Annotated in this window: 102 protein-coding genes, 5 pseudogenes, 2 riboswitches and 3 other annotated features (2 of these 112 only partly in view); of the genes and pseudogenes, 27 read left to right on the top strand and 80 right to left on the bottom strand. The window is 34.7% G+C overall.

The window, feature by feature from the left end; all coding sequences use genetic code 11:
* The 3 genes and pseudogenes from I6L50_RS15940 to I6L50_RS15930 all read right to left on the bottom strand — a co-directional run.
* A protein-coding gene (locus tag I6L50_RS15940) for a TetR/AcrR family transcriptional regulator (protein WP_219302021.1) crosses the window boundary here: on the bottom strand, positions 1–459 show its 5' portion. The gene continues 147 nt to the left of window position 1, outside the view; 459 of the gene's 606 nt are visible here — the first part of the coding sequence; its start codon is at positions 457–459; its stop codon lies beyond the left edge, outside the window.
* Between the two features lie 130 nt (positions 460–589).
* Positions 590–1,513, bottom strand: coding sequence for a CobW family GTP-binding protein (locus tag I6L50_RS15935; RefSeq protein WP_219302020.1), 924 nt, complete (start codon positions 1,511–1,513; stop codon positions 590–592).
* A gap of 104 nt (positions 1,514–1,617) precedes the next feature.
* Positions 1,618–3,066 (bottom strand): annotated as a pseudogene (locus I6L50_RS15930) (flavin monoamine oxidase family protein).
* Positions 3,067–3,266: 200 nt separating this feature from the next.
* Between I6L50_RS15930 and I6L50_RS15925 the strand changes: the two are divergent.
* Both I6L50_RS15925 and I6L50_RS15920 read left to right on the top strand, forming a co-directional pair.
* Positions 3,267–4,211 (top strand): L-lactate dehydrogenase, encoded by a 945-nt coding sequence (locus tag I6L50_RS15925; RefSeq protein ID WP_002012312.1) that lies wholly within the window; start codon positions 3,267–3,269, stop codon positions 4,209–4,211.
* Positions 4,212–4,323: 112 nt separating this feature from the next.
* Positions 4,324–4,608 carry a YesK family protein gene (locus I6L50_RS15920; protein WP_002086206.1) on the top strand — a complete coding sequence of 95 codons (285 nt, stop codon included), beginning with the start codon at positions 4,324–4,326 and terminating at the stop codon, positions 4,606–4,608.
* A 46-nt stretch (positions 4,609–4,654) separates the two neighbouring features.
* Here the strand turns inward: I6L50_RS15920 and I6L50_RS15915 are convergent, their stop codons facing one another.
* From I6L50_RS15915 to I6L50_RS34870, 3 genes are all read right to left on the bottom strand, one after another.
* Positions 4,655–5,674, bottom strand: coding sequence for an AI-2E family transporter (locus I6L50_RS15915; protein ID WP_002031308.1), 1,020 nt, complete (start codon positions 5,672–5,674; stop codon positions 4,655–4,657).
* Positions 5,675–5,833: 159 nt separating this feature from the next.
* Positions 5,834–7,444 carry an amidase family protein gene (locus tag I6L50_RS15910; RefSeq protein WP_219302019.1) on the bottom strand — a complete coding sequence of 537 codons (1,611 nt, stop codon included), beginning with the start codon at positions 7,442–7,444 and terminating at the stop codon, positions 5,834–5,836.
* A 107-nt stretch (positions 7,445–7,551) separates the two neighbouring features.
* On the bottom strand, positions 7,552–7,686 hold the full coding sequence (locus tag I6L50_RS34870; protein WP_002012306.1) for a hypothetical protein: 135 nt from the start codon (positions 7,684–7,686) through the stop codon (positions 7,552–7,554).
* Between the two features lie 217 nt (positions 7,687–7,903).
* On the opposite strand from I6L50_RS34870, the gene I6L50_RS15905 reads away from it, so the two are divergent.
* Complete coding sequence (locus I6L50_RS15905) at positions 7,904–8,323, top strand: GNAT family N-acetyltransferase (RefSeq protein WP_219302018.1); 420 nt, start codon at positions 7,904–7,906, stop codon at positions 8,321–8,323.
* 164 nt (positions 8,324–8,487) lie between these two features.
* Here the strand turns inward: I6L50_RS15905 and I6L50_RS15900 are convergent, their stop codons facing one another.
* The 4 genes from I6L50_RS15900 to I6L50_RS15885 all read right to left on the bottom strand — a co-directional run bounded on the left by I6L50_RS15900 (position 8,488) and on the right by I6L50_RS15885 (position 11,338).
* Positions 8,488–9,090: a nitroreductase family protein gene (locus I6L50_RS15900; protein WP_219302017.1), complete on the bottom strand. Its 603-nt coding sequence runs from the start codon at positions 9,088–9,090 to the stop codon at positions 8,488–8,490.
* 73 nt (positions 9,091–9,163) lie between these two features.
* A complete protein-coding gene (locus I6L50_RS15895) occupies positions 9,164–9,814 on the bottom strand; it encodes a DsbA family oxidoreductase (RefSeq protein ID WP_002012302.1) in 651 nt (216 codons plus the stop codon).
* 103 nt (positions 9,815–9,917) lie between these two features.
* On the bottom strand, positions 9,918–10,349 hold the full coding sequence (locus I6L50_RS15890) for an Rrf2 family transcriptional regulator (RefSeq protein ID WP_002012300.1): 432 nt from the start codon (positions 10,347–10,349) through the stop codon (positions 9,918–9,920).
* A 119-nt stretch (positions 10,350–10,468) separates the two neighbouring features.
* The gene (locus I6L50_RS15885) at positions 10,469–11,338 is read right to left on the bottom strand and encodes a LysR family transcriptional regulator (protein WP_002012297.1); all 870 of its coding nucleotides are present in this window, start codon (positions 11,336–11,338) and stop codon (positions 10,469–10,471) included.
* A 97-nt stretch (positions 11,339–11,435) separates the two neighbouring features.
* Between I6L50_RS15885 and I6L50_RS15880 the strand changes: the two genes are divergently transcribed.
* Both I6L50_RS15880 and I6L50_RS15875 read left to right on the top strand, forming a co-directional pair.
* Positions 11,436–12,341 (top strand): DMT family transporter, encoded by a 906-nt coding sequence (locus I6L50_RS15880; protein WP_219302016.1) that lies wholly within the window; start codon positions 11,436–11,438, stop codon positions 12,339–12,341.
* Between the two features lie 185 nt (positions 12,342–12,526).
* Positions 12,527–13,303, top strand: coding sequence for an alpha/beta fold hydrolase (locus I6L50_RS15875; RefSeq protein ID WP_219302015.1), 777 nt, complete (start codon positions 12,527–12,529; stop codon positions 13,301–13,303).
* Between the two features lie 117 nt (positions 13,304–13,420).
* On the opposite strand, the gene I6L50_RS15870 is transcribed toward I6L50_RS15875, so the two are convergent.
* The 7 genes and pseudogenes from I6L50_RS15870 to I6L50_RS15840 all read right to left on the bottom strand — a co-directional run bounded on the left by I6L50_RS15870 (position 13,421) and on the right by I6L50_RS15840 (position 20,455).
* Positions 13,421–14,041, bottom strand: a complete 621-nt coding sequence (locus tag I6L50_RS15870; RefSeq protein ID WP_002126863.1) for a YcnI family copper-binding membrane protein — start codon at positions 14,039–14,041, stop codon at positions 13,421–13,423.
* A gap of 35 nt (positions 14,042–14,076) precedes the next feature.
* Positions 14,077–15,726: a copper resistance CopC/CopD family protein gene (locus I6L50_RS15865; protein ID WP_219302014.1), complete on the bottom strand. Its 1,650-nt coding sequence runs from the start codon at positions 15,724–15,726 to the stop codon at positions 14,077–14,079.
* A 444-nt stretch (positions 15,727–16,170) separates the two neighbouring features.
* Positions 16,171–16,278 (bottom strand): annotated as a pseudogene (locus tag I6L50_RS15860) (glyoxalase); the annotation flags it as partial.
* 60 nt (positions 16,279–16,338) lie between these two features.
* On the bottom strand, positions 16,339–17,352 hold the full coding sequence (locus I6L50_RS15855) for a CgeB family protein (protein ID WP_219302012.1): 1,014 nt from the start codon (positions 17,350–17,352) through the stop codon (positions 16,339–16,341).
* Positions 17,353–17,660: 308 nt separating this feature from the next.
* Positions 17,661–18,080 (bottom strand): VOC family protein, encoded by a 420-nt coding sequence (locus tag I6L50_RS15850; protein WP_002086225.1) that lies wholly within the window; start codon positions 18,078–18,080, stop codon positions 17,661–17,663.
* Between the two features lie 86 nt (positions 18,081–18,166).
* Complete coding sequence (brnQ, locus tag I6L50_RS15845; protein WP_219302011.1) at positions 18,167–19,525, bottom strand: branched-chain amino acid transport system II carrier protein; 1,359 nt, start codon at positions 19,523–19,525, stop codon at positions 18,167–18,169.
* A 237-nt stretch (positions 19,526–19,762) separates the two neighbouring features.
* A complete protein-coding gene (locus I6L50_RS15840; RefSeq protein WP_219302010.1) occupies positions 19,763–20,455 on the bottom strand; it encodes an FMN-dependent NADH-azoreductase in 693 nt (230 codons plus the stop codon).
* Between the two features lie 312 nt (positions 20,456–20,767).
* Here I6L50_RS15840 and I6L50_RS15835 point away from each other — a divergent pair, with 312 nt between their 5' ends.
* Positions 20,768–21,733 carry an arsenic resistance protein gene (locus I6L50_RS15835; RefSeq protein ID WP_219302009.1) on the top strand — a complete coding sequence of 322 codons (966 nt, stop codon included), beginning with the start codon at positions 20,768–20,770 and terminating at the stop codon, positions 21,731–21,733.
* Between the two features lie 122 nt (positions 21,734–21,855).
* Here the strand turns inward: I6L50_RS15835 and I6L50_RS15830 are convergent, their stop codons facing one another.
* Complete coding sequence (locus tag I6L50_RS15830; RefSeq protein ID WP_219302008.1) at positions 21,856–23,103, bottom strand: DUF4153 domain-containing protein; 1,248 nt, start codon at positions 23,101–23,103, stop codon at positions 21,856–21,858.
* A gap of 643 nt (positions 23,104–23,746) precedes the next feature.
* The gene (locus I6L50_RS15825; RefSeq protein WP_219302007.1) at positions 23,747–24,622 is read right to left on the bottom strand and encodes a LysR family transcriptional regulator; all 876 of its coding nucleotides are present in this window, start codon (positions 24,620–24,622) and stop codon (positions 23,747–23,749) included.
* A gap of 138 nt (positions 24,623–24,760) precedes the next feature.
* On the opposite strand from I6L50_RS15825, the gene I6L50_RS15820 reads away from it, so the two are divergent.
* A complete protein-coding gene (locus I6L50_RS15820; protein WP_033708127.1) occupies positions 24,761–25,429 on the top strand; it encodes a YczE/YyaS/YitT family protein in 669 nt (222 codons plus the stop codon).
* A gap of 440 nt (positions 25,430–25,869) precedes the next feature.
* On the opposite strand, the gene topB is transcribed toward I6L50_RS15820, so the two are convergent.
* Positions 25,870–28,014, bottom strand: a complete 2,145-nt coding sequence (topB, locus tag I6L50_RS15815) for a DNA topoisomerase III (protein WP_219302006.1) — start codon at positions 28,012–28,014, stop codon at positions 25,870–25,872.
* A 438-nt stretch (positions 28,015–28,452) separates the two neighbouring features.
* Between topB and I6L50_RS15810 the strand changes: the two genes are divergently transcribed.
* Positions 28,453–28,998: a hypothetical protein gene (locus tag I6L50_RS15810; protein ID WP_219302005.1), complete on the top strand. Its 546-nt coding sequence runs from the start codon at positions 28,453–28,455 to the stop codon at positions 28,996–28,998.
* Positions 28,999–29,049: 51 nt separating this feature from the next.
* On the opposite strand, the gene I6L50_RS15805 is transcribed toward I6L50_RS15810, so the two are convergent.
* The 3 genes from I6L50_RS15805 to I6L50_RS15795 all read right to left on the bottom strand — a co-directional run bounded on the left by I6L50_RS15805 (position 29,050) and on the right by I6L50_RS15795 (position 33,333).
* Entirely contained in the window at positions 29,050–30,702 is a 1,653-nt protein-coding gene (locus I6L50_RS15805; RefSeq protein WP_219302004.1) for a multicopper oxidase family protein, read from the bottom strand.
* 118 nt (positions 30,703–30,820) lie between these two features.
* Positions 30,821–32,104, bottom strand: a complete 1,284-nt coding sequence (locus I6L50_RS15800) for an aminopeptidase P family protein (RefSeq protein ID WP_219302003.1) — start codon at positions 32,102–32,104, stop codon at positions 30,821–30,823.
* Positions 32,105–32,415: 311 nt separating this feature from the next.
* Complete coding sequence (locus tag I6L50_RS15795; protein WP_219302002.1) at positions 32,416–33,333, bottom strand: hypothetical protein; 918 nt, start codon at positions 33,331–33,333, stop codon at positions 32,416–32,418.
* 246 nt (positions 33,334–33,579) lie between these two features.
* Here I6L50_RS15795 and I6L50_RS15790 point away from each other — a divergent pair, with 246 nt between their 5' ends.
* Positions 33,580–33,810, top strand: coding sequence for a DUF896 domain-containing protein (locus I6L50_RS15790; RefSeq protein WP_002035023.1), 231 nt, complete (start codon positions 33,580–33,582; stop codon positions 33,808–33,810).
* Between the two features lie 50 nt (positions 33,811–33,860).
* On the opposite strand, the gene I6L50_RS15785 is transcribed toward I6L50_RS15790, so the two are convergent.
* From I6L50_RS15785 to deoC, 6 genes are all read right to left on the bottom strand, one after another.
* On the bottom strand, positions 33,861–34,343 hold the full coding sequence (locus I6L50_RS15785) for a CcdC family protein (protein ID WP_002012104.1): 483 nt from the start codon (positions 34,341–34,343) through the stop codon (positions 33,861–33,863).
* Between the two features lie 15 nt (positions 34,344–34,358).
* A complete protein-coding gene (locus I6L50_RS15780; RefSeq protein WP_002086252.1) occupies positions 34,359–34,754 on the bottom strand; it encodes a DUF2871 domain-containing protein in 396 nt (131 codons plus the stop codon).
* 181 nt (positions 34,755–34,935) lie between these two features.
* Positions 34,936–35,331 (bottom strand): cytidine deaminase, encoded by a 396-nt coding sequence (locus tag I6L50_RS15775; RefSeq protein ID WP_002158324.1) that lies wholly within the window; start codon positions 35,329–35,331, stop codon positions 34,936–34,938.
* A 33-nt stretch (positions 35,332–35,364) separates the two neighbouring features.
* A complete protein-coding gene (locus I6L50_RS15770) occupies positions 35,365–36,666 on the bottom strand; it encodes a pyrimidine-nucleoside phosphorylase (protein ID WP_002165965.1) in 1,302 nt (433 codons plus the stop codon).
* Positions 36,667–36,702: 36 nt separating this feature from the next.
* Entirely contained in the window at positions 36,703–37,884 is a 1,182-nt protein-coding gene (locus tag I6L50_RS15765) for a NupC/NupG family nucleoside CNT transporter (protein ID WP_000876193.1), read from the bottom strand.
* Between the two features lie 101 nt (positions 37,885–37,985).
* On the bottom strand, positions 37,986–38,657 hold the full coding sequence (gene deoC, locus I6L50_RS15760) for a deoxyribose-phosphate aldolase (protein ID WP_002012110.1): 672 nt from the start codon (positions 38,655–38,657) through the stop codon (positions 37,986–37,988).
* Positions 38,658–38,813: 156 nt separating this feature from the next.
* Between deoC and I6L50_RS15755 the strand changes: the two genes are divergently transcribed.
* The gene (locus tag I6L50_RS15755; RefSeq protein WP_002086260.1) at positions 38,814–39,176 is read left to right on the top strand and encodes a hypothetical protein; all 363 of its coding nucleotides are present in this window, start codon (positions 38,814–38,816) and stop codon (positions 39,174–39,176) included.
* A 48-nt stretch (positions 39,177–39,224) separates the two neighbouring features.
* On the opposite strand, the gene I6L50_RS15750 is transcribed toward I6L50_RS15755, so the two are convergent.
* From I6L50_RS15750 to I6L50_RS15725, 6 genes are all read right to left on the bottom strand, one after another.
* Positions 39,225–40,172, bottom strand: coding sequence for a DNA-binding transcriptional repressor DeoR (locus tag I6L50_RS15750; RefSeq protein ID WP_113938134.1), 948 nt, complete (start codon positions 40,170–40,172; stop codon positions 39,225–39,227).
* Between the two features lie 366 nt (positions 40,173–40,538).
* Positions 40,539–41,165: a LysE family translocator gene (locus I6L50_RS15745; RefSeq protein ID WP_098763821.1), complete on the bottom strand. Its 627-nt coding sequence runs from the start codon at positions 41,163–41,165 to the stop codon at positions 40,539–40,541.
* A 235-nt stretch (positions 41,166–41,400) separates the two neighbouring features.
* Complete coding sequence (nheC, locus tag I6L50_RS15740; RefSeq protein WP_219302001.1) at positions 41,401–42,480, bottom strand: non-hemolytic enterotoxin subunit C; 1,080 nt, start codon at positions 42,478–42,480, stop codon at positions 41,401–41,403.
* Between the two features lie 133 nt (positions 42,481–42,613).
* Positions 42,614–43,822 carry a non-hemolytic enterotoxin NHE subunit B gene (nheB, locus tag I6L50_RS15735; RefSeq protein ID WP_016092835.1) on the bottom strand — a complete coding sequence of 403 codons (1,209 nt, stop codon included), beginning with the start codon at positions 43,820–43,822 and terminating at the stop codon, positions 42,614–42,616.
* A 37-nt stretch (positions 43,823–43,859) separates the two neighbouring features.
* Entirely contained in the window at positions 43,860–45,020 is a 1,161-nt protein-coding gene (gene nheA, locus I6L50_RS15730) for a non-hemolytic enterotoxin NHE subunit A (protein ID WP_201032972.1), read from the bottom strand.
* A gap of 604 nt (positions 45,021–45,624) precedes the next feature.
* A complete protein-coding gene (locus I6L50_RS15725; RefSeq protein ID WP_002141290.1) occupies positions 45,625–47,451 on the bottom strand; it encodes an APC family permease in 1,827 nt (608 codons plus the stop codon).
* A gap of 144 nt (positions 47,452–47,595) precedes the next feature.
* A riboswitch (cyclic di-AMP (ydaO/yuaA leader) is annotated at positions 47,596–47,742 on the bottom strand.
* A 139-nt stretch (positions 47,743–47,881) separates the two neighbouring features.
* Between I6L50_RS15725 and I6L50_RS34865 the strand changes: the two genes are divergently transcribed.
* Positions 47,882–48,010 (top strand): hypothetical protein, encoded by a 129-nt coding sequence (locus tag I6L50_RS34865; RefSeq protein ID WP_257475393.1) that lies wholly within the window; start codon positions 47,882–47,884, stop codon positions 48,008–48,010.
* A gap of 63 nt (positions 48,011–48,073) precedes the next feature.
* Here I6L50_RS34865 and panE read toward each other — a convergent pair whose 3' ends face one another.
* Positions 48,074–49,006: a 2-dehydropantoate 2-reductase gene (gene panE / locus I6L50_RS15720; RefSeq protein ID WP_113938127.1), complete on the bottom strand. Its 933-nt coding sequence runs from the start codon at positions 49,004–49,006 to the stop codon at positions 48,074–48,076.
* A 176-nt stretch (positions 49,007–49,182) separates the two neighbouring features.
* On the opposite strand from panE, the gene I6L50_RS15715 reads away from it, so the two are divergent.
* On the top strand, positions 49,183–50,664 hold the full coding sequence (locus I6L50_RS15715; protein ID WP_113938126.1) for a hypothetical protein: 1,482 nt from the start codon (positions 49,183–49,185) through the stop codon (positions 50,662–50,664).
* A gap of 206 nt (positions 50,665–50,870) precedes the next feature.
* On the opposite strand, the gene trhO is transcribed toward I6L50_RS15715, so the two are convergent.
* On the bottom strand, positions 50,871–51,830 hold the full coding sequence (trhO, locus tag I6L50_RS15710; RefSeq protein WP_002086277.1) for an oxygen-dependent tRNA uridine(34) hydroxylase TrhO: 960 nt from the start codon (positions 51,828–51,830) through the stop codon (positions 50,871–50,873).
* A 493-nt stretch (positions 51,831–52,323) separates the two neighbouring features.
* Here trhO and I6L50_RS15705 point away from each other — a divergent pair, with 493 nt between their 5' ends.
* Positions 52,324–53,619 carry an Nramp family divalent metal transporter gene (locus I6L50_RS15705; protein WP_113938125.1) on the top strand — a complete coding sequence of 432 codons (1,296 nt, stop codon included), beginning with the start codon at positions 52,324–52,326 and terminating at the stop codon, positions 53,617–53,619.
* Between the two features lie 59 nt (positions 53,620–53,678).
* On the opposite strand, the gene I6L50_RS15700 is transcribed toward I6L50_RS15705, so the two are convergent.
* The 3 genes from I6L50_RS15700 to I6L50_RS15690 all read right to left on the bottom strand — a co-directional run bounded on the left by I6L50_RS15700 (position 53,679) and on the right by I6L50_RS15690 (position 56,377).
* Complete coding sequence (locus tag I6L50_RS15700) at positions 53,679–54,539, bottom strand: M23 family metallopeptidase (RefSeq protein WP_219302000.1); 861 nt, start codon at positions 54,537–54,539, stop codon at positions 53,679–53,681.
* A gap of 82 nt (positions 54,540–54,621) precedes the next feature.
* Positions 54,622–55,689 carry a sensor histidine kinase gene (locus I6L50_RS15695; RefSeq protein WP_219301999.1) on the bottom strand — a complete coding sequence of 356 codons (1,068 nt, stop codon included), beginning with the start codon at positions 55,687–55,689 and terminating at the stop codon, positions 54,622–54,624.
* Positions 55,679–56,377, bottom strand: a complete 699-nt coding sequence (locus I6L50_RS15690; protein ID WP_016104516.1) for a response regulator transcription factor — start codon at positions 56,375–56,377, stop codon at positions 55,679–55,681. Before I6L50_RS15690 ends, I6L50_RS15695 begins: the two co-directional genes overlap by 11 nt.
* A 142-nt stretch (positions 56,378–56,519) precedes the next feature.
* On the opposite strand from I6L50_RS15690, the gene I6L50_RS15685 reads away from it, so the two are divergent.
* Positions 56,520–57,050, top strand: coding sequence for a GNAT family N-acetyltransferase (locus I6L50_RS15685; RefSeq protein ID WP_219301998.1), 531 nt, complete (start codon positions 56,520–56,522; stop codon positions 57,048–57,050).
* Between the two features lie 65 nt (positions 57,051–57,115).
* Here I6L50_RS15685 and I6L50_RS15680 read toward each other — a convergent pair whose 3' ends face one another.
* The 5 genes from I6L50_RS15680 to I6L50_RS15660 form a co-directional block, all read right to left on the bottom strand.
* On the bottom strand, positions 57,116–58,744 hold the full coding sequence (locus I6L50_RS15680) for a peptide ABC transporter substrate-binding protein (protein WP_219301997.1): 1,629 nt from the start codon (positions 58,742–58,744) through the stop codon (positions 57,116–57,118).
* A 156-nt stretch (positions 58,745–58,900) separates the two neighbouring features.
* Complete coding sequence (locus I6L50_RS15675) at positions 58,901–60,226, bottom strand: bifunctional S-methyl-5'-thioadenosine deaminase/S-adenosylhomocysteine deaminase (RefSeq protein WP_219301996.1); 1,326 nt, start codon at positions 60,224–60,226, stop codon at positions 58,901–58,903.
* Between the two features lie 53 nt (positions 60,227–60,279).
* The gene (locus I6L50_RS15670) at positions 60,280–60,639 is read right to left on the bottom strand and encodes a YunG family protein (protein WP_219301995.1); all 360 of its coding nucleotides are present in this window, start codon (positions 60,637–60,639) and stop codon (positions 60,280–60,282) included.
* A 121-nt stretch (positions 60,640–60,760) separates the two neighbouring features.
* Positions 60,761–61,366, bottom strand: coding sequence for a pentapeptide repeat-containing protein (locus I6L50_RS15665; RefSeq protein WP_219301994.1), 606 nt, complete (start codon positions 61,364–61,366; stop codon positions 60,761–60,763).
* 56 nt (positions 61,367–61,422) lie between these two features.
* Positions 61,423–62,346 carry an alpha/beta fold hydrolase gene (locus I6L50_RS15660; RefSeq protein ID WP_088039190.1) on the bottom strand — a complete coding sequence of 308 codons (924 nt, stop codon included), beginning with the start codon at positions 62,344–62,346 and terminating at the stop codon, positions 61,423–61,425.
* A 209-nt stretch (positions 62,347–62,555) separates the two neighbouring features.
* Between I6L50_RS15660 and I6L50_RS15655 the strand changes: the two genes are divergently transcribed.
* Positions 62,556–63,317 (top strand): DODA-type extradiol aromatic ring-opening family dioxygenase, encoded by a 762-nt coding sequence (locus tag I6L50_RS15655; RefSeq protein WP_088039189.1) that lies wholly within the window; start codon positions 62,556–62,558, stop codon positions 63,315–63,317.
* 53 nt (positions 63,318–63,370) lie between these two features.
* On the opposite strand, the gene I6L50_RS15650 is transcribed toward I6L50_RS15655, so the two are convergent.
* The 3 genes from I6L50_RS15650 to I6L50_RS15640 all read right to left on the bottom strand — a co-directional run bounded on the left by I6L50_RS15650 (position 63,371) and on the right by I6L50_RS15640 (position 66,339).
* Entirely contained in the window at positions 63,371–64,585 is a 1,215-nt protein-coding gene (locus tag I6L50_RS15650) for a multidrug efflux MFS transporter (protein ID WP_088039188.1), read from the bottom strand.
* Between the two features lie 167 nt (positions 64,586–64,752).
* On the bottom strand, positions 64,753–65,604 hold the full coding sequence (locus I6L50_RS15645) for a GNAT family N-acetyltransferase (RefSeq protein ID WP_219301993.1): 852 nt from the start codon (positions 65,602–65,604) through the stop codon (positions 64,753–64,755).
* 18 nt (positions 65,605–65,622) lie between these two features.
* Positions 65,623–66,339 (bottom strand): DUF554 domain-containing protein, encoded by a 717-nt coding sequence (locus tag I6L50_RS15640; protein WP_219301992.1) that lies wholly within the window; start codon positions 66,337–66,339, stop codon positions 65,623–65,625.
* A 213-nt stretch (positions 66,340–66,552) separates the two neighbouring features.
* Between I6L50_RS15640 and I6L50_RS15635 the strand changes: the two genes are divergently transcribed.
* Both I6L50_RS15635 and I6L50_RS15630 read left to right on the top strand, forming a co-directional pair.
* Positions 66,553–67,656, top strand: coding sequence for a CapA family protein (locus tag I6L50_RS15635; RefSeq protein ID WP_050000213.1), 1,104 nt, complete (start codon positions 66,553–66,555; stop codon positions 67,654–67,656).
* 52 nt (positions 67,657–67,708) lie between these two features.
* Positions 67,709–67,935 (top strand): annotated as a pseudogene (locus I6L50_RS15630) (hypothetical protein).
* Positions 67,936–68,034: 99 nt separating this feature from the next.
* Here the strand turns inward: I6L50_RS15630 and ilvA are convergent.
* The 6 genes from ilvA to ilvE are packed head-to-tail and all read right to left on the bottom strand — an operon-like array spanning position 68,035 to position 74,936.
* On the bottom strand, positions 68,035–69,297 hold the full coding sequence (gene ilvA / locus I6L50_RS15625) for a threonine ammonia-lyase IlvA (protein ID WP_219301991.1): 1,263 nt from the start codon (positions 69,295–69,297) through the stop codon (positions 68,035–68,037).
* Between the two features lie 32 nt (positions 69,298–69,329).
* Positions 69,330–71,003 (bottom strand): dihydroxy-acid dehydratase, encoded by a 1,674-nt coding sequence (gene ilvD, locus I6L50_RS15620; protein ID WP_113938111.1) that lies wholly within the window; start codon positions 71,001–71,003, stop codon positions 69,330–69,332.
* Positions 71,004–71,049: 46 nt separating this feature from the next.
* Positions 71,050–72,057: a ketol-acid reductoisomerase gene (ilvC, locus tag I6L50_RS15615; RefSeq protein ID WP_002086292.1), complete on the bottom strand. Its 1,008-nt coding sequence runs from the start codon at positions 72,055–72,057 to the stop codon at positions 71,050–71,052.
* Between the two features lie 14 nt (positions 72,058–72,071).
* The gene (locus tag I6L50_RS15610; RefSeq protein ID WP_002126787.1) at positions 72,072–72,302 is read right to left on the bottom strand and encodes an ACT domain-containing protein; all 231 of its coding nucleotides are present in this window, start codon (positions 72,300–72,302) and stop codon (positions 72,072–72,074) included.
* A complete protein-coding gene (gene ilvB / locus I6L50_RS15605) occupies positions 72,299–74,014 on the bottom strand; it encodes an acetolactate synthase large subunit (RefSeq protein ID WP_219301990.1) in 1,716 nt (571 codons plus the stop codon). The genes I6L50_RS15610 and ilvB overlap by 4 nt, the downstream gene beginning before the upstream one ends.
* Before the next feature lie 22 nt (positions 74,015–74,036).
* The gene (gene ilvE, locus I6L50_RS15600; protein WP_219301989.1) at positions 74,037–74,936 is read right to left on the bottom strand and encodes a branched-chain-amino-acid transaminase; all 900 of its coding nucleotides are present in this window, start codon (positions 74,934–74,936) and stop codon (positions 74,037–74,039) included.
* Positions 74,937–75,087: 151 nt separating this feature from the next.
* Positions 75,088–75,326 (bottom strand) — a binding site (T-box leader).
* 570 nt (positions 75,327–75,896) lie between these two features.
* Here ilvE and I6L50_RS15595 point away from each other — a divergent pair.
* Together I6L50_RS15595 and msrA are read left to right on the top strand one after the other, a co-directional pair.
* Positions 75,897–76,655, top strand: a complete 759-nt coding sequence (locus I6L50_RS15595) for an SDR family oxidoreductase (RefSeq protein WP_219301988.1) — start codon at positions 75,897–75,899, stop codon at positions 76,653–76,655.
* A gap of 90 nt (positions 76,656–76,745) precedes the next feature.
* A complete protein-coding gene (gene msrA, locus I6L50_RS15590; RefSeq protein ID WP_214934032.1) occupies positions 76,746–77,282 on the top strand; it encodes a peptide-methionine (S)-S-oxide reductase MsrA in 537 nt (178 codons plus the stop codon).
* 114 nt (positions 77,283–77,396) lie between these two features.
* On the opposite strand, the gene I6L50_RS15585 is transcribed toward msrA, so the two are convergent.
* From I6L50_RS15585 to I6L50_RS34860, 5 genes are all read right to left on the bottom strand, one after another.
* Entirely contained in the window at positions 77,397–78,308 is a 912-nt protein-coding gene (locus I6L50_RS15585; protein WP_219301987.1) for an RCC1 domain-containing protein, read from the bottom strand.
* A 165-nt stretch (positions 78,309–78,473) separates the two neighbouring features.
* The gene (locus I6L50_RS15580; protein WP_219301986.1) at positions 78,474–79,115 is read right to left on the bottom strand and encodes a FusB/FusC family EF-G-binding protein; all 642 of its coding nucleotides are present in this window, start codon (positions 79,113–79,115) and stop codon (positions 78,474–78,476) included.
* A gap of 136 nt (positions 79,116–79,251) precedes the next feature.
* Positions 79,252–79,515, bottom strand: coding sequence for a CD3324 family protein (locus tag I6L50_RS15575; protein ID WP_000878314.1), 264 nt, complete (start codon positions 79,513–79,515; stop codon positions 79,252–79,254).
* 312 nt (positions 79,516–79,827) lie between these two features.
* A complete protein-coding gene (locus I6L50_RS15570) occupies positions 79,828–81,171 on the bottom strand; it encodes a sodium-dependent transporter (protein WP_219301985.1) in 1,344 nt (447 codons plus the stop codon).
* On the bottom strand, positions 81,168–81,302 hold the full coding sequence (locus I6L50_RS34860; RefSeq protein ID WP_257475392.1) for a hypothetical protein: 135 nt from the start codon (positions 81,300–81,302) through the stop codon (positions 81,168–81,170). The genes I6L50_RS15570 and I6L50_RS34860 overlap by 4 nt, the downstream gene beginning before the upstream one ends.
* A gap of 269 nt (positions 81,303–81,571) precedes the next feature.
* Positions 81,572–81,794: a binding site (T-box leader), on the bottom strand.
* Between the two features lie 374 nt (positions 81,795–82,168).
* Here I6L50_RS34860 and I6L50_RS15565 point away from each other — a divergent pair.
* Entirely contained in the window at positions 82,169–83,803 is a 1,635-nt protein-coding gene (locus I6L50_RS15565) for a putative polysaccharide biosynthesis protein (protein WP_113938103.1), read from the top strand.
* A gap of 41 nt (positions 83,804–83,844) precedes the next feature.
* Here the strand turns inward: I6L50_RS15565 and I6L50_RS15560 are convergent, their stop codons facing one another.
* The 6 genes from I6L50_RS15560 to I6L50_RS15535 all read right to left on the bottom strand — a co-directional run bounded on the left by I6L50_RS15560 (position 83,845) and on the right by I6L50_RS15535 (position 90,092).
* Positions 83,845–84,669 (bottom strand): DUF4037 domain-containing protein, encoded by an 825-nt coding sequence (locus I6L50_RS15560; protein ID WP_219301984.1) that lies wholly within the window; start codon positions 84,667–84,669, stop codon positions 83,845–83,847.
* 107 nt (positions 84,670–84,776) lie between these two features.
* The gene (locus tag I6L50_RS15555) at positions 84,777–85,289 is read right to left on the bottom strand and encodes a GNAT family N-acetyltransferase (RefSeq protein ID WP_219301983.1); all 513 of its coding nucleotides are present in this window, start codon (positions 85,287–85,289) and stop codon (positions 84,777–84,779) included.
* A 78-nt stretch (positions 85,290–85,367) separates the two neighbouring features.
* A complete protein-coding gene (gene cysK / locus I6L50_RS15550) occupies positions 85,368–86,285 on the bottom strand; it encodes a cysteine synthase A (protein ID WP_002012169.1) in 918 nt (305 codons plus the stop codon).
* Between the two features lie 10 nt (positions 86,286–86,295).
* Positions 86,296–87,507 carry an MFS transporter gene (locus I6L50_RS15545; protein WP_219301982.1) on the bottom strand — a complete coding sequence of 404 codons (1,212 nt, stop codon included), beginning with the start codon at positions 87,505–87,507 and terminating at the stop codon, positions 86,296–86,298.
* A 290-nt stretch (positions 87,508–87,797) separates the two neighbouring features.
* Entirely contained in the window at positions 87,798–89,057 is a 1,260-nt protein-coding gene (gene hflX / locus I6L50_RS15540) for a GTPase HflX (protein WP_219301981.1), read from the bottom strand.
* Between the two features lie 480 nt (positions 89,058–89,537).
* Positions 89,538–90,092 carry a cobalamin biosynthesis protein CbiN gene (locus tag I6L50_RS15535; RefSeq protein ID WP_219301980.1) on the bottom strand — a complete coding sequence of 185 codons (555 nt, stop codon included), beginning with the start codon at positions 90,090–90,092 and terminating at the stop codon, positions 89,538–89,540.
* 180 nt (positions 90,093–90,272) lie between these two features.
* Here I6L50_RS15535 and I6L50_RS15530 point away from each other — a divergent pair.
* Positions 90,273–90,350, top strand: a pseudogene (locus I6L50_RS15530) (3-oxoacyl-ACP synthase); the annotation flags it as partial.
* Between the two features lie 232 nt (positions 90,351–90,582).
* Here I6L50_RS15530 and I6L50_RS15525 read toward each other — a convergent pair.
* On the bottom strand, positions 90,583–91,851 hold the full coding sequence (locus I6L50_RS15525; protein WP_219301979.1) for an MFS transporter: 1,269 nt from the start codon (positions 91,849–91,851) through the stop codon (positions 90,583–90,585).
* Positions 91,852–92,025: 174 nt separating this feature from the next.
* On the opposite strand from I6L50_RS15525, the gene I6L50_RS15520 reads away from it, so the two are divergent.
* A complete protein-coding gene (locus I6L50_RS15520; protein ID WP_215552555.1) occupies positions 92,026–93,891 on the top strand; it encodes a leucine-rich repeat domain-containing protein in 1,866 nt (621 codons plus the stop codon).
* 37 nt (positions 93,892–93,928) lie between these two features.
* Here the strand turns inward: I6L50_RS15520 and I6L50_RS15515 are convergent, their stop codons facing one another.
* The 4 genes from I6L50_RS15515 to I6L50_RS15500 all read right to left on the bottom strand — a co-directional run bounded on the left by I6L50_RS15515 (position 93,929) and on the right by I6L50_RS15500 (position 98,778).
* A complete protein-coding gene (locus I6L50_RS15515) occupies positions 93,929–95,677 on the bottom strand; it encodes an MFS transporter (protein WP_219301978.1) in 1,749 nt (582 codons plus the stop codon).
* 36 nt (positions 95,678–95,713) lie between these two features.
* Positions 95,714–96,253 carry a PadR family transcriptional regulator gene (locus tag I6L50_RS15510; RefSeq protein ID WP_219301977.1) on the bottom strand — a complete coding sequence of 180 codons (540 nt, stop codon included), beginning with the start codon at positions 96,251–96,253 and terminating at the stop codon, positions 95,714–95,716.
* 179 nt (positions 96,254–96,432) lie between these two features.
* Positions 96,433–97,245 (bottom strand): polyphosphate kinase 2 family protein, encoded by an 813-nt coding sequence (locus I6L50_RS15505; protein WP_219301976.1) that lies wholly within the window; start codon positions 97,243–97,245, stop codon positions 96,433–96,435.
* A gap of 90 nt (positions 97,246–97,335) precedes the next feature.
* On the bottom strand, positions 97,336–98,778 hold the full coding sequence (locus I6L50_RS15500) for a carbon starvation CstA family protein (RefSeq protein ID WP_219301975.1): 1,443 nt from the start codon (positions 98,776–98,778) through the stop codon (positions 97,336–97,338).
* Positions 98,779–99,022: 244 nt separating this feature from the next.
* Between I6L50_RS15500 and I6L50_RS15495 the strand changes: the two genes are divergently transcribed.
* Positions 99,023–99,487 (top strand): hypothetical protein, encoded by a 465-nt coding sequence (locus I6L50_RS15495; protein WP_219301974.1) that lies wholly within the window; start codon positions 99,023–99,025, stop codon positions 99,485–99,487.
* A gap of 19 nt (positions 99,488–99,506) precedes the next feature.
* On the opposite strand, the gene I6L50_RS15490 is transcribed toward I6L50_RS15495, so the two are convergent.
* The 4 genes and pseudogenes from I6L50_RS15490 to I6L50_RS15475 all read right to left on the bottom strand — a co-directional run bounded on the left by I6L50_RS15490 (position 99,507) and on the right by I6L50_RS15475 (position 104,135).
* Positions 99,507–99,785 (bottom strand): hypothetical protein, encoded by a 279-nt coding sequence (locus I6L50_RS15490; protein WP_002135550.1) that lies wholly within the window; start codon positions 99,783–99,785, stop codon positions 99,507–99,509.
* Between the two features lie 28 nt (positions 99,786–99,813).
* Positions 99,814–101,060, bottom strand: a pseudogene (locus tag I6L50_RS15485) (MFS transporter).
* 197 nt (positions 101,061–101,257) lie between these two features.
* The gene (locus I6L50_RS15480) at positions 101,258–102,637 is read right to left on the bottom strand and encodes an S-layer homology domain-containing protein (RefSeq protein WP_219301972.1); all 1,380 of its coding nucleotides are present in this window, start codon (positions 102,635–102,637) and stop codon (positions 101,258–101,260) included.
* Positions 102,638–102,890: 253 nt separating this feature from the next.
* The gene (locus tag I6L50_RS15475) at positions 102,891–104,135 is read right to left on the bottom strand and encodes an N-acetylmuramoyl-L-alanine amidase (RefSeq protein WP_113938093.1); all 1,245 of its coding nucleotides are present in this window, start codon (positions 104,133–104,135) and stop codon (positions 102,891–102,893) included.
* 173 nt (positions 104,136–104,308) lie between these two features.
* Between I6L50_RS15475 and I6L50_RS15470 the strand changes: the two genes are divergently transcribed.
* Positions 104,309–104,794, top strand: coding sequence for an 8-oxo-dGTP diphosphatase (locus tag I6L50_RS15470; RefSeq protein ID WP_002135545.1), 486 nt, complete (start codon positions 104,309–104,311; stop codon positions 104,792–104,794).
* 28 nt (positions 104,795–104,822) lie between these two features.
* Here I6L50_RS15470 and I6L50_RS15465 read toward each other — a convergent pair whose 3' ends face one another.
* The 3 genes from I6L50_RS15465 to I6L50_RS15455 are packed head-to-tail and all read right to left on the bottom strand — an operon-like array spanning position 104,823 to position 107,978.
* Positions 104,823–106,448: a YndJ family protein gene (locus I6L50_RS15465; RefSeq protein ID WP_219301971.1), complete on the bottom strand. Its 1,626-nt coding sequence runs from the start codon at positions 106,446–106,448 to the stop codon at positions 104,823–104,825.
* 5 nt (positions 106,449–106,453) lie between these two features.
* Positions 106,454–107,065: a DUF4166 domain-containing protein gene (locus tag I6L50_RS15460; RefSeq protein ID WP_219301970.1), complete on the bottom strand. Its 612-nt coding sequence runs from the start codon at positions 107,063–107,065 to the stop codon at positions 106,454–106,456.
* A 4-nt stretch (positions 107,066–107,069) separates the two neighbouring features.
* The gene (locus tag I6L50_RS15455) at positions 107,070–107,978 is read right to left on the bottom strand and encodes a DoxX-like family protein (protein WP_113938089.1); all 909 of its coding nucleotides are present in this window, start codon (positions 107,976–107,978) and stop codon (positions 107,070–107,072) included.
* A 192-nt stretch (positions 107,979–108,170) separates the two neighbouring features.
* Positions 108,171–108,357, top strand: a riboswitch (Lysine riboswitch).
* A gap of 201 nt (positions 108,358–108,558) precedes the next feature.
* Between I6L50_RS15455 and I6L50_RS15450 the strand changes: the two genes are divergently transcribed.
* The gene (locus I6L50_RS15450; RefSeq protein WP_219301969.1) at positions 108,559–109,788 is read left to right on the top strand and encodes an aspartate kinase; all 1,230 of its coding nucleotides are present in this window, start codon (positions 108,559–108,561) and stop codon (positions 109,786–109,788) included.
* A gap of 344 nt (positions 109,789–110,132) precedes the next feature.
* Positions 110,133–110,585: a VOC family protein gene (locus tag I6L50_RS15445; RefSeq protein ID WP_113938087.1), complete on the top strand. Its 453-nt coding sequence runs from the start codon at positions 110,133–110,135 to the stop codon at positions 110,583–110,585.
* Positions 110,586–110,874: 289 nt separating this feature from the next.
* Here I6L50_RS15445 and I6L50_RS15440 read toward each other — a convergent pair whose 3' ends face one another.
* On the bottom strand, positions 110,875–111,315 hold the full coding sequence (locus tag I6L50_RS15440) for a helix-turn-helix domain-containing protein (RefSeq protein WP_061688938.1): 441 nt from the start codon (positions 111,313–111,315) through the stop codon (positions 110,875–110,877).
* 144 nt (positions 111,316–111,459) lie between these two features.
* The gene (asnA, locus tag I6L50_RS15435) at positions 111,460–112,443 is read right to left on the bottom strand and encodes an aspartate--ammonia ligase (RefSeq protein WP_219301968.1); all 984 of its coding nucleotides are present in this window, start codon (positions 112,441–112,443) and stop codon (positions 111,460–111,462) included.
* Positions 112,444–112,513: 70 nt separating this feature from the next.
* Positions 112,514–112,773: a binding site (T-box leader), on the bottom strand.
* A gap of 408 nt (positions 112,774–113,181) precedes the next feature.
* Here asnA and I6L50_RS15430 point away from each other — a divergent pair.
* Positions 113,182–113,313 (top strand): DUF3934 family protein, encoded by a 132-nt coding sequence (locus tag I6L50_RS15430; protein ID WP_000047589.1) that lies wholly within the window; start codon positions 113,182–113,184, stop codon positions 113,311–113,313.
* Between the two features lie 135 nt (positions 113,314–113,448).
* Here I6L50_RS15430 and I6L50_RS15425 read toward each other — a convergent pair whose 3' ends face one another.
* A protein-coding gene (locus I6L50_RS15425) for a DEAD/DEAH box helicase (RefSeq protein ID WP_219301967.1) crosses the window boundary here: on the bottom strand, positions 113,449–115,343 show its 3' portion. 1,312 nt of this gene lie beyond the right edge of the window; the window shows 1,895 of its 3,207 coding nt (coding positions 1,313–3,207); the start codon falls outside the window, past its right edge; it ends in the stop codon at positions 113,449–113,451.

Here is a 115,343-nt window from a genome sequence, read left to right as displayed (position 1 = left end):
TTGTTTAAATTCTCCCGCTTCCATGCCAGCCGATAAACTTTTTAAAAATCCATTTGCGAGCTTTGCATAATACCATCTATATAAATTATCATCAACAACTACCGCCTGTTGTACAATGTTATATAGATTAGGACGATCTTTCACCCATCGAAAAAAGGCCTGAAAACCTCTTCTTTGTGCCTCTTCATAACTTGATATCCCCTTCATTTCTTCTTTAATAATTAAGCGTAACTCACGGTTCAATCTGCGAATCAATTCATCAAATATATCTTTTTTAGATGGAAAGTAATTATAGAAAGTTCCGTGCGCTACCGTTGCTTCTTGTGTAATATTCACGATAGAAGCTTCGTAATATCCTTTATTACCAAATACCTCTTCTGCAGCACACAATAATTTCTCTCTCGTTTCTAACCCTTTTGTTGTTAGGCTTTTTACATCCATTATTATTTTTTCTGACACCTGAATCACCTCTTAGATTTGATTATAAATATATTTCTGAATTTTTCAATTATTTTTATTAGACAAAATCCGCAAGCATTTTTCTACATACAAAAAAGGACTAACTTATTTTGAAGTTAGTCCTTTAATCTTAATTAGAATTAAGTTCTACTTTCTCTAACCCCTCAACCAATTGTTTCTTATCTAACCCTTCCCCTATTACTACCAAGTTTGTCGGGAAACCGAAGTCTTGCTCCAGTAAAGTTGGTACGCCAAATGAATATTGGAATAAGTGAGGGTATTTATCTCCATGGAATTTCACAAATCCTTTTACACGATAAACGCTATCTGGTAAATTTGAAAGCCATTCGTATAATTTGTCTTGATCAATCGATTTCATAAATTGATACGTCATCGTTTGTATATGTAAATGCTGTTTAACATGAAGTGTCTCGTGTTCTCCATCTCTCACAAATTCAGCTTCTTCTATATCTTTTAAAGATATATTACAATACTTTGTTTCAAACAATTTCGCATGATTATTTATTGCTTTTACGTCTTCAAGTACTTTGTTCTTATCCGAATCTGTTAATAAATCTGATTTATTAATAAGAATATGACTTCCATATTTCATTTGCTCATGTAATAGCTGTTGTACATTTGCACTTAATATACTTCGGTTTAACCATCTTACTGCATCTAATACGACTACTATAGATTTCACTTCAAGGAAAGGAGCTAAAATTGGTGATACACATGCATCTAACACTTCAATTGGATGTGCGACACCTGTTGTTTCTATATAAATTACATCTGGTCTTTCTTGTTGATATAAAGAATGTAATTGAATTTCAAGCTCTTCTTTTAACGTACAACAAATACATCCTTTCAGAAGTTCCCTTAACACATTCTCTTTTCCAATAATATCTGTATCTACCGAGTATTCACCGATTTCATTCATTAAAACTGCAACTTTTCGATTTTTCTTCTTTTCTGCTAATAATAAATTTTGCAGCAATGTTGATTTTCCGCTACCTAAAAAACCACCTAATATATGAATTTCTACTTTACTCATTCGACCGACCATCCATTTCTCTACTTCAAATTTATTCAAAGCGTAATTATTACGATTTATATTTATCATTTTATTAAAAGAATACCTATTTGTAAACAAAACTGCTAGATTATCGTTTCATTTTCCATTCACTTCATGAGCAACTCTAATTCCAGACTCGATTGCTCCTTGCATCCATCCATGTGTTAATGTCGTATGTTCTCCTGCAAAGTGCACTCTACCCGCTGGCGGCGTAATATATGGAAACAATTCAAGCTCTTGCCCTGGTTCAAAAGCTGTAAATGCTCCGCAAGAATACGGATTTTGACTCCAGCTAAAAGATTCTCCCGCAACATACTCACTATAAACCACATTTCCATATATTTGCGCTAAATTTTTCAACGCATAACGAATACGTTCTCTATTCGAGAGACTATCCCACGTTAACGCCTCATCTGCCCACGTATAACTCACTAAAACGATAGCCGCCCCTGGTTGCCATAGCTCGGATAATATGTAAAGCGGATAGGTAAATCTGTAATTGACTTACCACCATATTGTCCTGCTCTTTCCCAAAATCTACTTTTAAACTCTATCGCAATTTTAGTTGAAGCAATATAATTTAATTCACGAATTGCCCGCCTTTTATAATAAGAGAATAAATGATATGGCTGAACTTCTACAAATCGCAAAGCTGAAAATGGAATTGTGACAATAGCGATGTCACCAGTTACTATAAATGAATTTAACGTTTGTTCATGTGTTACTTGCATCATCACTTTATTATCTTCCTGTATAATTTTTTCTACTTTATACGACATAAAAATATTATCCTTTAGCTCTGGTAAAAATGAATTTGGTAATGCGTCCATCCCGCCTGTTATCTCATAATATTTCGTCGTTGAAGTGAAAAAGATCATTTCGCGTAATACTTCAATTAAAGACATTCCCATGTATGCTTCCATATCAAGAAGTACTCCGATCATATCTATTGCCCCATCTGAATAATACTCGGTTAAAAATGAACCGAGCGAATATGTTTTATACTTTTTTTCAACAATAATCCAGTTTTTATTAGGATCTTTCTTAATATAATTAAGTATCGGTTCCAATACCTCTAACATTAACCCTTCTGCCGTTTTCCCTCTTTCTTTATCTAAAACTGGATATCCAAGTACACTTGGATCCTTTTCAAACACATCCAATCTCGTTCTTTTGTTATTCGTATAAATTATATCTGAAGAAGTTTTATTAATAAAAAGGTTTAACGGTAGTTTAAATTTACGAATGTAAGCTAAAGTTAAATCATGAGTATCCGGAATACGCATAGGACCTGCGTTAAAATATAATCCTGCGCTAAATGGTTCACGAATCGTATACACTCTGCCACCTATTCTGTTATTTGCTTCTATAATCGTTACCTCATGCCCAGCCTCTTTTAATAAAGATGCTGCAACTAATCCAGACATCCCTGCACCGGCAACTGTAATCCGTTTGGGTTTGGGGTTATTCGTTTTGGCAAGCCCTTCATGAATAATTTGAAGCATTTGTTCCATCGATAATGGATTCCCCATGCCCATTCCCCTTTTATGAAGGATTTTACTGAATTATATTCGTTTAACAGGATTCCTATGTTTCATTCAAGCAATTGAGTGGATACATTTTCAATCACTTGAATATCTTTTATAAAATGTAATAAAATAGATATGAAACTATAGAAGTAAGACGTATTATCTTACATAATAAAATTTATGAAATAGCGAGGAATTTTGAAATGAAAAAAGGTATTAACCGTGTTGTATTAGTAGGAACAGGAGCAGTTGGATGTAGTTATGCTTACTGTATGATTAACCAAGCTGTAGCTGAAGAATTTGTTTTAGTTGATGTAAATGAAGCAAAAGCTGAAGGAGAAGCAATGGACTTAAGCCATGCGGTTCCTTTCGCACCAGCTCCAACAAAGGTTTGGAAAGGTAGTTATGAAGATTGTAAAGATGCAGATCTTGTTGTGATTACAGCTGGATTGCCACAAAAGCCAGGTGAAACACGTTTAGATTTAGTTGAGAAAAACGCTAAAATTTTCAAGCAAATTGTTCGTAGCATTATGGATAGCGGCTTTGATGGCATCTTCTTAATCGCAACAAACCCTGTAGATATTTTAACTTACGTAACTTGGAAAGAATCTGGATTACCGAAAGAACGCGTAATCGGTTCTGGTACAACTCTTGACTCAGCTCGTTTCCGCTATATGTTAGGTGAGTACTTCGATATTGGACCTCATAACATTCACGCTTATATTATCGGAGAACATGGTGATACAGAACTTCCGGTGTGGAGTCACGTATCAATTGGTATTCAAAAACTACAAACGCTTCTTGAAAAAGACAACACATATAACCAAAAAGATTTAGATGATATTTTCGTAAACGTTCGTGATGCAGCTTATCACATTATTGAACGAAAAGGTGCTACATACTACGGCATCGGCATGTCACTTTTACGTGTTACGAAAGCAATCTTAAGCAATGAAAACAGCGTATTAACTGTATCAGCATATCTTGAAGGTCAATACGGCCAACAGGATGTTTATATCGGCGTACCTGCTGTTTTAAACCGCGGCGGTGTTCGGGAAATTTTAGAAGTTGAACTAAGTGAAGAGGAAGAATTAAAATTCGATCACTCTGTTCAAGTGTTGAAAGAAACAATGGCTCCTGTTCTTTAATCATATTTTCCAATCAAAAAAGCAATCCGATTTATATTGGATTGCTTTTTTATACTTTTATAGTTCCCCCTCAATTTAAACGGTAATATTATCTATAAAAAGGGGTGATTTCATGAATGATTCTTTGACGATTGCAATCCTCTTGCTAGCTGTAGCATCCTTAATACTTTTCCTCTTCTTAATCATCAGAACGCTATTTCCAACTAAAAAATATGATAAGAATCTCGGATTGATTCTAATTATTTTAAGCTTGTTAGCAATACCGATAAGTATCTTCCTTGTAGGAGGATGGGCAGGTATGGGAGTTAGTGTAATTGCAGTCTTTATTTTTGCTGCTGTTATTATAGCTTTAATTGCAAATACCTTCATTAAACTACCTCCTCCAAAGAAAAAATAATAAATGACCGATGTTTTCATCAAGAGAAAACATCGGTCATTTTCTATCACTTATTATCTTTAATCGGTTCATCATTATTTACATCAAGTACATCTAATAAAAAGATAAAGATTGGAATCCCAATAATAAGCCCCCATATTCCGAGGAAATGCTCTGAAAAGATAAGAATCATAAATGTATAAAAAACAGGTAAATTCGTTTTTGCAGACATAAATTTTGGATTTAATAAATAACTTTCAAGAGCGTGGATTACTGTAATGAACACTAGTATGTAAACAACATACACAACCCCGCCGACGTTATAGGCAATGATACAAAGTGGAAACAAGGAAATGATAACACCAGCAACTGGAATCAAACCGAGTAGAAAGACCATGACAGCCAATACAAGAAGCTGTGGAAATCCTAAAATGACAAGTGCAATTACAGTGAGCACACAATTTACAACCGCAATTAAAAACTGTGCTTCAATCACTTTTCCGAACGATCTTGCAAACCTTTCACCGAAATATGCAATCTCCTCATAAAAAATTTTCAGCTTACTATCTTTAAATTTCGAAGTAAATGCTATAATGCGTTCTTTTTCTAATAAGAAAAATAAGCTTAAAATAAGAGAAAGTAGTATTTGTAAACTGACTTTTCCTATGTTTGCTATCGATTGATAAATGACATCTACACCTTGTTCGATATATTTCGATACTTCCATTCCATTAATTGTCGAAAGTGCATATTTAATTATCTCGTTATCAGGTGGGTTTTGAAAAAACAATTTAAATTGATAAATTAATTGTGAAATTTGTATCGTTAGTACAGGCAAATATTTATATAGTGTAGTTACAATAAACGTCACTAACACAATATATAAACCAGCAATAACCACTTTCCTATTTACTTTCAATTTTTTTGAAATAAACTTTTGAAATCGATCCATCAAAAACGTGAGAATAAACGTAATTAATATTAAATTAATCATACTTTTTAATCCATACAATACAAGCACTAATATTATTAAAACGAGAAACCGTTGAAACCCTCTGCTTCGAAAGAAATTTTTCACTTCATTCATTAAGAATTAACCTCCCCCTTCAATGGATGGAAATTGGATATATTACATTTTATGAACTTCTATAGACAATCTTTCTTACTAATTGGAAAGAATCCTTTTTTTCTTTTTTATTGTCGGATTTTTTTATCTAATACTTTTCTAAAAACTACTTTATCAACTCTATATTTTAGGAGATCGTCTATTTTTAGATTGCTGTTCATACGCATATCCAATATTAAAAAGTTCTTTTTCACCAAACTGTTTCCCAACAAACACTACACCTACCGGCTGACCATCAGAATCATATCCTGCCGGCACTGCTAATTCTGGATAACCAGCCACAGCTGATAGAAGAACTTCATCGTTATTAATCATCACAAGAGCATCCAAACCTTTTTCTACTAAATACCTATCTAGCTCTTTTCTTGCATTTTCTTGACTCGTTTGAACTATTTTTTCAAACTCACCTTTCGTTATAGCAGATTTCTCAGAACCCTCAATTAATGTTTGTCCATACTTTATTCGTCGTTTACTATCCTTTTTATTAAACGCTATAATCTCTTCTAACGATTTTACTGGCACATTTTTTTGCCGTGAAAGATAATCGTTAACATTATGCTTGAACTCATATTCTAATGTTTGCAGATTATCTACACCCTCGCTGTTTAACTGAACATCATCAGTCAATATTGCACCTGCATCTTCAAGGTCCTTTCTAATCTTTTTCGCTACTGCTTTTCTAATTTCATCTTGTTGTTCTATAGAAAAAAGAATCCCTATCTTTTTCCCTTTTAATCCATCTATCGATAACTCCTTCGTATAATCCATTCTATCTCTATCTTTCATTTTTTCTATCATAGCATCTTTTCCATCATAACCTACCATTGAATTAAATAGCGTTGCTGCATCTTTGACCGTTCTTGCCATTGGCCCTGCTGTATCAAGTGTTTCAGCTAACGGGATAATTCCTGTTCTGCTAACCATACCTAAAGACGGACGTAACCCAACTACTGATTGTTGCGTTGCCGGTGCTACTATGGATCCCGTCGTTTCCGTCCCGATTGCAAGCGGTGCAAAATCAGCTGCAACCACTGTAGCAGATCCTGAACTCGATCCTGATGTATCAAATGTAATCGGGCCATATGGATTTAAATTTTGTCCTTTCTTCCCACTATATCCACTTGGCATTGTAAAAGATAAATAATTCGCCCACTCAGACATATTTGCTTTTCCTAAAACAAACGCCCCTTCTTCTTTCAACTTCTTCACAATCATCGCATCTTCATCTGCAATCCAATCCTTTAATACATAAGTTCCAGCACTTGTCGGCATAACATTCGCTGTTTGTACATTATCTTTTACGATGACAGGAATGCCGTATAAGTTCGATTTCTTATTTAAAAATCTCTCTTTATCTAACTGTCGTGCTTCCTCCATTGCATTAGGATTAATCTCTGTAACAGCATTTAATGATATTCCATTTTGATCATGTTCTTGTATTCTAAAAAGATAAATACTCGTTAATTCTTCATATGATAATTTCCCATCATCAACCATTTTTTGAAGCTCATCCACAGTCGCATTTACAACTTCTTTTTCTTTTATCTTTATATTATCTATGTCGCTCCCTTTAAGCTGATTATGTATCGGTTTTAACACTCTGTCTTTATCATATACATTACGCTCAGGTTCCTTTGGAAAATAATTTTTATACACGTAATATCCTCCGGCACACACCAATAGAACAATACCTCCAGCGATAGACAACGTTATCTTTACCCATTTTTTCATGTTGCTTCCTCCACTCTAAAAGTTGCTCATTTATATAAAAAAGAGAGTTACCTTTTACTTAACTCTCTCCAATCAAAATGCTAAATGAAAAAATGAAAGATTTCAATCTAATTACTTTTTTTTTGCATTTGCTTTGCTAACAATTCCTTCACCTGATTATATGTTAACCCTGAATTTTTATTTAAACGTTTCACTTCATCAACATCAGTACCGACAACTGTATATTTTTTCTCATCATTCATGTTCCCACTTCCTTTCTCACCAGATTATTTCTTATATTTCTTCCCTAAATGCACATAAATTAACACCAATACGAATAGGGAAGCTGGACTAAATTAAATAGACGAGACAGATGATATAGTATTCAATAACTAAAAGGAGTTCTGTTGCGTAAGAGGAATAGATAAAAATATCTCGAATTTATATACTTATTGAATTTAAGGACATGGAGGATGCATTTTGAAAACATATGAGTTTAAACATAACATTCCAACATTGGAAGAGTACAAATATTTGTGTGATTCTGTTGGATGGACTAATTATATGAATTTTGAAGTAACGGATACTTCACTGAAGCATTCTATTCACTGCATCACGGTCAAAGATAATGAAAAAATTGTGGGCATGGGGAGAATTGTTGGTGATGGATCTATCTATTTCTATATTCAAGATATAGTGGTTCATCCGGATTATCAGAAACATGGTATTGGGAAAGAAATAATGCATCTTTTGGTTGCATACTTAAATGAGAATGCCCCTGATAAGGCGTTTGTCGGTTTATTTGCATCACAAGGTAAAGAATCGTTCTATGAAAAATTTGATTTTAAAAATTACTCACCAAACATGACGGGGATGTTTACTGTCATTTCAAAAACATGATAGATTTTTAATTGTAGGGAAAACTTCGATTCATATGAAAGAAATTATTCTTGCAGTAACCTTTTCCACAATCGCATTTAAACATTACATACGAAAGGAGAGTACATATATAGCTATATATGTACTCTCCTTTCATTTATTTAACTCTGTATATATTAAATTTCTTAATAAAATTTCACTACATCTTCAGTAGGTAAGAATGTTCTTTCCCCTGGTTGTTCATTTGGCTCACCAAATGGCATTTGTCCTACTAAACTCCACTCCGCTGGAATATTCCATGTTTCTTTCACTTCAGCATCTACGATTGGATTGTAATGTTGTAATGATGCGCCAATTCCTTCAGCTGATAATAACATCCATACAGTATGTTGTAACATTGCATTACCTTGATGAGACCAGAATGGGAATTGATCTTTATATAACGGTGCATTTTCTTGCATTTTTTCTACAGTTGCTTGATCTTCAAAGAATAAAACGGTACCTACACCTGCATGGAAACCTTTTAGTCTTTCTACAGTCGCTTCAAAGTTTTCTGCTGGTGCGCGTGATCTAAGCGTTTCTTTTACGATATCCCAAAACTTTTCATGCTCTCCATCCATTAATACAACCATACGGCCACTTTGCATATTGAAAGAAGTTGGTGCATGTAAAGCTGTTTTTAATACTTCTTCAATTCTTTCCTTTGTAATTGTAGCGTTTTTTGTTACTTTACGAATTGAACGACGGTTCACGATTGCTTCTTTTAAGTTTGTTGTAGTTGCTGACATTTTAATTCCTCCAAATATATGTTTTATTATTTTTATTTAAACAAATCAATTTGAGTCTTTCATGCAAGACGAATTAGCAATATCCATCCGCCTTACATTGCATACCTTCAAATGAATTTGTTTTATCCTTTTCGATTTCTTTATCAATTACTCTTTCTAGCGTTTCTTTACTAGCAAGTCCTTGAATGACTTCATCTCCAATCATTACAGTTGGTACCGCCATAATATTCGCTTCATCATATGCATGTTGAATCGCTTCTTGATGTTTTTCTTTATATTTACGAGTTACTAAAGCATCTTTAAATTCTGCTTCAGGAAGCCCTACTTCTACCGCTAATTTCGTTAATACATCAATATCTTCAATGTTTTGCTCTTCTTGGAAAAACGCAGTAAATACTCGGTGATGATACTCATTTCCAAGTCCACGCTCTTTCGCAAATTGGCACCCTTCAAAAGCTAAATGTGTATATGGATGCGGAGAAACACGTGGCAGACGCATTTCAACCCCTAATTTTTTTGCAGTAGGAAGAATGAAAGAATCCCATGAACCTAACTTATCTGGCTCGTTCCAAGGATCTATTTTAGAATATGGGCTTGGACGCAATTCAAATGGCATCCATTCGATTTCTACATCTTTCTCTTTCGCTACTTCATCTAATGGACCTTTTGCTAAAAAGCAAAACGGGCATATAAAATCTGAGTATACTTTCATTTTCACAGTCATATTATTTGCACCTTACCTTCTTTTTATTTTTAGATGTAACCGAAACGGTTACAATTTTAAGAAAAAAATATGCATTCCCTTTTAGAGACTTGCAATTATCATATTATGCATTCATTTTTTGTTGTAAAGATTCAAATAACTGCCCCATCGTAATATTTCTCAACACTTCTTCCATCGCAGATTGCGCCTGAACTAAAATAACCTCTAAAACAGCTTGAATATTCGCCCCAATTGGACAGTCTGGATTCGGTTTTTCATGAATGTGAAATAGTTTGTCTTCTTCCACTACATTCACTGCATGATACACATCTAATAATGTGATTTCATGTAAATCCTTTAATAATCCCGCGCCACCCGGACCGCGTTTGACGTATACAAACTCAGCTTGTTTCAAGTAAGACGTTATTTTTCGAATTACTACCGGATTTGTATTTACACTTTCGGCCATATAGTCCGAAGTACAAACTGAAGATGGATTGTTTTTCAAGATAGATAAAATATGAACAGCTATAGAAAAGCGGCTACTAATTTTCATTGTGATTACCACCTCGATGTAATCATTATAGTTACAACTAGAGTATAAGTCAATCCTTTTTACAAATTTTTTAAAGCAAATAAAAAAGTGCCCCATTACAATATATGAGACACCTCTTCTTATTCTGCAAACAAGTCTTGAAATTCTTCAATAAATAGCTGCACAGCGATTGAAGAATCCTTTAATGAAGGAACAGCTAAAGCAATTTCTCTCCATACTTGTGGTTCCAATTCTCTCGTTTGTATATTCTTTGGTAAACTCGTTAAAGATAACTCAGCCAAAATTGCGATTCCTAATCCTTCTTGAATCATATTTAAAGCTGTTGTAACTGTGGAAATTATATATTCAGCCCGAAGTGGTACGTTCGCTTGTTTAAACATATCGATAATGGGTGGTTCGTACCCACCCTTACATAATATGATCGGTTCATTCTCTAAATCACCTATTGTAATAGAATCGTTCTTACAAAGAGGATGATCCTCTCTTAAGACAACAACCATTTTCCCCTTCGTTAAGGGCACGATCTCCATATCTTTATTAGGCAAGATAACAATTCCTATATCAACAACCCTCGATACTAACCAATCTTCAACTTCTTTAATCGTGCCTTCACAAAGAACGACTTCTAAGTTCGGATACTTCTCCTTAAAAAGATTTATCATTTTGGGTAAGAAATGTGCAGAAGCACTCGGAAAACTCCCAATTCGAATCGTCCCAACTTCGTGCCCTTTCTCCATCGCTACTTCTTGTTCAATCTTCTCAACGCCGTTTAAGATTTCTCTAATATGTACAAGAATTCTATTTCCAACATCCGTAACGATTAGCCCTTTTCGTTTATCGCGTATAAGAATGGTAACTCCTAACTCTGACTCAATGCTTGAAATCGCATGACTTACAGCTGGCTGTGTCATATTCAACATCCCGGCAGCCTTTGTAAAACTCCCTAATTCAACCGTTTTAATTAAAACTTGAAGTTGTGTAATGGTCATAACTAATCACTTATACTCCTTATAAAAAAGATTCATTTTATTTATCATAGTCGATATCATATCATAGTGAAATGGAATACAACAAGGAGGGATTACAGTGACACAGCTTTCTCGAACTAAGACGGCCATAATCCTTACATTTCTCGTTATTATGTGGGGAATTAATTGGCCGTTATCAAAATTCGCTCTGCATTACACACCACCCGTACTCTTTGCAGGGATTAGAACATTAATAGGAGGATTTATCTTACTTACTTTCTCATTACCGAGATACAAACAATTAAATTTAAAGGAAACTTGGCATTTATACTTTATTTCATCTTTACTCAATATTATTTTGTTTTACGGACTACAAACTGTCGGACTTCAGTATATGCCCGCCGGACTCTTCTCCGCAATCGTATTTCTCCAACCTGTCTTACTCGGCATTTTCTCATGGATTTGGCTTGAAGAATCTATGTACGGCTTGAAAATTTTCGGACTTATTCTTGGATTTATTGGTGTTGGGGTTATTAGCTCTAGTAGTTTAACTGGACATATTTCTATTATCGGTGTACTACTTGCTTTAGGGTGTGCTATCGGCTGGGCACTCGGCACAGTATTTATTAAGAAAACTGGACACCGCGTTAATGCCATTTGGATGGTAACACTTCAGCTTATTATTGGCGGACTTTGCTTAATCGGATTTGGTTCAGAATTTGAGAGCTGGTCTAGCATCGCTTGGAGTATACCATTTGTAAGTGTACTACTATTCATCTCATTCTTTGTTATTGCAATGGGATGGCTCGCTTACTTTACACTTGTAGGAGCTGGTGAGGCAAGTAAAGTTGGGGCTTATACGTTCCTTATCCCACTGATCGCTATCATTGTAAGCTCTATTTTCTTACATGAGGCCATTACAATTAGCTTATTCATCGGACTTTTATTTATTGTCGTGAGTATTTGTTTTGTAAATATAAAGCCGAAAACACTTGCTGTAAGGCAGCAAGTTGAAGTGAAATAAATAGATATGAGAAAGAGTCTACCACTTGTAGGCTCTTTCTTTTTTACCATTTTATGAGTACAGTCACTTAACATCTTAGAAAAAGGAAATTTTTTCTTTTTTATTGTATGATGGTAATAAAGTAGAAAATATTATCTCTAATACATATGGATGGACTAACAATTCTAATCATAAGGGGGAATTATATGGTTTTACAGTATAAAGAATTTGGAGATTCAAGCTCTCCACTTATGGTTTTTATTCATGGGGGCGGAGTCAGTGGATGGATGTGGGACAAACAAATTAAACATTTCACTAACTTTCACTGCCTTGTTCCTGATTTACCCGAGCAAGGGGAAAATAGTAGTAAGGATCATTTTTCAATACACTTTAGTGCTGAAAAAATCATTGAATTAGTTGAAGAAAAAGGACAAGGCAAAACTGTTATAGTAATCGGTTTTTCGTTAGGTGCTCAAGTATTAATTGCAATGCTCAGCATGAAACCAAACTTAATTCAATATGCTATGATAAATAGCGCATTAGTTAAACCAATTCCTTTCGCTAAAACATTAATAAGATCCCTTGGCTTAACCTATCCACTTATAAAGAGTAAGACGTTTTCCAAAATACAAGCAAAATCAATGTACATAGATGAAACACAATTTGATAACTATTATCATGAAAGTTGTCAAATAAGTAAAAATACATTTGTGAGGATATTAGAAGAAAATATGTCGTTTACAATACCAAAAGGTTTCGAGAATGCTAGTAGCAATATATTAGTGACTGTTGGAGAAAACGAAAAAAGAATCATGAAAGACTCGATGACTGCAATCCTTGAAAGCAATCCTACTTGCACAGGTATTATCATTCCTAAAATCGGTCATGGAATCCCTTTAGAAAATCCCAAACTATTTAATACTTTAATTGAAAACTGGCTTAAGCATGATAACCTACCAGAAGAAGTAATGACAGTCAATTGAGTTCCTTATCTTAATAAACCATGTTGTATTTATAGCTCTAATCCCCTCGAAGCTGCTTAATCTCAAAATTTTATTAACAAAGGTCTCATTACTTTCAATGAGACCTTTCAATGTTCCCTACTTTTTACGACGTACTACAAAAACACACGTACCTACGGAAGATACAATCGCTAAAACTGATAAGACAATTGCTATTGTTTGCATATTACTTGTACCTTCATTTTTTTCCACACTAGATACTTCACCATGTTCTCCTGTTAATGATGTACCTTTTGCAATCGTAGTAAGTGAATGGGGCTTTTCAGCTTTCTCATCGCCTGTCCATTCAACAATTTCTCCATCTTTATATTGTTGATATGCATTCCAAGCTATTTGTTGCTCTTTATCTGGATTTTTAGCAACAAAAGTAAATCGTTGGAACTGACCAGGTAAAATCCCTTCTCCTGTTGCTTCCCATATTACAGTTTTAACTTTTCCAGCTGCATCTTTTTGTTCTTCCACTTTCCACCCTGGCACTGGCTCGTACTGTTGAAACTCGACTCCAGACGGTATTTTCAGTGTGACTTTTGTTGTTGCCATATTCTTTTCAACAGGTACCTTTATTGTATAAGTCTCCCAAGAGCTAACGTCAGAAGTTGCTGGTTTCACAGTTACGTGAGCACTAACAGGTAACGAAAAAATCCCCATTGCAATTATTGTTGCAATCATTGTTGTTCCTAATTTTTTTATACGTTTCATTTTCTATAAACTCCTTTTCATTTATAACGTCTTTTTTATCTGCCACCTACAATAAATTTATAATCCGTATCGAAACTATCAAGAGATTTTGTTAATCCGTGAACTTGTATATTCCAGTTTCCTGTCATGTTAATATACATACCTTCCGCTTCATATTCTCCCGGTGACACTGCCGAAACTTTAAATGAACCTTTGCCCATATTCATATCTAAAGATTGAGTCGTCAATACAATTTGTTCCATATCAGTAACAGGCTGTCCATTCTCATCCTTCAAAGTAATATGAAATGTATTCTGTCCTACCTTATTAGGACTTACATGTAAAGTAAGTTCATATCCATTATCTAATTGTTTACTCTCTGTAAAAGGTCCCGTAGGAGGCATCGGCGGCGTTTGTACATTTGTCATAAACGCTACGATTACAAAAACGATAATTCCAATGATAAACTCTACTTTCACCGTAGCTCCTAACCTTTGCTGCGCTCGCATTCTCCCTTTCACATAATGAATAATTCCCAATATCCCCATACACACGAATAAAAGTATTTTTGCTAATAAGGCCAATCCATACTTCGTATCAAATAGGGAATGGATCGTGGGAATAAAAAATGTACTGTTAAAAAGACCCGTTAATAAAATCACAATGACAGCACCTGTTGCCCATGGCGAAAAACGCTTAATCGCATCCCAATACATAGTCCACTTGTCATCCTCTTTACGTAACAGAAGAACAATCGATGATATCCCCCCCATCCATAACGAAGCTGCGAATAAATGCAGAAAGTCCATAACGACAGCAATTTCTTTAAACTTTAATCCATATGCATGACTATTGAAGGCTTTCATAACAAGTAACCCAATAAATAATACAATTGGAATGCTCCATACTTTAAACGACGAAAGCTTCTCACGCTTCACTGCAAAATATGTAACAATCATCAGCATACTAATAAGAGCCATTTGAGTGATCCATACATAACGAAAAACAGATAGTTGTAATGTTTCTTTTAATAATATAGGATTGAATGCTTCTAACCACGAAACATCAGCATTTATTTTCGCCTGCAATGGTAGATTGAATAGTAAACTAATAAATATCCCAAATAATGATATCCATATTATTTTCTTACTCCTCGACTGAACTTGACTTGCACTTCCTTTATAAAGGATAAGGTTAAATAATAGAACACCGATAAATAGAGAAAAACTTGTATATAAAATTCCACGTTCCATAATCATATCGATTTGGGGAACATAGCCCATCTCTTCTACTTTTATATCATCTGTTCCCGCTTCTGCTGATCCAATACGGAATGGAATAACTCCTTGAATTGGATGTCCATCAGCTGAAATAGCCTTCCACTGAATAGAGTAAAGACCATTTTTGAGATTCTCTTTTAACCCAGCTTCTAATATTTTTTTGTTTTTCTTATCAATATGTGCATCTTTTAAATCTACTCTTTTACCTGAGGTATCTCTTACGAACAATGTATTAAAACTTGAAACTTGTATGTCCTCATCGAATTCAATTTTCACAACAGATGGTGCTTTCTTTAACGTTTCATTTTCAGCAGGATTTGATTTCACAACATACGCATGAGCGGATGCGCTTTTTGGTATCAATATGATCAACACGCACGCGATTAATAGCCATGCCCCTAACCTTCGTATTACTTTCACAATCATTTCACTTCTTTCTTTTTCGTCACTACACTTTCATTACTTTTTACTTCCCAAGTTTTATTTCTTGATAAAATATTAACCTGATTAAGTATAAGAATTTATTTAGTATCACTCTCTATTTATTCCTCACCTCTATACTTCTAATATAATAGTAGCTACCTTCATAGATATTACTAATATTTTTAAAGTTGATTATTATTATAGCATAAAATATATTTATGTAAGTTCCCTAAGAAGAAAAGTTATCGTGAATCATTTGTGAAGAAAATGTGAAATACATAAAGTGAAACTTTAATCAGTGGGACTTTTACGGGCATTCGATCTCCCACCTAACTCCCTCGCATTCTCCGACTTTTGAAGCGGGAATCTTATTGCCAACAAATAGCGGGATAAATAAAAAAGGTATTACGTTATTACGCAACACCCTTTCTCCATAATACACTTCCCTTACTTCTCTTCCGGATAATCACAATAATTAATGATCGTGCCCTCTGTATCCGCTAGGTTAGGATAAATTAATCTTCTACCATGCTTATTCATTCGAAGTGTATGCTCTTCCATTCAAATACCTTGTTCTTTAAATATGTTGTGTTTCAACACATTCTTTCCCTATTTTTAAATTTCATTTTCTTTTTTAGGGTTCATTTCAATTATTTTTAACAGCTGTTGTACCCTTTTATCATATGTATGTTCGATTAGCGTTCTCTTCAGCCCTTCCATCGCAATTTTCTTTCTTTGTGCCGGGTTCGATAAATATCTTTCAGCTTTCTCTATAAAATCAACCGCTGAGGTAAATGTCTCAATTTGTACCCCTGGAATATAACACTTTTCTAAATCTGAACGAATATCCGTCATTTGAAAAGAACCTGTACTTGCTATTTCGAATGTACGATTATTAATAGAACAAGCATTTACTTTTACTCTATTTCTATTAAATGTTAAATCCTCTATCGAGCGATGTATATTCATGTTGATTTTACTTTTTTTGTAATATCCTATACTGTTTTCGTAAACCAAAAATGGTAAAAGCAAAATTTTATCTTTCAATAACTCATAACTTTTTAGTCTATCCCAATTACAACCTATAATTAGAGTGCTTTTAGTCACTAAGTACTCTGCAATTGAATCAATAAATGCGAGCCGATTATCAAAAGCAGTCCCTATGAAACTAATATCAAATATGTATTCCTCTTCCCTAAGTATCGGCGTATATACAGGAGGTTCTGCTGCTAAAGGCAAATAATATACATTATCACAACCTAAATCTTTATAAAAATCAATACATCCTGTATCTTGCGTAAACACATAATCATAATCAAGCACTAAGTTTTTCGTCACATCTGTAAAGTAAGGGTCATCTGTAAGCCAGAGTGCAGTTTTAAAGTTGTATTGTTTTAAATCTTGAATTCCCTTAATTATCCCTTCTTCAAAACCATGAAATACAATAATGAGTGTCGGTTTTATCTTTAAAGCCGTTTTCACCAAGTTTTCGTATGTTACCATCGTTACATTACGAATTGCCTTTTTCAAACTATTATATATAGATTCCTCTAGCACCGGAAAATAGACAGGAACACTAGATGTAACAAATAATACGTTAAAATTTTCAGCACTATTTGAAATCTCCACAGATAACCACTCTCCAATACATGAAATTCACAATTTATATTATATGTATTGCATAAAATATATAGTTGGTTATAAAGCACCCTTTTTCTTTCATATATTACTGTGCAAAATGAGGATTGCTTACCCTATAGTCGGCTCCATTTGCTCGCAAATATTAAAAAAAATCATGCCCACTCCTACAGGATAGTGGATAGCTTCTCATAATATATATTCAACATTCCGAAATACTTTCGTCGAAATATTGAAAAGTATACAAATAAAAAGGCGTTACATTAGTACGTAACACCTTTCACAAAAATACACTTCCTTTATTTCACTTCCGGATAATCACAATATTCAATAATCGTCCCTTCCGTATCAGCTGGGTTAAGGTAAATTAATCGTCTACCATGCTTATTGATGCGAAGCGTATGTTCTAATGTTCGAATCCCTTGTTCCTTTAATTCTTCTAAAGCTACATCTAAATCGTCTACACGATACGCAACATGATGGACACCTTTCCCTTTTTGCTTTATAAATCGTGCTATTGGAGAAGTTGTATTATTCGTTGGCGCAAGTAATTCGATTCTATCACCATCAACTTCAAGAATAGCTACTTCGCTTTCAACACCAGGTGCTTCACTTACGTATCGATCTATTAAAGTTCCTGATAAAACCTTTTCATAAAAATGTATCGTACTATCTATATCACGAACTGCGATCCCGATATGGTCAATTGTTTTTTTCATTTTATTTCCCCTACTACTTTATTTTTTCTATTCTTATCAATAGTAACAAAAAAAGTTATAGAATCAAATTCTATAACTTTTTTTGTTTAACTTATTTTCTTATTCGCACCAGCTGCTGGGTGAACTCCATTTTTCATTTTTACAACGCTAATGCCGTATCCAATTAATCCACCAATTACTGCTGGTAATACCCAGCCTAATCCAACTGCATGCATTGGAAGTAACTTAGTAAGAATATCGTTCACTACTGCTAATTTCACACCAGCAGCACTTAATCCATCAAACATACTTACAATAAATGTTACTAATAAACTTCCCTGATACACTGCAGCTCTTCCATTGAACAATGGATGAAGGAACGTTAGGAAAATTAATACGATTGCTAATGGATAAATCGCTGTTAATACAGGAACTGAAATTGAGATTAATTGTGTTAAACCTACATTTGCAACAACTGCACTGAAAACTGATAACGTAATTGCAATCGTTTTATATGAAATACTTGGGAATAGCTTATGGAAAAATGAAGAACACGCTGAGACAAGTCCAACACTAGTTGTTAAACACGCTGCTATAACCATTATACCTAATATAACTCCGCCATATGAACCAAAATAATAGCTTGAAACTTTTGCTAATACTGCACCACCGTTATCTAAGTGACCAAGTTTTGCAACACTTGAAGCCCCCATAAATGAAAGTGCTGAATAAATTATTGCTAAAATAGATGCAGCGATCAATGTTGCTTTTGCACAAACAATCATAATTTCTTTTTTTGTTTTTGCGCCCTTTTCTTTAATAGCATTGATAATGATAATACCAAATACGAATGATGCTAACGTATCCATTGTTAAGTATCCTTCTTGGAACCCTTTAAAGAACGCATGTGATGTATAAGCCTCTGCAGGTGCTTGCATTTCTCCCATTGGATGAATAAAAGCAAAGACTACCAAAATTCCAATAAACGTTAATTTAATTGGCGTCAAGATTTCTCCTACAATATCGACAATTTTCGCAGGATTTAGCGAAAAAAAACAAGTGATGCTAAAGAATACAATTGTAAAAAGAATTAGCGCTGTAGAACTTAATCCTTCTGGCACGAAAGGCTTAATACCAATTTCATAAGAAACGCTTCCTGTTCTCGGAATAGCGAATAATGGACCGATTGCTAAGTATAAAACTGTCGTAAATACAATTCCGAATACTGGATGCACTCGGCTTGCTAATGACTGTAAATCTTCTTTACCTGAAATCCCAAATGCTAATACACCTAGTAATGGTAAACCTACTCCTGTTACTAAAAATCCAGCGTTAGCAATCCATACATTCTCTCCTGCCGATTGACCAAGCATCGCTGGGAATATTAAATTCCCTGCTCCAAAAAATAGTGCAAATAACATTAACCCGATAACTACTATGAACGAAAACGGTACTTTATTCGCCATAATATAACCCCCATTCAAAATTCTTTATCTCATTTCCAATTTTAACTAATTGAATTTTCTGAATATTCAATTTGAGTATCAACTATTCTTGAACTCATTATAGTTTGATATATAATATTTTGCAATACTATTTTCAAACTTTTCATTTATTTTATAAATATACATTTTTTCACAAAAAAAATAGACTAAAAAACCAACACGGTCATCCATGTTGGTTTTTCCATTTACTATCATTAATTAAAATTTCGCAGCTACTTTTTTAACGTTTTCTAAACCTTCTTCAACAATTTGTTGTGAGCGATCTGGATATTGATTGTGCCCTTCAATTACAACTGTCTCTGGATTTGTAATGCCCCAGAACCCAAGTACGTTTGTCACATAATTAACAGCCATTTCCATAGGAGCCATTTGTTCTGAAGAGTAATCTGAACCGCGAGCACCTAATACAACTACTTTCTTATCACCAGCTAAACCTTCTGGACCGTTCGCTGTATATTTAAACGTTTTTCCAGCTTGAGAAAGATATGAAATGTAAGTAATTAATGGTGCTGGTACTGTAAAGTTCCATAATGGGAATGCAAATACTACTTTATCTGCCTCTAAAAATTGATTTAAATATTTATCTACTGTAGCAACTGCCTTCTCTTCTTCAGCTGTTATCTCCATTCCTTGACTACGTTTATATCCACCTGAAATAGCGATATTTCCGTAATACGGAAGATCTAATGCGAATAAATCTAACTCCGTAATTTCTGTATTCGGATTTGCTTCCTTATAAGCACTTACAAATGTTTCATACATTTCTGAACTAATTGCTTGCTCCGCTGGACGATCGTTTGCTTTTACAAATAATACTTTTGACATTGTTTTATTCCCCTCTACTTTTGTATTTTCTTCTTTTTTACCAAACAATGAGCTAAATAATCCCATTTTCTTCACCTAAACTTTCTTATCATATTCATTATTCATCATCATAAAAATTCTTATTCTAATAAAAAGTTCCAATTGATACCTTAACCTAAGCAAATTAAAACTTTTTGTTATTTAATTACCTTATGTAAGTGATTGTAATATACCTACTTACTTTAGTCAAGTAACTTTTTAAAAAGAAAAAAATCTCGAATTAAAAACATTTAATAAAGATATTTCCTCAGTCAAAATGATTAATTCAAAAACACATAAGTAAAATACCTTGTATAATATAACTAGAGAGGGAAATTCACCTATAGAGAGGATTAATTAATGAGTACTTTAGAAAAGATTCAAACCTTTATCATTCTTGCAGCTGTTATATTCGGGGTTATATTAGGACAATTTAATATGGTACATATGTATTCGGAAAAATTTATTGTCCCCTTCTTATTTTTAATGCTTTATGGATTATTCCTTAGCATTCCATTAAAGGATATAAAAAATGGATTCCGCAACTTAAAATTCGCTGGAACAAGCCTAGGTATTAACTTTATATGGACACCTCTTCTCGCTTGGGGATTAGGCGCATTATTTCTTTCAGATCACCCAGCACTTTGGGTTGGCTTTATTATGTTAATGGTTACTCCGTGTACAGACTGGTATTTAATTTTCACAGAGATCGCAAAAGGTAACGTCGCATTATCTACATCAATTCTACCGGTAAATTTAATTTTACAAGTATTATTGCTACCAATTTATTTGTTTTTATTTGCTGGTGTAATGAAAACTGTAGCGGTTTCTGTTTTAGTAGAAAGTATTGTTATCGTAATCGTCTTACCATTTTTACTTGCGCACGCTACAAAATTCATTATGCATAAAATGAAAAAAGTTGAAACACTTGAGAATAAACTCATTCCATTTTTCAGCTCTTCCCAAATTGTATTTTTAAGTTTAGCAATAGTAGCGATGTTTGCCTCACAAGGTAAGTACTTATTACAAAATATGACTGTTGTTTTATTGTTACTTATACCAGTATTACTGTTCTTCATAATTAACTTTATACTAGGACAGTTTGTAGGACGTATGATGCATTTATCCTATGAAGACACTGTCAGCCTCAGCTTAACAACATTAGCGAGAAACTCGCCTGTTGCACTCGCTATTGCTGTAACAGCTTTTCCAGACGAGCCTCTTATTGCACTTGCATTAGTGATTGGGCCGTTAATTGAGTTGCCCGTTCTGACTTGTGTTTCACAAGTGTTATTGCTTATCAAGAAAAAGCAGCAATACACATAAAAAAACGTCCTACTTTGGGACGTTTTTTTTGTCGAGAAATTATAGAATTAACGCTGCTTATCGGCTCTAAGGATTTTATACGTTATAGAAAATTAGCTTGTCGTTACATTAACAAAGCCTTTCTAATTAAACATTATAGGAAAAGTAAATATAACGAAAGCTGCCCAAAGTCCGTAGATTGGCAAATACTTCGTAACGGTATCTTGGATAGCTGTCGGTCCTGATTTGTTTTGTAGAAAACGCATATAGGAAAACATAATCCAAATTAGATTTGCCCAGATCAGTATGTTTACTCCTAAAACAGCAAGTCTATTAGGTGTAATCCCGTAAGAAGAAAGTCTGAATACGATGGCTGACAGTGCGACAGTGTCAATAATAAGCGCAAGAACAATTAAGGCAAAGTTTATATAATCTGAAATGTTCTTTCTCTCGTCTGAATCACTCTCAACGATAGAAAATATAGTAACAGCCAGTACACCAAGGAGTATTCCGTTGAAGGCCATTAGGAAATTGCGGTCCAAGAACGGATTTTTCCCGACCCATATAACCGTTATAAGATAGATCAACAATGTGATCAGGACGAGAGGACTAAAAATTTTAGATATGTATGGTGTAATATTTTTAGCAAGTTTAAGATTCAATGATACTAAGTATGCAGCCACTACAGCGAGAGCGGCAGCTCCAAATAAAACAACATTACTAAAATAGAATTCTCCTATATCCAAGTCAACAAAGCTAAATAATCGCATAGTGAATACTGCTAGTATCATTCCGCTCACTGCCATGCTCGCGTAGAGAAGACAATATTCTAAATTAAATTTAATATAAGCTAATCTTGTACTGCCTTTTGAATATTCATTTCCCGTAAACGCAAGTCCCAATAAGACCCATAACAATATAGGAAGATGTAAATAAGCAAGGATACTGCTGTCTTTATAATTTAATGGCAACATATTAAGATACAACCCGGAAATCAGGAATAACGATGCAAGGAAATAAATAATACTTTTTTCCGGAGTATTATTGTAAACAAAATAGGCAGCGATAAAGGGAATTATACCAAAAGCCAGGTTAATTGGAGCAATTGCTTCCTGCTCGACAAAGTGGAAAATGATTCTAGTGCTTAGCCCAGCTAGAATAGCTAACATGCCCATGAATAAGAAACCTTTTTGAAACAACGATACTTTTTCTTTATTTGTCGTTTCCTTGAAATGCAACCTTTCATACCAAGCACCTAGCACCTGAGAATCAGGGTTTTGGACCCATGCTTGTGAGAATGACTTTTTAAAAGCTTTTGGGTCTTTTCTATACATTCTCTCCAACTCATGAGGATTATCCATATTTTCAATAATTAAATTGTTAATGTCCATAGTTATACCTCCTCTAATTTTAAAAACAACGCTGTTACCTTTTCCATAAAAAGCACCTCACTTATTTATTCTGATTTTGATTTTATTATATATTTTATTGTTTTACAATAAATTTTTATTATTTTATATAATATTTTTGTTGTATAATTTTATTCCAAGCAAAAACAAAAAGCATCCCTCATTCAAAGAAATGCTCTATAACTTTTTATAAACATCGGTGTAAGCTACTTTCAGCTGTTCTCTTCATTGCTTGTTTTTATTTTCTAATTTCTTATTTTTCCTTTATATAAAAGAAATGATATAAACGTCCAATTTAATAACACCTTTCCAAACAATTATTTCAAATAAATTTTAGTGCTAGTATACAAAACTCTGTAATTATAAAATAAAAAAGCATGACATAAAATTGTCATGCTTTTTCTTTTATATCTATATTTTTAAACCTAATACAGAACATTTTACTCGGGAAAGAGCTTTTTCATTTGTTGAAACCACTTATGTCCTTATATAAAAAGCTCTTTACTAATAAGTAATGTAATTACTGCGTTTTTCAAATTAGTAAAGAACTTTTTATCCCGGCTCAATTTTTCGTAAGATGTCTTTATTACTTGATTGGGGGCTATTTTTGCTTTGTTCATATCTCCTAATCAGCCATTTCCCAAAATTGAGATGCTACTTTGGAAATTCTTTGGTCTTTTAATTTTACTATTACAGGCTCTAACTGAAAATCAAATTGTTTCAATTCAAAAAGCGTTGTATGTTCTAAAAATGATGATGTGTAATCCATTCTTGGAATAACGGATAATCCTAGTCCTCTACTAACAAGTGCTACAACCATCCTTATATCTTTACACTCGATAATGATATTTGGCTTGACTTGATGTTCATCAAATACTTTGAAAAGGTCTTCATTGAAGGAGAGTCCTTCCATTGCTCCTAGCATACTGAATGGAAACTGGGCAATCTGTTCAATCGTCACATGCTGTGATGAAAACGATGCTGCCCAACTTGATGGAATAATCACAGCGGTTGGTTGTTTTTTTAATATTTTCATCTCATATTGTTCACTATTTCCCAATCGTAAAAGTAAGGCAACATCAATTTCTCTTTGTTCTAGTCTTTTTAATAATTCTTCTGAATTTCCAGTTACTATTTTTATTTTGACATTAGGGTATTGTGTTCTAAACGTACTAACATAGTCAATGAGCATATTCGAACATGTAGACGATACACCGATACTTACTGTTCCGCCTATACCTTGTTCAATTTCTTGAATTTGCTGCTTTACATCTTGAATTTGCATTAACATTTGATTGGCATATTGGTATAGTATTTCACCTGTTGCTGTAAGCTCCCATTTTTGACGATATCGATGAATTAAAGTTGTGCCAAGATCAGTTTCAAGCTTTTTTAATAATTGGCTAAGTGGGGGCTGCGCGATATGGAGCACTTCTGCTGCCTTAGAAATGCTTCCTTGTTTCACAATTTCTTTAAAGTAATATAATTGCCTGAAATCCATTGTATCTCTCCATCATATGTTTTTTGATATAATTAGTTTATCATATATATATTTTTCATATGTCGAATTTAGCGTTATATTTAATTCTATAGCTATAGTCTTTATATTGATAATATTAACTAGAAAGTGAGAGATACTATGAATCATTGGAGCAGAACCTTGAAGCGCATCATCTTATACGTGCTCGGGTTATTTTTTATGTCGATTGGCATTAGCATGTCGATTCAAGCAGGATTTGGTGTATCGCCTGTGTCATCATTAGCATATGCAAGTACGCTAACGATTGGTTTATCGGTTGGTGTGACAATGGCGCTTGCAAATGTTTTATACATTATTATTCAAGTGATATTAAGTAAACGAATGGAGTTAAATGAATTTGTGAGTCAATTCATTATTTCGTTTTTATTTGGTTTTTTCATGGATGCAACGCTCTTCCTTGTACAGCTTTTCCCTGCACCTGAAACTCTCCTTGCTCGAAGTGTATATTTGATTGTTAGTTTATTTGTTATAGCGGTCGGTTTAATGGGCTATACAACAGCGAAACTGCCATTAATGCCGTATGATGCGTTAACTTATGCAATTAGTGAAAAATTTAATTTAAAATTCGGTAAAGCAAAAATTTTGAGCGATTTAATAAACATTTGTGTGGCTGGTGCAATCTGTATAGTTTTCATTCAATCATTAGGCTCAATCGGAATCGGCACACTAATTGCCGCCTATTTTATCGGCAAAATTTTAGGGTGGATGATACCGTATTATCAACCACCTCTCCAACAATGGGTATTTAAAACAGAAAAGGCTGTCTAAGGAATCATAATAAAGTACAGGAAAAATAGATGAATCAAATTCCTCAGCCGAAATCAAATAATGAATTTTACACCTTACCAAGTGCCAGTCCACATTAGGAATGGCACTTCTTTATTACTGCCTTTTCTTTGACCTTCTATCACTTTGGTTAAATGATAAAACAAACATTGTATTAAAACTAATCTGCCGTTTAGTTAAAGAAGGATCTTTAAACAACTTTTTTATATTTTAAAAGACTTTATTGCTACTTAACACTATTTCATACCATCTTTTCAAACAATTATTTCAAATGAATTTTAGTGCTAGTATACAAAACTCTGTAATTATAAAATAAAAAAGCATGACATAAAATTGTCATGCTTTTTCTTTTATATCTATATTTTTAAACCTAATACAGAACATTTTACTCGGGAAAGAGCTTTTTCATTTGTTAAAATCACTTAATTCTCAAACACAAAATTAATCTTATTATCTTTCCACTCTAACTTCGCATCAAACGCTTTCTCGCCTTTTTTAAAGCCTTTAATTAAATCGGTCTTCTCACCTTTTAATAGTTTCGTCATGTTTTTTTGCGAAATAGCTTTGCTTAAAATCTTCTTCGAGATGGTAAAGTCACATTGTGTTGTATTGTAGTTAGAACAACCGTAAAACGTTGACTTATCAATCACATCGCCATCACACTTTTTGCAGCTACCGACCTTTTTACCTGTTGTAAATTTCGATCCTTTTCGCTCAATCGATTCAACATGTAATCCGGTGAAATCCCATTTCTCCGACATTTCTACCGCGTCTTCAATAATTTTAGCTGATAGCTTTTTCGTTTGCTCCATAAATGTCGCTGGTGAAGCTGTACCTTCTCCAATTTCCGCAAGGCGTTGCTCCCATTTTGCTGTCATTTCTGGTGAAGCTAGTATTTTATCACCGATTGCTGTAATTAATACTTTCCCTTTATCGGTTGCGTACACTTGGTTTTTCTGTACATCTATATATTTACGGTCTTTCAGCATTGTAATAATACCAGCACGAGTGGCCTCAGTACCTAAACCTTCTGTTTTCTTCAATACTTTCTCAAGCTCTTCATTTTCTAAATACTTACCGGCCGTTTTCATTAACGTAATTAGTTGTCCTTCTGTATAACGTTTCGGTGGCTGTGTTTTTCCTTCTTTCACTTTCACCTTTACAACTTTTCCTTGTTCACCTTCAGCTACAATTGGAAGAATCGTTTCGTCATCTTTATCGTCTTGGAAAATGACTTTACGCCAACCTTCTTGAATTTGCTGTTTTCCTTTCGAAATGAACGCAGCACGTTCGTCTACAAGAGTTGTAATCGTTGTGTAGTCAAAGATTGCTACTTCATAATGCGCCGCAATAAGTCTTCTTACGATCATATCGTAAATTTTCTTTTCATCACCTGATAGTTTGCTTGGATTTGTCACTTGCTCTGTCGGTATAATTGCGTAGTGATCTGTAACTTTCTTTTCATTCACATAACGCTTATTATTCATAATTGATTCAATTGGTGCTGGCAATAAACCTTTATATTCATCAAACTGACTTAACTTCTGTAAAATATCAGGGAAAGTCGCTGCTTCTCCTTGTGTAACATAGTTAGAATCCGAACGTGGATAAGAGACTATCCCTTTTTGATATAGTGCTTGCGTGATATCTAGCGTCTTTTTCGGTGAAAATTTAAAGGCTTTATTCGCCGTTGCTTGCAGTGCTGATAAATTAAATAAAAACGGCGGCTGAAACTCTTTACGCTCCGTTTTCATTTCTTTTACTACAGCCGGTTTGTTTTGACAAAACGCTGCAATTTTATTTGCCAAATCAGGATCATTTAAGCGGGACTCATTATCTTTCTCCCATTTCCCCTCATACTTCTTTCCTTCTATATTAAAGGTTGCGAAAACTTCCCAAAACGGCTCTGACTTAAAGTTCTCAATTTCTTTCTCACGCTTTACGATGAGTGCTAATGTTGGTGTTTGTACACGACCAGCGGAAAACACATCATTCATTCCTTTTTTCTTTAGCAAAATACTAAAGACACGCGATGCATTCATACCAACGACCCAGTCAGCGCAAGATCTTGTATATGCTTCGTAATACGTATTAATCGTATCTGCTTCATCTAGTAAGTTTTTAAATCCTTGATAAATAGCTTGCTTCGTTAAAGATGAAATCCAAAGACGCTTCATTGGCTTTTGCACGTTGCAAAGATTAATAATATTTCTTACAATCAGTTCCCCTTCACGCCCAGCATCGCCCGCGTGAATAATTTCTGTTACCTGTGGATTATGTAACAGCTGTTTCACAACGTTAAATTGCTTATACTTTGACTTTGTTACCTCAAATTGAAAACGCTCTGGAATCATCGGCAATGTATTAAGTGACCATTTCTTCCACTCAGCGTGATAATGTTCTGGATTACATAACTGCGTCAAATGACCAATTGCCCATGTACAGTACGCTCCATTTGGAAATAACTCATTTGCTTCTACTTCTAAATACCCATCTTTCCGGCGATATTTAAACTGTGAAACAAGAGCCAAACCTTGATCTGGTTTCTCGGCAATAATTAATTTCATCTTCTAACTCCCTATCTGTATTCCAGTGTTACTTTCATTGTCTATCTGTTTAGAAGCGATGATAAAACAACCATCTTATTTATCATTCGCGGTTTGCCTCACAAATGGGAGACCTATAATATTATACGCCTATTCTTTATGGCTTCACAATAGAAACTCATTATATAACACTTTCTTTCTCATGCTTATAGACAAAAAAGACGCTCAAAAATCGAACATCTTTTCCATTCACTACTACTTGCTTACATATATTCTCTCAAAATAAAAATACAACAATTCTTTATGAAGCATCGTCCACTAAGATAACCATCATTATTTGAAAATTATATTGAACTTACCTTTTTAAAATTGTGCAGATAATTTGCAGATATAAATATGCATAAGTACTCTCCATTTGAACATATGATGAAGTGAATGATAGGACAGGGAGGTATCATGATGTTCGCTTATACGTTAACTGCCTTAACACTTTGTTGTATCTCGATTATTATCACATCATATATTTCTAAACGTAAGGGTACCCTAATGGAGTATATGGTATTTATTATGTCTTTTAGTATGAGTATCGGTTTAAGTATAGGTTTTTATTTAGGTATTCTCTTTAAAGGAGAATTACTATATTCTACTTTGCTTGCGATTTTGATTAGTAGTTGTATCGGTTTTTTAGTCGGTCTACGGTTTCACCTATTTACTGCTTTAGAAGGAATGTTCTCTGGATTAATGGCAAGTATGATGGGAGCAATGATTACAGAAATGTTAAACGCTCAACAAGCCCACAGTATACTGTTCATTAGTCTTTTACTTACTATAACAATAACTATGTCATGTATAATTCAACTTTTATCAGAAACCTTTTCTACTTTTATCCAACGGCGTTTTTTATTATTACTTTCAATTAGTGTGGTAATTATCGTTGCCGTGTTCGTGACATTCCCCGATCATACTCCCCCATCTTCATCCGGGCACGATCAACATATGCATTAACACTTGCAACGAAAATGAATAAGCAGCTATCCATCGGATAACTGCTTCATATTATTCTGGCTTATTAGGAATGTTAGGGTTTGGAACATAATCAGATTTGTAATCTGTATATTTCACTTCTGTTACCATCCCGGCTGAAGCATGGTGTAAATCATGACAGTGGAACATCCATTCACCCGGATTGTCTGCTACAAAGGCTACTTCATATTCTTCTCCTGGTTTTAAGTTCAATGTATCTTTCACAATTGGGGAACCTTCTATCGGTTTTCCATCTTTACTTAACACTTGGAAGAAATGACCGTGTAAATGCATCGGGTGATCGTCCATTTTAGAACGATTTACCAATTTTACTTTTACTAAATCACCCTTTTTCACTGGAATTGGGTCAATATCCGGAAATACCTTTCCATTAATTGTATATACCATTTCATTTCCATTCATTTGCGTATTCAAGTCCATATTATATGTGGCAGTATACTGCTGATCTAACGTGAAACTACCTAATTTTTTAGCACCATATTTCGTCATATCTAATTTCGATAATTTTTCTTTTTCATCTGCTTTATCTTTCATCTCTTTGCTGCCATCATATTCAATAACAGCTTTCATTCCTTTGGCACCTTTATTTGCTGAGTGGTCTTCCACATACCATTTCCCAGTATTATTAGCAGTAAATTCAATATCATAACGTTCACCCGGTGCGATTGAAATTACTTGATCCTTTATAACTTTTGGATCGTTTATTGGTTGACCATCTGTCGCAATTACTTTTATATCATGACCGTGAACATGTATATCATGTGATAGATAACCAGCATTAACGAGTCGAAGACGAACTTTATCTCCTTTATTCACTTTTAATGGTTCTACTAAATCCCCACTTTTACCACTGATTGTGAATAAATCATACATACTCATATCATGACCTTCCATCTTCATCTTTCCATGGTCCATTCCTGCCATATTGCCAGAGTCTTTTTTATCACTCTTCATGTCCATACCGGAATGATCCATGCCTTTCATATCATCATTCTTTTTCGTATTTTCATTACCCTTAGATTTATTACCGTCTGCTTTTTCTGTTTTCCCTTTTGTCATTTCTTTTAACTGCTTATTAATTTCTTCTTCATCTGTTACCCATTCATCTAACATTAATGTGTAATCTTTATCATACTTTTCATTTGTATCCTCTACAATAAGAGCACCATACAAGCCTCTATCTAGTTGATTTAGAGAATCTTGATGTGAATGATACCAATACGTTCCTGATACGTTCGCTTCAAATTCATAGGTGAAACTTTTTCCTGCTTCAACCGCATCTTGCGTCACACCTGGAATTCCATCCATGTTATTTGGGACAGGATACCCATGCCAATGAATAGATACTGGTGCAGATAATTCATTTTTTAATGTCACTTTAACCTTTTCACCTTTTTTCACTCTAATTTCTGGACCTGGGGATGAGCCATTAAATGTCCAGACTGGAACAATAACACCGTTACTTAGCTTTTGCTTTTCTTCTTTCGCTACTAAAGTAACTTCTGGCCCTTTTACAACTTTCAATGGTTTTGTAGCCGTTTCAGTCTGTGTTGTTTTTTTATCGTCCATATTTTTATGATCATTTGTTGTATTCGTGGTCGCAGAACATGCAGCAATTAAAGATATTACGGAGACTGTAACTGCTGTTAATACAAATCTCTTCAATGAAAATCCCTCCTTTTTCTTTTTCAAGATTATTATAGAAGACAATTTTCAAGAAAATATGGAGGTTTAAAATGGACCAAATAAAAAGACGCCCAAAATTGAGCGCCTCTTCTAATAATTATTTCGTAACAACTTCATCTTCTTTTACATTCACATTATTTTCACTCATAAACTCTTCAATCTCTTCAACTGTTCTAATGATATCTTTTGACAAGTTTTCATACCCATCTTTCGTTACAAGGATATCATCCTCAATACGAATTCCAATTGATTCTTCTTCAATATAAAGACCAGGTTCGATTGTTATAACCATACCTTCTTCTAACACTCTATCTTTGTATGTTCCTACATCGTGAGTATCTAAACCAAGGAAATGGCTGACGCCATGATAATAGTATTTTGATAACTCTTCATCTTCTTGAATTAAACCAATTGCTTTACACTTTTCTGCCAGTACCTTTTTTGTATGCTCATTTAATGCAGTAAACTTTAATCCTGGCTTAATAAGCTCAGTTGTTTCTTTCAATGCTTTTAACACTATATTATATATTTGTTTTTGGCGACTAGAGAATGTTCCACTAGCTGGGAATGTGTAACTAATATCAGCGTTGTAGTAATCTTTTTGAGCACCTAAATCTAGCAGTACTAAATCACCATTTTGAATTTGTGCATCATTATCTTCATAATGAAGAACTGTAGCATTTTTTCCACTTGCCAAAATTGTATTAAACGCATGATGCTTAATTCCAGATGATTTCAATGTGAAATCAAACTGAGCTTCTAATTCATACTCCATCATGTCAGCTTTTGCATGCTTAAGTACGTTGTAAATGCCCTCTTTCGTTACAGCAATCGCTTCTTTAATGATTTCAACTTCTTCTTCTGTTTTAAACACTCGTAATTCACAAATATTCGGATATACATTACCAATTAAAACGTGTGGATACTGTTCTCTTACATGTTTAGCAAATGCTAACGTTTTTGTCTCCGTTCCATTCCATTCACGCTGCTCTAAATCTAAATATAGATGCTTCACATTTTCTGTAAAAAGTATATTTGACATTGTCTTTTCAAAGCTATCTAAATATACAACTTTCTTTATACCTGAAATTTTCTCTGCTTCCTCGTTAGAAACTGTTTTACCGACCCATTTTTCCATTACTGGATCTGACTTTTCAATGAAAAGGGTCTCTTCCACACTATTTCCAAACTTCTTCAACATGAAAATAACATTTGGTTCATCGATTCCTGTTACATAGAAAAAATTTCGATTTGGCACAAATTTATAATGTGCATCGGCTGACATATGAGGTGCTTGCCCAGCAAATAAAATAGTAATAGATTCATCCGGTAATGTGTTTACTAATCGTTCTCTATTTTGAGCAAAAAATGTTGATTTCATAATAATCCCCCTAGCGTTCTATGTATGATTAAAAAACTAATTATCTAACACCATTCATTTTATTATTGTTATAATTTTTCGTCAATTAATAGTGTTCATTTAGACAGTAATACTTTCTTCACTAGGCACATTTCACTCACAATTATGCATACCACTCCACAATTTCTTGACATTTATTCCATATACTTAACATCTCATATATAGAGGGGTACTACTCATTTTAATTGGACTTTATGATATATCCTTATATTGGGTATAAATAAAAAAGGTAAGTTCAAGTGACTTGAACTTACCTTTTTTACAAATTATTTTTAACTCTTCTGCATCCCCTTCTGCTTCATCTCCCATTTTTTATACAGTAGTACTGCACCAAATAAAAATACCCCTGCAACAAATGAACCTACTGGTAACATCTTTATCATTTCATCAGGAAATACGAGCGGAAGTAATGGGAATGCATACGCTACTGGAATACGTACTCCAACGATTTTTAATAAAATAAGCATCAATATCATATTTAATAAAGTGACTACAATCCATGAATCAATTGCAAAATACAATAAAGTTCCAACAGTCGCCGATATAGTTAATACTACTATTTGTTTAAATGCCATTTTTTCATTGTACATCGGTTTTTGAAGTGATTCATACACAACGACTAGAATTGGCGGAATAACCGCTAATTGTTCATAACCAGTTATCCAACATAAACTGATCCATACAAAATTTAAAAATAGAAATACAACCATATATTTATATTGGATTTTAACTTTTCTCTCAATACCGTTATTCAATTTAAAAATAAGAACACCAATCATTAAAATAAATGTCAAAACGAAGACTGAGATAACAAATGACCATTCCGTCGCATTTGTTACTAATGGTAATAAACCTGTCGCAATAGATGGTGCTAAATTGGATTGAATAACACGTAAAAACAACATCATTAATATAAGTGTTAAGCTAACTTTTCCTATATAGGAAATATCCATTTGATTCACTGCAAAACCAATAACAGCTGTTATTGACGGCGCAATAAAGATTTTTTCTGGTTGTCTTAGCCATCCCGGCTCACGATATGCCCATAAAGCTATTGCCATCGCAGCTATTTCCGGCAAAATTACTTCTGGATCATCTAATAGTACACCAGCTGTAACCATCGCTAATATAAATAGAATTGCAATGCTATATGATATGATTGTTTCTTTCCTTGAAATTACTGAATTCATTATTACGTACTCCTTTTTGCTTATTACTCTCATAAAGTAAAATAACACCCTATATACCCTACTTAGGTATTGTATATTAACATCTTTTCTATTTCAAGTATTTGTAGTTTTTTCATTCTTTATCACCCCATACACTTACAAAACAAGGAATGTTTATAGGCATTGACACTTATTAAAAGATAGGTTAAAATAACTATACATTAGTAAGTAACTAATGTAATTAAATCTAACTAGAGGTGAAAACAAATGAAAAACATTTTATTCCGTATTAACGAATTATCAAAAAAAGAAAGAACATCTGGATTAACAGTTGATGAAAAACAAGAACAACAAATGTTGCGTCAAAACTATACAAAAACATTTCGCGGGAGCTTAGATTCCATTTTATTAAACACAAAAATCGTTGATCAAAATGGTCTTAACGTTACACCAGTTGCATTACAAGATGCTCAAATACGTTTAAAATTAAGCAAATGAAATCAAAGCTAAAAAAACAATCGTATAAAACATAAAAAGAGCTGAAATTCCTATATAGAAATTCCAGCTCTTTTTATTGTCTTTTCTAATTTAGTAAACGAGCGATACATCGCAATTCTCCACGATACAATCATCGCAAAAGCGAGTAAGAAAAACATTCCACTTAATTGGGTTAAATCAATCGACTGACTTAAATATGATTTCAATGCTACCCGAACAGCTAATAAACCAACTAAAATAAATATGAACGCTTTTGATGGTTTCATATATATGTCTTCGCCTCTTATTTCGAACTTAGATGTTTTAATAAGAAATATAGAGAAAATAAGTCCTACGCTAATTGCCTCTACTATTTCTAAAGACGTTAATCGAAACTCTGGTAAGAAGTACATCATTGCACCAGTGCTCATAAAAATTGGCGGTAATATAATTTTCTTTTTCGTTACCGGTTTTTTCGCTGACTTAAAGCGAAGAAACATAACTCCAACGGCCATACAAACCGCTACTATACTTGATAAAAGTGCTAAACTCATACTCTCCACTCCTATCTATTTAAAAGATTTTTTGAGCAAAATCATAAACCAAACGAGCCCAACACTTATAATGACATGACCTAATCCAGCCATATGGCTTAAACCATTAAAGTCAGTTCCATTTACTTGTAGAAGACCTCTAAATACCATTGTAGCAATAGTAAAAATTAATCCTACATTATAAACAACAAACCACGCACGAAAACTTTTTGTTTCACGGACATTAAATACTTTAAATAGAGCTAAAGCGATCAAAAAGAATACGAAGCCGAGCACTAATACGTGTGTATGCACTAATTGCAACATAGTGGATCCTTTAATTCCTTGCGCTTTCGTATACTCTCTTGCAAATACACCTGATAATAAACCAATAATTAAGTAAATGAATGCTGCATTATATAATTTCTTCATCATATTCCTCCTGCTGTAGAACGACAATTCATATTGTCACTTTCTTTATTCACTGCAATCATTTTACGCAAAGTTTATGAACGGAATATGAACAGAGTATTACATTGTTAGTCTTGCGTTTTATTTTTTGAAAATAAAAAAGACCATTCCCCAACTATTAATTGTGGAATGGCCTTTTAACTTATTTTAAATCTTCAATTGAGAAGGCGCCAGGCAGTAACTGCTCTACAGTCACTTCTTTTTCATCGCCTTTTACATTCGTTAGTAAAACTGGCATTTTCGGATTACAAAATTCAGCAATCACTTGTCTACAAGCACCACATGGTGAAATAGGTCCGTCAGTTTCTCCTGTAATGACTAAGTAACTAAAGTCGCGCTCACCTTCTGATACTGCTTTAAAGATCGCTGTTCTTTCTGCACAGTTACATAAACCGTAAGAAGCGTTTTCTATATTACAACCAGTATAGATTTTACCTTCTTTCGTAACTAATGCTGCACCAACAGGAAATTTAGAATACGGAATATATGCTTTTGACAACATCTTATTTGCTTCTTCGATATATTTTTTCTTATCCATATTATTTCCTCCTCAAAGTAAATGTAATTATGATTAGTCAGTAATAACTGTATGAACTAATTTAGGAGCCACTGCTGTTTCAGCGATAGAAATGTTCTCATAGATTTTTGCTTTTACATCTTCTACATTTTCGCGATTTGCATAGATCGTTACGAACGGCTCGCCTTCTTTTACTGCATCGCCAACTTTTTTACGTAACATTAATCCTACCGCTAAATCGATTTCATCTTCTTTTGTCGCACGACCTGCACCTAATAACATAGCTGCGATACCGATTTCATCTGCAACAATGTTTGAAATCACACCTGAAGTTTTTGCAGGTACATCAATTACATACTTCGCTTGTGGCATTTTTTCTGGATTGTCTACAATCGAGCTGTCTCCGCCTTGGTTGCTTAAGAACTCTTTAAATTTCTCAGTTGCTTTTCCATTTTTCATCACTTCAATTAGCATTTCACGAGCTTCTTCCAATGTATTTGCTTTTTTCGCAAGTACAACCATTTGGCTACCTAATACAAGTACTAATTCTGTTAGATCTTCTGGACCTTCGCCTTTTAAAGTATCAATTGCTTCCTTCACTTCTAGAGCGTTACCAATCGCAAAACCAAGAGGTTGTGACATATCTGAAATTACTGCCATCGTTTGACGTCCAACATTATTTCCGATACGTACCATTGCATGAGCTAATTCTTTTGCATCTTCTTCGGTTTTCATAAATGCACCAGCACCTGTTTTTACATCAAGTACGATTGCATCAGCACCAGCTGCAATTTTTTTACTCATAATTGAACTTGCAATTAGAGGAATTGAATTTACTGTTCCTGTTACATCACGTAATGCATAAATCTTTTTATCAGCAGGTGTTAAGTTTCCTGTTTGTCCGATAACAGCCACTTTGTCACGGTTTACAATATCAATGAACTGTTCTTTCGTAATTTCAACGTGGAATCCTTCTACCGCTTCTAATTTATCAATTGTCCCGCCCGTATGTCCTAAACCACGACCAGACATTTTTGCTACTGGTACATCTAAAGCAGCGACTAATGGTCCTAATACTAATGTTGTCGTATCACCAACACCGCCAGTTGAATGCTTATCTACTTTAATGCCTTCAATTGCTGATAAGTCGATTGTTTCTCCAGACTCAACCATTGCCATCGTTAAATCTGCACGTTCACGATCCGTCATATCTTTAAAGAAAATTGCCATTGCAAGTGCACTCGCTTGATAGTCAGGAATACTTCCGTCTGTATAACCGTTAATAAAGAAATTAATTTCTTCAGTCGTTAATTCTTTTCCATCACGTTTTTTCGCAATAATATCTACCATTCTCATTACAATCACCATTCCTTTTTATATTATATGAATCTGTTAAAATAATAAGCCCACGATTGTTGCTGATAAGAAACTTACTAACGTTGCACCGAAAAGTAATTTCAAACCAAATCTTGCGACTACATTCCCTTGTTTTTCATTTAAGCTCTTAACTGCCCCTGCAATAATCCCAATTGAAGAGAAGTTTGCAAATGAAACTAAGAATACAGATATAATCGCTGTCGTTCTATCTGAGAAATTAAAGTTTCCTTTTGCTAAATCTGTCATCGCAACAAATTCATTTGATACTAATTTTGTTGCCATAATATTTCCGGCATTAACTGCTTCATGCCAAGGTACACCCATAATAAATGCAAATGGTGCAAATACATAGCCAAGAATTTCTTGGAATGAGATACCGATTACACCTTTAAATACTGCATTAATGAATGCGATAAGAGCAACGAAACCAATTAACATAGCTGCTACTGTAATCGCAACTTTAAATCCATCTATAATGTATTCCCCTAATACTTCAAAGAATGTCTTTTTCTCTTCTTCTTGTACTTCTAACATATCTTCTTCTTCAGTAACTTCATACGGGTTAATGATAGAAGCAATAATGAAGCCACCGAATAAGTTAAGCACTAAAGCGGTTACAACATATTGCGGTTTTAATAACACCATATATGATCCAACGATAGACATAGATACCGTAGACATTGCAGATGCACATAATGTATACATTCTTTTCTCTGGCAATAACCCTAGTTGTTTCTTAACTGAAATAAACACTTCAGATTGTCCTAAAATCGCAGAAGCTACCGCGTTATATGATTCTAATTTCCCCATTCCATTTACTTTACTTAATACTAGACCGATAGATTTCACAATAATAGGTAATACTTTAATGTGTTGCAAAATACCTATTAAAGCTGATATAAATACGATTGGCATTAATACACTTAAAAAGAATGAAAACTCTTTTTGATTTACTAATCCACCAAATACGAAATTCACACCATCAGCGGCATATTTTAATAATTCTCCAAAACCATCTGCTATTCCGCTAATTAATATATTCCCTACGCTTGTATTTAATAATAAAAACCCCAAAATGAATTGTAATATAACCATCGTTATGATTGGGCGATATTTGACTTTCTTTCTATCATTACTAGCAAGCCAAGCGATACCTAAAATCAATACGAGGCCTAAAACACCGATTAAGTATTTCATAAGCCGTCTCCTCCCATTCGTATCCGCTTACATTTTTTTCAATTGTTAGAGCAATAGATACACTATACGTTGTGTATCTATTGCTTTTCACACTTTATTAATTAGTAGTTATCTGTAGCACCTTTTGCATCATTTAATACGATTGCAACACTAGCACTTGCTCCAACGCGAGAAGCTCCAGCCTCTACCATTTTGTCTGCATCTTCACGTGTACGAACGCCGCCAGATGCTTTCACGCCAACGTTTGGTCCAACTGTTTTACGCATTAACGCGATATCTTCAGCAGTTGCTCCGCCAGTTGAGAATCCAGTTGAAGTTTTTACGAAATCAGCGCCAGCTTTTACTGATAATTCACAAGCACGAACTTTTTCTTCATCTGTTAGAAGGCAAGTTTCAATGATTACTTTTACAAGAGCTTTTCCTTTTGCTGCTTGTACTACTTCATAAATATCTTTTTCAACGAACTCATTGTCGCCATCTTTTAAAGCACCTACGTTGATTACCATATCAACTTCAGTTGCACCTTTTGCGATAGCATCTTTTGTTTCGAATGCTTTTGTTTCAGTAGTGCTTGCTCCTAATGGGAAACCGATTACAGTACAAACGTCTACATCATGTCCAGCTAATTCTTCTGCAGCTAGCTTTACCCATGTAGGATTAATACAAACTGAAGCAAATTTGTATTGCTTTGCCTCTTCGATTACTTTCATAACATCTTCTTTTGTAGAATTTGGTTTTAAAATTGTATGGTCAATTAACTTTGCAATGTTCATTATCTTCACTCCTCATATCTTTTAACAACTTCATTCTAACCCTTAGTTGAACAAATGTAAATACACTTTTGAACTTTTGTTCATTCTTTTTCAGAAGGGAATTTCTTGTAATACATTGAAAGTAGTATAAGCTTGTAAATAAAGGATGTGAACCACTTGTTTAAGTCAAAATTCTTTATATTCACATTGCTAGTATGCACCTCACTATCCATATTTATTTTTTATAAAAGGGATGTTATTTTCCAAGAAGGAAACCCAGTTCCATTTGCTTTAGCTATGTCTAAGATGGTTATTCAAGATAAAGAAATGGTGGAAGTAGAACCGATAGATAATCAATACCCCTACTTAGTAAAGCGCGGAAAAATGGAACCTTTTATCGATATGATGGAGCAAGATGGATGGAGTTTTGTAGATAGAGATATTATGGCTAACTCACTAATTTTTGAAAAAGGAGATCAATCAAAGAGCGTTCCTTACAAATACTTTACAAGGTACTACACATTGATTTATTCATACTAAAAATAAAAGGCTTTCTCAAAATTAATATTTTGAGAAAGCCTTTTATTTCTAACCTTTTTGATAATGTAACAATTCTTTCGCTGTATGCTGATCTATAATTAGTACATTTGCATACCCGCCACGTAACGCACCGTCAATTGCTTTTATTTTTCTATTACCACCTGCAACTAAAATAGAACGTTTCTTTAACTTTAACTCTTCTAACTCAATTCCAATTGTACGCTTATTAATTTCTTCACTACTAATATTTCCATCTCCGTCAAAGAAACGTGAACAAATGTCACCGACTGCTTGTTTTTTCAGTAAGCTAGTTTCATCCTTATCTAAATATCCTAATCGGAATAATAACGCTTCATCACGCACTGTTCCGACAGTAAAAATTGCAATATTCGCTTGTTTTCCCATTTCAATAATGTGATGAATATGTCGATCCTGCTCCACTAATTCTTTTGTCACCGCATTATCAAATATAACTGGAAGAGGTAGATTTCTTGGCGTCGTTTGAAAAGCATCTGCAAATAACGCGATCGTTTCATTCGCATATGTATTTACACTTGAGTGACTAATGCCACCTTTTAACTGGACAACCTCTACACCTTTCACATGTTGCGGTACGATTTTTCTAGCGATTTCATACATCGTCATTCCCCAGCTTACACCAACGATATCACCATTTTTCACTGTCTTTTCCATATACTCAGCTGCATATTTACTAATATACTCCGTAATCGTTGCATATTCTGGTACTGGAGAAAATACGACATGCGCTTCTAACAGGTTATACTTTTCTTTAAGTAAATTCCCAACGTTATCTAAGTCAGCAAATGGATCAGCTATACTAATTTGAACAAATCCTTTTTCTTTCGCATACTTCAATAATCTAGAAATCGTCGGTCTTGAAATATTTAATTTATTAGCAATTTCTTGCTGACTATAATCTGATTGATAATATAATCTTGCAACTTCAACGCTTAATTGTTGTTTATCCTTATCCATAGTAACTCATTACATACCCTTTCCTGTATTTCCTTTTCGTTACAAGCATTATACAGCTTTATGCAAAAAAATTCGACTACCGAATTTTATCTAACTGAACTTCTACTACACTTAGTATTTACAATGAAACTTTAATCAATGGTTTTTTATCCATCCCTTACTTATTATCAGCCCGACCTCATAATGTAATATTTTTCCTTATACAGCAAACCGGTCAGGTTATTAAGGAACTCATTTTTAAACTTCAAATTAGATATGGGCATAAAATTAGTATGAAGGCGTGAAATCAATTGTAAAATGGCAGTTTTAGAATAAGTAAATAAGAGAAATAACCACCATTGATTATTTCTCTTTTCATATACATATTTATTTTTGGAAAAACAACCTAACTCCAAATACTAACAATACTGCGCCCGTAATACCTTCTATTGTACGGTTCACTCTTTCTTTTCTTAGAAAAGTTCTTAATTGGCGTATGAGTGAAATATAAAGCACATACCATATTGCTGTCAAAGTCGTAAATGTGACTCCTAATAAAAGAAATTGTAGGAAATGATTTTGATTACTCACAATAAATTGGGGTAAAAAACTAAGGAAAAACACAGCAGTTTTTGGGTTTAAAATTGCCGTAGTAAATCCTTGTCTAAAGCTTTTAATTGCTCCAATATCCTTAGAGTCCACTTCTACTGAGCCTGACATATCTTCTTTTTTATGTAAGGCGCTTTTAATTGACTTTACAGCTAAGTAAATTAAATAAAAAGCCCCAGCATATTTTATAAATGTAAATAACATCGCAAATTTCATTAGGATGGCAGAAAGTCCTAGTGTAGCCATTATTGTATGAATCATCATTCCAGATACCGTTCCTAAGACGGTCTTTATCCCACCATTTTTACCATGCGAGATAGTGTTTTTTGTAACTAAGGCAAAACCGGGACCAGGCATTATTATGATTAGGATTGCTGTAAGAATAAATAACAAATAATTTTCCATGTTCTAGTATTTCCTTTCCAATTTTTAGTTTTGCCTATAGTATAGCTTTTTTACTTAAAATATTAAATATAAAAAGCGTGATTAGGAGTTCATCGAGGTTATTAGTATCAATTTGACCAAACATTATCCTAAAGTTACATTGATAAAATGCACGGCAAACTTATGGGTAAAATTACAAGATCGGCTCTCACAAAAAACGGGATAAAAAAAATAAACAGTGGAACTACTCCGCTGTTTATTTCGCCACGCCTTCATGTAATTTTTCTGTATAATCTTTTACATCCTTCCAGCTATCTTTCGCTGTATTTAAATCTTCTTTTATAAAGGTAAATTCTTCAGGGCTGATTCCTTTTACGTTTTGTAGTAAATTGTTATATTTCGCACCTACCGTATACCACTGATTTGATATGTTTTGCAGTGCTGTAATTGCTGCATCAATTGTTTCTGTCATATTAGTCGTTTTATTTTTCACATCTGTCAAAATTGCCACTTCTGCTTGTGCTCCAGAAATTCTATTCTTTAAACTGGCTATTTCTCGTTCTGCATTTGCAATATCTTTTTTCGCAATCGCAATCATCGGTCCGCCAGCAAGACATGTTATTAGCGCTACGCAAAGTACACCACCAGCAATCACCATATCGTTACTCTTTTTGATCGAATCGTTATATGTATTTATTTGTTGCTCTAGAGCTGGAATACCAGCATTCGTACTTGCCAAAATCGCTGTTAATTGATTTGTATCCTCTTTAAAACTATTTGTGTCTTTCGCCATTCTATCGCGAAAAGCTTTCAAATTCCCTAATAATACATCTACCTCATTTTGATTCTTTAAAATGTCCGCATACAACTTTTCTAAATCCGCTTTTAACTTTACGCTATCTTTTTGATCAATCGCTAATAGCATGTCACTATAGTACGCTTGAAAAGTATTGTTGTAATCAATAATATTTTGATCCGTTTTCATAATTTGAGGCTTCATATTATTTAACCAATATGCCGCATTAATTTTTGCATCTTTTTGATGCTGAATCATATTCCCTCTTAAATTACCATTAATTGAACTTATTTTACTCAAATCAGTCTCTTGTTGATTTTGAATTAATTTTGCATATGAATCCATCGCAAATATACTTGATGTCGTTTGCGCCATTACATCTTGGAACCCTGCTGGTCCGAGAGAATAATTTTTCGCATTTTCTTGCAATGTTTTTACGTTTTGTTCCGCTGCAAAAGGATGTAAAGGAAGCACATTACTCGTTGCCACTCCAGCAATCATTATCGTTAAAAGGCATTTTTTATAGAAATTATTACGCATACTTATCACCTATTCTTTTTATGAGGATATGAAACGTTAGAGGTAAAAGAACTCCTGCTCACTACTGAACAGGAGCTCTCTATTTTACAATAATCAATTATCTATACATAATGTTGTAACAGTTTAATTACTATTATGCTTTTTTCGTATCTACTACTTTAATATCTTCAGCATAAATCTTTTCTGCATAGTCTTTAATGTTTTTCCAGCTATCTTTAGCTATATTCAAGTCTTCCTTAATGAAAACAAGGTCGTTTGGACTAATAGAGTCTACATTTTGAAGTAATGAATTATATTTCGATCCCATTGTATACCATTGGTTTGAAATATTTTGCAACGCTGTAATTGCTGTATCAATTGTGTTTGTTAAATACTCAGTTTGTGTTTTAATGTTCGTTAGTCCTGCCACTTCTAATTGGGCAGTTGTAACTTGTCCTGTTATCTTTTGAATTTCTGCTTGTGCATTATCAAGCTCTTTCTTCGCTAATACGATTCCAGCTGTTCCACCACCTACAGCTGCTGTGCCACCTGCAATTAATGCGATTCCTAGCGGCGTTCCTGCACCAGTAGCAATAACTACCGCACCACCGATAATTGCAATTGGGCCTAAAGCTGTCGCAACAGATGAACCGATAATAATTGCATTATATTTACTAATTGCTTCATTATACGTTGTAATTTGATTTTGCAGAAGCGGAATTCCAGCATCTTGACTAGCCAAGATAGATGTAATTTGATTTGCATCTCCCTTGAAATTTTGAGTATCCGACGTCATTTTATTTCGGAATTTCTTTAAGTCTTCTACTAACTTATCTACTTGCGCTTTATTTTCAGTAATACTACTTGATAATCTAGTTAGACCTTTCGTAAGAGTTGCTTTATCCTTTGCATCAACCGCAGCAACTAAAGTATCATAATAGTTTTGGAATTTCGTATTGTAATTAATGATATTTTGATTCGTTGAAATAAGCTGTGGCTTCAATACATCTAGCCATTGTTGTGCATTCCCTCTAGCTGTATCTTGATGCTGAATCACTTTACCTTTTAAAGCTGCATCAACTGACGATACATTACCAAAGTTAACATTACCTTGTTTAATAATTGTTAAAGCGTACAGATCCATTACTAAAGCGTTTGAACCTGTTCTTTCCATTGCATCTTTCAGGCCTTCTGGTCCTAATGAATATTCTTCGTAGTCATTATAAGCTTTTGCTACAGCATGAACTGGAGCTTGTTTCACTGTACTTTCAGCTGCATACGTATGGGCCGGCATAATATTCCCTGCTGCAAATACTGCCATAAGTGCTGATAGAGCCATTACTTTATAAGGTTTTTTTGTCATTTTTCTTCTCTCCCTATATCGCTAATTATTTTTCTGTTTAATGTACTTCAACGTTTGTAACGTAATCTTCAAATTGATTTGTTTGCTTATTCATTTCATCACTTACTTTTTTAAGTTGATTGAAATGTTTTTGAAGTAAACTACTGTCTGTATACGTGCCTTCTTCAATATTTGTTTGAATTTGGATCATATTATTATTTAAAACTTTCCAATCCGTTAATAACGTTTCTAAAGTTGTAATTTGGCGATCAATTAGTTCTGTAAAGCTACTTACTTGATCTTCAACAAATGTAATTTGAGTCGCCTCTAATTCAGTTTGTGATAACTTCTGAATAAGCGGTAATAACTCTTTTTGCTTTTGTTGAATACGAAGAGCTGCTTCCCTCGTTTGACTATCTGCTGCATTTACAATTTCATTACTTAACGTACCGATAGAAACAAAATCGATTGTTTTCGTTTGTGCAGTTTGATTTGTGATTGTAAATACTTGTTTACCGATATTAATAGAACCTTTAATAATTTCTTGTGGTCTATTCAAAATAGTAGTTAGTTCAGCTTGAATTTCCCCTTGAATTCTTTTTATGTCTTCTCTTAATTTCACAATATCTCCACTTGATCCTTGCAGTGTTTTTATTGCTTCATCAGCTTTAGTTGATAAGTTATTACTATCTTTGTCTAATACCGTTTTAAATCGATTTAACTCTAATAAATCTTGCTCCATACTCTCTTGAATGCTTTGGACTTGCAATTGTAATTTTCCATATGCGTTTGTAAAATCTGCTTTTGCCTGTTCATCTTCATTTACTTTTCCTGCTAGTTCATAGAGCTTACTATAATAACTATTAAATCTTGTGCTGTATCTCATCATTTCTTGATTTAAGTCGATTAGCTTCGGATTATATTCATCAATCCACTCTCGTACATTCGTTTTTGCAAATTTTTGATGATTCGTTAAACTACTCATAGCGTTTACCTTAATGTCTGGCTGTTGCAAAATAACTAATCCGTATGCTTGTATAAGTGGTGACTGTGACCCTAACATTCTAATTGAATTGGATAATGTATTTGGAGCAATTACATTTTGCGCATATACTGTTTTCACTTCTGTTTGCCCTTCCTTAGCGTAAGCGCTTACAGGAACGAAGCAACTCGTAGATACTGCTGTAACCAATAACCCTGTAATTAAAGTCTTTTTCACTTTAACTCCTCCTATGTATTAGCAACTATTACTATCGCATTTTAGTATTCTATTTTCTTGCAAATGATTTGAGATGGTTAAAAATAGAGAACGTTCTCACCGTGAGTCATGTACGAACCACCTCTCTCAAACTTTATTTCTACAGTACTTACTTATTGTTATAAAACACTTCATAACTTTTCATATGTGCTTAGTATGAATAAAACTGTATAAATTTTCTATTTTATTGCGATTTCCACATTCACACAGTGAATATATTACATGAAAATATTATTCATTTTAAACTAATTAACGTATGAAAGTATGAAATTCCGTTTTGTTTTTATTAAAGTTTTGTACTGTAAGGTCATTTAAACACAGCTATTCATCTATCGTAAAGAAGTATTTTAATTCCCTTTATTTTCAAGATCTCATGTCCTTATTCCAAAATAAAATCCACTTAACTTCCTCCATTAAAATATCCATATATCACAACAAAAAACACTGTTTACTCATAAGTGATTATATTATATCGATATAACTTTAAGGCCTATATGCAATTATGCATAGCATATACACAAAAAGGATAGCTTCACTTTCGTGAAGCTATCCTTAAAAAATCTTATTACTTTTTCAAATGATATGGAACTGTCGTAATAACAACATTTCTTTTATAGAGTAAATACGCACGAATGAGTAAACTAGACTGATTATGAAGAATGTTATGCCAACCTTTTTTCGGAATAAACTGTGGTATAACAACCGTAACTCGGTAATTTGATTCACTCGCTTTATATTGCACTGTGTCAATAAATTTTGTAAGCGGCTGAATAATGCTTCTATAATGAGAATGTAATGTAACAAGCCTTACTTCAGGTTGCCACTTCTCCCATTTCTCTTCAAATTTCTTTTCCTCTTCTCTGTCAAAAGCAACATATACAGCGATAACTTGATCTGCAGAAAGAGCCTTAGCATAGTTCAGTGAATTTTCTACTACATGAGTCATACCAGCTACAGGAACGACAATTACATTCCCCTCAATCGGAACAAGTGGTTCACAAGTTTTTAAACTTAATTGATCGCCCACTGCATCATAATGCTTCTTAATTCGATGGAACAAGAAGATAATGAAAGGTAAGAAAATAAGGATTGACCAAACTTGTGCGAACTTAGTTAAAAAGAACATGCTCATAACGATAAAACTAATGACTGCACCAATTAAATTGACCGTTAATCTTAAAGCCCATCCTTCAGGCTTTTCACGAAGCCATTTTAGTACCATTCCAGTTTGAGAAAGTGTAAACGGAATAAATACCCCTACTGCATATAGCGGAATCAAGTGTTCTGTTTTCCCCTGAAAAGCTACAATTAAAATAATCGAAGAAATCCCAAGTATAATAATACCGTTTGAATAACCTAGGCGGTCTCCTCTAATCGTAAACATTCTCGGTATGAACTTGTCTTTTGCAAGATTAACCGCTAATAGCGGAAATGCAGAATAACCTGTGTTAGCCGCAAGAATTAATATTAAAGCTGTTGTACCTTGTATGAAATAGTACATGAAATTACGTCCAAAAGTTTGTTCAGCAATTTGTGAAACGACTGTTACTTCCTTACTTGGATTAATTCCGTAATAATAAGCTAAAAAGACAATTCCAGAAAATAAAACTGCAAGTAATGCACCCATTGCAAGCAATGTTTTCGCTGCATTGTTAGGTGCAGGATCTTTAAAGTTTGGAATTGCGTTAGATATCGCCTCAACACCCGTTAAAGCAGAGCTTCCTGAAGCAAATGCTCGTAACAGTAAGAACAAACTAATTCCTGCAACTGGCGTTCCAATTGGCGAATGCAAAGCCTGCGAAACGTGTCCCGTTAAAATATTGTATATCCCTACACCAATTAATATAAATAGTGCTAAAACGAATAAATAAACAGGATATGCTAAAACGGAAGCTGATTCCGTTACGCCTCTTAAATTTAAGATGGTAATCAATATGACAAATATAATCGCAATGATTACATTATGTGCATGTAAGCTAGGAAAAGCAGATGTGAGCGCATCTGTACCCGCAGATACACTTACTGCAACCGTTAAAATGTAATCAACTAATAAAGATCCTCCTGCTATTAAGCCTGGATTCATCCCTAAATTCTCTTTTGATACAACATATGCTCCGCCGCCATGAGGGTAAGCAAAAATAATTTGTCGATAAGATAAAATAAGAGCTGTCAATAATACTAATACCCCAATAGCAATCGGAATGGAATACCAATAAGCTACTGCTCCAAGACCTGCTAAAGCAATTAAAATTTGCTCTGGTCCGTATGCAACCGATGACAATGCGTCAGAAGATAAAATTGCTAGCGCCTTCGTTTTATTAAGCTTTTGCTCTCCTAACTCAGTTGATTTTAACGGCCTTCCAATTAAAAACCTTTTGATAGATGAAACCAACGCTGTCCACTCTCCAATAATTTTGCACGAATTTTTCTGCTAATTACAGCGGATAAACTATTTCTTGAGAAAACAAAAAATGTCTACAAGCCATAATGAAATAGACTTGTAGACATTATTTTTTTTGTCGCACAAGCTCCACCTTCCTTCTCAATATAACGCTTACGAGGTTAGCTGTCGGATTCGGGCCTATGAGTAGCCCTACCTTTTTCAAGGATTCACCCCATTGGATTATGTACTAATCCATAAGAACGGGTCCCCCGCACCATGCGGCTTCAGCGATTTAGAAAATTGAAACTGTGGATTATAATACTCCTTTATTTTTAAAAAGTAAACAAAAATTTTAAAAAAGAAAAAAATTAAAACGATTGCGCATAATCCACCGAAAAATATACATAATGAATACTAAAAATCCACAAAGGAGACCCGTATGTCTAAAGAAAAGAAGCCTATTTTTTCCGATTCCTATTTAGATGCAGTAGCAAATGAAATTAATCAGCTATATGGTAAACGTGAAAGAGAACGAAATACGACAGATAAACCGAAAAGAAACGAATAAATTGTCAAAAAGAAACAAAAAAAAGGATAGCAACATTTATATTTTGCTATCCTTTACTCTTTTTCATACCATTTCTTTAGTAAAAATCATTTTTTCATATACCTTCAAATTTTGATACACAACACTTAATAAAGGCACATCTATAGACATTTCCTCTGCTAATTTCAATAAGTATCCTTGTAAATGCTTCCCTTCAATGAGCGAACCTTTTTCCATATCCCGTTGCATAGATGACTTCATATCATACGAAATTTTATCAATCGTTTTCATATGTTCCTGGGCGATATTGTCCTTAACTGGAGCCCCCATAGATTTCATGATTTGCACTGATTCTTCAAATAAGTTCCTAATAAATTCTCGGCCTCCATCACTCTCACGAATCGGTCCTATCGGCGCACGCATTAATGTTGTCACACCTGACATTACGGTGATAAATAAATATTTATGCCACATATCTTGCACAATATTTTCACTTAAAACAAAACTAGCTTTTGTATCTGCAAATATTTTAGAAATAAGCTTTATTCTCTCTGAATCTTGAGGCTTAATTTCCCCAAATACAAGTCTGTTGGCAACACTAGTTTGTACGATTTCTCCTTGATCGTTTAACGTCGTCTCGATAAAGCATAAACCGCCAATTACTTTTTCCACGCCGAATTCCTTTTGTAATAGTGTTAAATGAGCGATACCATTTAACACTGGAATTATTACTGTATTCTCTCCTACAAATGGTTTCAAATCTGTTATTGCCTCGTTTAGGTGATACGCTTTTGTTGAGAATAAAATCACATCAAATGGAGTGGTAATATCTTCTTTCGTTATTAGCTTCGGTTGAAATGAAAAATCGCCGTTAATACTTCGGATAACAAGACCTTTTTCCTCTAATTGTTCTTTCCGTTTACTACGTACGAGAAAAGTTACATCTTCTCCCTTTTCGGCAAGTCGTCCACCAAAAAAACCTCCAACGCCTCCAGCTCCTAATACTAAAATACGCATAATACATCCCCCTTTTCAAAACACAATTCTACTCCTTTTAGTATACATAACATTATACATGTCACCTAATAAATAAGCTGAATTTTCATTCTTAATTATATAAAAATCCCGTGGTTATTTTTTAGCAGATTAGGGCATGTTGTTTCTATAGCTTACATTGAAAGGAAACAATATAAATGGAGGCAATACAAACGATCGAAGAAAAATATGTATCAACAGCTATTTTTCAATTTATTTTCCCATTTTCGTTCAAAAGTGGATATGAACAAAATATGTTCCCTTTCTTACAAAAAAATGATTTCCGGCCCTTTCGACTCGATCATCTTGAAGATGAAAATACATATTACGGGGAGTTTCATGTTTCACATCAAAATATGGAAGCATACTATCTTTCATTTACGAATAAAATTCTCTTCCCTCATTCTGAGCATCAAAAAGGATTACAGCGCTATTCTAAAGATCTCAATTTAAACGGCCATTTAACAACAAATCTTATCTCTGTCCCATTCACAGTGCACTCAATTGATGTAACACTTTGTCCTTATGAACTTGGGTTTCTAACAATCCGAACAGAAGTTAACATCTCTCCAAATATGACATTATCAGAAGCAATAGAATTCGCTGCACGATTCCGCGTACTTGAAACGAGAGATGAAATGGACGAAAGCATTTGCATAACATGTGCGGGGAAAAAATATTCCCAAGTTGAAAAGTTCATTTTCGGTTATTTATTTAACGGTTTAACAGATTTTTTTGAAAAGAAAAGATTAAGAAGTTCTTACTTTCAAACTTTTCCTTTTTTTGAAGACCAAAGAATGTACGTGCAAACTTTGTTATCGCTAAAACAACATATGGAACTTAACGTTATTGATGTTTATCGTACTTCCAGTCTTTCTGGATTAACAAGTGATGGTAAACCGTATGTAAGTGCGAACAATCTCCCTTATATAAATGATTACTTGAAACAGCACGCCTATCAAAGGTGGGCTCCTAATCGTTATTTCATAATGGAAGAACATATTTTCACATGTATTACGAACGAAGATGATAATAAAATAGCTAAACTTGCTAGCCAAATGTATGGGGAGTTTTATTACGCTTTATTATTAAACTTATTCCATAAAATTGTATTGTTAAAAATGGCAAACGCTTATGCTGAACTAAATATTGAACAAGATACAAATGAGATAGAAAAGTTAATTTACTCTATTAATTCGTTTACAGCTAATTATTTTTCTTTAGAGTTAGTATCTCAGTCACAAAGTGAAGATATTTTCTTTCGTTTAAGAAAACTTTTCAATATTGAAATACTGTTCACGAATGCGAAGCAAAATCTTGATGGCTTGTTTAAATATCAAGAAAATGTTGCATCTAAAAAAGATAGCCTTTTATTATTAATTTTAACTCTCTACTCTGTAGTGGGCCAAATGTTTGGATTTACACTAATTGATCTTATAGGAAAAAAAAGTGAGGGGCATGTAGTTTCTTATACTCCTCTTGAATATTTCGCCCTATTTTTATCTATTAGTGGGATATGTATATCTCTAATTTTAGGTGCTCACAGTTTATATCAATGGGCGATGCAACATAAAAACCGAAAAGCATGGGTAAAACAAACTGTACTTTCTGCCGTTAAAGAAAAAGAAGATAAGAATTAAAGACGATTATTTTCAAATTACAAATTCATGGCGCGTTTCAGTAAATGAAATTTTTATCAGCGATTTTCCGAATATATCGGCGCAACTCAAAATATATCAGCGATTTTTTAAATATATCGACTTACCGACAACAATTGACAAAAAAGAAGTTACTCTAAAATAAACTTTGGAGTAACTTCTTCTCGTTTTTGTTAAACTAATTCCGCTTACTTACCTGCTTCGATTTTTTCTAATGTAGCAGCTACTTGCTCTTCAGTTAATTCGTGTTGCACGATATAACGATTACGTGGGTGTACACGACATTCATGAGAACATGCACGTAAATGTTTTGCTTCACTTTCTTCAGAACATAAAATTTTCTTGTTACATTCAGGGTTTGCACAGTTTACATAGCGCTCACAAGGTTCACCTGTAAAGTGATCTTTACCAACGATAACATGTTCTTTTTGGTTTACTGGTACAGCGATACGCTCATCAAATACGTAACATTGACCATCCCAAAGTTCACCTTGTACTTCTGGATCTTTTCCGTACGTTACAATTCCGCCATGAAGCTGGCTTACATCTTCATAACCTTCGCGAACTAACCAACCTGAGAATTTCTCACAACGAATTCCCCCTGTACAGTACGTTAAAATCTTTTTACCTTCAAGTGTTTCTTTATTTTCTCTAATCCAATCTGGTAATTCACGGAATGATTCAATATCTGGTTTAATTGCACCTTTAAAGTGTCCTAAATCAAATTCATAATCATTTCGTGCATCAATAATAACTGTATCTTCTTGTTTCATTGCCTCATAAAAATCTTTTGGTTCTAAATACTTCCCAGTAATTTCTTTCGGGTTAATGTCGTCTTCTAGACGAAGTGTAACTAACTCTGAACGAGGACGTACGTGCATTTTCTTGAATGCATGTTCATCCGCCTCATCAATTTTAAACACGATTCCAGCAAAACGTGGATCATTATTCATCGCTTCCACGTATTTTTCTGTTTGCTCAACAGTTCCAGAACAAGTTCCGTTAATTCCTTCTGTCGCTACAAGAATTCTTCCTTTTAACTCAAGTGATTTACAAAATTCTAAATGCTGTTCAGCAAATTCTTCTGGATTTTCAATTGTTGTGTACATGTAATACAGTAATACTCTATATGGTTTTGTAGTTGCCAATGTATTTCTACCACCTATCTAAATTTTAAAATCATGTATAAGTTAACGTTCATATCAAAACATATATAATAAGAAAATACATACTAAATTGTACTTAGCCTATTTTCTTCTATTTACAATTTTTTCTATAAGTTAACAAAAATAAAAACAAGATTACAGAACAAAACACTACGGTTAGGTTGTAATCCCAATATATTATATATCATACAATTTCATTTCCATCAATTAATATGATGTAATATAGGCTGTATGTTCACATAAATTTCAAAAACAGCCCTATAATTTATTATCTTCTCCCTTATTCATCAACCATAAACTCCCAAAATATTTTTGCATCGTCACACCATTCATTGCACACAGTCATATAATTTGCATTAAGGAAACTTTTATGTTCAAATGAAATTGCCACATCATATATCTAAATGTATTGAAATAATGAGTAAGAATAAAGTGAAACTTTAATCAAGTTAAGATTTCAAAGGGGAATACTACTATGAATAAAGATATAACAAAAGATAAACAAGTCCCTTCTCAAAGTACAACAGTTCAATCAGCCCATTTAGCGTTAAGTGGACAAACAAAAGGCTTTAAAAGACTGTTACCATTCTTAGGACCTGCTTTTATCGCATCAGTTGCTTATATTGATCCTGGGAACTTCGCTACAAATATCGCAGCTGGATCACAATATGGGTATTTATTGCTTTGGGTAATACTCGCTTCTAATTTAATGGCTGTATTAATTCAAACTTTATCAGCTAAATTAGGAATCGCTACTGGGAGAAATCTTCCTGAAGTAGCTCGCGAAAACTTCCCCAAACCAGTTTCCATCGGTTTATGGATACAAGGGGAACTCGTTATTATGGCTACAGATTTAGCTGAATTTATCGGGGCAGCACTTGGCTTATACTTACTATTTGGAATTCCGATGTTACCAGCTGCTTTAATTACAGCAGTTGGATCATTTATTATTCTTGAATTTCAACGCAGAGGCTTTCGTCCATTAGAAGCTATCATAACAGGTATGATTTTTATCGTTGTTATCGCTTTTGGTATCCAAGTCTTTTACGCAAAACCGGAATTAAGCCCTCTACTCTCAGGACTTTTCACTCCAAAATTCCAAGGTGTAGATAGCATCCTTTTAGCAGCTGGAATTTTAGGTGCGACAGTAATGCCGCACGCGATATATTTACATTCGGCCTTAACGCAGCGCCGTGTAGTCGGAACAAATGATGAACAAAAGAAAAAGATTTTCCGCTTCGAATTCATCGATATTATTATTGCAATGGTTATCGCTGGAGCAATTAATGCAAGTATGTTAATTGTAGCAGCTGCACTATTCTTTAAAAACGGCTTGCACGTTGAAGACCTTGATGTTGCTTTTAACCAGTTCAGTAATTTAGTCGGTCCTGTATCGGCTGCATTATTTGGAATTGGACTTTTATCAGCAGGTTTATCTAGTTCTTCTGTTGGTACGATGTCTGGTGATATTATTATGCAAGGATTCATTCGAATGCATATTCCGTTATACTTACGCCGATTTATAACAATGATTCCGCCTCTCGTTATTATCGCTTTAGGTGTAAATCCAACTTACGCTCTCGTTATGAGTCAAGTTGTCTTATCGTTCGGTATTGCCTTTGCATTAGTACCACTTATTATGTTCACAAGTAATAAGAAGATTATGGGCGCACTCGTCAACCATCGCATTACAACATTTATCGCGTGGTTAATCGCTGCACTTATTATCGCTTTAAATATTTTCTTACTGTATCAAACATTTGTAGGTTAATAAAAAAGGGTATTCCAAATTTGATTTGGGATACCCTTTTTGGATGAAATGATTTCCTTCTACTTACCACTTATGTATGTCCCTCTTTCTGGCATTATCGCACCTTTTTCAGTTCGAAAATAAAGTGGTAATCCTTCCGAAAGAAATATGCTCACCTTAGATGGATCCTGCCTTTGATGATGAATATGTAAATGCGGCTCACTTGAACTTCCTGAGTTACCGACTTGGGCAAGAAATTCTCCTTCATTTACATGTTCGCCTTCCCTCACTTTAATTGATCCTTTCTTTAAATGGGCAAGAAACAAAAATGTACCTGTTTCATCCAGTCGTAAATAAATATGATTTCCCGCCATCGATTGAAAATCATCCGATCCCGGAACTAAATCTATTTCATCATTTTTAATTGATACAACTGTCCCAGAAGCTGGTGCCATTACTTTCGCTCCATATATTCCATAATCCTCTAACTTACTACTTTTCACTTCAGCAGGTGGAATGAGAATATCGTATGCCCATCGTTCATTTGGTTTTATAACGTGATAGTTCGTTTCTAATTTATCGCCGCCCCAACCTATCGATGCTCGTTCATTCAAAGGAAAACGAACGACTACTTTAGGACTCATAGACTGTACATCTACTGGGTATGCAATTCTCCCAATGTTAGCGAACCACCCCACGGGCCAAGCTCCAATGGTAGAAAACAGAACTATTAATAGTAGCGTTCCATCTATCCGCTTTCTAAAAATGCCTTTCCAAACAAACATTACTGCTGAGCCTATTAAGAGACAAACTGAAATTACACTAAAAACCTGTATAATCCACCACACAAAGACTGATGTAACGCCATTACCTAAATAAACTAAACTCCAACTTATAATTAAAAAAGCAACTATAATCGCTAATAAAAATCTCTTCCACATGCTGTATCCCTACTCTCCTATCTTTGTTCCCCATGATACGAAGTAAAAATTACGACATATGAAAGAAATACTTACGACTTTCTTACATTTCTTTATACTGCGGTAAAACGATAGTGAAAACCGTTTCTTTATCGCTACTACGTACAGTGATATCTCCTTTATGAAGTTCCGCTATACTTCTCGCAATTGCAAGCCCCATTCCTTTTCCACCCGTATGAGAGCTACGTGATTTTTCACCACGATAAAACTTTTCAAAAACGTAAGGAAGGTTCTCATTCGGAATGCATTGTCCAAAATTTTTAATTTCTATTTCAACATTCATATCTCTTTTAGAAACTTGAATTAAAAGCTCCTTTCCGTCTTTCCCGTACATAATACTATTACTAATTACATTTTCGAATAGCCTCACCATAACCGCTACATCCATTTCCACATGTAACACCTTATCACCTTTAATACAAAAGCTCATATCGGCATCATCTAGTTGTGGTACAAAATCAATCATGATTTGTTCAATGAACGCTTTCATATTTACTACACTTTTATGTAATTCGATCTCTCTATAATTTATTTGACAATATTCTAATAAATCATCTACTTGATTTTTCAATTCATAACTTTTTCGCTTTAATATACTTACATACTGTTCACATTCTTCTCTATTTGAATGCAGCTGATTTCCTAACAGGTCCGCGTAACCTATTAGGGATGTTACAGGTGTTCGTAAGTCATGAGAAATATTACTAATCATTTCATTTTTCATTTCTTGCGATTTTTTTTCATTCTCTATAGACTCTTTTAAACTTTTGGCCATTCTATTAACATTCGCTGCTAATTCACCAATCTCGTCATTTTTTGAAATAGGTATATGTATTTCAAAATTACCATTACTTATTTCCTTCAGACTCTTGTTAATTTCAGATAATCTTTTCATCGTTGTTTTTGTCATGAATGCAAAGTATATTGTAGTAAAAATTAAAAAAACTATTAAATATAAAAATGAATATTTTTCCTCTAACGCAGTAACATGACTATATATATTTCCAATTGCAATTTGAAACGCTATTATACTTACAGTTGCTAACAAAATGCTACATATGAATGCGATAAAAAACTTAGCTCTCATGCCTTGTAATGATTTAATCTTCAATTTTATATCCGACTCCCCAAACATTTTGAATAAACTTCGGCTCTTTTGGATTCTCTTCAATTTTATTTCTTAATCTTGCAATATGAACCATTACTGTATTATTACTTTCATAGGCCCTTTCTTTCCAAACGCTTTCATATATTTCTTCAATAGTAAACACACGATTCATTGCAGCGGCCATTAAGTACAAAATATCATATTCAGTTTTCGTAAGATTGATTGTTTCTCCATATAACATTACTGTTCTCGACACTTCATCTATTTCTAAACCTCTAATGTTTATTTCCTTTTTTATTACTTGAACAGCATTTTGATTGAAATATGTATACCTTCTTAATTGAGCTTTCACTCTTGCTATAAATTCAATTGTACTGAACGGCTTCACAATATAATCATCTGCCCCAGTACTAAATCCAACGACTTTATCTATGTCCGATGATTTCGCGCTTAAAAACATAATTGGTAAACTATATTTCTCTCTTATCCTTCTACACAATTCAATCCCATCCATTTGAGGCATCATAACATCAAGGATAGCAAGTTGAACATCATTATTATTCAATACCTCTAACGCCTCTTCTCCGTTGTCAGCACTAAAGACAGTAAAACCTTCTTGTTTTAAATTTTCATTAACGAATCGAATAATATCTCGATCATCATCTACAATTAAAATTGAGTTTTTCTCCATATCTAAACCTCTTTTTGAAATATATTCCACAATTAATTTTAACATAAATCAAAATCATCCTTACCCCTTGAATAATCTTTATTTTCAGATTAGATTATATAATAACAACACATTCTAGTTTCAGAAGAAATGGAGTGAAGGCATGTTTCCTATATTAAAAACCAACCGGCTCATTTTACGAGAACTTACCGAAGAAGATGCACCGAGTATATTACAGTGCTTTTCTAATACCGATGTCCTGCGCCATTATGGCCAAAAACCATTGCAAAATTTGGATCAAGTAAAGCAAATCCTTAATAATTTTAAGTTGGGTTACAACGCAAGAAGCGGCATTAAATGGGGAATCGAATTAAAAGACAAGAAAGGTCTCATTGGAACAATTGGTTTTCATGATTGGTCTTCCGAACATAAACGAGCAAATATAAGTTATGCCTTTTTCCCTGAACACTGGGGAAATGGATATGCGACTGAGGCAGTTTCTGAAATTATATCTTATGGCTTCCATACGCTTCATTTAAAACGTATCGGGGCAATTGTATTTCTTGAAAACGAAGCTACAAATAAAGTGCTATTAAAATTAGGATTTGAAAAAGAAGGGATTCTAAAAAACTATATGTATCAAGATGATATCCCATATGATACGAATTTTTATTCTTTATTAAAATCCGTTTAATAGATATAATTCCAAAAAAAGAAACCTCACTTTTAAAAGTAAGGTTTCTTTTTTGATTAATAGTTTTACTTATTATCGATATAAGTATTCCTATAAGTATAAACGCCACCAAATTGATGCTTTTCAATTCCTTTTACATAATCCTTTTGTACATAAGCGGAACCAATATGATAAAGCGGTGCTACCGCAGCATCCTCTAATATGACCTGCTCAGCTTCTCGCAACGCTTCCCATCTTTTCTTTTGATCTAGTATAAGATCATTTTTAGCTTTTTTTATTAGCTCATCGTAATGAGGATTAGAATAATTCATTTTATTATTTGGATTACTTGTCGTAAATAGCTCTAAATAACTAATTGGATCTTTATAATCTGGTCCCCAATTTACCATAGATATATCGTAATCACCTGTTTGTTCTAATTGTAACTTTTGCTTAAATGGCTGTTGTTTAATTTGTATCGCGAGTCCATGCAAATTCTTCTCTAAGTCACCTTTTATATATTCCGCCATACGTTTTGCGTTATCTTGTTCAAACGTTAAAAACTCGAGTTTTATTTGTTCTACTCCAAGTTCTTTTTTCGCTTCTTCCCAAATCTTTTTCGCTTTTTGTAAGTCGTATGGAGAAATATCTCCGTTTTCTTTTCTAAAATCTTTGCCAGTCGCTTCATTTATATGACCAACTGGTACAAGTCCACTTGCAGGTTTTGCGCCGTTATTAATAAAGTGAGCTACAAAATCTTCTTTATTTAACGCTAATGAGATAGACTGACGCACTTTCTTATTTGCTAACGCATTATTTTTTTCATTAAAACGGAGCATTGCAATTCCAGGATCGCTCGACATATGCAATTGCTTATTCCCTTTATACTTGTCTACAAATTGAGAATTAATTGGTACTCGATCCAAATCGCCAGCTTCATATAAATTTACTGCTGTCATTGTATCCTTCACAATTTGAAAGTTTATTTCTTCTAATTTCACTTTCTTTTTATCCCAATATGTATCATTTTTCTTTAATTGAAATTCTTGTTCATGCTTCCACTTCTCTAATACAAATGGACCGTTATATATGAGATTACTAGGTTCCAATGCATAATTCTTTCCTTGTTCTTTTAAAAATGATTCGTACTGTGGTAAGTATATAGGTAACGCTAACAACTGTAAAAAATACGGAATTGGCTGTTCTAGTTCCACTTCTAACTTATAATCATTTATGACTTTAACCCCAAGTTCATCAAGAGGCATTGTTCCCTTATTTATCTCTTTCGCATTTTTCACGTAAAAGAGCATATACGCATATTGAGACGCTGTTTCATGACTTACCGCCCGTCTCCACGCAAACATAAAATCATTGGCTGTTACACTGTCTCCATTTGACCATTTTGCATCTTTACGCAAATCAAATGTATATTTTTTACCATCTTCACTTCTTTCAAACGACTTTGCTACTGCTGGAATAGGCTGATCTTGATCATTTAATACATACAACCCTTCAAATATGTTTTGCATAACGTGCGCTGACGTACCATCCATCGTTTTCGCAGTATCAAGAGAAGGAATTTCTTCTGATACCGTTACATTTAATACTTGTTTTTTTGCCTCTGTGTCACTTTTATTCGCTTTATTATTACAAGCTGTTAATAATAAAGTTGTAACAAGTTCCATTACCATTAAATGGCTCTTTTTTCGCTTCATGAGTTGTTCTCCTTAAAAATATAATATTGTAAAACGTTATATATTATAGCAGAAATACTAACAGAAAGATGCGACATTCTTTTGAATATTTATTCGTTCAAGAAAAAAAGCTATCCTTTTAAAAAAGGACAGCTTTTTCAACTGACATATAAATACCTATCTTTGTAAACCTCGTTTATAACGACTTGCTTCAAATATAATACGCTCTTCATCTAATGTTTTACATTCACCATTCCAAACGACACGTTTACCATTAATAATTACATCGCTTATATCTTTTCCACTAGCTGCATACACAAGATGTGATAACACTTCATCTGCCGGTTGTAAATGCGGCTTATTAGATGGGTCAATCGTAATAAAATCAGCACACTTTCCAACCTCAAGTGAGCCCGTTTGTTTCATCCCGATTACTTCAGCAGCTCCTTTAGTCGCAAGTGTAAGAGCTGTTTCAACTGGTAACGCTGTTGCATCTTGATGAATACCTTTTTGTAATAAAGTCGCTATGCGCATTTCTTCAAACATATCTAAATTGTTGTTAGACGCCACACTATCTGTTGCAATTCCTACTTTTATTCCTGCTTCTAGCATCGCTTTTACATTCGCTATACCAGAACCTAGTTTTAAATTACTATTTGGGTTATGAGCTACTCGAACATCATGTTCTGCTAAAAATGCACGCTCATTTTCATTTAATACTACACCGTGCGCAATAACTGTTGGGCGTTTAAACAATCCGCAACTTGCTGCATATTCTACTGGACGCTTCCCATACTGTGCTTCAATATCACGTACTTCACGCTCTGTTTCAGAAAGATGAATATGAACCATCGTTTGATTTTCTACTGCAATACGAGCACACTCTTCTAACAGTTCTGTGGAACATGTATATGGACTATGCGGTGCAACCATCGTAGTTAACATACCACTTTCGTTATAGTAACGCTTCACATATTTCTCAGCTTCTTCAATTGCTTTCTTTTCATCGTCTTTCGTTCCGAAGCTAAATAAAGTTCTTGAAACAGCAGCACGCATTCCACTCCTTGATATCGTTTCCATAATTGCATCTTGGTCTACTCCAATAGGATTAAACATATCAGAGAATGATGTTGTACCACTTTTCACCATTTCAAGTAATCCTAATTCCGTGCTAGCGACCGCAAGCTCTGGCGTAAACTGACTTTCAAGTGGCCAAATTCTCGTCTCAAGCCATGGCTGCAATAACATATCATCTCCGATACCTCTCAAAAGGCTCATAACAACGTGTGTATGTGTATTGACAAGCCCTGGTAAAACCCACTTTCCTTTCATGTCAATTACTTCATCTACTTCAAAATCGTTAGCGAATTCTCCACTATTTATATCTATAATTTGATCATTTTCTACAATGATATATCCATTTTCTATCACTTCATTTTGTTCATTCATCGTTGCAATTGTAGCGTTTACATAAGTTGTTTTCAAAAGTATTTCCCCTTTCAACTCTATGAAGTTCCCTTTAATAAGTTACCACCATTATAGTAACTTATTAAAGATTAAGAGTCAAAAGATAATTTTAATTCTTTCGTTGTCTTTTCCTTCAAAATGCTATATTGTTTTTCATTTGTATCTGCAAATGCTTCTTCACGGCTCGACTTCATGTCCATATAGTTTAATGTTTCATGAAATTGAGTCCTAGTAAAATCATACCTTTTTCCATCTACTATATTGTAAAAATGCCATACTTCACCTATCTTCGTCTTTATTATCTCTCCCCCGCACAATTCTTGGACAATAAGGGCCGTTACACCACATTGTCCCTTTGCTGGGCTTTCGCTCGTCCACTTAGAACTCGTTTCTATTGACCAAGATTTTCTTAATGCTTCATATAGTTGTTTAATCTTTATGCTATCCATATTCAGCATCTCCTGACATTAGCAGTTTTACACATCATATGTAAAAGCGGTAAAAGGCAATTTTTCAAAATCATTACTATTTGTAACACCGTTCAATATATTGAACGGTGTTACAAATGATTTAATTCACCTTTGCTCCATAACATCTCGCAACTGCAACCGCCTGCGCTATATCTAATTTCACGTTTTTTAAATCAAAAGCTTTAAAATCAACTCTATCAACTACAGCTCCTCTTAAATCCGCACCACTAAGTTTCACCTTACCTAATTGTGCGCCCGTTAAATCCGCTTCACGCAAATCTGCTTTTTCTAAATTACATTCATATAGGTCAGCTTCCATTAAACGTATACCCTTTAACATTTGTTTACTTAAGTTCGCAAACCTTAAATTCGTATATGACCAATCGCCTGATATAATTGTTATTCCGTCTAAATTCGCCTCTTCGAAATCCGAACCAGTCATTTTACATTCTTCAAACTTAGATACAAATAAATTCGCACCAAAAAACCTACAATTAGCAAATGTAGTTCCTTGATGGATAGAAGCATTAAAAAGAGTACCAGTAAAATCGCATTCTATGAAATTACAATTTTTAGTAAAAACTTCTGATGCATCTATCCCTCTAAAACGGCATTTTATGAAGGTACAATTTTTCAATTCCTCGTCTTTTATCCAGACATCCTGAAAATCTATTTCTACATATTCTTTATTTACAAATTCGCTCATAATCAATCCTCCAATTTTTCAAAAAACCTCACTTCAGCATGAAGTGAGGTTTCTTCTTATACAATATGCTCATCTAACCATGAAATCAAATCTTGAAATACATCTTCTCTATTCACTTCATGGAACATTTCATGTCTACCATTTTCATATAAACGAAGTGTTACATCTTTCACACCACATTTTTTATAGTTTTCGTATACTTCTTTTACACCTTTCCCCATATCCCCAACAGGATCACGATCACCAGAGAATATATGTATTGGAAGATTTTTTGGTGTCTTCTTATATTCTTCTATTTTATTTACTTCTAGAACTCCATGAAACAATTCTCGGTAAAAACTAGTCGTACAAATGAATCCACATAACGGATCCGCAATATATTTATCAACTTGATTAATATCTGAAGATAACCAATCAAATTTCGTACGATTTGGCTTAAAGTGCGAGTTGAAGTTTCCGAAAGATAAGAAGTTCAGCATCGGACTTTTCGTTTTCTTTCCGCGAAGTTTCATCTCAATTGTCGCTACTTTATGACCGATACTTCCTAAAAGCCCTGGACTTCCACCAGTTCCTGAAATAAGGAATCCATCATATAATTCACCTTTAAATTGTACAGCACGTCTTGATAAAAAAGAACCCATACTATGTCCAAGTAAAAATAACGGGCATGTCTGCTCTTCTTTTATCATTTCCGAAACAAAGATAACATCAGAAACAGCCTGATTCCAACCTACATTTGGTTCAAAATGACCATAGTCTTCTTCCCTTTTCACTGTTTTTCCATGCCCTTTATGATCATGAGCATAAACACCATATCCTGCTTCTAATAAAGCATCAATAAATTCTGTATAAACACCTGCATGTTCTGTCATACCATGTGCAATTTGAACAATTCCCCGCGGATTTGCTTCTGGTAACCATTTACGCAAGTAAATTTCTGATTTATCCAATGCCGTAACGAAATTTTCCTGTATGCTCATTCCGACAGCCTCCAAATCTATTATGTATATCTTTTTTTATAATGAATAAACATTCATTATTCTTATTATGTATTATATGCAATTGCTTTCATTATGACAAATGATCTATTTTTCCGCTTACATATTAAACTATTCTCTTGACGAATTTAAATTAAAATTATATAGTTACTTACATAAAGTAATTAATATATTTTTAGGAGGTTTTAATCATGATGCCCTCACTATTTTTAGCACATGGATCACCTATGCTTGCTATTCAAGATACAGACTATACACGCTTTTTAAAGACACTTGGAGAAACATATAAACCGAAAGCTATTGTTATTTTTACCGCTCACTGGGAAAGTGAAGTATTAACGATCTCCTCTTCAGATAACGAATATGAAACAATTTATGATTTTGGAGGTTTTCCTCCTGAGTTATACGAAATCAAATATCGTGCGAAAGGCTCTTCTAGCATTGCGTCTATGCTAGAAACAAAATTTAAAAACAAAGGCATTCTAGTCCATCATAATATGACGAGAGGTTTAGATCATGGTTCATGGACACTCCTGCATCGTATGTACCCAGAAGCCAATATTCCTGTCGTACAAATATCAGTCAATCCATTCCTTCCTGCAAAAGAACAATTTGAAATTGGAGAAGCACTAAAAGGACTTGGACAAGAAGATATTTTAGTAATCGGGAGCGGTGTTACCGTTCATAACTTACGAGCTTTGAAATGGAATCAAACTACACCTGAACAATGGGCAATTGAATTTGATGATTGGATTATTAAACATATGCAGACTACTGATAAAGATGCATTATTTAATTGGGAGAAAAATGCCCCTCATGCACAATTAGCAGTACCAAGAGCAGAGCATTTTGTTCCTTTATTTGTCGCTATGGGAAGTGGCGATAATAACGGTGAAGTCATTCACCGCAGTTACGAGCTTGGTACATTAAGCTATCTTTGTCTTCAATTTTAAAGAAAAGGATGAAGCAATCGTTGCTTCATCCTTTTTCTTTTTCATTCACTTAGTTAACTAACTTCCAAATGTCGTTTCTCTGATACCTCTTCGTTCTTATTGTGAAAATAAACCCAAATGCACGCAATAAATAATAGTGATGAAGTAGAAAAGAAAACATATTGGAAGCCCGCATGTGCTGCAATTTGTCCACCAAGTACTGGTCCAATCATATTTCCTAAAAACTGAAACGATTGATTATACCCAAATATTCTTCCCGTTACATGGGTTGGTGTATGTTGTTTTAGTAGAGTTTGTACCGAAGGTAATAGTCCTGCTTGTGCAATACCTAATAAAAAGCGAAGAATTAATAGTTGCCAAGCTGAGGTTACAAATGCTTGCGGAATAAAAATAATTCCTGCCGCAAACAACGCCACAACTAACGTTTTTTGAGGTCCAATACGATCTGATAATCTACCTAACTTAGGAGCTGCCATAATAATAGCTAAACCTGTCGCAGACATGACTGCGCCTGCAATCATTTCAATATGAGCTGTTCCTGGGCCTTCTAAATTCTTTACATACAATGTAATAATAGGTTGAATTGACATGTTCGCAAGTTGAATAATAAATGTTGTTACAAATAAACTAATAATTAAATGCTTTGCTGGAACCATCGTCCATACTTTTTTCGGTTGTACTTTTTTTGCTTGAGCGGAGTGATTCTCTTCATGTAGAAAGAAAAAAACGATGAGAAAAGAAAGGAATAAAAAAGCTCCTGTAACAAGAAAAACATGGCGCATTCCAATTAACTCAGACAAATATCCTCCAAGTAACGGGCCAAGTAAAGAACCGCTCACGCCCCCAGTTGAAATTGTGGAAATTGCCCAACCTGAATGCTCTTTCGGAGTTTCTGCTGCAATAAATGTCATCGCTGTAGAAAGGAAACCTGATACCGATCCCATTAAAAACCGAAGTGCGACTAATTGATACACATCTGTCACAAACCCCATAAGCGTCATAATTATCGCCATACCAAGGCTAGCACGTATAAGCATCAATTTCCGTCCATGTATATCACCAAGCTTGCCCCATATTGGTGATACGATCGCACCCATTAAAAATGTCACACCAAATGCAAGTCCCGACCACTGTGCAATACTAGCAGTGCCGGTCACCCCTAATTCCTCAATATAAAAAGATAAAAAAGGAATTACTAAACTCATACCGGCTGCAGTGGTAAAACAACCTAGCCAACAAATCATTAAATTTCGTTTCCAGTTGGCCATTTTCACACCTTCTTTCATTAGATACCCATTCTACACCCTTTCTTGTAAAAAGTTTAGTAATTTGCTTTATTTGTAAGATTTACTAAAAAACCCGCTATTTTCTAGTGAAAATCACTACATCTCTACATTATTTCCATAAAAAAACCAACTCCCATATATGGAGTTGGTTACTTATTCTCTAATGGTATTAAACGCGCATCACAATTTCGCTCATAAAACTCAATCGGGCCTGCTTGTCCAATAATTGCGTATTCATATCCTTCTTGCTTCATACTATGTAAACAACGATGTAACAATTCCTTACCTACACCTTTCACGCGATTTTGTTTCGCTGTGCCCATTGGACCAAACAATCCCTTCTTTCCTCTCACTACATCATAACAAGCGAAACCTACTATCACTTCTTCTTTTTCTGCTATATAAATAGGTGAATTTTCTTTATATGTACGAAATCCATACTCTATTGAATGTAACCAACGTTCACCAAATTCCTCATTAATAAAACTTGCTAATTTTTCAAAATCAGAAGGGTTAGCCTTTCTAACAGTACAAATTAAATGATTATAAGTAGGAACAAAACATTTTAGATCGACCGCTAAATCTCTTGGCTCAGCTATAATACGTAATATATCTTTTTTTATTTGTGCATTTCCAATAAACGTATCTACACGAAATAGTGCATATATAACATGCCCTTCATTTATTATTACTTGCTGGAAACATTCCATACGTTTCTTCGCTATTTGTAAAATTTCTAGCACCTTATAAGATACCTTATATTGTCCTATTTTTTTATACTCTTGATACGGTGAATCGTATTGTTTTCGTATTGAAAGTTTTTCTAAAAAATCCGTACCTAAGTTACGAAACAAATACATATACAACTCGCTACAAACTCCAGTGCCTTCTTTACTCATTCCGATAAACAGATGAGTTGGTTGGATAATATTATTTTCCGCCTCTTCTGCTGCAATCTTCAATATGTTATGAACACGTTTTGTATATTGAAATTCCTCCATATATATATCCATCCCCTACTACTTTACTATTAAACCGTAACCATAAATAAGTGAAACGATTATTCCAACTACCAATATACCTGGCAGTAAATTTGCCACCTTGATTTTAATAACACCCAGTAAGTTCAATCCAATAGCGGCTATCATAATACCACCTGTAGCTGTCATTTCCACTATAAATTGATTCATTAATTCTTTCGGGACCACACTATTAATTTGTGTTGCAAAAACCGCAATCCCTCCTTCATATAAAATAACTGGAATCGCCGAGAATACTACACCAATTCCTAAAGTTGTCGTTAATATAATAGAAATAAACCCATCGATAATCGCCTTTGTAAATAAAATATCATGATTTCCGCGAATCCCGCTGTCGAGTGCACCAAGTATGCCCATCGCACCAATTGCAAAAATTAAAGTAGCTGTTACAAACCCTTCTGATATGCTCCCTTTCCCTTTCGATCCAACTTTATTTTCTAGCCAATCCCCTAACAGTTTTAACCTTTCTTCTAATTGTAGCCATTCTCCGATGACGGTACCAATAACTAAACTTAAAATGACAACAAGAAAATTTTCACTTTTCAATGCCATTTGAAGTCCAAGCACAGTAACCGCTAAACCGATTGCATGCATAATTGTTCCCTTCATACTTTCTGGAATCCTACTAAATAATTTTCCTAGTAAAGTACCAAATATAATACAAATCCCATTTACAACTGCTCCTAATATAACCATTTCTCATTCTTCACCCTTCGAATTCTTTATTTCTATATTTTGGTTTATACATTGATTTACAGGTTACCTATATGTTAACGTAATATTGTGAATATTAACAAACGTTTTTCACTACATAACCCGCTATTTTTTTGTAACTATACAAAGACCGATTGCCTTTAGTAGATTCATTGTTAATCTAATTGCGGGATAAACTCAAAAGGGAAGGTATTTATGAAAACTTTACTAAAACGATTTCTGTTAATAGCCTTTTTCATTACACCAATTGTTTTATTAATCAACTACTCTTTTATTTCAAAAGCGAAAGACAAACCTGATATGCAAAACAAATCTAGTAAAACAGCTTCAAAAAGCGAAAAGAAAACCGAAGACCCTGAAATCACACTCACCTTCTCTGGTGATACAATGTTCGATTGGCAATTACGTCCCGTAATCGAAAAAAATGGGGCTGATTATCCATTCCAACACGTAAAAGAAGAAATAGCGAAAGCTGATATTTCTTTTGTTAATTTAGAGTCAGCATTTACAACGAGAGAAAAAAAAGTACCTGGGCAACAATTTTGGATTAAAAGTGATCCATCCACACTACAAGCCATTAAAAACACCGGATATGACATCGTGAACATTGGCAATAACCATACGCTTGATTATGGGCAAGATGGACTACTAGACACCATTTCTCACGTCGAAAAATTAAAACTACCTTACACTGGAGCCGGAAAAAATGCTGAAGATGCTTATACTGCTCGTGAACTAACTGTAAAAGGAAAAAAGTTTAAATTTCTTTCCTTTGTACGCTTTATGCCCAACTTTAATTGGGTAGCTGGTGACAATAAACCCGGCGTTGCAAACGGATATGACCTAGATCTTGTAACAAAAACGATTCAAGAGCAAAAGAAAGATGCTGATTATGTAATCGTCTATATGCATTGGGGCGTCGAAAAATCTAATCGTCCAATAGAATACCAGAAACAATATGTTCCGAAAATGGTAGAGGCGGGTGCTGATGCAATCGTTGGAAGTCACCCGCATTGGTTACAAGGATTTGAGTATTACAATAAAGTTCCTATCGCATACTCGTTAGGAAACTTTTTATTCCCGAATTATGTAAATGGAAAGAGTGCCGAAACAGGCGTATTAACTTTAACCTTTAAAGGTAAGGATGTCCAAATGTCATTCAATCCTTACATCATTCGCAACAACCAAGTTTCTCCTGTAAATGAAGAAGAAAAGAAAAAAGCACTGCAATATTTACAAACGGTTTCAACTGATGTAGAAATTGATGATACTGGGAAAATAATAAATAAACGCAACTAAACAGCACGAGATTCATTTCTCTATAACATACATTACGGGATAGGTGATGAATATGCTGAAAAACTTATTAGAAAATATAAGTCTGTTAGAAAACGTGTATAAAATATCTATAGCGATCCTGCTTTTATGTTCATTTTTTCTGTTAGACTTCTAAGAAAAATAAAGCGAGAGAGAAAACTTACTCCCTTTGAATTTACAATGTATGTAATCATTCGTATTGCAATACTTTTTTGGTTAACTAGCTTTATCCTTCTTGAATATGGAGCGTATTTCGTTTAACTTTCAAAGAATAAAAAAGATAGAACAAGCAGGACTTCCCTCCGCTTGTATCTACCTTTTTTATTTCAAGTAGAATTGTATGTTAACTCTTTTCTTTTATTAAATAAGTAAATCAAACAGCACAGGATTTTTATTAAGCTCCACGAATTGAATGTTATTTTCTTGAAAACGAGTAATTAAAGCTTCATAGTCTTCCTTATGCTTTAATTCTACCCCCACTAAAGCTGGACCATTTTCTTTATTATGTTTCTTAATATACTCAAAGCGAGTAATATCATCTTCCGGTCCTAATCCTTTATCAAGAAACTCTCGTAGTGCTCCTGAACGTTGCGGAAATTCAATGATGAAATAGTGCTTTAATCCTTCATGAATAAGGGATCGTTCTTTCATTTCTTGCATTCTATCAATATCATTATTTCCACCACTTAACGTGCATACAACTGTTTTTCCCTTTATTTCATCTCTGTATAGATCAAGTGCCGCAATAGAAAGCGCACCAGCTGGCTCTGCTACAATTGCATTTTTCTTATACAGTTCTAAAATCGTCGTACAAACCTTTCCCTCTGGTACTAAAACTATGTCATCAATTACATCTTTACATGTTTCAAAAGTTAACTTTCCTACCTTCTTAACAGCTGCACCATCAACAAAACTATCAATCTTTTCTAATGCAACATTTTCATTTTGAAGAAAAGCTTCTTTCATAGATGCAGCTCCCATCGGTTCTACACCGATTACCTTTGTAGTAGGACTAACCCCCTTTACATATGTACCAATACCAGATGCTAATCCACCACCGCCAATTGCTGTAAATATATAATCAACTGGTTTCTCCATATCATGCATAATTTCAACAGCGACTGTTCCTTGACCAGCAACGACATACGGATCATCAAACGGATGTACAAATGTCATCCTATTTTCCACACAATAGCGCTGCGCCTCTTGGAAAGAACTATCAAATGTATCACCAACTAATACAATGTCTGCGAAATCACCACCGAAAAATTCAACTTGTGATACTTTTTGCTTAGGTGTCGTTGTGGGCATGAAAATTTTTGACGGAATCTTCAATAAATTACACGTATAAGCAACTCCTTGTGCATGATTACCAGCACTTGCACAAACAACACCATTTTGTAACTTTTCTTTCGGTAAACTTTGAATTAAATTATACGCACCACGAATTTTGAAAGAACGAATAACTTGTAAATCTTCTCGCTTAACATATACGTCACATTCATATTTCTCAGATAAAACTGAATCTCGTTGTAACGGTGTTTTAATAACGATATCTTTCATGCAATTATGAGCCATTAAGATATCTTCAATTTTCACTCTCTCCTTTACATTTTGCATCATTTTATATCATCCTTATCTCTTTTTATATTGGCTCAATCAAAATTCGGGATTTTCAGAACTGCACCTGTATTCGCCGATGTTACCATTTGTGCATAACGTCCAAGCCACCCAGTTTTCACTTTTGGTTCTGGTCGTTTCCATCCTTTTTTACGCTTCTCTAATGCCTCATCACTAACTCTCACTTCTAACAAGCGTTCCTCAACATCAATACATACAATATCTCCTTGTTCAAGAAGTGCAATCGTTCCGCCAGCAGCTGCTTCTGGTGAAATATGCCCTACTGAAATACCACGTGAAGCACCAGAGAAGCGACCATCAGTTAAAAGTGCAACATCTGCTCCTAATCCCATACCAGCAATTGCTGATGTTGGTGCTAACATTTCCGGCATACCAGGTCCGCCTCTTGGCCCTTCATAACGAATAACAACTACATCTCCTTTCTTAACTTTTCCAAGCATAATACCGGCAAGCGCCTCATCTTGTGAATTAAAAATAACGCAAGGTCCTTCAAATCGTTTTACTTCGGTTGCTCCGCTTTTAATAACCGCTCCGTCTTTCGCAAGGTTTCCTTTTAATATACGTAATCCTCCTTCTTCACTATGAGGATTTTCTAGAGAATGAATAACTTCCTTATCTTGAATCTCTGCATGAGCAATGTTTTCTCTTAATGTTTGCCCAGTAGCAGTTATACGATCAAGGTGAAGTACCCCTTCTTTTCGGCTCATCTCTTTCAAAATTGCACTAATCCCGCCTGCGCGATCGATATCTTCCATATGCCAATTAGAAGCTGGACTTACTTTACATAAATGCGGTACACGCCTTGAAACTGCATCAATCCGGTTCATATCGTAATCTAATCCCGCCTCTTGTGCGAGTGCTAACGTGTGTAATACTGTATTCGTTGATCCACCCATCGCCATATCAAGTGCGAACGCATCATCAATTGCTTCTTCTGTTACAATGTCGCGTGGTTTAATATCTCTCTCGATTAAAATTTTTAATTTTTCTGCTGCTTGTTTAATTAACTCCTCACGTCTTGGATCAATTGCTAAAATACTCCCGTTACCAGGAAGAGCTAAACCTAACACTTCGCATAAACAGTTCATAGAGTTCGCTGTAAACATACCGGAACAAGAACCACAAGATGGACAGCCATGATCTTCAATATCCTTTAATTCTTCTTCTGAAATTTTCCCAGATTGGTAGGCTCCTACCCCTTCAAAAACAGAACTTAAATCGACAACTTCCCCTTTAGATGTTTTCCCCGCTGCCATCGGACCACCTGAAACGAAAACAGTTGGAATGTTTATTCGAAGTGCAGCCATCATCATACCTGGTGTAATTTTGTCACAGTTTGGAATACAAATCATTCCATCAAACCAGTGTGCATTTACAACTGTTTCTACTGAATCTGCAATGATTTCACGACTCGGAAGCGAATAACGCATACCGATATGACCCATCGCAATACCATCATCTACTCCAATTGTATTAAATTCAAATGGAACCATGCCTGCTGCACGTACTGCTTCTTTAACAAGTTTCCCAAACTCATTTAAGTGCTTATGACCTGGAATAATTTCAATAAAAGAATTACAAATTGCTATGAATGGTTTATCAAAATCTTCATCTTTTAAACCAGTTGCTTTTAATAAACTACGATGCGGAGCTTTATCAAAACCTTTTTTAATCATGTCACTTCTCATCTTGTCAAATCCCTTCTTACATATTTTTCACTTATACTCTATTAATCTATTTCTTTACTAATTCTTTCGGTGCATGAATCCAGCTCATCATTTCACGAAGCTCTGCTCCTACTTTTTCTAGCTGATGATTTTGTTCTGCTTTTTTCATCGCATTATACGTTGGACGCCCTGCTTGATTTTCTAAAATCCATTTCTTCGCAAATTCACCTTGCTGAATTTCTGTAAGAACACGTTTCATTTCCTTCTTCGTTTCATCTGTAACAATTCTCGATCCTGTTACATAATCTCCAAACTCTGCCGTATCTGAAATAGAATGACGCATATTCGTTAATCCGCCTTCGTACATTAAATCAACAATTAACTTTAATTCATGCAAACATTCAAAGTATGCAATTTCAGGACGATATCCACCTTCCGTTAACGTTTCAAAACCAGCTTTCACAAGTGCTGTTACTCCTCCGCAAAGTACTGCTTGCTCACCGAATAAGTCTGTCTCTGTTTCTTCTTGGAATGTCGTTTCAATTACACCTGCACGTGTACAACCTACACCTTTAGCATACGCTAGTGCTACACTTAATGCTGTTCCCGTTGCATCTTGATGCACTGCGACTAATGCTGGGACACCATTTCCTTCTTGGAATACACGGCGAACGAGATGACCTGGACTTTTCGGCGCGACCATCGCTACATCTACGTAACTTGGCGGATTAATTTGTCCGAAGTGAATATTAAAACCATGTGAGAAAAGTAACATTTGTCCTTCACGAAGATTCTCTTCTACTTCTGTTTTATATACATACGCTTGTTGTTCATCCGGCAATAACATTTGTACAACTTGTGCGGTTCGAACCGATTCTGAAACAGACATTACTTCAAATCCATCAGCTTTTGCTACTTCATATGACTTACCAGGGCGAACACCAACTACAACTTCCACACCAGAATCTCGTAAATTTTGTGCTTGTGCATGACCTTGAGATCCATATCCGACTACCGCAACTGTTTTCCCTTTTAATAGCTCTAAATTTGCATCTTTCTCATAATAAGTTTTCATATTCCATACACTCCTTATAATTTATTTACTTGCAGTACATTGATTAATTTTTTCAACTGACTGACAAGTAACGTTGCTTCATTTTCAGTACAAACTGCTGTTAGTTTCACTTCAGAAACACCACTTGTATCTCTTTCGTTTAAGCTTAAAGAAGAAATATAATAACCACGCCGAGCAAAAATTCCACTTATACGTAATAAGACGCTCGGATCGTTATGAATAACTAATGAAAAAGTATGACTCATTCTTCCCACCTCTTCATAATCATTTCGTTATTCCCTTTGTTTGGCGGAACCATCGGAAAGACGTTCTCACCTTCTTCTACACAAAAGTCAACTACGACAGGACCTTCATGAGAAAATGCTTCTAACATTACCTTTTTCGCCTCAAACGAATTTGTTGCTCTTAGCCCTTTTACACCATAAGCTTCTGCTACTTTCACAAAATCTGGTGACCCAATTCTCGATTCCGACAAACGGTTTTCATAAAACATTTCTTGCCATTGCCTTACCATTCCTAAAAATTTGTTGTTTATGATGAATACTTTGACAGGAATATTATTTTCAGCAATTGTTTGCAGCTCTTGAATGTTCATTTGGAAAGAAGCATCACCAGCAATACAGATGACAAGTTCTTCTTCTTTTGCAAGCTGAGCACCAATTGCTGCTGGAAAACCAAATCCCATCGTCCCTAATCCCCCTGATGTTAGGAAAGTCCGTGGTTTTCTCGCTTTATAAAAGTGAGCAGCCCACATTTGATGCTGTCCTACCTCTGTCGTGACAATCGCTTCACCATTCGTTAATTCACTTACTAAGTTGATAACATGCTGTGGTTTTAACTCAAATTCTTTTTGCTTATATGAAAGTGGATATTCTTCTTGCCATTTCTTCACTTTCTGAAGCCATTCATCTGTTTGTGAATAAATAGACATATGTAATAGCATATATAGCGCCTTTTTCACATCACCAACAATCGGATGCTCTACAGTTACATTTTTATGGAACTCAGAAGGATCAATATCAATATGTACTTTTTTCGAATGGGGAGAAAAAAGTTCTAATTTTCCTGTTACACGATCATCGAAACGAACACCTAACGCCAGTAATAAGTCACATTCTGTTACTGCCATATTTGCAGCGTACGTTCCATGCATACCGAGCATTCCTAAAAACAACGAATCTCCCGGCGGATATGCACCCAGTCCCATTAAAGTTGAAACGACTGGAATACGATTCTCCCTCGCAAACTTGATGAGTTCTTCAGATCCGCCTGAATGAATGACGCCTCCCCCGATATAAAGGAGTGGGCGTTTTGCTTTTGAAATTGATTTTGCTACCTCCCTCAGTTTCAAACTGTCTGACAAATGTTCTGGTTTATATCCTGGAATCTCCACTTCTTCATTAAAGAAACATGTTACATTTGCATTTTGAACATCTTTTGGAATATCGATTAATACCGGTCCCGGTCGCCCGCTTTTGGCGATGTAAAAAGCTTCTTGCACAGTTCGTGATAAATGATTTACATCACGAACTTGGTAATTATGCTTCGTAACAGGTACTGTAATTCCGACAACATCCGCTTCTTGAAATCCGTCTTTACCAATTAAAGGCGTTGCAACTTGCCCTGTAATGACAACTAAAGGAATCGAATCCATATAAGCATCTGCTAAACCCGTAACTAAATTCGTCGCCCCTGGGCCAGAGGTAGCAAAGACTACCCCAACCTTTCCAGAAGCTCTCGCATATCCTTCCGCTGCATGAATTGCAGCTTGTTCATGACGAGTTAACACGTGCTTTAAACCACTTTCGTATAACGCATCGTATATTGGTAAAATCGCTCCGCCTGGATAACCGAAAACGGTCGTTACACCTAATTTCTTCAAACATTGAATAACGTGTCCAGCACCTGTAGCTTCTTCACTCTGCAGTTCATCACATGCTGTATACTGTTCCTCCATTTTAATTAACTCCTCTCCCTATTTACGCTAAACTTTCCACTAATCCTGGAACATGTACTCCTCTTTCTCTCGTTAATTTTTTAAATTCTTCGGTTAATCTTTTTGTTACATCTCCTGGTTTTCCATCTCCAATTTCTCTTGAATCTACTTTCACTACAGGAATTAGTTCCGCTGCAGTTCCTGTTAAAAACACTTCATCTGCTACATATACGTCATGGCGAGTAAATGGCCTTTCCTCACACGGAATACTTAGACGCTCACATAACTCAATCACACTATTTCTCGTAATACCTTCTAGCGCCCCTAAGTACGAAGGAGGTGTTAACACTTTTCCATCTTTCACAATGAAAACATTATCTCCTGACCCTTCACAAACATATCCTTGTTGATTTAACATAAGAGCCTCTAGCACTCCCGCTTGTGCCGCTTCAATTTTTACAAGCACGTTATTTAAATAGTTCATTGACTTAATGCGTGGGTCTAATGCGTCTGGCGTATTACGTCTTGATGCAACAGACACAACGCTTAGTCCATTATCATAAAATTCCTGAGGGAATAACTTTAATTGTTCTGCAATGATAATTACGCTCGGCTTCACACAGCTTCTCGGATCGAGCCCTAAGTCACCTTTTCCTCTTGAAACAATTAATCGAATGTAGGCATCCGTGTATTCATTTTTTTGCAATGTTTGTACAACTGCTTTTTCCATTTCATCTACCGTCATTGGAATTGTAAGTAAAATAGATTTCGCCGATTCATATAATCGTTTCACATGTTCTTTTAAACAAAATACATTTCCTCCGTAACTACGAATCCCTTCAAATACACCGTCTCCGTATAAAAAACCGTGATCATATACTGAAACAACTGCCTTTTCTTTCTCTACAAATTCCCCATTCATATAAATGTACTGGTTTCCCATCTCACATCGCTCCTCTGTTTTATCTCTATTTTTGCAATCTATTTCTATATCGATTGCTGAGATGAGTATTTTTAACAGAATATTCAGTATACTAATCTTAAAAATATACTCGTCTCAACAATCGATTACTTACACACTTGTAGCAATCCATTGCTGAGACGAGAGACTCGTGGTACCACTCAGCTTCCTTACACTTCTCACGAAATATAAGCTCTGCAAGTCCAATTAGACTTTTGTTTTTCTATCGGAAACAACTCCGCTACTTTTTACTAACTTCAAAAGCAGTGCTCCGAGGTGATTTTCAATGATTCAATTGTTACCACCCTCACAGCCTTTGGGCGGCTCTCTGAAACAATCTTTATCATTTACTCTCCTCTTCCTCGCATTCTTTTATTCTATTTTTAAAATAAAAACTCTCGCCTCAGCAATCAACTACTACAAATTAGTAGCTTTGATTGCTGAGGCGAGAGTTTCGCGTTACCACTCAGCTTCCTTATACTTCTCACGAAATATAAGCTTCATAGGTCCAATCAGACCTCCGTCCTTTTACCGGAGACGATGCCGCCGCCCTCTACTCAGTTTCCCTTTCGCAAGCGATGCTCCGAGGTGATCTTCAATGATTCGATTGCTACTACTCTCGCAGCCTAGGAGTAGCTCTCTGAAACGACCATAATCATCTACTTTCCTCTTCTTTGCATATACAACATATAAAGTTAGAAAATTCTTAATTCACTTTTATTTGTTACACGTATTATAGGACGCGGTTCTTTTCATTGTCAACATGTTTTTAGAAAAAAATTAAAATTCATTCTATTCACTAGAAATCTATTTATTTTTTCTCAAAACAAAATCGGAATGAACCTCTTACACATACTCATATATTACTTAAGTATGTTCGCATTACTACATAAAGAAAAACAACTTAAAAACATATAAAATTTATGAGGAGATGAGAAAACTATGTTAAAAGGAAAAATAGCATTAGTTACAGGAGCAAGCCGAGGAATTGGACGTGCTATCGCAAAACGGTTAGCAAACGATGGTGCATTAGTTGCTGTTCATTATGGTAACCGAAAAGAAGATGCTGAAGAAACTGTTCATGAAATTCAATCAAATGGCGGATCAGCTTTTTCTATCGGTGCAAATCTTGAATCTTTACACGGTGTAGAAAACCTATATAATTCTTTAGATACTGAATTGCAAAAGCGAACTGGTGGAACGGAATTTGATATTTTAATAAACAACGCTGGAATTGGACCTGGTGCTTTTATTGAAGAAACGACTGAACAATTTTTTGATAGAATCGTTGCAGTAAATGCAAAAGCACCATTCTTCATCATCCAACAAGCTCTACCGCGTTTACGTGACAATAGCCGGATTGTTAATATCTCATCAGCCGCAACTCGCATTTCTTTACCTGATTTCGTTGCATATAGTATGACGAAAGGTGCAATTAACACAATGACTTTCACTCTAGCAAAACAACTTGGCACACGAGGTATTACTGTAAATGCAATACTTCCAGGCTTCATTAAAACAGATATGAATGTGGAACTCTTGAGTGATCCAATGATGAAACAGTACGCTACTAACATTTCAGCTTTCAATCGATTAGGTGAAGTAGAAGACATTGCCGACACTGCTGCATTTCTCGCTTCTCCTGATAGTCGCTGGGTTACTGGACAATTGATTGATGTGAGCGGAGGATCTTGTTTATAAAAAACATATATTTTCAAATCTTTTTTATTGCGCAATAAAACAATTTATATAATACTGTATAAAACATATATATTTAGGAGGGTTACAGCAATGTCTGAAAAAACATACGAACTCGCAACCTTCGCAGGCGGTTGTTTTTGGTGCATGGTAAAACCATTTGATGAACTTCCTGGTATTCATAAAATACTTTCCGGCTATGCAGGTGGTCATGTAGAAAACCCAACATACGAACAAGTAAAGACTGGAACATCTGGACATTTAGAAGTTGTACAAATTACATTCGATCCTTCTATTTTTCCTTATCAAAAATTACTAGATTTATATTGGCCACAAATTGATCCAACTGATGACGGCGGACAATTTTTTGACCGTGGTCCCTCTTACCGCACAGCAATTTTTTATCATAATGAAACACAAAAAGAGCTTGCAGAAAAATCGAAGCAAACTCTAGCAGAAAGCGGTATGTTTAAAGATCCTATTGTGACTGAAATTCGCTCAGCTGCACCTTTTTATGAAGCAGAGGAATATCACCAACATTTCTATAAAAAGAATCCAGAGAAATATGCTACCGAGCAAAAAGAATCTGGCCGTGAAGATTTCATAAAAGAAAATTGGCAAAAAAAATAATAAAAACGCATCGTGCTTTCTTTTCAAAGTGCGATGCGTTTTTATCTTTGAGTAAAATAATATTATCAGCGATTTATTAGAAATTAAACATTCCTATTCCCCATCAACAAATATTTAGATTGACAAAATGTTTGGATCGGGCAGTCGGATACCGTGCCAGCTGTCTACATCGCATTGGCCATATTCGTTATCACCCACCGCTACCACCGTGCCGTCTGATTTAAGACCGACTGTATGGGCACAACCCGCCGCTATCGCTACAATATCGCGCCAATCACTTACATCACATTGACCATGTTTATTATTACCCACAGCTGTCACCATGCCGTCTGATTTAAGACCGATTGTATGATTACTACCCACCGCTATCGCTACAATACCACGCCAGCCACTGACATCACATTGGCCATGTTTATTATTACCCACAGCCATCACCATGCCGTCCGATTTAAGACCAACTGTATGAAGATATCCTGCCGCTATCGCCACAATATCACGCCAGCCACTTACATTGCATTGGTCATATCGATTATTACCCACAGTCGTCACCGTTCCGTCCAATTTAAGACCGACTGTATGCCAGTCACCCACCGCGACCGCCACAATATCACGCCAGCTATTTATATTGCATTCACCTTCTTTATTTCGTCCCACTGCTACCACCGTGCCATCCGATTTAAGACCAATGGTACGACGCCACCCCGCCGCTATCGCTACAATATCGCGCCAATCGTTTACATCGCATTGGTCATGCTTATTCCACCCCACTGCTACCACAGTACTGTCAGCGGTAAGACCTATTGTATGAGCATTACCTGTGTTCGTCGCCATATGAACATTCCCCACCGCGACCGCTTCAATATCACGCCAGCCGCTTACATTGCATTCACCTTCTTTATTTCGCCCCACCGCTACCGCTGTGCCATCCGATTTAAGACCAACAGTATGACCACGCCCCGCCGCTATCGTATCTTTAGGCCATCGTTTCACCTTTAACACCTCATCTTTCGGTGAAATGTAATTCATGTTTTACCTCCTTGCATATAAGTAACTGTATCCAAATAGATGTTTTTATCAAATTTCATTATAAATGACCTGACTTTTTTTATAAATCTACAGCTACAAAAGAAGCCTATTATTACTTCTTCAAAAAATAAAAACCTCCAGTTTAAGTACTAGAGGTCTTCCATTTTATTTCTTTAATCTCTCGATAAAATCCTGTAATTTATCAAGCGATTTCATATTATGATTACAAGCTACACCATCTTTGCAAATATAGTTTCCCTTTCTAACGAAAGTTCCTGGTACATCACCTTTAATTTCAACTAAAAACATTCCTACTTCTTCATGCCCATGACATAATGAACAAATGCTTTTTTTATTTAAACTTTGAAATGTTCCTTGCAGACCAACAAACTTATTTTTATCATTTTTCGCTACAATAAATTTCCTACTTGATCCTTTGTCAATCCAGCTTAAATAAGATAATTCTTTCATGTCCAGTTCTTCCATATCAGGCAGTTTTAATTTTTTTGCTTTAGGGAATAGTTTTTTTAACGTTTGTGCTGTAACTTCCTGAAACGGAATGACATACGGATTTATTTTCATTAAAAACGATTCTGCATCTTCTCTATTTTGAACTATTAATACTGTATCAATTAACTCTTTCTGTTCATCCGTTAAATTCTCAAATACATGTATTATCTTTTCAATTGCAAGTGACTTTAACGCTTGAATTACTCCTCTATCATTTGCCGTCGCGTGTCCATTTGCTAAAATATAAGCTTGTGACTTTATAAAATTGTATTGATCACTTCTAATAAAAGCTTCCATCTTTATCACTCCATACAAATTGTTGAATTAGTTTTATTGTATACAATAATTATCTTTTACGGTATGTAAAAGACGATTTACAAAAGAACATTACATAACAAAACCGCCTCTAAGTTTCCAATTAGAGGCGGCTTCCTTATTTAGAATACACGATTTTCTTAATCGTTTCTCCAGACAGAAAATATTCTTCTGCTAATTGATGAATTGCAATTCCACTTTTAAAAGCGTCTTTAATTGCTTTATTTCTTTCATCCAGTTGTTTTCTTCCGCCAGATCGTGTACCCCATTTATAATGTTTTGTTTCTTGTTTTGGAATGTAAATTGTTTCACCTTGTATATACTTTTGAATTTCAGCAATTAAACTTTCTGGTAAAACGGCCTTAGCCTTTACGTATTTCATTTCTGCTCGCCCCTTATTTTTTATGGTTCATTTCAATAAGGTGCAAAGCCAAATATAAAAAATGATACGAGCTCATTTTGGCGATTGATTGTATATTACTTGTCTACCTCACGCAAAGTATCGCCATTTCCATACTTGGCTTTGCATGAGACGCTGCAGTGTCTGGCAATTGAATTGTAATCGCCATATCAATACCTCCTAATATACCTTTTGTATTTTATTATATGCTAATTTTTCTCGCCTTGCATCTTCATAATCTTTTTTAAAAAAAGCGCTAGTCTTTTCGTTAAAACGATAGACTAACGCTTTACATTAAATGATTCCTAATACATTTAGGAATACGATAACAATCGCAATTGGTGCAATATAGCGAAGTAAGAATAACCATAATACGAATAGTTTATAGCCTTTATTTTTACTTACACCAAGCTCTTTCATTAATACATCTTTCTTCATTTTCAACGGAACAAAGATGGAAACTAATAAAACACCAAGCGGCATTAGTATGTTACTAACCGCATAGTCTGCTAAATCAAAAATTGTTTTTCCAAATGGCTTCACATCGCTTAACAAACCGAATGATAATGCTGATGGAACCCCAACAACAAAGATTAACAACCCAACAATTAAAGCCATTTTTTCACGTTTCCCTTTGCTTTTACCTTTTGTTGTTAAGGACGCAACGCTAATTTCTAACATCGAAATTGCTGATGTAACAGTAGCAAAGAAGAATAGTAATAAGAAAACGATGAAGAATAATTTTCCGAACGCCATTTTACTGAAAATAGCTGGCAATACGATAAATAATAGTCCTGGTCCTTGAGATGGTTCCATTCCAAATGCGAACACAACTGGGAAAATTGCAAGCCCTGCAAGTAATGTAATAACAAGCGTTAAAGCTACGATAGAAAATGCTGAACGTGGTAAACTTTCTTCTTTCGGTAAGTATGAGCTATACGTTACCATAACGGCTACACCGACGGATAGCGAGAAGAACGATTGCCCCATTGCATATAAAATGATTTCTGATGTTACGTTTGAGAAATCAGGTTGTAAGAAGAATCGAATTCCTTCTCCAGCACCGTCTAACGTAAGTGCACGAACAATTAATACAAAGAATAAAACGAATAGTGCTGGCATGAAATATTTATTTACTTTTTCAACACCATTTTGTACACCTTTACTTACGATAAAAATAGTAATAAGGATGAATAATAGCTGTGATCCAACTGCTAAATACGGATTGGAAATGATTTCACCAAACGTAGCTTCGTATGCTCCATTTCCTTCCCATAATCTACCTGTAATTGCATTCCATAAGTATAATAAAATCCAACCCCCTACAACACTGTAGAAAGAAAGTAATATGAAACATGTTACAATCCCTAATTTACCTAACCACGGCCATAACGTTTTAGGAGCAATCTCTCTATACGCATCAACAGCCTCTTTTTGTGTACTTCTTCCAATAACGAATTCAGCTAATAATAGCGGTAAACCAATTAATAATGTGAAACCGATGAAAATAAGGAAGAATGCTCCGCCTCCTCCGATGCCGGCCATATACGGGAATTTCCAAATCGCCCCAAGACCAATTGCTGAACCTGCTGCAGCTAATACGAAACCTAATTTCGATGTCCATTGCTGTGAATTCATCTTTTTATCTCCTCTCTTTTTCTTTTTCTTTTTCTTTTTCTTTTTCTTTTTCTTTTTCTTTTTCTTTTTCTTTTTCTTTTTCTTTTTCTTTTTCTTTTTCTTTTTCTTTTTCTTTTTCTTTTTCTTTTCATTATAATTCGCTCTATGTTCATATTGTTCTATTACTAGCCCGTTCTAATCCAACCACTTCCTCTCAAATAAAAAACGCCCCTACGTAAATACGTAGGGACGACAAAAATATCGCGGTACCACCCTAGTTATGAAGATACAACAAAGTTAGGACCTAAATAAAAAACGTCCCTACGCAAATACGTAGGGACGATAAAATATCGCGGTACCACCCTAGTTATGAAGACACAACAAAGTTAAGACCTAAATAAAAAACGTCCCTACGTAAATACGTAGGGACGATAAATATCGCGGTACCACCCTAGTTGTGAAACAATCTTCACCACTTTATTTGATAACGGTATAAACTACCGTCTTTCATTTCCTCAAAACATGAGATTTATGAAAGATGCTCCAGGACGAACTTCATGAATAATCTATATACTGATTCACACCAAACATCAGCTCTCTGAAATAGGGAGATTTTCACTACTATACCCTTTCATTGCCCAAATATTATTTTCCGAATTGATTACTATCATTTTTATCATACATTAAAAATAGTGTCAACTTATATTTTGAAATTTTATGCATTACATTCTATTTAAAAATTCAAAATATGACTTTTGTATGAATAGTATTAGAACATTTATGGTTTATACTGTATTAACTTCTCTAGCAGGTTTATAGTAGTATACGATAAAGTGAAACTTTAATCAGTGGGGGTTTTGTTCATCCCTCACTGATTATTAGCCCTCACCAATCGGGCGTTTACGGGCAGTTGATCTCCCACCTAACTTCTTTGCTCCAGTCGCATTTTGAGGTGGGAGTCTTACTGCCCGCAAATAGCGGGATAAATGCAAGACAGCACGAGTAGGAGGAAAGAATTTTGTCTACTTCAAAAGTTTTAAAAGGTACCGCTTTATTAAGTGGTGCAACAATGATTTCACGAATTTTAGGTTTTATATACTTTTTCCCCTTTCAATTATTAGTTGGAACGCAAGGGGTCGCTTTATATGGATACGCATACTCTTGGTACGGTATTTTATTAAGCTTTTCAACAGCTGGTATTCCTATTGCCGTCTCAAAATTTGTTGCAAAACATAATGCGCTCGGTGATTATAGTACAAGCAAAAAATTATACAACTCTAGCGTAAAATTAATGTTGTTTATGGGCTTTTTAGGGTTTTTAACTTTATTTATTGGGGCACCGTACATATCACAATTTATTATTCGCTCAAAAACGCCAGATCCACAATTTATCGCTGACGTAACACTTACGATGCGAGCATTAAGTTTCGCACTTATTATCGTACCAGCTATGAGTGTTACACGTGGTTATTTCCAAGGTTTTCAACATATGAAACCAAGTGCTGTTTCTCAAGTCGTAGAACAAATCGCACGTGTCGTTTTCATTTTAGTTGGTAGTTTTATCGTTTCAAAACTATTAGGGGGTTCAGTCGCCTCTTCTGTTGCAGTTGCTACGTTTGGCGCTGTTATCGGAGCGCTTGCCAGCGTCTCTATTTTAATGATGTACTGGAAAAAATATAACGGATTAAAGCCTCCCGAAGGTGAATTAAAGTCAAGGGCATCCGATATTCCATTAAAAAATATTTATATAGAATTACTTCGATATGCAATCCCAATTGTATTTGTCGGTATTGCAATTCCGCTCTATACGTTAGTAGATCAATATACCGTAGCTGATGTCCTTAGAGCGATGGGAGAGCCTTTAGAAACCGCGAATGCAGTTTTCGCTTATATAACGAACTATGCACAAAAGTTAATTATGATTCCCGCTTCACTTGCAACTGGATTCTCATTAACAATTATTCCGGCTATAACGAAATCATTTACAAGCGGGAAACTAGAAGAATTACAAGAACAAATTTCAAAGATATTCCAAGTATTGTTATTCTTCACTATCCCAGCCGCATTCGGTCTAGCAAGTATCGCTTACGATGCATTCCGCATGGTTTATGTAAATCCTGAAATTGCACTTGGTGGATCACAATATTTAATTTCATTTGCACCTTCTGCTGTATTAAGTGCAATTTTCACAGTTTCAGCCGCTATATTACAAGGAATTGATTATCAAAGAAAAACAATGATCGCATTCTCAGCCGGTATTCTCGTTAAAATTGTGATGAACACACCGCTCTTACATTTATTCGGTGGACATGGTGCTGTACTTGGAACAATTCTTGGATATCTCGTTTCAAATATTATTATGTTGTACTGCATCGTTAAGTTTGCGAAATTTAAAATTGGCGAAACGGCAAAAACAGTATTTCTTATTACGATTTACTCCGCAGCAATGTCTGCTGTTGTAATTGCATTAAGAGCAATTATAAGCTGGATTATTCCTGGACAATCTTATGTAGAATCACTGATCATTGTGTTTATATGCGCCGCAGCAGGAGGACTTGTTTATCTTTTATTCGTATTAACGAGTGGACTTGCTTCGCATATTCTCGGTGATAGGATTCAACGATTACCTATACTAGGAAAGTTAGTAAAATAAAAAAACAAGAGATGTAACGCGTTGTTACATCTCTTGTTTTTTTACTTCGCATATTGAATGCGCTTTTGTTGTTCAGCAATATTTAATTCTGGAGCATATTGTTCTACTAAATGTAATACCTCTTCGATCAACACTTCTAACTCCTGTACACTATACTCCGGTTCCCCTATCAGTGTATCCGCCATACGCTCATATAGATTTTCAGGTTTAATATTCATACGCTCTACATTATAAGCCATCCATTTAAATGCAGGATGGTGCACGTACATTCTATTCAAACCGAATAAAACACCGAATAAATCCCTTTGTACTTCACAAATAACATCATATAGCATAAGCCAATCTTTCCGTTTTAAAAGTGCCTCTCGATTATGCCAACGATTACTAAACCAAAGATTTTCTGAGATCATCCTTTTCGCCAGTTCTTCTGGATATGCTTCAACCCTATCTTTTAGAGCATGTACTTTCACTTCTCCATACAAACTCACACCATCATGAACCGATGATACAATACATTGTTTCTCATAATTTATATCATACTGCTCTACAACATCTGAAATAACCTTTTTTGCTGTCACTGTTAAAAAATTACTAATCTCTAGTTTAATTCCTTCTTTCGTCAAATACGTTTCCGACCATTCTTCTTCCTCGTATGGATGATATGACAAAATTGTTCCACCAATATTGTTAATCGGACCTAGACGATCTTCATCCTCTGGTGGTGTTAACCATAAAATATGTAATTCGATATCCGAATGCTCATCTTCTAATTTTCTCGCTACAGAGCCTGCTAAAATAATAGCTTCGACTTTCTGGTTTTGCCTATAAATCTCCGACATCTCTATCGCTTTCTCTTTTAATCCCATTGCATTTCCCCCTTTAACTATACCCTTCTCCTTTATTTACATTTATTTATTTCGATATTGCATCTTATACTCCCTTTACCACTTTCACCTTTTTAAAATTCACTTAATCAAATTTCTACCCAATAACGCTGAACAATTTCACCAGAATTAGAAGAAACTACTTCATTTTCTAACACACCGCCAACCTTTTGTATTGTTTTAGCAGAACCAATATTTGCTTTATCACAAGTTATTAACACTTTCTTCAATCCTAATTTTTGCGCCTCAACTAATGAAAGTTGCAGTTGCTCAGTTGCATAGCCTTGGCGACGTTTATTCGGATGAACACTATAACCGATATGACCACCTTCCCGCAATGATTCTTGGTTTAATCGATGTCTAATATTCACAAAACCTATAAGTTCCCTTTTTTCAAAACTTAAAAATTGGCTAGACGGTACTCGATTACCTTGTAAGTTTTCTCCCAGTTCCTGTTTACTCACTTTTTCAAACCATTCATCGAGAGAATCAAAATTTTGTAAAGAACTGCTGCCGTGTGGTTGTTCTCCTGATTGTAAAAACGCATGTCTATATGCGATAATTTCCCCACTATATTCCTGTATTGGTTTTAATAGTTTCATTGTCATTCTCCCCTCTTTACAACCTAAAACAAACACCTTAATCGTGACAATTTCACGATTAAGGTGTTTCTAGCAATTTCATTCAAATAATCCCATACTCAAATAGCGCTCCCCTGTATCAGGTGCAATACATAAAACTTTTTTACCAGCACCTAAACGCTTCGCTATCATAATTGCTGCGTACACCGAAGCTCCTGAAGATGGCCCTACTAGTAATCCTTCTTGTCTTGCCAAGTTCCTCATTGTAGTTAATGCCTCTTCATCTGCAATTTGCATAATTTCGTTATACACTTCTGTATTTAAGTTTTTGGGAATAAACCCTGGGCTTGTTCCGACTAGTTTATGAGGGCCTGGAACACCGCCAGATAACACTGGTGATCCTTTCGGTTCTACTACAGCAATATATAAGTTTGGTAGTTTCTCTTTTAACGTTTCACCGGTCCCTGTAATTGTTCCACCTGTTCCCGCAGTTGCTACAAATGCATCAAGCTCTCCATCCATTTGTTCATAAATTTCAAGTGCAGTCGTATAACGATGAATATTCGGATTTGCTGGGTTTTCAAATTGCTGCGGAATAAAACTATTTGGAATTTCTTTTTGTAACTCTACCGCCTTCGCAATTGCTCCTGGCATTCTTTGTTCTGCTGGTGTTAAAACTACTTCTGCGCCGTATGCTTTCAATAAATTAATACGCTCTTTGGACATATTATCTGGCATAATTAAAATAGCTTTATATCCTTTAGCAGCTGCATTCATCGCTAAGCCAATTCCTGTATTTCCACTTGTCGGTTCAATAATTGTATCACCTGGCTTAATGAGACCGTGTTCCTCGGCAATATGAATTAAGTTATAGGCAGCACGATCTTTCACACTGCGTGACGGATTAAACATTTCCAGTTTTACATACACATCCGCTGCGTCCTCTGGAATAAATTTAGATAATCGGACAACAGGTGTATCTCCTATTAATTCTGTAACGTTTTCACATAATTTCATAGCGCATCCCCTATTCTATCGTTTTCTTATCATTTGGCAATAACAATGAAGTAAGTCCAATTAATGGTAAACCACTACATAATAGCATAATAAATTGAAGACTATACATATCAGCTAATTTCCCAAGGACTACAGCACCTAATGCTCCAAGACCAAACGCAAGACCGACAATTAATCCTGACACCATTCCAACTTTCCCTGGAACAAGTTCTTGAGCATATACAACGATTACACTAAAACTACTAGAGCTAATAAATCCAATGCATAAAAATAACGGTACAACCCACATAAGAGAAATGTGAGGTAACAATAGTGCAAGCGGCGCTGAACCGAGCATCGAAAAGACAATAATCTTTTTCTTACCGAATCGATCCGCTAGCGGACCACCAAAGAAAGTACCTAATACACCAGCAATCATAAATGCGAAGACGAAATACTGTGCATTTTTTATAGATAAACCGTAATGCTCTATTAAATAAAATTGATAGAAATTCCCGATACCAGCACCGTACCAAGAACGTACGAATGTTAGAAAAACAAGAAGTATAATAACAAATTTAATGTGCGTACTTACAATCGCATTTTCAGCCTCAAGTGCAGCCCTCTTTTTCCTTCTTACAGCACCAGTGGCTAATTCATTTTTATACCAATTTGATACGAAAATTAGTAATACAATTCCTACTGCTGCAAAGGCTGTAAAACCTAAAGAACCAATTTGACCGAGCGGAACGAAAACTAATGCTGTAAAAATAGGTGCTAGAGAATTCCCTGTATTTCCTCCCACTTGATAAATCGCTTGTGCTAAACCACGTTTGGCACCGGCTGCCATGTAAGCAACACGAGCGCCCTCCGGATGAAAGACTGCGGAACCTAATCCAATAAATAAAACAGAAATAATAACAATAATAAAATTCGGGGCAAACGCGAGCCCAATCATCCCAAGCATACTCGAAAACATACCGAGCGGTAATAAAAATGGTGACGGCTTCTTATCTGAATACATCCCAAAAACCGGCTGCATAATCGATGACGTCATATTTAACGCAAACGCTATCCACCCTACTTGCATGTAGGATAAATTCATCGTTTTTTCCAAAATAGGAAACAACGCGGGCACAACCGCTTGCATCGAATCATTTAAAAAATGTCCGAAACTAATCGCAAATAATATTCGATATATCGTCGGTGTTTCTACTGTATTTTTTTGTGAAACTGCCTGCATATGTGTATTTCTCCTTCCTGTACAAAATATATATTTATTACAGTTAGTGTAATAAATATATACTTTAATCAGAATAAATTCTGAGTTTTGAAACATTTCTATTCTATACTGGTTTCATTTCTTTTTCCAGAAATTCAACTTCTAAAAAAATATATTTTTTCTATCTGCTTTGTCGGATTTATTTATATGAGCTCTTTGTATTTTCTTTTATACTAAGGCAGGATGAAAGGAAGGCTTGCAACTATGAAGAAAAAGACGATCCTAAAACATATTAGGATCGCCTTTTTTTATTAAATAGAAAAACGCTTATATTTCTCATAATCACTCGTCTTACATTCTAGTGCCATTTTCGTACCTTCGTTTTCATAACTCGTAGATAAAACGTGTGCATGATTGTTGAAATACGAAACTACCTGTCCTTGATCATACGGAATTAACATTTCACACTTCGTATACTCTTTATAAATGTGTGAACGAACTACTTCTACAAGCTCTTCAATTCCAACATGTTTCTTCGCAGATAGATAAACGCGATCTTCTTGCACTTTCGGAATTTCAACATCTACCAAATCTGATTTGTTGTATGCATAAATCGTCGGGATATTTTCCACGCCAATTTTCTTTAACGTTTCATTTGTAATATCAATTAATTGCTCATAATTAGGATTTGAGTAATCTACGACGTGAATAAGTAAATCTGCTTCCGCCACTTCCTCTAGCGTTGAACGGAATGCTTTCACAAGATGATGTGGTAATTTACTTACAAATCCAACAGTATCCGTTAATAAAAATGATTTATTATCCGGCAAATCAATATTTCGTACAGATGTCTCTAACGTCGCAAATAACATATCCTTTTCAAATACTTGTTTCTCTACAGTACCATTAAAAATTTCAAGCATCGCATTCATTATCGTTGATTTACCTGCGTTCGTATATCCTACTAATGACACAACCGGAACTTCATTTTTCTTACGTTGTTTACGCTGCGTTTGACGCTGTGCAACAAGTGCTTCTAATTCTTTATTTAGAGCCGCAATTTGTTCTTCAATTTTACGACGATCTAATTCCAACTTCTTCTCACCGACACCTTTATTTTTCGTGCCAACTCCCCCGCTTTGTCTTCCTAACGATTCACGAAGACCGATTAAACGAGGCATCATGTACTGAAGATGGGCCACTTCTACTTGCAACTGCGCTTCTTTCGTTTTCGCACGTTGCGCAAAGATATCTAAAATTAAAATGGTACGATCAATTACTTTACAATCTAAATCCTCTTCTAAATTTCGAATTTGTGAAGGAGATAATTCGTCATTAAAGATGACCATATTTGCATCTGCTTCTTTCACATACGCTGCTACTTCTTCAATCTTCCCTTTTCCAATATAATGCGACGGATTTACTCGTTGTAAATTTTGCATCACTTGACCGATTACTTCCACATCACAAGCTTCCGTAAGATTTGCTAACTCTTCCATCGAATATGCAAAATCAGCTTCCTTACCTAAATTTACTCCAACTAATATTGCTCTTTGTAATAATTCTTCCATATATTTATTCCTCCATTTCGATTACGCAAAATAAAAAACACAGGTCACTGCCTGTGTTTTCGTAAACGGATAAGGGTTCACCAAAGAAATAGAAGAAAGCAGTGCTTTCGTCCTATACATGGTCAAAAAGTCCCAAGATAGTATACGTATCCAACAAGTGTTCACCTATACTATCCCATTCTATTTATAAAGGCAAAACAAAAAGAGGGCGTATTCGTCCCTCCCTCTTTTTCACATATAAGCTTAATAAAGGGTTCCTTTAAAATAGGCAGACCAATCCCGTTCACTCTGTACACAGACAGAGCCTTTGAGCGCTATTCAATTATCGGCACAAAGTATTGAGACGTAATCTGATTAAGATCAAAGGAAGCCCCTCCGTTCATTTTAAGTTACATAAAGTGTAGCATAAGTAATTCGCTTTCACAAGATTAAACCACCTATAGAAACCGAAAGAAAATCTTTATATTTTTACTTTAATCGTCATTTATTGCGAGTTCTTCTCACAATAAAAATAACAACAGCAATTAACAATAACACACCTATAGAAATGATAGTTACTTGCCACCAACTTAAACCGCTTACCATTTCATCTTTTAAATCCACTTTCTTCGTCGGAACAGACTCTTTTGCAATATGACGTAAAGCCATTTTCTCTATCTCTGCCTCATCTAATCTCTTCGTTCCACTGCAGCTAGATGTCTCCAACAGTTTCACTTCTCCTCTATGAGAAGAGAACACTAGGTACTCTCCTCCCTCTGCAAAACGAAACGCACAACTACTACTACTGCTTGTATATATAATAATTTGCGAAGAACTTGTCCCTTTCCAAATTTTCTTCACTTCAAATAATGTTGTCATTCTTCCGTCCTTCTCTTGAACTTCTAATACCTTACCTTCAAACACTACATCATTTTGTTGTAACCTCTCTTCTGGTGATGCTTTAGTACAATCACAAGCATAAGATTTCTCTGGTAAAATAAAATAAGTAAAGCTACAAATTAAAACAAGAGACAATACATATGCGATTCTTTTCAAGAATCTCAAACCCCTTCATTATCAAATTTAGAAGCTTTCCGTATATTATTTGGACATCACTCCTCAAATCCCTTTCCGTTTATTAAAATATATTAATTTTATTAAACAGAAAATCTTTATCAATATTTTTACGATCTAATATTAGTATCAGATTATAAAAATAAGTTAGGAGATGTTCTTATGAATTCTCAATCTCGTATTACTGCAATTGGTACTTATGTTCCAGATCAAATATTATCTAATAACGATTTAGAAAAGAAGGAAAATTAAATAATGGAGATACACTTTTACTGTAGGGATTTGGCGATGGGTGTATGCATTTAGGGCTTATTGTGGAGTGAGATTTAAACTGAAATTTCCTTTTATACAACTAACATTACGGTAAATGAAATTATATCAACGATTCCAGTTAGACTATTAGTTGATCACAAAAAAGCGGCATTCAAAGATTGATTATCTCCCTTTGAACGCCGCTTCTTTTATCTGAATTTTATTTACCTGTCCGAGACCATATCACAACTGGAATAAGCAGTAAGGCTACAGCCCCTCCCGCTAATGATAATGCCGCATAACTTGAATTAGCTACTACCATACCTGACATCGCTCCACCAGAAGCTCCAGCTAACGCAACAAATACATCTATTTTCCCTTGTGTTTTTGCACGTGTAGAAGGTATAGTTGCATCAACAATTTGAGCTGTACCACTTATTAAACCGAGGTTCCACCCTAACCCAAGTAAAGACAGAGCAACAATTAATAATAGTAAAGAATCACTCGGCGCTATCGCAGCTATGACACCCGCCGCTAGTAAAATTACTCCACCAGCTATACTCATCGTAGTTCGGCCGATTTTATCAATTAACATTCCTGTAACGAGAGACGGAAGATACATTGCACCTACATGAAAACCAATTACAAGCCCTATTGCACTTAAACCATGACCATGATGCCCCATATGAACTGGCGTCATCGTCATAATCGCAACCATCACTATTTGAGTAAGTATCATTACGATTGCTCCAACAGTAACACCACGTTTATTTTCTATCATTTCTTCTGTTACTGGTTGCCCTTTATATGTATGTTCTTGTTTATATGTTTCTATTATGTTAGCAATAATTAACGGATCTGGACGAAGCATAACAAAAAGTACAAGACCCGCAAGTATAAATGCCGCTGCTGATAATATGAACGGACCAGCAAGGTTAGGAATTCCAATTGAATGGGCAAAATCTCCCATTACGCCTACTAAATTTGGACCAGCTACCGCACCAAAAGTCGTCATAACCATCGTAATACTAATAGCAGTTGCTCGTTGTTTCTTATCTGCTAAATCGGTACCAGCATAACGAGCTTGTAGATTCGTCGCTGTACCCGCACCATATATGAGTAAAGAAACTAGTAATAGAATAATACTATTTGTTAACGCAGCCAATACAACTCCAATAGCTCCTAGTCCTCCTACTATAAACCCTGTTGCAAGTCCTATTCGGCGACCATATTTTTGCGATAACTTCCCAACAAAGAAAGCCGCTACCGCAGATCCCATTGTAAACATAGCAGCCGGTAATCCTGCATACGCATCCATCCCAAGCATTTGCTGCGCAAGAAGTGCACCTACTGTAATTCCAGCGGCTAACCCGGCTCCGCCAAACATTTGTGAAATACTTACGATTATTAACGTTCGTTTATATAATTTTTGTTGCTCTTCTTCTGTATACATATGATTACTTATTGAAGCATCCGCCTTATCTAGCATTTTCTCACCCACTTAATAAAATTCATTACTCTTGTTAATGTACTATGTTTAACGTTACATATTCAATGTCATTTTTCATCCGTCTCTTTAATTATTAAAAAATCTCTAACTATACTTTACTTATCTCATGCTATATTAAAAATACTACTATTCACAATATACAAGGAGAAAACAATGAAAAAAACACTAGAATTATGCGAAGCTTGCAAACATAATCCAGTACAGCAAATAGAAGAATCTGATGAAGCAAATCAACCTTATAAATTATGTAGCCAATGTCATGAACGTCTTATCTCGTTATCTTTACATCCAAATGAATGGTACAATCTTGCAATCGTTCATTCACCTTATAAGTATTATTTGCACGACGATTTTTATGAAGGGGATGGTGAGGCGACGCAACCAGAATTAGAGATGGATGAGCATAAACTTGCATCCGCGCCTACTTTAGAAGAAGTTCGCTCAAACTTTAAAAACTTACTTGATTACACAATGACTCGATGGTTTCTTCAAGAAGAAGAAATTGAAGCTCTTAATATGTACGATAAAAGCGAAATATTAGATGCTGTTATGAACCGCTTTTCTAACACGATAAATGGTGTAATTAAAACTCGATTACTCGAGATTGTTATATGTGTATTAGGAGAAAATGCCTCTGATTGGATAAGAAAACTGTGGAAGGAATTTGATGAAGATTTAATTGCACCTCTTTCACACGCTGCCGCTTACTGTTTACCATTTGAAGAAGCATTCCCTTTAGTAATAGAAAAGCTAAAATCAGTATTAGAATGTGAGCTTCCGACCACTTCCTTCATTTGTTTACATTCTTTTCAATCCTCAGCAATATTGGATTGGATAGAGGAAAATGCAGTATCATTTCATAGCGATTGGGGACGATTAGCTGCAGTATCACAACTAACTTGGATGCGGATTAAATCTTGGCTAACAAAAGGACAACCATTAAGTTTAATAGCACTGGAAGCAATGGTTAGCTGCATACCTTCAAATGAAGATATAATATATGAAATGAATCCCAAAATTTTATTAACAGATCCTTCAGAAATAGAGTCTATTTTAATAGCATACAAAGAAAAAGACAGTGTTTCTAATGTTAAAACAAGTGTTGAAACTATTTTAGAAAACAAAACGGTAATATTTCAACATGCGAATCCTTTACAAATATCTATCAAGAAGAAACCAAAAGACTTTTTAGTTATGGATGGCACAGTACAAATTCATGAAAACAGACTGGATGAATACGTAGAATTCATTAATACAAACAACTATACCCAAGTTTACATTAATGACCTTGGGTATAGTATGGAGCATCTTGATTTTCTAGAACGCTGTCCGCAAATCGAAGCGCTACAAATTAATAGTACCTATATTACCGATTATTCAGCTTTATATAAATTAAAAAACTTAAACTCTTTATCACTAGAAGAACCACAAGTCCCTTTAAACTTAACAGCACTAGAAAGCTTTAAAAATATAGAGGAACTTTACATACAGTGGAATAAAAACATTACAGGGTTCGAATCTTGTTCTAACTTAAAAGAACTATACATTTGGAAATACAAACCGAAACAAAAAAACCTTGAAGAATTAATGTCTTTACAAAACCTTGAAAAACTAAGAATTACACAAGGGAACATTAACTCATTAAAAGGATGTAGAGCATTTCCCAAATTAAAACATTTAGAAATCAATTATGTAAGAAATTTAGAACATATTGATGAAATTGAAAACAATGCTTCAACTTTAAAATACGTCGAATTCGATCATTGCAGTAAAATGAAAAATCACGACTATTTACGTTATTTAACAGAGTTAGAAACACTCATTCTATCAGGTTGTGGTAACATACAAAATCTACAATTCATTAAAGAACTACCAAAGTTAAAACATTTAAGCTTCGTGGATTCTAAAGTTGTAGATGGTAATTTAGAACCTTGCATCGGCATAGATTTTGTTGGTTTTAATAATAAGAGGCATTACAGTCATAAGTTTAACGAATTAAACCCAGATTTTTCATACTAGCGTAAAGAAAAACAGGCTGCTATTAGCCTGTTTTTCTTTACACTTCCTCTACCACTCTTTCCCTTCTCTTTTTACTCAAAGCCTTTCCTTCCCAAAATAACAAACTTACTAAAGCACAAATTAAAATAACTGGAACACTCGCTTTATATAAATCAGTAAAACTCATAGCCATCTTATTTTTGGCATACCGACTTACATCTTTTGAAAATGCAAGTACTTCTTTCTTTATACTCTCCTCTTGTTTTTCAACTTCTTTTGTTACCTGATTCGTAATTTCTTCTCTTTTTATCTCTCGATATTCTACTGGAACGCCACTTAATACTTCATCCACTTTTTGGTGAATTAATTCGTCTTTTTTCTCTTTACTTAATCCCACCAATGTTTCATTTTGTTTCTTTTCTACATTTGTTTCTATACTTTGTTTCTCTATTTTTTCTTTTGTTATTTGTAATATCTCAGCTCGCTCGGCACTACTCACATGAATATTACGCACTTTTTCTTTTGCATAACGATATACATTCTCTTTATTTAAAGATAAGTTGTGAGTTAAATTAGATACAAATATTGCAACCGCTAATACAATACCCACTTGACGTAACATCGATACGACAGTTTGAGAAGCAGTTAATAATTCCCCTTCAAACGAAGATGCACTTAAAACTGTAATTGGCCCCACTACTAAACCATATCCAACACCTAATATCATACACGGAATAATAATTTCTATATTTGTTGAATTGACGTCAATCATTTGCAACCAATAGTAGGATAGGCCCATAACAAGAAACCCTGACAAAATAATAGTTACTTTTCCAAGCTTTTTAATTAAAGTTGCTGCAACAGGTGAGATAAAAAATATCATCGCTGAAATAGGTGTCACTAGAAAAGCAGCTTCAATTTCCGTTCGATGCTGTATTTTTGTCAAAAAAGTTGGAAGCAATACAGTAACGCCAATTAAGAATAAATTACTTAATATAACAACGATAGACGCTCCGACAAACATTCGATCTTTAAATAAATTTAAATTCACCATTGGATTATGAATCTTTCGTTCCACTAGAACAAATAGAATAAGAGAAATAGTGCTAATTGCATAACAAGACAAAGCAATATTACTTTGCCATCCCCACGTATTGCCTTTCACTAATACGAGAGTAAAAGAAAAAATCGCTAAACTACTTAATATGAGTCCAATCCAATCAATTTTTGAGATAATACGTTCTTCATTTTTTATTTGTAGCATAATACAGCATAAAATGATTCCAAGAATACAAATCGGAACATTGACGAAGAACACCCATCTCCATCCTACATTTTGCGTAATAATTCCGCCTATTACCGGACCAAGTGCAGCTGACAATCCTTGCGTTACTCCTAAAATAGCAAGTGCAACATGCCTCTTCGCTAACGGCATAGCTGATACACCAATTACCATACTTGTCGGAAATAAAATTGCTGCTCCAACACTTTGTATAAAACGAGAAAAAATAAGGAAGTCACCTGTATTAGCAAAAGCACAAAGCACTGATCCACCACCAAAAATAATTAAACCGAGAATATACACCTTTGCTTTCCCAAAAATATCAGCTATCCGTCCTAGCGGGATTGCGAGTACTGCAATCGTCATTGTATAAACATTTAATACCCAAGACATCTTCTCTAATGAAGTATTTACACTCGATTGTATTGCTGGTAAAGCTATATTCATAATCGTTGTATCAATCATACAAAGAAAAATACCTAAGCACATTAAAAAGACAATCTTAATACCCTTTGACTGCTCCATGTTAATCTACCCCTTTATTTATTGTGAACGTGTTTTTCATTCTTCCGTTTTATTGTTTTCTTTTGCTTCTAATTGCTGTAACTTCCTCTTCAACATCTCTACTTGTGCACTATATGATGCAATACCTACATCGAGCGAAATTTCTTCAACAAAAGTAATACCTTCTCTCCATTTTTCATATTTCAAACGAAGATCCGCAATGTACGCTTCTTTCCTTTCAATTTCGTCTTCAATCCATTTTTTTATCGCCCTATCATCACTATAATTACCAAAATACATCCTCATTAAAAAATCTGAACGTAAAACGTCTTTCTCTACATCCGTTTGCATGTATTTATAAAACTCTTCACGCCCTTCATCTGTAATAAAGTACATTTTCTTATTCGGTTTCCCTTCTTGCATAACAACCTCTTTTTTTATTTTCCCCTCTTTTTCTAATTGTCTTAAAGTTGGGTAAATCATTCCAAAGCTTCCATCAAAAAAATGAGTAAATACATCTTCAAACAAAATTTTAATATCATAACCAGACAATTCTTTTTCCATTAATAAACCTAAAACAACATCTCTTCCCTTCAAAATAAGACCCCCACATAGTATATAATCAATAATCATATTAACAATGTTAATATGATTATTGATTATATACCTTATTCTGTAAATTGTAAAATGTTTCTAACTAAAAAAGCTGTCCTGTAATTTGGTTTTTCCAAATTACAGGACAGCCTCTATTCATAGTTCCTATACAAAACTTTTTACTATTTAACTCCTACATCTTGCATAGATTCAGTTTCCTTTTTCTTACCTTCTTTTATTTCATAGTAATAAGAAGGTAATTCTATATTATGTTCTAAGAAGTAATCCTCAATTAATGAAATAATCACTTTCAATGTTTTCAAACGAGCGTATAATTTATCATTACTCGCAATAGTATTCCATTTAGCATTCGGCTTATTTGTTTCTTCAAACATATCTTCCATTGCTTCGACATACTCATCCCATTTTTCACGATTACGCCAGTCTTCGTCTGTAATTTTCCATCTTTTAAGAGGGTTGTTCTCTCTTTCTGTAAATCTCTTTAACTGTTCGTCATTACTAATATGATAGAAAAACTTTCCTATTATGTAATGATCATCAGTTAATAGTTTTTCGAAATCATTAATTTCACCATACGCTCTCGTCCACTCTTCCTTTGTGGCGAACTCTTCAACACGCTCAACTAATACACGCCCATACCATGAACGGTCGAATATAGTAATTTGCCCATATTGAGGAAGTTTCCGCCAAAAACGTTGCAAATAATGATACCGTTTTTCATGAGGAGCAGGCGCTCCAATTGGATTTACTTGGAATCCGCGTGGATCAAGATGCTCAGTCACTCGCTTAATTGCTCCGCCTTTACCTGCCGCATCCCAACCTTCCATAACAATCATAACGGCTATTTTCTCTTCTTTTAATATTTGTTGTAGTGCTAATAAACGCATTTGATATTTTTCAAGTTTCTTATTGTACTTAGATTTTGATTCAATTTTTTTCGTTAAATCTACTTTAGCAAGATGCTCTTTTTCCATAAAACAATTCCCCCTTGTTGTATGTCAATGCTATTTTAACATATTTATTGGGAATTTTTTCTTGTTTAAAAAAAGCTGTGTAGAAAATCTCTACACAGCTTCTTTCTCTAATTGTACATCCACCTCAATATTCTCTCTTCTATTCCTTACAGCTTTCATAAAGAATACAACAGTTAAAATAACTGTAATAATCGCACCTACAATATACGATGTATTTAGCGGAATATTAAAACCAATTTTCGCATTTAAAATATAAACAACTGTCATGAGCGTCATAAATATCGCTGGAATTAAAGAAACGATATACTGTTTTCCTTTTATAAATAAATACATCGTTCCAATCCATAACGCAATGGCTGCAGTCGATTGGTTAGCCCAAGAGAAATATCTCCATAATAGTGTAAAGTCAATTTTCGTTAAACCATATGCAATAACAAATAATGGAATCGCAATAATTAAGCGATTTTTTAATTTTGTTTGATTGAAATGGAAGTAATCCGCAATAATAGAACGTGCCGCACGGAATGCTGTGTCTCCAGATGTAATTGGTAATACAATGACACCAAGAACAGCTATTGTGCCCCCCACAGCACCTAACATCGTCTTCGAGATTTCACTTACAACCGCAGCTGGTGTACCCGATTTAATTAGCTCATTTAATTCACCGTAAGAGAAAATACTCATTGCCGCAGCTGCCCAGATCATTGCAATTATCGCTTCTGCAATCATCATACCGAAAAATACATAACGGCCATGTTTCTCCGTTTGAAGTGTACGTGAAATAATTGGTGATTGTGTTGCGTGGAATCCTGATAAGGCACCACACGTAATCGTCAACATTAATAATGGGAAAATAGGTGCATTGTCTGGATGCATATTTTCAAACGTTAGCTCTGGAATAGGAGAGCCTTTTATTATCATCATTCCCCCTATGCCAATAGCACTTATTAGCAATAATGCACCTAATACCGGATAAATTTTACCAATAATTTTATCAATCGGTAAGATAGTCGATAAAATGTAATATATGAAAATTACAGATAAAATAATAGTTATTGACACTTTTCCTTGCAATACAATATCAAGTAATGATGCTGGTGTTGTTATAAATACAGTTCCTACTAATACTAAAAGTAACAATGAAAAAACATTTACAATATGTCTCATTGCATTCCCTAAAAATTTCCCTGCTAATTCAGGAATATGCGCCCCTTTATTTCGTATAGAAATCATCCCTGTAAGATAATCATGAACGGCTCCTGCAAAAATCGCTCCTATCACAATCCAGACAAATGCAACTGGACCATATAAAGCACCTAATATTGGTCCGAATATAGGACCAGTACCTGCAATATTAAGTAATTGAATCATAGAATTCTTTCGCCTATCCATAGGTACATAATCTATCCCATCTTGATTCACATAAGCTGGTGTCTTTCTCGAATAATTTACTCCAAATATCTTTTCAATTAACTTTCCATATGTAAAATAACCGATTATCAATACGACGATTGACACTAAAAATGTAATCACTTCTATCCCCTCCCCCTTCAGAAAGCATTTTCTTATTTCCATATAAGAAATCGCTTTCAATTTATTCTAGCATATTTAACTATATTAAATAAATAATTTATACAGAATTTTTAGTATATTCTTTTTATAAGATAAAAAAACAGCCTCTCTTATTTACAATATCCCCTTACATTATATGGTATATTTTTTCACAAAGAGAAGATAATAACAAATAAATCCATTAAAGAATGGGAGCTCTCTAAAAATGAAACGAAAAATATTTTCTCTCTTTGCACTAATCTGCTTAGCACTACCAATACAAGCTAGTGCATACACATTTCAATCACTACCAATTGCGTCAAAGTCTAAACAGTGGTATATCGAAATTGACAAATCTCATAACTCAAACAAGCAAGCCGTGCAGCCAAAACAAGGTGTATATGATACGTATAGTTTACTCTTAAAAAATATTGGTAATGATGTTGCAAATGTATCGGTGGAAATACTTGATAACACACCTACATCTAAAGCTACCTTTAATCCTACTTCATCTAATAGCAACGTTTCAAAAAGTCATACAAGCTTTGACTACATGGTATTCCCATTAGACTTTAATAACCATAATTTTAAAGTTGTCATTACTTGGGAAGAAAAGAATTTCTCTTACAACGGTCATCCAGTACATGAGAGTAAAAAAATGAAGCAAACATTTGTGTTTAATGAAGAGTAAGTCCTAATTTGATTAGGGCTTACTCTTTATTTACAAAACCCGATTGAATTGCTTCTGTCACTTCTTTTGCAATATGTATTTTTGTAGCGTCTACACAGATTTTTTTGTCCCAAACATGTACGGAAGGCTCTTCATTAGACAAATGCTTAATTAAGATGAATCGATTATATGTCATTTTATTTTCTATAGGAGTAGCAATATACACCGTGAAATTCCTTGCTTCAAATACCTTTTCTCCCAAAACGTATTTACATCCCAACTCATGTACTACTAAATCATGTAGATTTTCTATAGTCATATACCATTCCCCCTTTTTGCCTACATAATCAATCGAACCGCCGAATACTTGGTACAGACACTGCCATTCCAATTGTTATGAGTACTAAAATAGCTAGCATTATAATTGTTATCTTTCCACCCAGCCTACCACCACATACCCTAATGGTAATAAAGCAAATGAGCCTAACATATCAAGACTTGCCACTCTTCCAAAAGCTTCTTCTGGTACAAGCTCTTGTAAACTTGTTTCCCAAATAAGCCCAAATATCATGATACCGAATCCTTCAATTGCCATTAATCCAATTAAGGCGGGTGCCCAAGAAACGAAAGGCATAATTAATAACGCCATTCCACTAATTAAAACACCACCATACGCAAGTAATCCTCTCTTATGCCACCGCTGCCTCCCACCAAAAATTAGTGCTGCAATTACAGCTCCAGCACCAGAAGCAGCCATACCTAAGCCATACACGTAAGCTTCAAAATGATGATGAACATTAAACAACCATGGAATTAATACAACGATAATGCCTGCATAACAAATATTAACGAAAGAAAAGACTAGAATGGTAATCCACAACCACGGATGACTTTTTAAAACTAAAATACCTTCCATAAACTCTTGTTTGTAATCGATCTTACTCTTTTCAATGGGTTTTACTTTTTTAAACTTAATTTCTTTTAAAAATAATAAACATAAAAACGATAACAAATACGTTGCTGCATCTAGTCCGAAGCCTATCCCTGCAGATGTAACTGATACTATTAACCCACCAAGTGCTGGGCCAATTAATCGTATTCCTTGATTACTCATTTGCGTTAATGCATTAGCTGCATTTCGAATTTCCGGTACAAATACTTTCGCTCTTACAGCTGAATACGCCGGCTGAAATATCCCTTCCATAAGTCCATATAACGCTACGAGTACATATAGAAGTGGAATTGTTAAAACGTCCATAAATATAAGCGTTGCAAGTAATAGCATTAATATGCAGCGGATTATATCTGTAAATAACATCAATTTCACCCGGTCAATTCGATCCACGACTAATCCAGCAAACGGTAACGCAAGAATATTAGGAAGCATGTACATTGCCATAGTCATTCCCATTACAACTGTTGAACCAGTTAATGAATACACAACGACTGGCAGAATAACCATCGTTATCGAACTACCTAAAGTCGAAAGTAATTGCCCAATCCATAAAAACTTAAAGTGCGGTGACACTTTAACTGGCAATAACAATTTACCGACATAACCTAAATTTTTCTCTGTTGGTATTTCTCCTTGCATATCTCTCTCCTCTTTTCAAATTAAGTTAATACCAAAAAACAAACACAGAAAATTCAATCTTTAATAACTTTAATTATATATGAAACTGTTAAATTATTGGTAGAAATATAAAAAAGAACATCATAATGAATCTACACATATTACGTGTTGAATATAAATAAAAAAGGTGTTTTCATATATGAAAACACCTTTTTTATTTATAATTTTAAGTTCTTCTTCAATGTCCAATATTTTTCTGGAGCATTTTCAAGTGAGAATTCTACCCAGCCATTTGGATCTTCACGATATACGTTTACTTTTGTACCATTTTCTAATTTTCCAACTTCATTTTGTGTAACGTTTGGTACACTCTTAATTGGGTTGTTAAACGGGAATGGAACTTGATAGTAAGACCCTACCGACTGAACAGTAGTTTTTGCGTCTTTTGCATAATCTTTATATGGAATTGTTTCGCCTAATGCATCTACATTTAATGTATTAGGGTTTTTCGGTAATCGTTTGACATTTTGATAATCCTTGTTATTGAAAGGCTTAATACGTTCCATAATATTAGCAATTTTGCCAGCCCATTCTTTATCAGTTGAATACATTACATTCATCGCAGGTAATGTGTAACCTTTGAAATACTTAGCACCTTGTTCTAAGTAATTCTTTCTCACATAATCAGCATTGTATGAAATACTTAATCCATAAGATGGTAAATATTGTGCATGTGCGAATGGATCCCAATCATACGCTCGTAGTCCAAATAAATTATGTTTACGATATGCAATTTCTGATTTCCCGTATCCAGACTCTAAGATTGCATGTGCTGCTAAATATAAAGAGTTCACGCCATACTCGTTTTGCGCTTTAATAAAGTCTTGTCCAACTCCAACAAGCGGACTATCGGGATGATACCTTTTAATATAATTATCAATCTCTTGAGCTGTTACATTAGAAGGTAATGTTACATCTAAATCGATATATGATGCCATGGCGTTATATAAAAATTGTGCATATTCTTCACGTGTTAAAACACCTGTTGGATTAAATGCACCTGCTCCATTACCTGCAGCAACACCGTTAGACTCTAATGCACTAACCGCTTCATTTGCCCAATGATCTTTCGGAACATCATTAAATGTATGATTAGCTTTTACTTTTAGTTTAAAGGCTTTCTGTAAAATTACAGCCATTTCAGCACGAGTTAAAGATTCTTTCGGTCTAAATGTTCCTTTACCATCACCTACGAAAATCCCCATATCTGTTAAAGCTAAAATTTCTTTTTGGAACATTGTTGTCCCTTCGTTAATATCAGAGTATGGATTTTTATATTCGCTTTTCGCTTCTGGTTTTAATGCACGATATATTAATGCGGCTACTTGCTCACGATTTACAACATCCCCGAATCCAAACTTACCATTATCATATCCTGCAATAATTTCTTTTGATGTTAAATTAGTAATTGCTTTATACGACCAATGATCTTTCGGAACGTCTGGAAATTCTTTTTCAGCTGCAAATGAAGTTGCCGGAGCCATCACTACTTGAAGTGCGACTGTCACTGCTAACACATTAGAAATAACTTTTTTCATATTTTTTAACACGTTATGTATATGCTTATCCCGTGTTAACTTGCCTCCCTTTATAATAAAATTTTCCCTATCAAACTAACAAACTCTTAATTAGTCAACAGTAAAAGTATACGTGATACAAATAAACTAATCTACCATTATTTTATTTATAATCAGCATAATACGATATATCTTTTTGTTTTGATACAAAATTATATAAACTCATATGAAAAGCCCATCTCTATATAGAAGATGGGCTTAGCAAAAGATGTTTTTATTTAGCCAAACGATATTTTGAAACATTGAAACCTTTCCACTCATAATAATCTAAAATACCAGCATAAACTGCTTCAGCAGCAATTTGTCTTCCTGATTCTGAAGCCAACTTCTCATAATCTGCACTATTATCTAAAAATGCTAGTTCAGTTAATACTGCAGGCATCTCATTTTCTCTTAGTACATAAAAGTCTTCTGGTTTCGCACCACGATTTCTTGTATCTAGAGCTTTAACTACTCGTTTTTGTATTTTCTCTGCTAACATACGACTATCTTTTTCACGTTCAGTTAATTCTTTCGTTTCAGATCCTTTATAATAAAAAGTCTCCGTTCCATATCCATCATGATTGTTAGAGCCATTTGCATGAATACTTATAAAAATATCTCCATTATGCTCTTTCGCGAACTCTACACGGTTTTTAAGGTCCTCAGGTTGATTTTCACCAAGACGGATATCCGTTTCACGTGTTAACAACACATGGAATGGAGTATTTTTATCTAGTAATTTTTGTAATCTTTTCGATGTATCTAATACAATATCACTTTCATATAATCCTTGTGTCGGCTTCCCAGAATCTTTCCCACCATGACCTGGATCAATAATAATTACTTTTCCTTCTAATGCATCTGGAATTTTAAGAGAATCTGATTTTGCAATAAATTGCGCTGCTTCTGCCTTCGTTACAGTTTTATTAGGTAGCCAAGCTGTACTAGTTACACCTTGTGAAATATTCAATTCTACTAAAATGTTCGCTTTATCTTTTCCCCAACTAGGATTTAAATCTGCAAATTTTGTTGGTAATGGTTGTTTTACTTTCGCATCTAATTTATACGCCCCAACAAGCATCGCTGCCATAGAAACTCGGTCAATTTTACCGTCTGGATCAAAAATCCCGTTTCCTTTCCCTGCAATTACTCCTGCTTTTTCTACAGCGGCAATAAATCGAGTTGCCCAATGAGTTTTAGAATCTGTAAAGGTTGGCTGAGCCGCATTATCAATCGGTAACTTTAAAGTTTGCGCAATAATTGTTGCTGCTTCTGCACGAGTGATTTCTTTTCCAGGCTCGAACATTCCCGCATCATTACCTTTAATTGCACCTTTCTCTACTAAATAGTAAATAGAACCTTCTGCCCAGCCCCCTGCTGGGACATCTGGAAATGTTTTTGTTTGTGCGAAACTACTAGATGAATAAGATAATATACTAGCTGCAATTATTCCTGCTGCGATTATTCTATTTTTCATAGAATATATTCCCCTCTCAAGTACAATGTTTTTATGTAACAGACTAATTATAGTTCTGAAAATTAGTAATAGTCAATCAATTTTTGTATAATTTTGTCTTATTATTGTATTTTTTGGAACAAATAACTATAGTTAAACTATAAGATTCTTATTATATAAGAGGAGAGATTCGTATGAGCACGAATTGGAAAAGCGTCGAACACCGCATTTATACAATGTGTATGATTCAGCATAATAACGAAGTATTACTAATACAACGGCCGGATCATCTAGGCTTCCCTGGTTACATCGCTCCTGGCGGTAAAGTAGATTTTCCAGAAAGTATCGTTCAAGCTGCTAAACGAGAAGTAAAAGAAGAAACTGGATTACTTGTTTCAAATTTAACTTTTAAGGGATTAGATGAATACGTAAATCCGAAAGAAAATGTTCGATATATGGTATTTAACTATTGGACAGATTCATTTGAAGGTGAACTCCTTTTGAATCCTCCTGAAGGCGAATTATTATGGGTGCCAATTGATACAGCACTCAATCTTCCTATGCAAGATTGGTTTAAAGAGAGATTCCCATTATTTTTTGAAAAAGGTACGTTTGAAATTCAGCGTGTTTGGGACCAAGACTTGGATAAACAAGTTGCTATGACAATTACCCATACGTAAAAAAGCTTGGAATCTCTCCAAGCCTTTCTTACTTTCCCTCTATTTTCTTAATCTCATAATCAATTTCTAAAAAATTAACTCCAAATATCCACATTCTATGATTAGCTTCTAATATTCGATCCTTTCTCTCTTTAATAATAAAAGTCTCTGCTAATGGTAAGCGTATTGTAAAGAAGCGGGTATGTAAGTATATCCCTTCATCTCCCTTACGACGCTCTCTTAGCTTACTTGTAATCATTAACTGGTTCGTATCATTGTACAACTTCAAAATACCAGTCATATTCGAATATGGTAAAGGCAATGCGATATTCATATATGTCTCGTTCTTGTATGCATGCTTTGAATAGAGGGCTACAAAAACAGACTCTCCTGCTTCATTTTTTCTTAGCCAAGCCCTTACATTCTCTCTTCCATCCTTCTCATCTATTATCCCAATGATAGAGCCATGCATCGTTTCCCACTTGCCGCCCATTCCTAAATGTATTTGTCCTACACGCTTACTCATTTTCTCATAACAAAATGCAACCGGGCGGAACCAACGAGTCCATTTAATATGCGATTGTAACTCATACTCTTTTGTATTTTCATAAAAACGAATAATACTTAAAGGAATCTTCGTCATGTCAAATGCCTCACTATGAAAATCATTCATTTTATCAACTAAACCTTTGTATTCTTTGCTATCTATTAAATTTCTGTTATGTAAAAATGCTTCACCAACTGTCGCATTTCCTCTTAACCTGCTCATTGTTTTCCCGTAATATTTATAATCCGGAGTACTCTTTTCAATCATCCAACCAAGAAAAGCTGGTAACGCTACTCCAATTCCATTTACAACACCGTGAATCCAGACCATTTGTGCAATTGTAATCGTCATTACTTGTTTGAAATTCCCGTATGAATATATGAGTGAAAACATTATTGTTACCATAAGTGTACTAGAAGAAAGAACTAAAAGTACCTTCGCACTTATAGTATTGAATTTCGTTCTCCACACGTAAACTCCATATCCATAAATGGCACATAAATATATGAACACTGCAAAAAATTCAAATACCCTCGAATACGTAATTCCTATTGCAACTGTCATTGGAGAAATGACGATGATAAACATAATAGCATCATATAACTTACTTCCCTGTTCTCTTTTTCTTCCAAGTAAACCAGCTGATAACGGCAATAGAAATGCCGAATAATGAAAGTGTGCCGCTGTAAGTAAAACAATGTCAGAACTAAAGTGCATAATTGAAACCTTTGCTACTGAAGCAAAAAACCAAAAACCACCTAAAAACAAATAAATAAACGCACTATCTATAGCTACTTCTTCTAGAGGCTTCCATCCTCTTTCTAGCAATCTACTTACACCAAATAATGCAACGATTCCTGTATATACAAACCAAAGTAGCGCAAAGAAAAAGTAATTTGTTACGAAAGCTAGCATTGCACTAACTGCTGCAATTGGATATAAAAGCGATACAAATTTATAAAATAATACATACGATCCATTTCTTGTTTTCTTATCAATAATGCAAAATGACATCGGTATAAATAACAAAATAGATAACAATATGATTGCTTCAACAGGATTTACATTCGACCACTCGTATATTAGAAATATAATATAACAAGCAAGCCCAAATAGTATATTTTTCATCTCGTTTATTTCCTTTCCACAAATGTTCCCTTATATGAAAATAACGAACCAATTAACGGATTCCGTACTTGTACATGAATTCGAAAACATTGCAGTGCATCATCATAACTTTCAACAATTTTTGCCTCTCCATATAAAAATTTTGGTAACGGGATTTTTCTACCAAACATATAAAACCATTGTTTCTTTGAGGAAATATGTATCCCGCCTTTTTCATCAATATAGAAATTCAATGTAGAAACGAGTATATGTGGCTCACCAAAATAATCTACAATTTCATTATTCTCTTCATCCAACTTCATAACAGCGTTAAAATATCTTTTCTTATTATGAAAATAAAAAGTACGATTCCACCGTACAAATTCTTTCCCCTGTCCATCTCGCTCAGCGGTATTATGTATCACAAACGGAACTTTTTGCCCTCGCTCAGAGAAAAACATACGGAACTTCGATGTAATTTTTAATATTAATTTAACGAAAAAAGATCCTCCATAAATTTCATCCATTTCCCCTTCCCCAATAAAGCTATTTTCCTTTGTTATCGCATATCGTTCCTGCAATTTTGGATGAAGCCTTTTATAAGAATCCCCTAATAATCTTTCATAAATATTAACCATATACTTATCCCTTTCTCGTCCTCTTGCAATTTTTTGCGCTTGGCAAATTAGTGCTATTTATATAACCGACAATCGATAACCCTATTAGAAGAAAATTTAATGTAATCGGATTAAACGGTTGCGTAAAACTAGCGATATTCGTCGATCCTGCCGCTAATGTTAAAACTATCAACAATATAATATGCAATATAAATAGTTTTCGCTTTTGAAGTGGCAATAGCCACATAACACCCCATATTATTTCTAAAAATCCAACTATTTTAAGTATAAAAATACTACTTTCATTCGATCCGATTAGTGCAGAAAGCATCTTTACTTCTTCTGAATGAGTAAACATCAATTTCGGTACAATCCCTTGATATAACCATACGAAAGCAAATAAAAAGCAAACTAGCCAATACGTCATCGTTCTTCTAATTAGCAACTTTGGATGAAGTCCCTTTTCTAACCATAATTTTAAAGCATCAAAACTCCATGCTGTTGCCCAACCTAATAGTGGACGAAAAATATATAAATCCATCACATTTCCTATACGACCAAACCTTGTATCATAATCATATTGCGTTTCAAAATGAATATGTTCTCCATTCGGGGTATACTTCCAATAACCACGCCCAATTTGTATAAGTGATAATTGATTGTCTGTCCAAAATTTCAAAGAGGAAATGCGCTCCCCAGTTTCTTTTCTTATTTCACCTATCGATTCCCCTTCTCCGGCTATTTCAAGACCAAATCCGATCTTTGTTTTATATAAAAACTTCTGTGGTTCTCCCTCTTTTTTTTCTAAATACGAAATTTCAGTAAAACGAGCATCCCATTCTGTATGTATATCAGGCTCTTGTGTATATGCCCATAGTTTCTCCATTGTTGTGTTCATTTCTGTTGCTACATAAATAGGTTTTTTCTTCCCCATCCTTCCACCTCCCATGCGCTATATTTTCAATGTACATGCAATGAATTTATTTTGCTACATTTTTCACAAACTAATTTAATAAAAAGATAGAATTTCAAAAAAATACAAAAAACACTTGATTCCCTGAAAAATTTAAATTATTATAAAACAAATGTTACCAACAACTTCATAAATCATACACTCTCGCCTAAAACGTGAGATAGAGGTTGCAACGCTTATAAGTATTCTAAAGGAGACACAGAGATGTCTATGATTTTAGAGGAAAGGAAGTGTTGCCGAAATTGATAAATTTCTCTGCATTTATCAATTGGGGCTGTTTTCGAATAGAAACAGAACTGTCATATGTACAGACGTGTACGTATGAAGAGCTATCTACAAAAAAGAGATATCATTTTTATGATATTCCTTTTTTGGCGGTTTTTTTATTAGCTCCGTTTTCTGTTTCCCTTTTCCTGTAACAGCACCATCCTCACTTATTTGAGATGGTGTTTTTTGTTTTTCTCTCTGGTAACTACAGGAATATTGGGATTTGTATATGTCCTAACCTATTCTTAAAAATGGACGAAAGAAGGAATTCGTAATGGAAACGATTGTACAAAAATTTGGCGGTACTTCTGTCGGAAGCGTCGAACGCATTCAACATGTAGCAAATTTAATTATTGAAGAATATGAACGAGGACATAGTATTGTCTCTGTCGTTTCAGCAATGGGAAAAAGTACGGATAAACTTGTAGCACTTGCTAACGCTATTACTGAGAATCCAAGTAAACGTGAAATGGATATGCTCCTATCTACAGGAGAACAAGTAACTATTTCATTATTAACAATAGCACTACAAACAAAAGGTTATAACACAATTTCATTAACAGGATGGCAAGCTGGTATTACGACAGAATCTGTACATAGTAGTGCACGGATTACTGACATTAACACCACTCGTATTCAGTCTTACCTTACTGCAGGCACGATTGTTATAGTAGCTGGTTTCCAAGGAATAAGTGAAGAAAATGAAATTACCACACTTGGCCGCGGTGGCTCCGATACGACTGCTGTCGCATTAGCTGCTGCACTAAAAGCAAAAAAATGTGATATTTATACGGATGTGACCGGCGTATATACGACTGATCCACGAGTTGTACAAGATGCTTATAAATTAGATGAAATTTCTTATGACGAAATGTTAGAGCTTGCCAACCTCGGTGCTGGCGTATTACACCCACGCGCTGTTGAATTTGCTAAAAATCATAATGTAATTTTAGAAGTTCGCTCAAGTATGGAACAAGAAAACGGAACAATTGTAAGGGGAGAATGTAACATGGAACAACAATCAATCGTTAAAGGTATTGCATTTGAGGATAATATTACACGTGTCACAATTAAAGGGTTAGAACAAGGTGCACTTTCAACAGTTTTCTCTACATTAGCAGCAGCACATATTAATGTAGATATTATTATTCAAAGTATTACAAATGAAGGAACTGTTCACCTCTCCTTCTCAATCCATTCTAATGATTTAAGAGAAACATTAGAAGTATTGGAACAAAATCAAGAAGCACTTCACTATGAATCTGTAGAACATGAAAATCATTTAGCAAAAGTATCAATTGTAGGATCTGGTATGGTATCTAACCCAGGAGTTGCTGCGAATATGTTCACTACTTTAAAAGAAGAAGATATTCATATTAAAATGGTAAGTACATCAGAAATTAAAGTATCTGTCGTTATTGACCGTCTTCATTTAGTAACGGGTGTTGAAGCACTTCATCAATCATTTATGGCGAAAATTGAACCTTTAGTGCAGATGAGTTAATTTCCACCGGTAAAACTTTAAAAAATATATGAATCTATTTCCTTCCTATATAAATAGAAACAGGGTAGGACTGTTTTGTGGGAAAGTCGAAGTTATTCTATCGAATAGCAATTACAGTATCAAATTCTTGAAATGATAGCATTCACGAAATAAAGTTCTCGCATATTTCAATAGTAAAGGGTTTACGAAGTGTTATTCGTTAACAAGATTTTATATACTATGCCCGAAAACACCTTGTCACATTTTCCTACACTGTGACAAGATGTTTTTTGTTTAGAAGAGATTTTAGTATAATTATAAGGATAATTAAATAATAAATTTATACATAAAAGGAGATAAAAACTATGGCAAACAACCGATTACTACGAATGGACAATGTCAGCATCGTTGTAGAATCACTTGATGACGCAATCTCTTTCTTCGAGGAGATTGGCTTGAATCTCGAAGGGCGAGCTACTGTTGAAGGTGAATGGGCTGGTCGCGTAACCGGATTGGGTACTCAGTGCGTGGAGATTGCTATGATGGTTACGCCAGATGGCCACAGCCGAATTGAACTTTCGCGATTTCTCACCCCACCTACTATAGCAGACCATCGGACAGCTCCTGTAAACGCCCTCGGTTATTTGCGCGTCATGTTCACCGTTGAAGACATTGACGAAATGGTATCGAGACTGACTAAGCATGGTGCTCAGCTCGTTGGTGAAGTAGTTCAGTATGAGAACTCGTATCGACTCTGCTACATTCGTGGAACCGAAGGAATTTTAATCGGTTTAGCGGAAGAACTCGGTAATAAATAAGTAAGTGATGTTTTATAAAAAGCCTTTACTGAAATATGCATTGCTGAAGTAAAAATATTTGAAGAAAATTCTTATTCAATAAAACTTAGATTTTCAACCCCGTCCTAACTTTAGAACGGGGCTATACTCGTTTGAGCTTTTAAAATTAAATAACTTTATTATCATTTTACACATAGATTTCAAGACTCTATACAAACAGCTTTTTAACATATTACCTATATATAAAAACCGCTATAAAACAATTAAATTATTCGCAATACCTTTTCCTAGGAAATATAACGGACTCTTCTCACTTCTTATCATATATATCTTTCCCTTTAAATAACGAGCGAAATTCATTCAAAATAACTTTCTTCACATCGGAATAAAAGACCATCATGAATAGCGCAGCCCCTAATAAAATCTCTTGAATTCCTTCGTAATCAATGAAAGCACTCATAATTAGCAAACCAAATCCAATATAAAAACCAAACTCATTCTCTTTCTCAAAATCCTCATCTTCTTCATCAATATGTATTTTCTCTTTAAAGTTTTGATTCCCTTTTATTAATTCATCGAGCGTAACGTTGTACATTTCGCTCAATAAAATTAAATTATCAATGTCAGGGTAACTTTTATCATTTTCCCACTTATACACCGCTTGCCTCGTCACCCCAATTTTCTTAGCGACATCCTCTTGTGAAAATCCTTTTGATTCTCGTAATTTTTTTAATTGTTCTCCCAAGTTCATAACGCCCCCTCCTTTAACAAATTATTACATAAAAGGAGATAAAAAAGAAAGAAACTATTAGTAACACTCACTGTAAACCAGCAGTTTACACAATAAAAAAGGGAGAGTAACTCTATTTTCGAGCCACTCTCCCTCATATTTCTATTAAAACAAATGAATGTTTTCTTTCTTGCAAGCTTCACGTAAATCGTCAGGCCATACAGAAGATTGGACTTCACCGATATGTGCTTTACGTAAGAAGTACATACACATTCTTGATTGGCCGATACCACCACCAATTGTTAATGGTAGAACGTCTTCTAAAATACCTTTATGGAAATCGTACTCACGTTTGAAATCTTCACCTGTTTTCGTTAATTGCGCATCAAGTGATTTACTATCAACACGAATTCCCATTGATGATAATTCGAATGAAGCTTGTAGTACTGGGTGCCAGAATAAAATGTCACCGTTTAATTTCCAATCATCATAATCTGCTGCGCGTCCATCATGCTTTTCACCTGAACGGAGTACATCACCAATTCCAATAATAAAGACTGCACCATGTTCTTTCGCAATTGCATGTTCACGATCTTTCGGTGTTAATTCTGGATATTTATCTTCCAGTTCTTGAGAAGTAATGAAAACAATTTCTTCTGGTAAATACTTTCCAAGGAACGGATACTTTTCAAATAAGTGACCTTCTAATTCTTTGAATATTCCATAAATTGTTTGTACTGTTTTTTGTAAGTAATCTACAGTACGCCATTCTTTTTGAACGATCTTTTCCCAATCCCATTGGTCAACATAAATGGAATGCGTTGCATCAAGTTCTTCATCACGACGAATCGCGTTCATGTTTGTATATAAACCTTCACCAGCTTCATATCCGTATTCATGTAATGCGGATCTTTTCCACTTCGCTAGTGAATGCACAATTTCTAATTCTTCTCCTGAATGTAACATATCAAATTCAATTGGGCGTTCTACACCGTTTAAGTGATCGTTTAATCCTGATTTTTTCGTTACGAATAATGGTGCAGATACGCGGAATAGTTCAAGACGTTTTGCTAATTGATCCTCGAAAAATGTTTTAACTTCCTTAATTGCGATTTGAGTCTCTCTTACTGTCATTAATGATTGATACATGGTGGTTTCCTCCTAAAATGTTTGGATGTTGTGAAAAGAAGCCAACAAAAAAAGCCCTTCTTTCCCAAAAAACTGGGACGAAAGACTTTGGTTCCGCGGTACCACCCAAATTAGCAACAGAGGTTGCTCACTTATACAGTACGGAGATCAAAAAATCTCGATACTGTTCTTCTTGTAACGGCGAAGTTCCCGGCTAAGTCTACTTTCCTATAAAGGATTTCGGTTAGCGACTCCAGGAGGTTCTTCATAATAGGCTTCGTATCAGGCTCACACCGTCCCTGACTCGCTTAAACTACATCCTACTACTACTCGTCCTTTCATAGTCGTTTTATTGTCACATCTCTGAAACATTTTATTAATGATTATTCTATACAAAAAATAGATAAAGTCAACAAAAAGTTTTAAAAAATTTTTCAATTCTTTATTTTATGCCTTTACCGATTGTTCTTAATATAACATTTTTATTTCCTTTGTCTCTTCAATCCAAAAAACATTTCACTAATTGAAACTAACATATATACAACAACTAGTGTGATTGTTCGAAATATAGAATCCGCAGTATTTCTTATTATTTTCATTTTCTTTATAATTCCTTTCAGTTTACTTGCAATTTCATGATATACTATAGCATTCAAGCAGTTTGTTTTTATTTAAAGCAAGCATAGTCATTTATCGATAGTATTTTTCTAAAACATTGGCTATTATCAAATCAGATTTTTTATATAACGGAGTGATCATATGAGTAAAACGAAAGCAAAACCGAAAAAAGGTGTAGGACAAGGTACAGGAAGTAAAGGATGGAACCGTTGGCAATCAAGTGCGAAAAAGAAAGCTGCAAAACCATACAAAAGTAAAGGTACAAAGAAATAAAATAAATAGTGGGAGATGAACAACTCCCACTGATTAAAGTTTCACTTTATCTCTTTACTTTGTACAAAACAAAATATAATTATTACAACAAAAAAGCTATGCTTTCATCTCTATGAAAGCATAGCTTTTTCCATATTAAATCATAAGAATATCGCGGATTTCTTCCTCCGTAATAGAAGATAACTTCTCTTCTCCTGGCTCGATAATTTCAGCGATTAAATTTTTCTTACTCTCTTGTAACTCGTGCATTTTTTCTTCAATTGTTCCATGTGCTACTAACTTAATCACTTGCACTGTATTTTTTTGTCCCATTCGATACGCTCTATCCGCAGCTTGTTGTTCAACAGCTGGATTCCACCACAAGTCGTACAATATAACTGTATCTGCACCTGTTAAATTTAGTCCTGTTCCACCAGCTTTTAACGAAATAAGAAATAGATCCCCTTCTCCTTCGTTAAACCGATTGCATAGCTCTACACGTTCTTGCGCTGGTGTACTCCCATCTAAATAAAAGTATGGAACTGCTTGACGATTTAATTCACGTCCGATTATCGAAAGCATCTTCGTAAATTGGGAAAAGATAAGAATTCTCTTCCCTGTACTTCTGCATTCCTCCAAAATTTCTAGCAACTGATCAAATTTAGCTGAACTACCTTTATAGTCATCAACAAACAAAGCAGGATGACAACAAATTTGCCGTAGTCTCGTTAAACCAGCTAAAACCCGAATTTTATTTTTACGTAACGTATCTTTATCCAAATGTTTTAACGTTTCTTCTCTTAACTTTGCTAAATAAGCTGCGTAAAGCCTCTTTTGATCTGGTAAAAGTTCTGATGATTGTAAGTGCTCAATTTTTTCTGGGAGTTCATGTAATACATCGCCCTTTAACCTTCTTAACACGAAAGGTTTTACCCGCTTCGCAATATCTTCACGTCTTAAATCACCGAACTCTTTTCTTCCCGGTAATAATTCTGGGAAGACGACGTGGAAGATAGACCATAGCTCTTCTAATGAATTCTCTACAGGTGTTCCCGTTAATCCAAAACGGTACTCTGCTTGAATCGTTTTTACTGCCTTCGCAGTTTGCGTCGTATGATTTTTAAACGCTTGTGCTTCATCAAGAAATAACGTATGAAATGGCTGCGCATATAACCTTATATCTCTTCTCAGTAAAGGATATGACGTAATTACTACATCAAATTTCGTTATATCTTTTAAAATTTTTCGGCGCTCTGCTTGATTTCCATCGGCAATAACTGCTCTAATATGTGGAGCGAATTTTTTTAACTCGCTAAGCCAGTTGTAAACGAGGGACGACGGAGAAACAACTAATATAGGCAGTTTCTTCTCTCGAATTTCCGGCAAAACAGAGTCTATAAAAGCAATACTTTGCAACGTTTTCCCCAGTCCCATATCATCAGCTAAAATGCCGCCAAAACGATAATAGGCAAGTGTTTTCATCCACTGGAATCCGTATGTTTGATACTCCCTCATTATCGCATCTAAGCCACTTGGCACCGCAAACTTCAGCTTTTTAGGGTTTTGAATGTTCTCTACCAATTCTTGAACAGACTCATCTAAACTTAATACGTTTCCTTCTTGCAGTGAATTCATCCATTTCACACTACGAATAAGAGGGACATCTATTTCTTCGCCCTTTAAAAATTCTTTTCGAATACTAGATTCTTTTATAAACTGATTAATATCATTAAACTCTTTACTCTCAAGTGATAGTAGAGCACCACTTGCTAAACGATAATATTTCCGTTTCTCCTCAAGAGCGACTAATACCCCTTTAATTTCTGCCTCTGGAATACCTTTTATATCAAAGCGGAATGATAACCAATCAATTCTCTCTTTCCTTCTAACTCTTATAAGAGGAGCTGTGTCTCCCTTATGAATTCGTAATTTGATGGCTGACGTCGCATAAATATCAACTAAACCTTTTAACGTTGGAACAGCATGATATAAAAAGTTATACTCAGCTTCTTCATTATGCATAAAATAACCGCCTTCCGTTTTCGCGAAGG

The organism is Bacillus sp. FDAARGOS_1420 (assembly GCF_019344915.1).
GTDB classification, from domain to species: Bacteria; Bacillota; Bacilli; order Bacillales; family Bacillaceae_G; genus Bacillus_A; species Bacillus_A mycoides.
The sequence above is the reverse complement of the archived record's forward strand: the minus strand, read 5'-3'. Positions and strand labels throughout refer to the sequence as shown.

Bases quoted from the DNA above. Each gene is read 5' to 3' on its own strand.
- topB (WP_219302006.1), bottom strand. From the start codon at position 28,014: ATGAAATTAATTATTGCCGAGAAACCAGATCAAGGTTTGGCTCTTGTT.
- I6L50_RS15900 (WP_219302017.1), bottom strand. From the start codon at position 9,090: ATGTCAGCAACTACAACAAACTTAAAAGAAGCAATCGTGAACCGTCGT.
- msrA (WP_214934032.1), top strand. From the start codon at position 76,746: ATGTCTGAAAAAACATACGAACTCGCAACCTTCGCAGGCGGTTGTTTT.
- ilvC (WP_002086292.1), bottom strand. From the start codon at position 72,057: ATGAAAACTTATTATGAGAAAGATGCAAATTTAGAGCTATTAAAAGGG.
- I6L50_RS15610 (WP_002126787.1), bottom strand. From the start codon at position 72,302: ATGAGTCATACTTTTTCATTAGTTATTCATAACGATCCGAGCGTCTTA.
- I6L50_RS15490 (WP_002135550.1), bottom strand. From the start codon at position 99,785: ATGACTATAGAAAATCTACATGATTTAGTAGTACATGAGTTGGGATGT.
- I6L50_RS15545 (WP_219301982.1), bottom strand. From the start codon at position 87,507: ATGCAGGCAGTTTCACAAAAAAATACAGTAGAAACACCGACGATATAT.
- I6L50_RS15915 (WP_002031308.1), bottom strand. From the start codon at position 5,674: ATGAATGAAGTGAAAAATTTCTTTCGAAGCAGAGGGTTTCAACGGTTT.
- brnQ (WP_219302011.1), bottom strand. From the start codon at position 19,525: ATGGCGAATAAAGTACCGTTTTCGTTCATAGTAGTTATCGGGTTAATG.
- I6L50_RS15670 (WP_219301995.1), bottom strand. From the start codon at position 60,639: ATGGATAGCATAAAGATTAAACAACTATATGAAGCATTAAGAAAATCT.
- I6L50_RS15885 (WP_002012297.1), bottom strand. From the start codon at position 11,338: ATGACCATTACACAACTTCAAGTTTTAATTAAAACGGTTGAATTAGGG.
- I6L50_RS15765 (WP_000876193.1), bottom strand. From the start codon at position 37,884: ATGAAATACTTAATCGGTGTTTTAGGCCTCGTATTGATTTTAGGTATC.
- ilvB (WP_219301990.1), bottom strand. From the start codon at position 74,014: ATGGAGGAACAGTATACAGCATGTGATGAACTGCAGAGTGAAGAAGCT.
- I6L50_RS15475 (WP_113938093.1), bottom strand. From the start codon at position 104,135: ATGAAAAATAGAATAATCGCAGCAGGAATAATTGCAGCTAGTATATTA.
- panE (WP_113938127.1), bottom strand. From the start codon at position 49,006: ATGCGTATTTTAGTATTAGGAGCTGGAGGCGTTGGAGGTTTTTTTGGT.
- I6L50_RS15465 (WP_219301971.1), bottom strand. From the start codon at position 106,448: ATGAAAAATATACTATTTGGGCTTGCTTGTTATATTATATTTCTAATA.
- I6L50_RS15910 (WP_219302019.1), bottom strand. From the start codon at position 7,444: ATGAAAAAATGGGTAAAGATAACGTTGTCTATCGCTGGAGGTATTGTT.
- nheC (WP_219302001.1), bottom strand. From the start codon at position 42,480: ATGCGTAATAATTTCTATAAAAAATGCCTTTTAACGATAATGATTGCT.
- I6L50_RS15780 (WP_002086252.1), bottom strand. From the start codon at position 34,754: ATGAAGAAATTATATAATGCAGCATTCATTTACTTAATTATTGGTTTA.
- I6L50_RS15660 (WP_088039190.1), bottom strand. From the start codon at position 62,346: ATGAGCATACAGGAAAATTTCGTTACGGCATTGGATAAATCAGAAATT.
- cysK (WP_002012169.1), bottom strand. From the start codon at position 86,285: ATGAAATTATGTGAAAACGTTACAGAATTAATAGGAGATACACCTGTT.
- I6L50_RS15785 (WP_002012104.1), bottom strand. From the start codon at position 34,343: ATGAGTTTAGCACTTTTATCAAGTATAGTAGCGGTTTGTATGGCCGTT.
- I6L50_RS15445 (WP_113938087.1), top strand. From the start codon at position 110,133: ATGGCAAACAACCGATTACTACGAATGGACAATGTCAGCATCGTTGTA.
- I6L50_RS15895 (WP_002012302.1), bottom strand. From the start codon at position 9,814: ATGACTGTGAAAATGAAAGTATACTCAGATTTTATATGCCCGTTTTGC.
- hflX (WP_219301981.1), bottom strand. From the start codon at position 89,057: ATGGAAGAATTATTACAAAGAGCAATATTAGTTGGAGTAAATTTAGGT.
- I6L50_RS15585 (WP_219301987.1), bottom strand. From the start codon at position 78,308: ATGAATTACATTTCACCGAAAGATGAGGTGTTAAAGGTGAAACGATGG.
- I6L50_RS15870 (WP_002126863.1), bottom strand. From the start codon at position 14,041: ATGAAACGTATAAAAAAATTAGGAACAACAATGATTGCAACAATAATT.
- I6L50_RS34870 (WP_002012306.1), bottom strand. From the start codon at position 7,686: ATGAATGATGAGAAAAAATATACAGTTGTCGGTACTGATGTTGATGAA.
- ilvD (WP_113938111.1), bottom strand. From the start codon at position 71,003: ATGAGAAGTGACATGATTAAAAAAGGTTTTGATAAAGCTCCGCATCGT.
- I6L50_RS15575 (WP_000878314.1), bottom strand. From the start codon at position 79,515: ATGAAATACGTAAAGGCTAAGGCCGTTTTACCAGAAAGTTTAATTGCT.
- I6L50_RS15830 (WP_219302008.1), bottom strand. From the start codon at position 23,103: ATGGACATTAACAATTTAATTATTGAAAATATGGATAATCCTCATGAG.
- I6L50_RS15515 (WP_219301978.1), bottom strand. From the start codon at position 95,677: ATGGAGCAGTCAAAGGGTATTAAGATTGTCTTTTTAATGTGCTTAGGT.
- I6L50_RS15520 (WP_215552555.1), top strand. From the start codon at position 92,026: ATGAAAAAAACACTAGAATTATGCGAAGCTTGCAAACATAATCCAGTA.
- I6L50_RS15865 (WP_219302014.1), bottom strand. From the start codon at position 15,726: ATGATTGTGAAAGTAATACGAAGGTTAGGGGCATGGCTATTAATCGCG.
- I6L50_RS15935 (WP_219302020.1), bottom strand. From the start codon at position 1,513: ATGAGTAAAGTAGAAATTCATATATTAGGTGGTTTTTTAGGTAGCGGA.
- I6L50_RS15835 (WP_219302009.1), top strand. From the start codon at position 20,768: ATGAGTACTTTAGAAAAGATTCAAACCTTTATCATTCTTGCAGCTGTT.
- I6L50_RS15495 (WP_219301974.1), top strand. From the start codon at position 99,023: ATGAAACGAAAAATATTTTCTCTCTTTGCACTAATCTGCTTAGCACTA.
- deoC (WP_002012110.1), bottom strand. From the start codon at position 38,657: ATGAACATTGCAAAGTTAATTGACCATACAATTTTAAAACCAAATTCT.
- I6L50_RS15580 (WP_219301986.1), bottom strand. From the start codon at position 79,115: ATGGAAGCTTTTATTAGAAGTGATCAATACAATTTTATAAAGTCACAA.
- I6L50_RS15655 (WP_088039189.1), top strand. From the start codon at position 62,556: ATGATGCCCTCACTATTTTTAGCACATGGATCACCTATGCTTGCTATT.
- I6L50_RS15770 (WP_002165965.1), bottom strand. From the start codon at position 36,666: ATGAGAATGGTAGATATTATTGCGAAAAAACGTGATGGAAAAGAATTA.
- I6L50_RS15555 (WP_219301983.1), bottom strand. From the start codon at position 85,289: ATGAAACTATTAAAACCAATACAGGAATATAGTGGGGAAATTATCGCA.
- I6L50_RS15560 (WP_219301984.1), bottom strand. From the start codon at position 84,669: ATGGGATTAAAAGAGAAAGCGATAGAGATGTCGGAGATTTATAGGCAA.
- I6L50_RS15825 (WP_219302007.1), bottom strand. From the start codon at position 24,622: ATGGATTTCAGGCAATTATATTACTTTAAAGAAATTGTGAAACAAGGA.
- I6L50_RS15920 (WP_002086206.1), top strand. From the start codon at position 4,324: ATGAATGATTCTTTGACGATTGCAATCCTCTTGCTAGCTGTAGCATCC.
- I6L50_RS15715 (WP_113938126.1), top strand. From the start codon at position 49,183: ATGGAGGCAATACAAACGATCGAAGAAAAATATGTATCAACAGCTATT.
- I6L50_RS15685 (WP_219301998.1), top strand. From the start codon at position 56,520: ATGTTTCCTATATTAAAAACCAACCGGCTCATTTTACGAGAACTTACC.
- I6L50_RS15665 (WP_219301994.1), bottom strand. From the start codon at position 61,366: ATGAGCGAATTTGTAAATAAAGAATATGTAGAAATAGATTTTCAGGAT.
- I6L50_RS15890 (WP_002012300.1), bottom strand. From the start codon at position 10,349: ATGAAAATTAGTAGCCGCTTTTCTATAGCTGTTCATATTTTATCTATC.
- I6L50_RS15440 (WP_061688938.1), bottom strand. From the start codon at position 111,315: ATGAACTTGGGAGAACAATTAAAAAAATTACGAGAATCAAAAGGATTT.
- I6L50_RS15705 (WP_113938125.1), top strand. From the start codon at position 52,324: ATGAATAAAGATATAACAAAAGATAAACAAGTCCCTTCTCAAAGTACA.
- I6L50_RS15680 (WP_219301997.1), bottom strand. From the start codon at position 58,744: ATGAAGCGAAAAAAGAGCCATTTAATGGTAATGGAACTTGTTACAACT.
- asnA (WP_219301968.1), bottom strand. From the start codon at position 112,443: ATGTATCAATCATTAATGACAGTAAGAGAGACTCAAATCGCAATTAAG.
- I6L50_RS15505 (WP_219301976.1), bottom strand. From the start codon at position 97,245: ATGGAAAAAGAGCATCTTGCTAAAGTAGATTTAACGAAAAAAATTGAA.
- I6L50_RS15745 (WP_098763821.1), bottom strand. From the start codon at position 41,165: ATGGAAAATTATTTGTTATTTATTCTTACAGCAATCCTAATCATAATA.
- I6L50_RS15635 (WP_050000213.1), top strand. From the start codon at position 66,553: ATGAAAACTTTACTAAAACGATTTCTGTTAATAGCCTTTTTCATTACA.
- I6L50_RS34860 (WP_257475392.1), bottom strand. From the start codon at position 81,302: ATGAAAAGAAAAAGAAAAAGAAAAAGAAAAAGAAAAAGAAAAAGAAAA.
- I6L50_RS15700 (WP_219302000.1), bottom strand. From the start codon at position 54,539: ATGTGGAAGAGATTTTTATTAGCGATTATAGTTGCTTTTTTAATTATA.
- I6L50_RS15595 (WP_219301988.1), top strand. From the start codon at position 75,897: ATGTTAAAAGGAAAAATAGCATTAGTTACAGGAGCAAGCCGAGGAATT.
- I6L50_RS15840 (WP_219302010.1), bottom strand. From the start codon at position 20,455: ATGGGATTATTTAGCTCATTGTTTGGTAAAAAAGAAGAAAATACAAAA.
- I6L50_RS15480 (WP_219301972.1), bottom strand. From the start codon at position 102,637: ATGAAAAAAGTTATTTCTAATGTGTTAGCAGTGACAGTCGCACTTCAA.
- I6L50_RS15850 (WP_002086225.1), bottom strand. From the start codon at position 18,080: ATGAAAAAAACAATTGACCATATCGGGATCGCAGTTCGTGATATAGAT.
- I6L50_RS15775 (WP_002158324.1), bottom strand. From the start codon at position 35,331: ATGGATAAGAAAAAATATATCGAAGAAGCAAATAAGATGTTGTCAAAA.
- I6L50_RS15690 (WP_016104516.1), bottom strand. From the start codon at position 56,377: ATGGAGAAAAACTCAATTTTAATTGTAGATGATGATCGAGATATTATT.
- I6L50_RS34865 (WP_257475393.1), top strand. From the start codon at position 47,882: ATGTCTAAAGAAAAGAAGCCTATTTTTTCCGATTCCTATTTAGATGCA.
- I6L50_RS15800 (WP_219302003.1), bottom strand. From the start codon at position 32,104: ATGAAATCAACATTTTTTGCTCAAAATAGAGAACGATTAGTAAACACA.
- I6L50_RS15525 (WP_219301979.1), bottom strand. From the start codon at position 91,851: ATGCTAGATAAGGCGGATGCTTCAATAAGTAATCATATGTATACAGAA.
- I6L50_RS15570 (WP_219301985.1), bottom strand. From the start codon at position 81,171: ATGAATTCACAGCAATGGACATCGAAATTAGGTTTCGTATTAGCTGCA.
- I6L50_RS15820 (WP_033708127.1), top strand. From the start codon at position 24,761: ATGAATCATTGGAGCAGAACCTTGAAGCGCATCATCTTATACGTGCTC.
- I6L50_RS15430 (WP_000047589.1), top strand. From the start codon at position 113,182: ATGAGTAAAACGAAAGCAAAACCGAAAAAAGGTGTAGGACAAGGTACA.
- I6L50_RS15795 (WP_219302002.1), bottom strand. From the start codon at position 33,333: ATGAATTCAGTAATTTCAAGGAAAGAAACAATCATATCATATAGCATT.
- I6L50_RS15460 (WP_219301970.1), bottom strand. From the start codon at position 107,065: ATGGTTAATATTTATGAAAGATTATTAGGGGATTCTTATAAAAGGCTT.
- I6L50_RS15750 (WP_113938134.1), bottom strand. From the start codon at position 40,172: ATGGATAAGGATAAACAACAATTAAGCGTTGAAGTTGCAAGATTATAT.
- I6L50_RS15810 (WP_219302005.1), top strand. From the start codon at position 28,453: ATGTTCGCTTATACGTTAACTGCCTTAACACTTTGTTGTATCTCGATT.
- I6L50_RS15470 (WP_002135545.1), top strand. From the start codon at position 104,309: ATGAGCACGAATTGGAAAAGCGTCGAACACCGCATTTATACAATGTGT.
- nheB (WP_016092835.1), bottom strand. From the start codon at position 43,822: ATGACAAAAAAACCTTATAAAGTAATGGCTCTATCAGCACTTATGGCA.
- I6L50_RS15645 (WP_219301993.1), bottom strand. From the start codon at position 65,604: ATGGAGGAATTTCAATATACAAAACGTGTTCATAACATATTGAAGATT.
- I6L50_RS15790 (WP_002035023.1), top strand. From the start codon at position 33,580: ATGAAAAACATTTTATTCCGTATTAACGAATTATCAAAAAAAGAAAGA.
- ilvA (WP_219301991.1), bottom strand. From the start codon at position 69,297: ATGATGCAAAATGTAAAGGAGAGAGTGAAAATTGAAGATATCTTAATG.
- ilvE (WP_219301989.1), bottom strand. From the start codon at position 74,936: ATGGGAAACCAGTACATTTATATGAATGGGGAATTTGTAGAGAAAGAA.
- I6L50_RS15925 (WP_002012312.1), top strand. From the start codon at position 3,267: ATGAAAAAAGGTATTAACCGTGTTGTATTAGTAGGAACAGGAGCAGTT.
- I6L50_RS15450 (WP_219301969.1), top strand. From the start codon at position 108,559: ATGGAAACGATTGTACAAAAATTTGGCGGTACTTCTGTCGGAAGCGTC.
- I6L50_RS15640 (WP_219301992.1), bottom strand. From the start codon at position 66,339: ATGGTTATATTAGGAGCAGTTGTAAATGGGATTTGTATTATATTTGGT.
- I6L50_RS15875 (WP_219302015.1), top strand. From the start codon at position 12,527: ATGGTTTTACAGTATAAAGAATTTGGAGATTCAAGCTCTCCACTTATG.
- I6L50_RS15455 (WP_113938089.1), bottom strand. From the start codon at position 107,978: ATGGGGAAGAAAAAACCTATTTATGTAGCAACAGAAATGAACACAACA.
- I6L50_RS15650 (WP_088039188.1), bottom strand. From the start codon at position 64,585: ATGGCCAACTGGAAACGAAATTTAATGATTTGTTGGCTAGGTTGTTTT.